General features: G+C 65.0%; 95 protein-coding genes, 2 pseudogenes and 1 riboswitch (2 of these 98 running past the window's edge). Of the genes and pseudogenes, 52 read left to right on the forward strand and 45 right to left on the reverse strand.

Annotation, left to right across the window (positions count from 1 at the left end; genetic code table 11):
• Both sctS and ACTJK6_RS11115 read right to left on the reverse strand, forming a co-directional pair.
• Positions 1 to 28: the beginning of a type III secretion system export apparatus subunit SctS gene (gene sctS / locus ACTJK6_RS11110; protein WP_024978637.1), read on the reverse strand. The gene continues 248 nt to the left of window position 1, outside the view; 28 of the gene's 276 nt are visible here — the first part of the coding sequence; the start codon lies at positions 26 to 28; its stop codon lies beyond the left edge, outside the window.
• Between the two features lie 51 nt (positions 29 to 79).
• Positions 80 to 2120, reverse strand: a pseudogene (locus tag ACTJK6_RS11115) (FHIPEP family type III secretion protein).
• Positions 2121 to 2330: 210 nt separating this feature from the next.
• Here ACTJK6_RS11115 and ACTJK6_RS11120 point away from each other — a divergent pair.
• The 4 genes from ACTJK6_RS11120 to ACTJK6_RS11135 are packed head-to-tail and all read left to right on the forward strand — an operon-like array spanning position 2331 to position 5763.
• Positions 2331 to 3179, forward strand: coding sequence for a helix-turn-helix transcriptional regulator (locus ACTJK6_RS11120; RefSeq protein WP_232039742.1), 849 nt, complete (start codon positions 2331 to 2333; stop codon positions 3177 to 3179).
• Complete coding sequence (locus ACTJK6_RS11125) at positions 3176 to 4264, forward strand: FliM/FliN family flagellar motor switch protein (protein ID WP_440476833.1); 1089 nt, start codon at positions 3176 to 3178, stop codon at positions 4262 to 4264. The genes ACTJK6_RS11120 and ACTJK6_RS11125 overlap by 4 nt, the downstream gene beginning before the upstream one ends.
• 57 nt (positions 4265 to 4321) lie before the next feature.
• Positions 4322 to 4981: a type III secretion system export apparatus subunit SctR gene (gene sctR, locus ACTJK6_RS11130; RefSeq protein WP_045201601.1), complete on the forward strand. Its 660-nt coding sequence runs from the start codon at positions 4322 to 4324 to the stop codon at positions 4979 to 4981.
• A gap of 11 nt (positions 4982 to 4992) precedes the next feature.
• Complete coding sequence (locus ACTJK6_RS11135; RefSeq protein ID WP_440839052.1) at positions 4993 to 5763, forward strand: lytic transglycosylase domain-containing protein; 771 nt, start codon at positions 4993 to 4995, stop codon at positions 5761 to 5763.
• Positions 5764 to 5797: 34 nt separating this feature from the next.
• Here ACTJK6_RS11135 and ACTJK6_RS11140 read toward each other — a convergent pair whose 3' ends face one another.
• Entirely contained in the window at positions 5798 to 6877 is a 1080-nt protein-coding gene (locus tag ACTJK6_RS11140) for a helix-turn-helix transcriptional regulator (RefSeq protein ID WP_414561982.1), read from the reverse strand.
• 450 nt (positions 6878 to 7327) lie between these two features.
• Here ACTJK6_RS11140 and modB point away from each other — a divergent pair, with 450 nt between their 5' ends.
• Both modB and ACTJK6_RS11150 read left to right on the forward strand, forming a co-directional pair.
• Positions 7328 to 8014, forward strand: a complete 687-nt coding sequence (modB, locus tag ACTJK6_RS11145) for a molybdate ABC transporter permease subunit (RefSeq protein ID WP_440839053.1) — start codon at positions 7328 to 7330, stop codon at positions 8012 to 8014.
• Complete coding sequence (locus ACTJK6_RS11150; RefSeq protein WP_232039746.1) at positions 8011 to 8754, forward strand: ABC transporter ATP-binding protein; 744 nt, start codon at positions 8011 to 8013, stop codon at positions 8752 to 8754. Before modB ends, ACTJK6_RS11150 begins: the two co-directional genes overlap by 4 nt.
• Here the strand turns inward: ACTJK6_RS11150 and ACTJK6_RS11155 are convergent.
• The 4 genes from ACTJK6_RS11155 to ACTJK6_RS11170 form a co-directional block, all read right to left on the reverse strand.
• Positions 8751 to 9248 carry a flavodoxin family protein gene (locus ACTJK6_RS11155; RefSeq protein ID WP_440817807.1) on the reverse strand — a complete coding sequence of 166 codons (498 nt, stop codon included), beginning with the start codon at positions 9246 to 9248 and terminating at the stop codon, positions 8751 to 8753. The two genes, ACTJK6_RS11150 and ACTJK6_RS11155, sit on opposite strands and share 4 nt — an antisense overlap.
• Positions 9249 to 9255: 7 nt before the next feature.
• Entirely contained in the window at positions 9256 to 10068 is an 813-nt protein-coding gene (locus ACTJK6_RS11160) for a TOBE domain-containing protein (RefSeq protein WP_440839054.1), read from the reverse strand.
• 66 nt (positions 10069 to 10134) lie between these two features.
• A complete protein-coding gene (locus ACTJK6_RS11165; protein ID WP_316870818.1) occupies positions 10135 to 10638 on the reverse strand; it encodes a DUF6622 family protein in 504 nt (167 codons plus the stop codon).
• A 122-nt stretch (positions 10639 to 10760) separates the two neighbouring features.
• Entirely contained in the window at positions 10761 to 13511 is a 2751-nt protein-coding gene (locus ACTJK6_RS11170; protein WP_316870816.1) for a sensor domain-containing protein, read from the reverse strand.
• Between the two features lie 712 nt (positions 13512 to 14223).
• Here ACTJK6_RS11170 and ACTJK6_RS11175 point away from each other — a divergent pair.
• The 4 genes from ACTJK6_RS11175 (at position 14224) to ACTJK6_RS11190 (ending at position 16615) form a co-directional block, all read left to right on the forward strand.
• Entirely contained in the window at positions 14224 to 14622 is a 399-nt protein-coding gene (locus tag ACTJK6_RS11175) for a glycoprotein (protein WP_232039751.1), read from the forward strand.
• Positions 14619 to 15050: a hypothetical protein gene (locus ACTJK6_RS11180; RefSeq protein ID WP_232039752.1), complete on the forward strand. Its 432-nt coding sequence runs from the start codon at positions 14619 to 14621 to the stop codon at positions 15048 to 15050. Before ACTJK6_RS11175 ends, ACTJK6_RS11180 begins: the two co-directional genes overlap by 4 nt.
• Positions 15051 to 15102: 52 nt before the next feature.
• Positions 15103 to 16026: a helix-turn-helix domain-containing protein gene (locus ACTJK6_RS11185; RefSeq protein ID WP_440839055.1), complete on the forward strand. Its 924-nt coding sequence runs from the start codon at positions 15103 to 15105 to the stop codon at positions 16024 to 16026.
• A 148-nt stretch (positions 16027 to 16174) separates the two neighbouring features.
• Positions 16175 to 16615 carry a universal stress protein gene (locus ACTJK6_RS11190; protein WP_112188252.1) on the forward strand — a complete coding sequence of 147 codons (441 nt, stop codon included), beginning with the start codon at positions 16175 to 16177 and terminating at the stop codon, positions 16613 to 16615.
• Between the two features lie 61 nt (positions 16616 to 16676).
• Here ACTJK6_RS11190 and ACTJK6_RS11195 read toward each other — a convergent pair whose 3' ends face one another.
• The 3 genes from ACTJK6_RS11195 to ACTJK6_RS11205 all read right to left on the reverse strand — a co-directional run bounded on the left by ACTJK6_RS11195 (position 16677) and on the right by ACTJK6_RS11205 (position 19533).
• Positions 16677 to 17231, reverse strand: coding sequence for a Spy/CpxP family protein refolding chaperone (locus tag ACTJK6_RS11195; RefSeq protein WP_260801555.1), 555 nt, complete (start codon positions 17229 to 17231; stop codon positions 16677 to 16679).
• 105 nt (positions 17232 to 17336) lie between these two features.
• Entirely contained in the window at positions 17337 to 17996 is a 660-nt protein-coding gene (locus ACTJK6_RS11200) for a response regulator (protein WP_316879441.1), read from the reverse strand.
• Positions 17980 to 19533, reverse strand: coding sequence for an ATP-binding protein (locus tag ACTJK6_RS11205; RefSeq protein WP_260801553.1), 1554 nt, complete (start codon positions 19531 to 19533; stop codon positions 17980 to 17982). The genes ACTJK6_RS11200 and ACTJK6_RS11205 overlap by 17 nt, the downstream gene beginning before the upstream one ends.
• A 261-nt stretch (positions 19534 to 19794) precedes the next feature.
• Here ACTJK6_RS11205 and ACTJK6_RS11210 point away from each other — a divergent pair, with 261 nt between their 5' ends.
• Together ACTJK6_RS11210 and ACTJK6_RS11215 are read left to right on the forward strand one after the other, a co-directional pair.
• Entirely contained in the window at positions 19795 to 20574 is a 780-nt protein-coding gene (locus ACTJK6_RS11210) for an AraC family transcriptional regulator (protein ID WP_440839318.1), read from the forward strand.
• A gap of 95 nt (positions 20575 to 20669) precedes the next feature.
• Positions 20670 to 21587, forward strand: coding sequence for a DMT family transporter (locus tag ACTJK6_RS11215; protein ID WP_440839056.1), 918 nt, complete (start codon positions 20670 to 20672; stop codon positions 21585 to 21587).
• Here the strand turns inward: ACTJK6_RS11215 and ACTJK6_RS11220 are convergent.
• Both ACTJK6_RS11220 and ACTJK6_RS11225 read right to left on the reverse strand, forming a co-directional pair.
• Positions 21584 to 23164 carry a TerC family protein gene (locus ACTJK6_RS11220; RefSeq protein ID WP_260801551.1) on the reverse strand — a complete coding sequence of 527 codons (1581 nt, stop codon included), beginning with the start codon at positions 23162 to 23164 and terminating at the stop codon, positions 21584 to 21586. The genes ACTJK6_RS11215 and ACTJK6_RS11220 overlap by 4 nt on opposite strands.
• Positions 23165 to 23287: 123 nt before the next feature.
• A complete protein-coding gene (locus ACTJK6_RS11225) occupies positions 23288 to 24685 on the reverse strand; it encodes a cytochrome-c peroxidase (RefSeq protein WP_260801550.1) in 1398 nt (465 codons plus the stop codon).
• 274 nt (positions 24686 to 24959) lie between these two features.
• On the opposite strand from ACTJK6_RS11225, the gene acpA reads away from it, so the two are divergent.
• Positions 24960 to 27122 (forward strand): acid phosphatase, encoded by a 2163-nt coding sequence (acpA, locus tag ACTJK6_RS11230; protein ID WP_260801549.1) that lies wholly within the window; start codon positions 24960 to 24962, stop codon positions 27120 to 27122.
• A gap of 64 nt (positions 27123 to 27186) precedes the next feature.
• Here acpA and ACTJK6_RS11235 read toward each other — a convergent pair whose 3' ends face one another.
• Positions 27187 to 27435 (reverse strand): dodecin, encoded by a 249-nt coding sequence (locus ACTJK6_RS11235; RefSeq protein WP_232039761.1) that lies wholly within the window; start codon positions 27433 to 27435, stop codon positions 27187 to 27189.
• Between the two features lie 354 nt (positions 27436 to 27789).
• Here ACTJK6_RS11235 and ACTJK6_RS11240 point away from each other — a divergent pair, with 354 nt between their 5' ends.
• Entirely contained in the window at positions 27790 to 28071 is a 282-nt protein-coding gene (locus ACTJK6_RS11240; protein WP_232039762.1) for a hypothetical protein, read from the forward strand.
• A 17-nt stretch (positions 28072 to 28088) separates the two neighbouring features.
• Here the strand turns inward: ACTJK6_RS11240 and ACTJK6_RS11245 are convergent, their stop codons facing one another.
• Positions 28089 to 28448, reverse strand: coding sequence for a DUF3175 domain-containing protein (locus ACTJK6_RS11245; RefSeq protein WP_260801782.1), 360 nt, complete (start codon positions 28446 to 28448; stop codon positions 28089 to 28091).
• 152 nt (positions 28449 to 28600) lie between these two features.
• Here ACTJK6_RS11245 and ACTJK6_RS11250 point away from each other — a divergent pair, with 152 nt between their 5' ends.
• The 3 genes from ACTJK6_RS11250 to ACTJK6_RS11260 all read left to right on the forward strand — a co-directional run bounded on the left by ACTJK6_RS11250 (position 28601) and on the right by ACTJK6_RS11260 (position 34785).
• On the forward strand, positions 28601 to 29899 hold the full coding sequence (locus tag ACTJK6_RS11250; RefSeq protein ID WP_316870803.1) for an MFS transporter: 1299 nt from the start codon (positions 28601 to 28603) through the stop codon (positions 29897 to 29899).
• Between the two features lie 139 nt (positions 29900 to 30038).
• Complete coding sequence (locus ACTJK6_RS11255; RefSeq protein ID WP_373407716.1) at positions 30039 to 32087, forward strand: ATP-binding protein; 2049 nt, start codon at positions 30039 to 30041, stop codon at positions 32085 to 32087.
• Positions 32088 to 32355: 268 nt separating this feature from the next.
• Positions 32356 to 34785 (forward strand): penicillin acylase family protein, encoded by a 2430-nt coding sequence (locus tag ACTJK6_RS11260; protein WP_440839057.1) that lies wholly within the window; start codon positions 32356 to 32358, stop codon positions 34783 to 34785.
• A 331-nt stretch (positions 34786 to 35116) separates the two neighbouring features.
• Here ACTJK6_RS11260 and ACTJK6_RS11265 read toward each other — a convergent pair whose 3' ends face one another.
• On the reverse strand, positions 35117 to 36043 hold the full coding sequence (locus ACTJK6_RS11265; protein ID WP_440839058.1) for a sugar kinase: 927 nt from the start codon (positions 36041 to 36043) through the stop codon (positions 35117 to 35119).
• 12 nt (positions 36044 to 36055) lie between these two features.
• Positions 36056 to 37333, reverse strand: coding sequence for an amino acid deaminase (locus ACTJK6_RS11270; protein WP_440839059.1), 1278 nt, complete (start codon positions 37331 to 37333; stop codon positions 36056 to 36058).
• A gap of 162 nt (positions 37334 to 37495) precedes the next feature.
• Here ACTJK6_RS11270 and ACTJK6_RS11275 point away from each other — a divergent pair, with 162 nt between their 5' ends.
• The 5 genes from ACTJK6_RS11275 to ACTJK6_RS11295 all read left to right on the forward strand — a co-directional run bounded on the left by ACTJK6_RS11275 (position 37496) and on the right by ACTJK6_RS11295 (position 42388).
• Entirely contained in the window at positions 37496 to 38365 is an 870-nt protein-coding gene (locus ACTJK6_RS11275; protein ID WP_186829265.1) for a MurR/RpiR family transcriptional regulator, read from the forward strand.
• A 13-nt stretch (positions 38366 to 38378) separates the two neighbouring features.
• Positions 38379 to 39863 (forward strand): D-aminoacylase, encoded by a 1485-nt coding sequence (locus tag ACTJK6_RS11280; protein ID WP_414561950.1) that lies wholly within the window; start codon positions 38379 to 38381, stop codon positions 39861 to 39863.
• Between the two features lie 42 nt (positions 39864 to 39905).
• Positions 39906 to 40292: a RidA family protein gene (locus ACTJK6_RS11285; RefSeq protein ID WP_009240594.1), complete on the forward strand. Its 387-nt coding sequence runs from the start codon at positions 39906 to 39908 to the stop codon at positions 40290 to 40292.
• A gap of 82 nt (positions 40293 to 40374) precedes the next feature.
• Positions 40375 to 41727 carry a GntT/GntP/DsdX family permease gene (locus ACTJK6_RS11290; RefSeq protein ID WP_232039782.1) on the forward strand — a complete coding sequence of 451 codons (1353 nt, stop codon included), beginning with the start codon at positions 40375 to 40377 and terminating at the stop codon, positions 41725 to 41727.
• Positions 41728 to 41761: 34 nt separating this feature from the next.
• The gene (locus ACTJK6_RS11295) at positions 41762 to 42388 is read left to right on the forward strand and encodes a bifunctional 4-hydroxy-2-oxoglutarate aldolase/2-dehydro-3-deoxy-phosphogluconate aldolase (protein WP_232039783.1); all 627 of its coding nucleotides are present in this window, start codon (positions 41762 to 41764) and stop codon (positions 42386 to 42388) included.
• A gap of 35 nt (positions 42389 to 42423) precedes the next feature.
• Here the strand turns inward: ACTJK6_RS11295 and ribB are convergent, their stop codons facing one another.
• Together ribB and ACTJK6_RS11305 are read right to left on the reverse strand one after the other, a co-directional pair.
• Positions 42424 to 43149, reverse strand: a complete 726-nt coding sequence (ribB, locus tag ACTJK6_RS11300; protein WP_414561947.1) for a 3,4-dihydroxy-2-butanone-4-phosphate synthase — start codon at positions 43147 to 43149, stop codon at positions 42424 to 42426.
• A 126-nt stretch (positions 43150 to 43275) separates the two neighbouring features.
• Positions 43276 to 43432: riboswitch (FMN riboswitch) on the reverse strand.
• Between the two features lie 91 nt (positions 43433 to 43523).
• Positions 43524 to 44756: a Zn-dependent hydrolase gene (locus ACTJK6_RS11305; RefSeq protein WP_440839060.1), complete on the reverse strand. Its 1233-nt coding sequence runs from the start codon at positions 44754 to 44756 to the stop codon at positions 43524 to 43526.
• A 350-nt stretch (positions 44757 to 45106) separates the two neighbouring features.
• Between ACTJK6_RS11305 and ACTJK6_RS11310 the strand changes: the two genes are divergently transcribed.
• Positions 45107 to 46801: a glycosyltransferase family 39 protein gene (locus ACTJK6_RS11310; protein WP_316870791.1), complete on the forward strand. Its 1695-nt coding sequence runs from the start codon at positions 45107 to 45109 to the stop codon at positions 46799 to 46801.
• A gap of 85 nt (positions 46802 to 46886) precedes the next feature.
• Here the strand turns inward: ACTJK6_RS11310 and ACTJK6_RS11315 are convergent, their stop codons facing one another.
• From ACTJK6_RS11315 to ACTJK6_RS11325, 3 genes are all read right to left on the reverse strand, one after another.
• Entirely contained in the window at positions 46887 to 47351 is a 465-nt protein-coding gene (locus ACTJK6_RS11315; RefSeq protein WP_440839061.1) for a putative hemolysin, read from the reverse strand.
• Positions 47352 to 47470: 119 nt separating this feature from the next.
• Positions 47471 to 48757: an ATP-binding protein gene (locus ACTJK6_RS11320; protein WP_440839062.1), complete on the reverse strand. Its 1287-nt coding sequence runs from the start codon at positions 48755 to 48757 to the stop codon at positions 47471 to 47473.
• On the reverse strand, positions 48741 to 49472 hold the full coding sequence (locus tag ACTJK6_RS11325) for a response regulator (RefSeq protein WP_232039789.1): 732 nt from the start codon (positions 49470 to 49472) through the stop codon (positions 48741 to 48743). Before ACTJK6_RS11325 ends, ACTJK6_RS11320 begins: the two co-directional genes overlap by 17 nt.
• Positions 49473 to 49725: 253 nt before the next feature.
• On the opposite strand from ACTJK6_RS11325, the gene ACTJK6_RS11330 reads away from it, so the two are divergent.
• The 5 genes from ACTJK6_RS11330 to ACTJK6_RS11350 all read left to right on the forward strand — a co-directional run bounded on the left by ACTJK6_RS11330 (position 49726) and on the right by ACTJK6_RS11350 (position 59773).
• The gene (locus tag ACTJK6_RS11330; protein WP_440476813.1) at positions 49726 to 51111 is read left to right on the forward strand and encodes an MdtA/MuxA family multidrug efflux RND transporter periplasmic adaptor subunit; all 1386 of its coding nucleotides are present in this window, start codon (positions 49726 to 49728) and stop codon (positions 51109 to 51111) included.
• A gap of 57 nt (positions 51112 to 51168) precedes the next feature.
• Positions 51169 to 54303, forward strand: coding sequence for an MdtB/MuxB family multidrug efflux RND transporter permease subunit (locus tag ACTJK6_RS11335; RefSeq protein ID WP_260801536.1), 3135 nt, complete (start codon positions 51169 to 51171; stop codon positions 54301 to 54303).
• Positions 54300 to 57401, forward strand: a complete 3102-nt coding sequence (locus ACTJK6_RS11340; RefSeq protein WP_260801535.1) for a multidrug efflux RND transporter permease subunit — start codon at positions 54300 to 54302, stop codon at positions 57399 to 57401. Before ACTJK6_RS11335 ends, ACTJK6_RS11340 begins: the two co-directional genes overlap by 4 nt.
• Before the next feature lie 2 nt (positions 57402 to 57403).
• Positions 57404 to 58909: an efflux transporter outer membrane subunit gene (locus ACTJK6_RS11345; RefSeq protein ID WP_440839063.1), complete on the forward strand. Its 1506-nt coding sequence runs from the start codon at positions 57404 to 57406 to the stop codon at positions 58907 to 58909.
• Between the two features lie 300 nt (positions 58910 to 59209).
• Positions 59210 to 59773, forward strand: coding sequence for an acyloxyacyl hydrolase (locus tag ACTJK6_RS11350; RefSeq protein ID WP_232039794.1), 564 nt, complete (start codon positions 59210 to 59212; stop codon positions 59771 to 59773).
• 78 nt (positions 59774 to 59851) lie between these two features.
• Here ACTJK6_RS11350 and ACTJK6_RS11355 read toward each other — a convergent pair whose 3' ends face one another.
• On the reverse strand, positions 59852 to 61192 hold the full coding sequence (locus ACTJK6_RS11355) for a sensor domain-containing diguanylate cyclase (protein ID WP_232039795.1): 1341 nt from the start codon (positions 61190 to 61192) through the stop codon (positions 59852 to 59854).
• 630 nt (positions 61193 to 61822) lie between these two features.
• Between ACTJK6_RS11355 and ACTJK6_RS11360 the strand changes: the two genes are divergently transcribed.
• Positions 61823 to 62305 carry a hypothetical protein gene (locus tag ACTJK6_RS11360; protein ID WP_322018429.1) on the forward strand — a complete coding sequence of 161 codons (483 nt, stop codon included), beginning with the start codon at positions 61823 to 61825 and terminating at the stop codon, positions 62303 to 62305.
• Between the two features lie 15 nt (positions 62306 to 62320).
• Here the strand turns inward: ACTJK6_RS11360 and ACTJK6_RS11365 are convergent, their stop codons facing one another.
• The gene (locus ACTJK6_RS11365; RefSeq protein ID WP_433867898.1) at positions 62321 to 62833 is read right to left on the reverse strand and encodes a GtrA family protein; all 513 of its coding nucleotides are present in this window, start codon (positions 62831 to 62833) and stop codon (positions 62321 to 62323) included.
• A 120-nt stretch (positions 62834 to 62953) separates the two neighbouring features.
• Here ACTJK6_RS11365 and ACTJK6_RS11370 point away from each other — a divergent pair, with 120 nt between their 5' ends.
• Positions 62954 to 63859, forward strand: a complete 906-nt coding sequence (locus ACTJK6_RS11370) for a flagellar brake protein (RefSeq protein WP_260801531.1) — start codon at positions 62954 to 62956, stop codon at positions 63857 to 63859.
• Between the two features lie 224 nt (positions 63860 to 64083).
• Positions 64084 to 65499, forward strand: coding sequence for an EAL domain-containing protein (locus ACTJK6_RS11375; protein ID WP_440839064.1), 1416 nt, complete (start codon positions 64084 to 64086; stop codon positions 65497 to 65499).
• A 58-nt stretch (positions 65500 to 65557) separates the two neighbouring features.
• On the opposite strand, the gene ACTJK6_RS11380 is transcribed toward ACTJK6_RS11375, so the two are convergent.
• On the reverse strand, positions 65558 to 67126 hold the full coding sequence (locus tag ACTJK6_RS11380) for a methyl-accepting chemotaxis protein (RefSeq protein ID WP_322018432.1): 1569 nt from the start codon (positions 67124 to 67126) through the stop codon (positions 65558 to 65560).
• Between the two features lie 289 nt (positions 67127 to 67415).
• On the opposite strand from ACTJK6_RS11380, the gene ACTJK6_RS11385 reads away from it, so the two are divergent.
• Complete coding sequence (locus ACTJK6_RS11385; protein WP_024978581.1) at positions 67416 to 67556, forward strand: entericidin A/B family lipoprotein; 141 nt, start codon at positions 67416 to 67418, stop codon at positions 67554 to 67556.
• 76 nt (positions 67557 to 67632) lie between these two features.
• Here the strand turns inward: ACTJK6_RS11385 and ACTJK6_RS11390 are convergent, their stop codons facing one another.
• A complete protein-coding gene (locus tag ACTJK6_RS11390; RefSeq protein ID WP_440839065.1) occupies positions 67633 to 69360 on the reverse strand; it encodes a phospholipase D-like domain-containing protein in 1728 nt (575 codons plus the stop codon).
• A 189-nt stretch (positions 69361 to 69549) separates the two neighbouring features.
• On the opposite strand from ACTJK6_RS11390, the gene cls reads away from it, so the two are divergent.
• Entirely contained in the window at positions 69550 to 70983 is a 1434-nt protein-coding gene (gene cls, locus ACTJK6_RS11395; RefSeq protein WP_232039801.1) for a cardiolipin synthase, read from the forward strand.
• An 86-nt stretch (positions 70984 to 71069) separates the two neighbouring features.
• Positions 71070 to 72332: an MFS transporter gene (locus tag ACTJK6_RS11400; RefSeq protein ID WP_440839066.1), complete on the forward strand. Its 1263-nt coding sequence runs from the start codon at positions 71070 to 71072 to the stop codon at positions 72330 to 72332.
• On the opposite strand, the gene ACTJK6_RS11405 is transcribed toward ACTJK6_RS11400, so the two are convergent.
• Positions 72287 to 73351 (reverse strand): AraC family transcriptional regulator, encoded by a 1065-nt coding sequence (locus tag ACTJK6_RS11405; RefSeq protein ID WP_440839067.1) that lies wholly within the window; start codon positions 73349 to 73351, stop codon positions 72287 to 72289. The two genes, ACTJK6_RS11400 and ACTJK6_RS11405, sit on opposite strands and share 46 nt — an antisense overlap.
• A 144-nt stretch (positions 73352 to 73495) precedes the next feature.
• Between ACTJK6_RS11405 and ACTJK6_RS11410 the strand changes: the two genes are divergently transcribed.
• The 9 genes from ACTJK6_RS11410 (at position 73496) to ACTJK6_RS11450 (ending at position 82525) form a co-directional block, all read left to right on the forward strand.
• Entirely contained in the window at positions 73496 to 74551 is a 1056-nt protein-coding gene (locus ACTJK6_RS11410) for a 3-keto-5-aminohexanoate cleavage protein (RefSeq protein WP_440817740.1), read from the forward strand.
• A 71-nt stretch (positions 74552 to 74622) separates the two neighbouring features.
• On the forward strand, positions 74623 to 75963 hold the full coding sequence (locus tag ACTJK6_RS11415; RefSeq protein ID WP_260801525.1) for an MFS transporter: 1341 nt from the start codon (positions 74623 to 74625) through the stop codon (positions 75961 to 75963).
• Between the two features lie 129 nt (positions 75964 to 76092).
• On the forward strand, positions 76093 to 77073 hold the full coding sequence (locus ACTJK6_RS11420; protein WP_260801524.1) for a quinone oxidoreductase family protein: 981 nt from the start codon (positions 76093 to 76095) through the stop codon (positions 77071 to 77073).
• Positions 77074 to 77083: 10 nt separating this feature from the next.
• Complete coding sequence (locus ACTJK6_RS11425; protein ID WP_260801523.1) at positions 77084 to 77932, forward strand: TauD/TfdA dioxygenase family protein; 849 nt, start codon at positions 77084 to 77086, stop codon at positions 77930 to 77932.
• Positions 77933 to 77989: 57 nt separating this feature from the next.
• Positions 77990 to 79123, forward strand: coding sequence for a porin (locus ACTJK6_RS11430; protein WP_440839068.1), 1134 nt, complete (start codon positions 77990 to 77992; stop codon positions 79121 to 79123).
• Positions 79124 to 79225: 102 nt separating this feature from the next.
• Positions 79226 to 79801: an RBBP9/YdeN family alpha/beta hydrolase gene (locus ACTJK6_RS11435; protein WP_440839069.1), complete on the forward strand. Its 576-nt coding sequence runs from the start codon at positions 79226 to 79228 to the stop codon at positions 79799 to 79801.
• Complete coding sequence (locus ACTJK6_RS11440; RefSeq protein WP_440839070.1) at positions 79788 to 80507, forward strand: DsbA family oxidoreductase; 720 nt, start codon at positions 79788 to 79790, stop codon at positions 80505 to 80507. Before ACTJK6_RS11435 ends, ACTJK6_RS11440 begins: the two co-directional genes overlap by 14 nt.
• A 5-nt stretch (positions 80508 to 80512) precedes the next feature.
• Positions 80513 to 80830, forward strand: a complete 318-nt coding sequence (locus ACTJK6_RS11445; protein ID WP_440839071.1) for a Rieske (2Fe-2S) protein — start codon at positions 80513 to 80515, stop codon at positions 80828 to 80830.
• A gap of 48 nt (positions 80831 to 80878) precedes the next feature.
• A complete protein-coding gene (locus ACTJK6_RS11450; protein ID WP_440839072.1) occupies positions 80879 to 82525 on the forward strand; it encodes a fatty acid--CoA ligase in 1647 nt (548 codons plus the stop codon).
• 52 nt (positions 82526 to 82577) lie between these two features.
• Here ACTJK6_RS11450 and ACTJK6_RS11455 read toward each other — a convergent pair whose 3' ends face one another.
• The 10 genes from ACTJK6_RS11455 to ACTJK6_RS11500 all read right to left on the reverse strand — a co-directional run bounded on the left by ACTJK6_RS11455 (position 82578) and on the right by ACTJK6_RS11500 (position 96048).
• Positions 82578 to 83945 (reverse strand): MATE family efflux transporter, encoded by a 1368-nt coding sequence (locus ACTJK6_RS11455; protein ID WP_316879384.1) that lies wholly within the window; start codon positions 83943 to 83945, stop codon positions 82578 to 82580.
• Entirely contained in the window at positions 83942 to 84556 is a 615-nt protein-coding gene (locus tag ACTJK6_RS11460) for a DUF2239 family protein (RefSeq protein ID WP_440839073.1), read from the reverse strand. The genes ACTJK6_RS11455 and ACTJK6_RS11460 overlap by 4 nt, the downstream gene beginning before the upstream one ends.
• A gap of 110 nt (positions 84557 to 84666) precedes the next feature.
• Positions 84667 to 87420, reverse strand: coding sequence for a molybdopterin-dependent oxidoreductase (locus ACTJK6_RS11465; protein WP_440839074.1), 2754 nt, complete (start codon positions 87418 to 87420; stop codon positions 84667 to 84669).
• 296 nt (positions 87421 to 87716) lie between these two features.
• Positions 87717 to 88949 carry an NAD(P)/FAD-dependent oxidoreductase gene (locus tag ACTJK6_RS11470; RefSeq protein WP_232039816.1) on the reverse strand — a complete coding sequence of 411 codons (1233 nt, stop codon included), beginning with the start codon at positions 88947 to 88949 and terminating at the stop codon, positions 87717 to 87719.
• Positions 88950 to 89028: 79 nt separating this feature from the next.
• Positions 89029 to 89367: a nitrite reductase small subunit NirD gene (gene nirD, locus ACTJK6_RS11475; RefSeq protein WP_260801516.1), complete on the reverse strand. Its 339-nt coding sequence runs from the start codon at positions 89365 to 89367 to the stop codon at positions 89029 to 89031.
• Positions 89368 to 89393: 26 nt separating this feature from the next.
• Positions 89394 to 91949, reverse strand: a complete 2556-nt coding sequence (gene nirB / locus ACTJK6_RS11480) for a nitrite reductase large subunit NirB (protein ID WP_440839075.1) — start codon at positions 91947 to 91949, stop codon at positions 89394 to 89396.
• 14 nt (positions 91950 to 91963) lie between these two features.
• Positions 91964 to 93286, reverse strand: a complete 1323-nt coding sequence (locus ACTJK6_RS11485) for an MFS transporter (RefSeq protein ID WP_440839076.1) — start codon at positions 93284 to 93286, stop codon at positions 91964 to 91966.
• Between the two features lie 395 nt (positions 93287 to 93681).
• Positions 93682 to 93975, reverse strand: coding sequence for a hypothetical protein (locus tag ACTJK6_RS11490; RefSeq protein ID WP_232039820.1), 294 nt, complete (start codon positions 93973 to 93975; stop codon positions 93682 to 93684).
• Positions 93976 to 94136: 161 nt separating this feature from the next.
• Positions 94137 to 94391 carry a GlsB/YeaQ/YmgE family stress response membrane protein gene (locus ACTJK6_RS11495; protein ID WP_004627540.1) on the reverse strand — a complete coding sequence of 85 codons (255 nt, stop codon included), beginning with the start codon at positions 94389 to 94391 and terminating at the stop codon, positions 94137 to 94139.
• Positions 94392 to 94503: 112 nt separating this feature from the next.
• The gene (locus ACTJK6_RS11500; protein ID WP_440839077.1) at positions 94504 to 96048 is read right to left on the reverse strand and encodes a methyl-accepting chemotaxis protein; all 1545 of its coding nucleotides are present in this window, start codon (positions 96046 to 96048) and stop codon (positions 94504 to 94506) included.
• A 422-nt stretch (positions 96049 to 96470) separates the two neighbouring features.
• Here ACTJK6_RS11500 and ACTJK6_RS11505 point away from each other — a divergent pair, with 422 nt between their 5' ends.
• The 4 genes from ACTJK6_RS11505 to ACTJK6_RS11520 all read left to right on the forward strand — a co-directional run bounded on the left by ACTJK6_RS11505 (position 96471) and on the right by ACTJK6_RS11520 (position 99837).
• On the forward strand, positions 96471 to 97031 hold the full coding sequence (locus ACTJK6_RS11505; protein WP_260801513.1) for a GbsR/MarR family transcriptional regulator: 561 nt from the start codon (positions 96471 to 96473) through the stop codon (positions 97029 to 97031).
• 18 nt (positions 97032 to 97049) lie between these two features.
• Entirely contained in the window at positions 97050 to 98423 is a 1374-nt protein-coding gene (locus ACTJK6_RS11510; protein ID WP_440839078.1) for a cytochrome ubiquinol oxidase subunit I, read from the forward strand.
• Positions 98420 to 99451, forward strand: coding sequence for a cytochrome d ubiquinol oxidase subunit II (locus tag ACTJK6_RS11515; protein WP_232039824.1), 1032 nt, complete (start codon positions 98420 to 98422; stop codon positions 99449 to 99451). Before ACTJK6_RS11510 ends, ACTJK6_RS11515 begins: the two co-directional genes overlap by 4 nt.
• 80 nt (positions 99452 to 99531) lie before the next feature.
• Entirely contained in the window at positions 99532 to 99837 is a 306-nt protein-coding gene (locus ACTJK6_RS11520) for an NIPSNAP family protein (RefSeq protein ID WP_260781305.1), read from the forward strand.
• Between the two features lie 7 nt (positions 99838 to 99844).
• Here ACTJK6_RS11520 and ACTJK6_RS11525 read toward each other — a convergent pair whose 3' ends face one another.
• Positions 99845 to 100963, reverse strand: a complete 1119-nt coding sequence (locus ACTJK6_RS11525; RefSeq protein WP_260781303.1) for a helix-turn-helix transcriptional regulator — start codon at positions 100961 to 100963, stop codon at positions 99845 to 99847.
• A gap of 244 nt (positions 100964 to 101207) precedes the next feature.
• Between ACTJK6_RS11525 and ACTJK6_RS11530 the strand changes: the two genes are divergently transcribed.
• Positions 101208 to 103310 carry a hypothetical protein gene (locus ACTJK6_RS11530; protein ID WP_252694315.1) on the forward strand — a complete coding sequence of 701 codons (2103 nt, stop codon included), beginning with the start codon at positions 101208 to 101210 and terminating at the stop codon, positions 103308 to 103310.
• A gap of 66 nt (positions 103311 to 103376) precedes the next feature.
• Here the strand turns inward: ACTJK6_RS11530 and ACTJK6_RS11535 are convergent, their stop codons facing one another.
• Positions 103377 to 104804 carry a dipeptidase gene (locus tag ACTJK6_RS11535; RefSeq protein ID WP_440839079.1) on the reverse strand — a complete coding sequence of 476 codons (1428 nt, stop codon included), beginning with the start codon at positions 104802 to 104804 and terminating at the stop codon, positions 103377 to 103379.
• A gap of 316 nt (positions 104805 to 105120) precedes the next feature.
• On the opposite strand from ACTJK6_RS11535, the gene ACTJK6_RS11540 reads away from it, so the two are divergent.
• Positions 105121 to 105552: a PGDYG domain-containing protein gene (locus tag ACTJK6_RS11540; RefSeq protein WP_322018451.1), complete on the forward strand. Its 432-nt coding sequence runs from the start codon at positions 105121 to 105123 to the stop codon at positions 105550 to 105552.
• A 4-nt stretch (positions 105553 to 105556) separates the two neighbouring features.
• Here the strand turns inward: ACTJK6_RS11540 and ACTJK6_RS11545 are convergent, their stop codons facing one another.
• Positions 105557 to 106474 (reverse strand): hypothetical protein, encoded by a 918-nt coding sequence (locus ACTJK6_RS11545; RefSeq protein WP_316870760.1) that lies wholly within the window; start codon positions 106472 to 106474, stop codon positions 105557 to 105559.
• Positions 106475 to 106662: 188 nt separating this feature from the next.
• Here ACTJK6_RS11545 and ACTJK6_RS11550 point away from each other — a divergent pair, with 188 nt between their 5' ends.
• Positions 106663 to 107559: an oxygenase MpaB family protein gene (locus ACTJK6_RS11550; protein ID WP_433867877.1), complete on the forward strand. Its 897-nt coding sequence runs from the start codon at positions 106663 to 106665 to the stop codon at positions 107557 to 107559.
• Positions 107560 to 107571: 12 nt separating this feature from the next.
• On the opposite strand, the gene ACTJK6_RS11555 is transcribed toward ACTJK6_RS11550, so the two are convergent.
• Positions 107572 to 109152: an MDR family MFS transporter gene (locus tag ACTJK6_RS11555; RefSeq protein ID WP_440839080.1), complete on the reverse strand. Its 1581-nt coding sequence runs from the start codon at positions 109150 to 109152 to the stop codon at positions 107572 to 107574.
• A gap of 90 nt (positions 109153 to 109242) precedes the next feature.
• Positions 109243 to 110190, reverse strand: coding sequence for a LysR family transcriptional regulator (locus tag ACTJK6_RS11560; protein ID WP_440839081.1), 948 nt, complete (start codon positions 110188 to 110190; stop codon positions 109243 to 109245).
• Positions 110191 to 110317: 127 nt separating this feature from the next.
• On the opposite strand from ACTJK6_RS11560, the gene ACTJK6_RS11565 reads away from it, so the two are divergent.
• Complete coding sequence (locus ACTJK6_RS11565; protein WP_260801501.1) at positions 110318 to 110944, forward strand: FMN-dependent NADH-azoreductase; 627 nt, start codon at positions 110318 to 110320, stop codon at positions 110942 to 110944.
• Between the two features lie 143 nt (positions 110945 to 111087).
• Here the strand turns inward: ACTJK6_RS11565 and ACTJK6_RS11570 are convergent, their stop codons facing one another.
• On the reverse strand, positions 111088 to 111234 hold the full coding sequence (locus ACTJK6_RS11570) for a hypothetical protein (RefSeq protein WP_232039835.1): 147 nt from the start codon (positions 111232 to 111234) through the stop codon (positions 111088 to 111090).
• A 447-nt stretch (positions 111235 to 111681) separates the two neighbouring features.
• On the opposite strand from ACTJK6_RS11570, the gene ACTJK6_RS11575 reads away from it, so the two are divergent.
• A complete protein-coding gene (locus ACTJK6_RS11575; protein ID WP_260801500.1) occupies positions 111682 to 111813 on the forward strand; it encodes a hypothetical protein in 132 nt (43 codons plus the stop codon).
• Positions 111814 to 111850: 37 nt separating this feature from the next.
• Here the strand turns inward: ACTJK6_RS11575 and ACTJK6_RS11580 are convergent, their stop codons facing one another.
• From ACTJK6_RS11580 to ACTJK6_RS11590, 3 genes and pseudogenes are all read right to left on the reverse strand, one after another.
• Positions 111851 to 113584, reverse strand: a complete 1734-nt coding sequence (locus tag ACTJK6_RS11580; RefSeq protein WP_440839082.1) for a S10 family peptidase — start codon at positions 113582 to 113584, stop codon at positions 111851 to 111853.
• A gap of 46 nt (positions 113585 to 113630) precedes the next feature.
• Positions 113631 to 115043 (reverse strand): annotated as a pseudogene (locus ACTJK6_RS11585) (S53 family peptidase); the annotation flags it as partial.
• A gap of 132 nt (positions 115044 to 115175) precedes the next feature.
• Positions 115176 to 115343: the 3' portion of a hypothetical protein gene (locus ACTJK6_RS11590; protein ID WP_440839083.1), read on the reverse strand. It continues 891 nt past the right edge of the window; the window shows 168 of its 1059 coding nt (coding positions 892-1059); its start codon lies off the right edge, out of view; it ends in the stop codon at positions 115176 to 115178.

The following is a 115343-nucleotide window of genomic DNA, read 5'->3' on the forward strand; positions in this document are numbered from 1 at the left end:
GTGTGGCTTCGAGAATGGTGGCGCTCATGTTCATGGGTCTGTCTCCTTGCGTGTTCCGTGCGCTCTGTGTGTTCTGCGTTCAGGCGGGGTTCGTCACCCAGCCCACGGTGTTGAGTTCGATGGCTTCGTCGATCTCCTGGTACGACAGCACCGGCAGATCGCCAAACACCGGCTGCAGCATCGTCTTGACGTAGCGCCGGCAGTTGAGCGACACCATCACCGCCAGCGGGCGGCCATGGCGGTCTTTCTCCAGCGGGCGGGTGCCGCCAAGGATCTTCACCACCTGGTCGGTAATCGCCTGCTTGGCGTCACGTGTGAGGCTCAGCACGCTGCCCTGCTTGGTGTGCACGACGGCCTGCTCGATGCGCTCCTGTAAGGATTGTTCGAACAGCACCACATCGAGCACGCGGCTGGTGCCGCAGAACTGCTCGGTGATCTGGCGGTGCAAGTCCACGCGCACCAACTCCACGAGGCCGATCACGTCTTCGGGCTCTTTGGGCGACCACGTGATCAGGCTCTCGAAAATGGCGCGCAGGTTGCGGATCGACACGCCCTCCTGCACCAGCCGGCGCAGCACTTCGGTAATGCGCTGCGGGGGCACCAGACGCGTGAGTTCGGCCACCAGCTCGCCGTGTTCGCGGCGCATGATCTGGATGAGGTTCTGCGTTTCCTGAATGCCGATGAGCGAAGCGGCGTTGCGTTCGATGAGTGTTTCGACTTCGGCGGCCAGGCGGTCTTCAGCGGGCACGGCAGTGTCTGAAATCGCATCGCGCTCCGGCAGCGTGCCCTCGGCGGCCAGCACGTCCTGCACAAGCAGCGCGTAACTGTGGGCGGGCAAGGCCGCATCCCAGTTCAGCTGCACGCGCGGGAATACGGCGCCGAGCCTGCGCTGCACGCGCGACTTGGCTTCTGCCAGGCGGGTCTGCAAGGCCACGAGCTCGATCTCGCCGCGCAGGTCTTCCGACAGGCGCACCGCAATGGGTGCCGCAATGCCTTCCGCGGGCGAGCCTGCTTCGGGTTCAGCCAACCGCCGTGCGTCTGGGCCGAGCACAAGCAGATCGAGCGGCGGCGCCTGCCGGCGCTGGCGCATGCGGAGGAAGGCGGCTGCCGCGGTGCCGATGGCCAACAGCAGGAACGACCACTTCGGAAACCCCGGCACCAGCAGGAACGCCAGCAGCACGCCGCTGGCCATCAGCATGCCGCGCGGGTGGGCAGTGATCTGCGAGCCGATCTGCTGACCAAGGTGGCGTGCTTCACGGTCGCGCGTCGCCACACGGGTGGTGACGATGCCGGCGGCAATGGAGACCAGCAGCGAGGGAATCTGCGAAGCCATGCCGTCGCCCACCGTCAGGATCGCGTACCGGTGCAGCGCATCGCCAATCGACATGCCGTGCATCAACGCGCCCACGGCAATGCCGGCCAGGATGTTGATGACCGCGATGATGATGCCGGCAATGGCGTCGCCCTTGACGAACTTCATTGCGCCGTCCATTGCGCCGTGCAGCTGCGATTCCTGCTCCAGCGCTTCACGGCGGCGCTTGGCTTCGTCCGACGTGATGATGCCGGCGCGCAGATCCGCGTCGATACTCATCTGCTTGCCGGGCATTGCATCCAGCGAAAACCGCGCACCGACCTCCGCCACGCGCTCCGAGCCCTTGGCGATCACGATGAACTGCACCACCGCGATCACCAGGAACACCACGCCGCCCACGACGAAGTTGTTGCCGACCACCAGCTTGCCGAACGTGTCGATCACGTGACCTGCATTGGCCTGCAGCAGGATCAGCTTGCACGACGCAATGTTCAGCGACAGCCGGAACAGCGTCGTAAACAGCAGCACGGCCGGAAACGACGAGAACGCAAGCGCCGACGGCAGATAGATCGACACGCACAGCAGCACGATGCTGGCCGCCAGATTGAGCGAGATGAGCCCGTCCAACACGACGGTGGGTAACGGCAGCACAAAGAGCGCGACGACCGCCACCACGAACACGGCAATCGCAATGTCGTAGTTCACCAGCCGCGCCCAGCGCAAGCCGGTGAGCGGAACGTCCAACGCTGCAGCAAGATTGCGAGGCTTTGCCATGGAGCGCCTTTGGGCCGTGTGGGTCATAGCCCACGAATGTCCGTAGAAGACCGGCGCCGTTCAGCACCCGCTTCCCTTTCGAAAAGTGTAGAAGTGGGGGGCCTGTCCGCTCAACGCTGAAACTCGTAGTCGTGCGGTCAATCTCTGACGAAGTTTCGGGGTGGACTACGCTTTTCGGTAGTTCATCGCAGCGTGTGCGCGCCACTACAGTAAGTGCATTCACTTGCCACGCGAGAGGCCACGGTTGAATGCTTCGAATGTGGGTGCCGGCGATGTCCGCGCGCCGATCCTGTTTGGCGAAGAACACATCGTGGTCGATGCGGAATCGATCCGCCTGGGTGCGACGGCGCGCGCCGAGTCCTTCTCTGAAACCGCGCAGGATCTGCGGGCCGCGCACGGTGCGCAGGAACGGCAATTGCTGCTGCGCGCCGTCTTGCGCAGCATCGGCTTCGACTGGCTCTGTTACTACCGACTGACACGCATTGGGGAATCGATTACGCGGGTGCTGTACTTCCGTGCGTATTCCCCGCCGAACTGGCCCAAGCGCTACGTCGACGAACGCTACTTTGAAGTCGACCCGCGGCTGGCCTTTGCGTTGCGCTACGAATGGCCCCTGGTGTGGGACTTGGCGGACCTTGGAGCCACGCTCACCGCACCGGCGGATGCGGACCGCCTGCACCGCCTGCTGCAAGACGCCGAACGTGCCGGCCTGCGCAGCGGCATCAGCTTCGGTGTCGTGAGCCCACGCAGCCTAGAGCACAGCGTCATCTGCTTTGGATCGGGCAATAACGCCAAGGGTTGGATTGCCGACAACGTGGTCGGCCAAGCCTATGCCGTGGGGCTGGGCCTGCATGAATTTCTCATGCAGCACGCAAAACCGTTGCATGAAGACACGCACGCGCGTGCGCTCAGCCAGGTACAGCGTCAGATTCTGGAATTCATCACCAGCGGGTTATCGGACAAGGCGATTGCCGAGCAGCTCAACATGTCGCCGCACAACGTCGACTATCACCTGCGTCAGCTCAAGAAGAAATACGGTGCACAGAACCGCGTGCAGCTGGCCTATATGGCCGGGCGCATGTTCATGACATGAATACGCTCGACGCCCGCATGCTTTCGGCCGTGGACCAGGCGCTGGCGCGTACGCTGTCGCGCCTGTATCTGGCGCGCGCGGCACTACCGTTTTCCGTAGGCAGCACGCCCTACGAAGCGCGTTGCGAAGCGCATGCCGTACAAGCCGCGGCACAAGCCTACCGCTTCACGTTGGGCGATGCGCCGGGCTGGCTGCTGCTCGATGCCGCCGCTGAGCGCGCATGGCTGGCCGACGCCGCAGACGCCCACGTGCCGCAAGCCTTGCGCTGCGCGGTGCTCGCCGATGCCTTGGCGCCACTCGCACGGGGTATCGAACAACGCAGCGGACGTGCGCTTACATGGTTGCCGGAGGCCGCATCGCCAGAGGTCCGGCTGGACCGGCCAGACGTCCTGCAGCTGATGATCAGCCGCCACGACGCCGCACCCGTCGAAGACGGCGCCGCGCCATGGCTGGCGCGCGCCGGACTGCTGTTCGACGCGCCGCACGTCCTGCCCGAACTGTGTCCGACAGAGCTGACTGCGGAACCCATACCGCTGGCCGCCTTCATGGGCACGCACGTGCCGCTGCGCTTCGAGCTGGGCGCCACCTTTCTGTCACGCCGGGACTTTGCCGGCATTGCGCTGGGCGACATCGTGCGTATCGAAAAATGGCTTCCTGCTGGCGATGCATTGCGCTGCGTTGCCCGCGTGCGCGGGCGGCTGCACCTGCGTGTGTTCGGACAAGTGCAAGGCAACCGCATCGTCGTGGAAAACGTGGAGGAAAAGCCAATGACAACCGAGAACCCAGCCCCGAACGCCGCTACATCGGGCACGGAGCCCACGGCGCGCCCGCTTCCCACCGACAGCCTGGACGACATCGAACTGGTTACCACCTTCGAGCTGGAAGAGCGGCGCCTGTCACTAGCCGAGCTGCGCGCGCTGCGGCCCGGCACGGTGATGGAGCTGGCGCAGCCGCTCAACCAGGCCGTCATCCGCATCCTCGCCAATGGCATGCCGGTGGGTGAAGGCCACCTGATTGCTGTCGGCAACCGGCTCGGCGTGCGCGTATCGCGTTTCATCGGGCAGGCGGCACCTGGGCAGGCATAACGCCCGGCCCGCTTCTCCCTCAACAAGAACAACGCATCGACACACTCGACACGCACCATGGGAAACCTGCCCAATCCCGTAGCGATGATTGCCGTGGTGGCGGCGTTGGGCATCGCGCCCTTTGCCGCGCTCATGGTCACGAGCTACACCAAGCTGGTGGTGGTGTTTGGCCTGCTGCGCTCGGCGCTGGGCATTCAACAGGTGCCGCCCAACATCGTGCTCAACGGCATCGCGCTGATCCTGACGGTGTTCATCATGGCGCCGGTCGGCATGGACATGGTCGACAACCTGCGCGGGCGCAACTTCAACCTGAGCAGCCAGATGAGCGTGGATGACGTGATCGCCATCCTCGATGCCGCGCAGCCGCCGGTGAAGAAATTCCTGCAGACCCATACGCTGGAATCGGAGCGCAATTTCTTCGTCAAATCGGCCACGAGCATCTGGCCCAAGGAGCGCGCCGCCGGCCTGAAGAACGACGACCTGACTGTGCTCGTGCCGAGCTTCACCCTTACCGAGCTGATCAAGGCGTTCCAGGTTGGCTTTGTGCTTTACATCATCTTCGTGGTGGTCGACCTGGTGGTGGCCAACCTGTTGCTGGCGTTGGGGATGCAGATGATTGCGCCGACCACCATCTCGGTACCGTTCAAGCTGCTGCTGTTCGTGATGCTCGATGGCTGGTCGGTGCTCGTGCACGGGCTCGTGCTGTCTTATCGATAGAGGTGGCGACCATGCGTGCCAGTGCTCTCATCATTGCCGCCATGGCGTTTGGCGCTTGCATGGCAGCCACGTCTGCCGTGGCAGGCCCGCGTATTGATGCACGCGCCTTTGCCACGCTGGCCGCCACCTGCGCGCCGCACGTTGACCGCGTCACGCTGGAAGCGCTGGTGCGCACGGAGTCTGCCTACAACCCCTATGCGATCGGCGTGGTGGGCGGCAGGCTCGTGCGCCAGCCTGCCACGCTGGAAGAAGCCGTGGCCACCGCGCGTTCACTGGAGCGCCAGGGCTACAACTTCAGCGTGGGACTCGGGCAGGTCAACCGCTACAACCTCGCGCGCTTTGGCGAGACGCTGGAAACCGCGTTCGACGCCTGCCGCAACCTGCGCGCAGGCGGCACCATCCTGGCTGAATGCTTTGCACGTTCATTGCCGCGCTATGGAGATCAGCAACAGGCGTTGCGCGCGGCGCTGTCTTGCTATTACAGCGGCAATTTCGAGACCGGCTTCCGCCACGGCTATGTGCAGAAGGTTGTCGCTAATGCTGGGGACGTGCCGGCCATCGTGCCCGACGCCGCCCGTGGACGGATCGAGCCGATTCCGGTCGTGCCCGCCGGCGGCGGTACACCCGCTCCCGGGGCGCCACGCCCGGTATCTGCGCCCGCGCAGCCACGCGTGCTGACCGGCAGCGCGTGCACCGGCCAGACCGGCCGGCAGGTGATGATCCTTGCGTGTAATCGCGCCGACGGCACATCGTGCCTGCGCTGCGTGGCGCTGCCGCGCTGAGCGCCGCGCGGCAGCTTCCACATCCCCATCCCGGTCAGATCAGGTTCAGGCGGCCCGCAATGTAGGCCAACTGAGCGCGGTTGGTCGCGCCGTAGCGGCGGCGGATCAGGCGCAGGTGGTAATCAACGTTGTGCGCTGTGGTGTGCAGCTTGATGGCGATTTCCTTATCGCTCATGCCGGCGGCCAGGCACGTCAGCACTCGGCTTTGCATGACGGTGAGCGGTGCGTCTTCACCGGATACGCGCGTGTTGCGCGTGAACGTTTGCAGCGGCGCCCGCCAGACCTGATGCAGCGCCATGCCAAAGAGGATCGACTGGCCGAGCACGCTGTCGCTGATCCATTCCCGCCCCGCATGCGGCGAACTGAGGCTGACAATCGCATGGTTCATGCCCTTGCCCGCGCCCAGGCTGAACATCACGCCGCTGCGCAAGCCGTGTTCGTCCATCGTCTGCAGCAGCGCGCGCATCGCCGGCTCCATGCGCGCCTGGCCCCGCGCGAGCGATGCCAGATCCCACACCAGCGGCATGCCCGTGGCAAACACCGCAGGCAGGCGTGGGTCGACGGTGAACAGACGTTCGTCGCAGTAGCGGTGCAGGAACCGCGGCGCCACGTAGTTCTTGAGCATGGCCACCGTAGGCGGGGCATTTTCGTGGCGTTCGGTCAGCGCGTAGGTGAGCGAAGAAAAACCCATCAGCCCCATCAGCCCGGACACAATGCGTGCGCGCTCGGCCACCCCGCGTGCGGCCTGCAGCTCGGCAGCCAGGCGCAGTCGACCCGGCTGCGCGGGTGCGGGCTCGAACAGCAGCGCGTGCTCGTCCACGGAAATCACGTCCGTGCCCGGCGGCAGCGGTACGAAAAAGCGGTCGCCATTGGCGGCATCGTCCGCGGCTGTGCGCGCAGCCAGGGAATCGGCGTGCCCTGGAAGCGGCGCGGTGTCCGCCTTCGCGGACAGCGCATCCAGGTCGAGCTGGACGGAAGGGCTTGCGTGGGTGGAAACGCCAGACTGCGCGCCCGCTGCCTTGAGCGCGGTGCGCATGTCCATCAGCAGCGCCAGGTCTTCGGCGCGGGGGAAACGTACTGCCTGCAGACCATCTGAGCGATGTGCGGCGGCCATTGCCGTCCTCCGGTCATGTTGGAAACACCTGCTTGGCCGCCGGAATGTTTCCGGCCATGGCCAAGGCTGTTTCCCCCCCGGGGGATGACATTTGCTGCGCGGTGACCCTGAGCACCGCTGGGCGCAGATCGTGAAAAGCGACGTCCGGCCTACGTTTTGGCGCATTGTTGCAAGCCGGTGGCAACGTTGTCCAACAAAACTTTTTAGTGCCCCACCATCGACGCGGCTTATGTCGCAATGCAGCAAACCACGCCTCTGACAATGGCAGCGGGGCCGCGCGTCCATGCCCCTTGCCGCATGCCGGGCATCACTGTGTCAGGATTGACCGTGCGTTATATCCAACCCTATATTGCGGATAACGTTTCCAATCTGTCGCCGGCACCCAACGCGTCACCTCTCGGTTCGCGAGAATCATCCGGCCGGCCGGTGGCACCTTCGCACACTATCCGCATGTCCGCTTCCATCTGGACGCCTCTGCTGCTTTCACTCAAGGTGGCCGGCTGGGCGACCGTCCTGAACCTCCTGCTGGGCGTCGGCGCGGCCTACGCGCTCGCGCGCACGCGCAGCCGCCTGCGCGACGTCATCGATTCCGTCCTGACCCTGCCCCTGGTGCTGCCGCCAACGGTGCTCGGTTATTACCTGCTGGTGCTGCTGGGCCGGCGCGGCACGGTCGGCGGCTGGCTCGATAGCATGGGTCTCCAGCTCGTCTTTACGTGGCAGGGCGCGGTGATCGCCTCCACCGTGGTGGCGTTTCCGCTGGTCATGAAATCCGCGCGCGCCGCCTTTGAAGGTGTGGATCATCAATTGGAGAGCGCGGCGCGTGTACTGGGCCTGCCGGAGGCCGCCGTGTTCTTCCGCGTCACGCTGCCGCTGGCCGCACGCGGCATCGCCGCCGGCGTTCTGCTGGCGTTTGCGCGCGCATTGGGCGAGTTTGGTGCCACGCTCATGATCGCCGGCAATCTGCCCGGCCGTACGCAGACGCTTTCCGTCGCCATCTACGAAGCCGTGCAGGCCGGCGACGACGCCACGGCCAACACGCTGGTGCTGATCACCTCGCTCACCTGCATCGTGGTACTGGTGGTGGCCAGCCGCCTGCTGCAGGCGCGCGCGCCGAGCCTGCAGGAGCAACTGGCATGAGCGGCGGCATGATCGATCTCGTCGTGCAGAAAACGCTCACCAGCGCAGCGCGCGTGTTCTCGCTCGACGTTGCCGTGCGCTCGGACAGCCGGCGCGTGGTGCTGTACGGCCCGTCGGGCGCCGGCAAGAGCCTCACGCTGCGCGCCATTGCGGGCCTCATGACGCCCGAGCGCGGCCGCATCGTGCTCAACGGCCGCACGCTGTTCGACCACGCTGAGAGCATCAGCCTGAGCGCGCAGGAACGCCGCGTCGGCTACCTCTTCCAGGACTACGCGCTCTTCAACCACCTGACGGTGGCGCAGAACATTGCGTTCGGGCTCAAGCGCGGGTGGTTCAACCCGCCGCGCCGCACACGCGATCCACGCGTGCAGCAGTGGATCGACACGTTCGAGCTGGGCACCGTCGCCGCCAATTACCCGTCGCAGATTTCCGGCGGCCAGCGCCAGCGTGTGGCACTTGCCCGCGCGCTGATCGCCGAGCCCTCCATGCTGCTGTTGGACGAGCCCTTTGCCGCACTGGACCCGGCACTGCGCACGCGCATGCGTTCGGAGCTGTCCGCCCTGCAAGCGCGGCTGCAGATACCCATGCTGATGATCACGCACGACCCGGCCGATGTGGAGATCTTCGGAGACCACGTATTCGAGTTGCGCGATGGCCGCGTCGTGGCCGATGCCGTGCGCGCACACGATGCGGCGCCGCTGTCGCCGTATCCACATCTGACGGCAGTGGTAAAGCGCTAGAAAACGCCCAGCGCAAGCCCGGTTGCCACGGCCTGACCCAGGACGCGGCAGCGCTCCAGATCATCTGCGCCAATCTGCTTGGGGGCCAGGATGGCCTCGGGCGTTTGCGCATGCGTGCAGACGATGATCGGCTCGGCCACGGGCTTGAGCCGCCAGCCGGCGGCAATGCGCTCAATCTGGCGCACCGCGTTCAGGCCATCGCTGCCTGCACAGATCAGGCACGCGTATGGCCGGCCGTTGATACGGTCGAGCGCGGGGTAATAGCAGCGGTCGAAAAAATCCTTGAGCTGCCCGCTGATGGCCGCGAGGTTTTCCGGTGTCGCGAAGAGATAGCCGTCTGCCCCGAGCACATCGTCGGGGCCGGCTTGGGTTGCGTGCATCAACCGCACGGCAACGCCGCCCTCTTCTGCGGCACCCGCCTGCGCGGCCTCGGCCATCTGGCGCGCGCCGCCCGTCATCGAGTGGTAGACGATCAGCAAGGTCTTGGGCGTCATGGGCGCTTCAGGCCAATCCCAGAATCACACTCGATGCCTCGAACACCGCCACCGCTTCCACGCCTTCGGCCAGTGCCAGGGTTTCCACAGCCGTGCGCGAGAGCATGGCCACCAGCACGGTCTCGCCCGCGGACGTGGCATTCGCGTCCAGCAGGCTCAGGCGCACTTCGGCCTGCACCGCGCCATCGCGGATTTCCGTAACGACGCACGGCAATTGGTTCTCTGCGGAGACGCGCCACTCGCCGGCGCCGCGCATCAGCATCACGGCAGGCGCCTTGATGAGCGCCACGGCCTGCACCCCAGGCGCTAGCCCCAGCACGCGCGTGCTTTCCCGCGTGATGGTGGCGGCAACCGCCTGCCCGCCGGGCAGGCGCAGCGTCACCACATCATTGACAGCACCCGACGCTACCGATTCCACCGTGCCGAACAGCGTGTTGCGCGCGCTCGTGCGCAGCATGAGGCGGCGTAGCAGGTTGACGTCTTCGCTGGCAGCGTGCGCGGCGGCATCCAGGCGATCGACAAAGCGACGGTGCTCGGCTTCCAGCACGCGGAAGCTCTCGATCAGCCGTTGCGCGCGCGGCGTCAGCACACTGCCACCGCCGCCCTTGCCGCCCGTGGTGCGCACCACCAGCGGCTCGCCGGCCAGGTTGTTCATGGTGTCGATGGCGTCCCACGCGGCCTTGTAGGAAAGACCTACGGCTTTTGCGCCTGCGGTGATGGAGCCGGTCTGTCCGATGGCAGCCAGCAGTTCGATTCGGCCGCGCCCGCCCCAATTGTCTTCACCGGCGCGCAGCCAGATGGTGCCGTCGAGTTCCAGCATGTCGTCTCGTCTTGGATGGAGATTGCAACATGCAGGATGTTAACGTGTTAACGCCGATTCGCTGGCTCAAGCCGCCGCCAGGCGCGGCGTACGCACATGCAGCAGCACCGAGCGCGAGAGCAGCAGACCGCCCAGGAAGCCGAACAGCGCGCTGAACATCGCCATGAAGCTGGCAGAGTGCGAGACTTCCGGGTGCATCGCCAGCATCACGTTGTAGGCATAGCGGGCGGCGAACAGGCCCACGATCACCACCATCGGCACCCAGCTTCCGGGCACGCGAACGGTGCGGGCCGTTTCAGACACGGCGCCGTTGGGCGGCGACATGTATGTCAACAGGAACGCCACCAGAACGGCCACCAGCCACATCGTGAGCGCAAGCGGGCTGCCATGGCTTGCCATCGACACTCCGTAAAGCGAATACGCGGCCACCACCAGCGGCAGCACGATCAGACGGCGGCGCGACACGATGCGGGACTGCATCTGACGCATCCCGATGCCAATCAGCACGGCAAACACCACGAACACCCAGGTGGGCGTATGCGAGACGATGGAGGTGATCGATTCGAGCATGGCGGTCTCCCTGTTGGAATGACGCCAGCTTAGGTGCCGGCCCCCGCACGCGGGAGCGGATTGCGACGAACGGCAGAAACGCCGGTGTGAATGGCGGGAAAGATGCGATTCAGGTCGGGCAGTCAGCCCAGCGCGGCGCGCACGCCGGCATCCACCACCGACAGGTGCGCCCGCAGCAAGCGATCGAACCCTTCGGCCGTGACAGGCTTGCCGATGTAATAACCCTGGATTTCCTGGCAGCCCGCCTTGGCGAGGAACTCCACCTGGTCGGCGTCTTCCACACCTTCGGCGGTGACGGTCATGCCCAGGGCGCGCGCCATGGCGACGATGGCCTCCGTCAGCGCCACGGAATCCGGATCGCCCGGAATGCCGGTGATGAACGAGCGGTCGATCTTCACGTTGCTGATCGGGAAGCGCTGCAGATACGACAGCGATGAATACCCGGTGCCGAAATCGTCGATCGAGATCCGGATGCCCTGCGCGGTGAGCGCATCGAACATCGGGCGGACTTCATCCGCACCGCCCATCAGCAGGCTTTCAGTAATTTCGACTTCGAGCGCGGTGGGCGGCAGGCCGGTATCGGCCAGCGTCTGCTCGATCATCGGGACCACGTCGCCGGCCTGGAACTGGCGCGCCGACAGGTTGACCGCCATACGGAAGTCATAGCCCAGCGCCTCGTACCAGATCACGGCCTGTTCGCAGGCGCGCCGTAAGACCCACGCGCCGATCGGCACGATCAGGCCCGTCTCTTCCGCCACCGGGATGAACTCCACCGGCGAGATCGCCCCAAGCTTGGCGCTGTTCCAGCGCAGCAGCGCCTCGGCCCCGACGATGCGATGGCTGGCCAGGTCGTACTTGGGTTGATAGACGAGCTGCAGTTCGTTGTTCTCGCGTGCATCGCGCAGCGCGTTTTCCAGCATGTAGCGGCGTTGCAGCCGGGCGTTGAGCTCGGCCGTATAGAACTGGGCACGGTTGCGGCCGTTCTGCTTGGCGCGGTACATGGCGGCGTCGGCCGAACGCAGCAGGTCGGAACCCGAAATGCCGTCGTGCGGATACAGCGCCACGCCAATCGACACGCCCAGGTAGTACCGCCCGTTGACGGTGTCGAACGGTTCGCGCATGGCCTGCAGCAGACGTTCGGCCAGCAACGCTATGCGCTTTCCCTCGACACGCTGGTCGATGAGGATGACGAACTCGTCGCCGCCCAGACGGGCGATCACGTCGCCGGGGCCGATGCAGTCGGTCAGGCGCGCGGCTGCGCTTTGCAACAGCGTGTCGCCGCAGGCATGGCCGGCGGTATCGTTCACGCTCTTGAAGCGGTCGAGGTCGAGGAAGAACAACGCCAGCTCGCGGCTCTCGTCGCGGGCGCTCTCAATGGTGCTTTCCAGGTGCGCGATGAAGAAGCTGCGGTTGGTCAACCCCGTGAGCGCATCGTGCGCCGCCAGATGGCGCAGGCGCTGCTCCGCGCGCTTGATATCGGTGATATCGGCAAACGACAACATCACGCTGCTGGGTGCCGGCTCGGCATGGCGACGGATGGGGATGATGTTCTGCCGCACCCACATCAGCTCACCGGTCTTGAGCAACAGCCCGTACACGCGGCCGAAGATGGGTTCGCCAGTGCGCAGCACCTGCCCGGACGGCATCATGGTCGCACCGACTTCCTTACCGTCTTCGTCCACCACGCGTTGAATCGGGTCGAGCCGGTTTCGCCCGACGAGCTGCCCCGGGCGCACGCGCAAGATGCGCTCGGCGCTGGCGTTGGCAGCCTGCACCACGCCGTCCGGCGACATGATGACAACGCCTTCGTGCAGGTTCGAGATCGCCAGCCGATAGCGCTCCTCGCTTTCGGCTAGGCCCCGTTCGACGTTGTCCTTCTGAATGGCAACGCCCGCCAGGTGCGTAACGTCGTCGAGGAAATGCTGCTCCTCTTCCGCGGGCATGCACGGTTGCCGATAGAACAGCCCCAGCACGCCAAGCTTGTCGCCGCGCGACGAGCGGATCGGTAATGCCCATGCGGAGACAAAGCCCGCTGCCAATGCTGCCGTGCGCTCGTGTTGCCAGCGCGGGTCGGTCGCAATGTTGTCGATGAAGACGGCGTCACCCAGGTACACGGCACAACCGCATGCGCCGGCATCGGGACCGACGGGCGTGTTCTCCAGCGTGGCGGCATAGGCCGCAGGCAGCGTGGGCGCAGCGGCCACACTCATGGTCTGGGAGTCGGCGTCCAGCAACAACAGCGCCGACATGGCATTCGGATAGACCTGCTCGACGTACAGGCACAGGTGGCGCAGCACGGTCGACAGCGTCGCATTGGAGGCAAGTTGCGCAAGCACGGCGTTCTCCGAAGCGAGCAGACGGCGCGCATGCAGCGCTTCGGCGCGAGCCTGTACGGCGTGGCGCTCCAGCGCATGGCGCGACACGGCCTCGCGCAGCACGAGCATGACGGCGGGCTGACCTTCGTGCTCGCACGCAGCGGCTTCGCTGGCAACCAGCACATGCGTGTAGTCGGCGCGCACCAGACGGTGTTCGACCGGCTGGGCAGAAAGGCCGCTGCTCACCATGCCTGCCAGGCGCGGAATCACCTGGGCAACGTCATCGGGATGAATCAGGCCGGCGAGTTGCAGGCCCGTCAGTTGCGCTGCATCTTGCGCGCCCAGCAAGCGGGCGGCGGCCGGGTTGGCTCGCACCAGCCGCCCGTCCACGGTCAGCAATACCGCGTCGGACGACAGCCGGGACAGCGCGTCGAAATCGGTACCGCGCAGTTCAGTCATCGCCCCCGCCATGGCCGCCATCGGACGTTGCGCGGCCTCGGAGCGCGGCGCAACGTCTGTAGGAGAGGCTCCGGCCTGCGCCGGAAGAAACTGGGTCATGGGCAATGCGATGGCTTGAGCGATAACAGCAACAGCGACGGCAATGGGAAAGCGAGAGGCAGACTACACGTGTCTCGCCCCTAACCACAACGGCGCGCCGGTGGAAAACTGAAGGGTGCAGCGTGTGATACCCCTGAGGGGCGTGTGGTGGCCACCCTACGTTGGCATGACCCAAGAAAAAACCCGCGCTCAGTTGACGAGGCGCGGGTTGAAATCTCTGGACCGTGTCGATCTGTTCCAGAGAGGAGAACTGACCCATGAGGCAAGCGACGCAAAGTTCCGTCGCATCACCATGTTATGAATCATAGTGGTCCCCTTGGAAAAACAAAGGGCGGAAAAGGCCGGATATTCCATCGCATTTTCATTTCCGCCGACCCATTTTTTTGGCACTGCATGAACCCCGTTGCTGCTTGTCCCGTCTGCTTACATCGCCTGCATGTGCGAGCCTTGTGTGCGGTACGTTTCACGATGCCGACGACGCCGGAAAAAATCTCCCCGGCATATTGGTTGGTCGCTACATTGATGAGAATGTTCCAACCTGCCCGATTATGTCGTTCACATGAAGTATTTTGCGCAGGCAAAATCACGCTGGAGTGACCCATGAGGCAGATTGCCGCGTTAAGTTCGCGCGCGGCGTGCCGTTACTGGTCGAAAGAGCGCGTCTGCCCCGTGACCTAGCAGGCGCAAATTGGATGCACGTGTCTGGACTGTCATGCCGTCTCTGTCTCCCCCCAATCGATCGCTTTCACGGCGCACCACGCGGTTGTTGATTGCCGTGAGCGTGCTGGCCGCACTTGTTGCGTTACCCCGCGCGCACGCTTCTACGCCACCCACGGCCGGCACCGCGCCTGCCCCGACCCGACCCGCTGTTGCTGCCGCCGCGCCCACCCCCATCCCGGCGGCCAAGACAGCCAAATCCACGACTGTTGCCTCCACGGCCCCGACCTGCCAGGCGATCATGCAGCGCCTGTCGGGCAGCTTGGCGGCCACGCCCAGCACAGCCGACAAGCCCGGCACCGTAATGATCGACGTCGACAAGGCCGGCGTGATGATGGCCTGCAGCCATTCCGACTCGATTGCCATTCCCGTACCGGGCGGCAAGCCGCGATGACACCCTTCGCCTTCGCACACCGCGCCATGGCCGGCATGCTGGCAGCGCTGGCGGCGCTGTCCATGCCGGTGGCCGGTGCGGAGCGCTGGATCCAGCTGCCCGATCAACCGGACAGTTACGCGTCGCTTGACGTTGGCAGCATCCAGCGCATGCCCAGCGGCCCGGTCAGTGCATGGGTGCGCGTAGAAGCGTCCAACCGTGCGGGCATGCGTTCGCTGCAGCGCATGTTCGGCGCCTTTCGCGGCGACATGGCCGATTTTCTGTACACCGTCGATTGCCGCAGCCGGCAGTTTTCGGTGTCGCAAGCCAAGCTGTATCAAGGCGCGCTGACCGTCAGCGAAAGGCAGCTCGCCAATGATGCGGGCTGGCAACGCGTAGACGCCGTCGGCCTGGCAGGCGAGGTGGCGCGCCAGCTCTGCGGCGGATAGCGCCCCTGCTCTTTGCATCGCATCGCGGTGCCATCGTTGGTAACATCAACGCGTGCGCCCTGCCCCCACATCCCCTTCGTCCCAGCCCGCGGACCCTCGCGTCACCGCAGACGCGAGCGTCTTCGGCACGCTTGCACGCGGCTCGCGCGCATCGCTTGAGCGCGTGACGAATCTGGGCGACGGCGTGACCGCCGCCATCTGGCGCAACGAGCACGACGAGGCGCGCTACATCCAGCCCGAGCACCACACGCTGTCGGTCTATCTGCAAGGCGGCTACACCACGCACCGGCAAGATCTACCGCACCTGTTCGGCGCGCCAGGGCGCGTGTGCATGCTGCCGGCTGAACACCAATCGAGCTGGGTGATCGAGCAGCCCATGCGCTTCGTTCACCTGTATTTCCCGCCCGACGCGCTGGCTGGTCACGCTGTGCGCCTGCTCGACGCAGAGCCCCGCCTGTTCACGCTGCACGACCGCACCTTCATTGAAGACGCCCATCTCGCACAGGCTTGCGCGAACATCGCCCAGCTCGATTGGACCGACCTGGACGACCGCATGCGCGCCAACGCGCTGGCCAATGACACGCTGTCGTATCTCGTGCAGACACAGGGCCGCACGCGGGCGCTGGCTGTGCGCGGCGGGCTGGCGCCGCACGTTTGCCGGCGCATTGCGGCACGCATCGACGCAGAACTGCACCTGCCCCTGTCACTCGGGCAATTGGCGGCAGAAGCGAATCTGTCGGAATTCCATTTCGCGCGGATGTTTCGCGCGTCATTCGGGGCCGCACCGCATGAGTGGGTGATGCAGCAACGCATGGCGCGCGCGCAAACGCTGCTGCGCACAACCACCCTTGCGCTGGCGACGATTGCCGAGCGCTGCGGCTTTGCCAGTGCCAGCCATTTCAGCCGGCGATTTGCGCTGCAGCTCGGCGCGTCGCCGTCGCGCTACCGGCAGGCATGGCACGGGGCTAGGCCGTAGCCTGCCTCGTCAATATGCGAACGACCGTGCATCGCGATCGCCCGGTTCTCCATATCAGCCGAAAAGCTGCGCTGGACTAGCGTTTTCCACGATAGAGGCGCATCGGTGCGCGCAGTAACGTGGAGATGGGTTCCCCATGGAGACCGCCATGTTTACCCATATCCTCCTGCCGACCGACGGCTCCGAGCAGTGCCGCAAGGCCATCGACGGCGCGCTCAAGCTGGCGCGCGCCACCGGTTGCCGTCTCACCGCCTACACGTGCATTGAAGAATTCCCCAACATGGCCTATTCGGCCGGCGTGGGCGAGTGTCCGCATGCGCACTACATGGAAACGGTGCAGGGCTACGCGAAGGACTGCATTGACCGCATTGCAGAGCGCGCCCGCGAAGAAGGCGTGCAGTTCGACAGCGATGTGTCGCAGTTTGCCGAGCCCTATCTGGGCATCCTCGATGCGGCAAAGCGGCACGCATGCGACGTCATCTTCATGGCATCGCACGGGCACCGCAGCCTGATGGGGCGACTGTTGATCGGCAACGAGACGCGCAAGGTGCTGACCTACGCGCACGTGCCGGTGGTGGTTTACCGCTAGAAATCCGTTCTCGGGCTCCGCTGCAGACCGAGAACCGATTCCATCTTTGGGCAGCCGCGAATTACATCATCGGCACCGGTTCCGGCCCGCCTTCGCCGGACTCGAGTTCCGCCACGCGCTGGGCTTCACGCTCGCCCACCTGTTTGCGCTGTTCCGGCGTAAGCACCTGCATGATCTTGGCGCCGGCCTGCGCGCGCAATTGCGCTTCGCGGGCAACAGCGCGGCCGAGCGATTCAGTCAGGGCACGTGCACGCGCTTCGTCATACTGGCCTGACGCCACCATCTGGTGCAAGTCGCGCCGGGCATGCTCGATAGCCTTGCGCTGCTCTCGCGCATCCGGCATCTGCGCATATTCGATGGCGAAAATCTTGTCGCGCTGCTCTTCGCTCAGCCTCAGGCCACGCAGAAAGGGCGCGCCGCCATGATGCGGGCCCATGCCACGCGGGCCGCCGGGGCCCATGCCTGGCCCGCGCTCCATCATGCCCGGACCATGAGGTGCCATGGGTGGCATGGGCGAGAGCGGAACAGCGCCGGGCCCGGCGGTCTGGGCCAGTGCGGCGCACGAAAGCAAAAGTCCGGCGGCAAAACCTGCCACGCGGGAAGTCACAGCGGTCATGTTGAAGCTCCTCATGAGATCGTCGGCCGAGCAAGCCGGCCATACGTTCACTGTAGCCATCGACCCTGCACAAAAGGTGGGCAAACCGAGGAGTTTTCTTGAACCTCAGGCGTCGAGGCGGTAACCCACACCATAGACGGAATGGATCATGTCCGTGCCCGGGCTCACCTGCTCCATTTTGCGGCGCAGATTCTTGATGTGCGTGTCGACCGTGCGGTCGGTCACGATGCGGTGGTCGTCGTAGATCTGCTCGAGCAGATTTGCGCGCGACAGAATGCGCCCCGGAGCGCCCGCCAGTGCTGCCAGCAGGCGAAATTCCACCGGCGTGAGGTCGAGGCGCTGGCCGCGCAGCGTGGCGGCATAGGCGGCACCGTCGATCTGCAAGGCGCTCTCCGGCACGCCACCGGCGCGCTGTACGCGGCGCAGGATGGTCTTGATGCGCGCTACCAGTTCGCGCGGGCTGAAGGGCTTGCAGACATAATCGTCAGCGCCAAGCTCGAGGCCGAGCAGGCGGTCGATTTCTTCCACCCGCGCCGTCACCATGACGATCGGCACTTCGCTGAAGGCGCGCACCTCACGGCAGATTTCCAGGCCGTCCTTACCGGGCAGCATCAGGTCGAGCAGCACGAGTTCGGGTGAGGTTTCGCGAACGCGCTGCGTGGCATGCGTGCCATCGGCCAGCCACTCAGTCTCGTAGTGAGCGGCGCGCAGATAGTCGGTCATCAATGCGGCCAGCTTGGGTTCGTCTTCAATGATCAGAATCATGGTCGGCTAGCGGATCAAGCACATCAAGAATCGGCAGGCGAATGGCGATCCACAGCCCGCCCAACGGCGAATGTCTGGCGTCAATGGTGCCGCCGTGTGCGGCGACAATGGTCTGGCACAGGCTCAGGCCCAGACCGGCCCCGCCCTGCGCCCGGCTGCGTGAGGCATCCACGCGGAACAGGCGGTCGAAGATGCGCGGCAGCATCGCCTCGGGCACGCCCGGCGCGCTGTCCTGCACGTCGATCTGCTGCCAGTCACCGTCCTGATGGACATGCACGCGCAGCGTGCCGCCGGCATCGGTGTAGCGCAGCGTGTTCTCCAGCAGGTTCTGCATGACCTGACGCAGGCGCTGCGCGTCGCCCTTGACCATCGTTGCATGCGACGGCGCTGCTGGCACGTCCAGCTGCAGCGCAATGCCCTTTTCCATCAGGCGTGACGTAAAGCCCTGCACGGCGCTGCACACGGTATCGGCCAGGTCGAGCGGCTCCATGTGGAAGGCGAGCGCGCCCACATCGGCCAGCGAGAGCTCGTACAAATCGTCGATGAGCTTGCTGAGCGTCGACACCTCCGCCTGCAATGACGCGAGCGAGGTGGCCGTCAGCGGGCGCACGCCGTCTTCCAGTGCTTCCAGTTCGCCGCGCAGCACCGCCAGGGGCGTGCGCAGTTCGTGCGAGATGTCGGCCGTGAGCTGACGCCGCATCTTCTGGTTGGCCTCCAGCGAGGCGGCAAGATGGTTGAAATCTGCAGCCAACTCGCCGAGTTCATCGCGCGAATGCACGTCGACACGGGTGGCGTAGTCGCCGTCAGCCATGCGGCGTGCGGCATCGGTCAGCCGGCGCATCGGGGCCAGCAGACCGCGTGCGAGCAGCACCGCCACCAGCGCCGCCAGCAGGACCGACAGCCCCGCGATGATCCACGTAGCGCGCAGCTGCTGCGCCTGGAATGCCTGGTCGGCGCCTTCGGGCACCCGCACGCGCGGCGGCATGGCCAGCCAGCCGACGGTCTGGCCGTTGTGGTGCAGTTCGTGCCATCGGGCGTTCGGCCCGAGCGGTGGCCCGTCGCCAATGATGACGTTGCGCTGCGCATCAAGCAGCCAGATCGGCGAGTGCGGCACGGGCGGCTCGCCGGGCGGATGCGGCGGCATGCTGCCGGCAGGAGGCGGGCCGGGCGGCGGCATGTCTCTGTCCATGCCGCGGTCCGGGCCGGGTGGCAGTGGATCGAAGCGATGGCCTGGTGGCAGGTCGAAGCGGTCGCCGCCCATGCCGTTGGCGCGGGCCCGGGCACCCTCGCGGCGCAGCAGGCGAAACCACGCCATGCGATCGTTGCGCAGAAAATCCCAGTTGCCGTGCTGCGTGTAGGCGGCTTCCACGCCCTGCGCGAGCACGGCCATGCGCTCGGATTCGCGCGCGTTCACGTAGTCGAGAAAGTTTGCGTCAAAGCGCCAGCGCACCGCCGCGCCCATGGCGAGCGCAACAACGATGCTCAGCATGAACAACGCAACGAACAGCTTGGAGGTAATACCGAAAGACGGGCGCATGGATCAGTCAGGGGCTGCCGGACGCCGCCGGCGGGAGCGGTTCCCGCGCTGCCCGGCAGCAGGCACGGCCTCATCTTACCGGGCGCGCTGCCGCAGAAAGCCCCAGCATACCAACCGCCTGTGGGCAAAAAATGAGCGAAATGCGAAGAAAGCGTATGCTGCTGCCACGCTGCACACCCGTAGATTCGCGTATCCCCTTACAAGGAACCGCCCTTGCCCAGCCGGCCGGCCAACCCCGCGTTCTCGATGCGTCGCTGCGCCATGCGCGGCGTGGAAGCGGTCGCCGCAGATTCCGGCCACACCTTCCCGCGCCACACGCATGGCCAGTTCGGCATCGGCATCGTCGATCGCGGGGCACAGAAGTCGTTCAGCGGACGCGGCATGGTGGAAGCCGGCGCGGGCGACGTCATCACGGTCAATCCGTTTGAAGTGCACGATGGCACACCAATCGGCGATGCCGGCCGCGCATGGCGCATGCTTTACCTCGACCCCGGCGTGGTCGCCGAACTGGCGACGGATCTGCACCCCAGCCACTGCGGCGACGCTGAGTTTGACCGCCCGGTCATCCACGACGCAGACCTCGCCCCGCGCATGCGCCTGCTGTTTGCGCAGATGACGGTGCCCGCCGCACAAAGCGATGCACTGCTGCGCGAGCAACTGCTGCTGTCCGTATTGGCAGACGCCCTGCACGCCGCCAGCCACCGCGCCAGCCACCACGCCGACGCAGCCCCCGACGCCATCCGGCTTGCCCGCAACCGCATCGACGATGACCCGGCTGCGGCCATCTCCCTGCTCGACCTCGCACACGAAACGGGCCTGAGCCGTTTCCAGGTGTTGCGCGGTTTTGCCCGCGTGACCGGTCTTACGCCGCACGCCTATCAGGTGCAGCGTCGCGTGGCCCTGGCGCGCCGGCTGATCGCCCAAGGCCAGCCCTTGGCGGACGTAGCAGCCGCCTGCGGCTTTGCCGATCAAAGCCACATGACGCGGCAGTTCGTGCGCAAGTACGGCGTATCGCCGGGCATGGTAGCGGCGGCGCGCTAGCCACATCTTCCTCACCCTCCCCTCGCTGCAATTTCGTTCAAGACGCGCGCATCGCATGGGCCCATCCTGCGGCATCCACACACGCAGGATGCGATATGCCAAAACTGTCCAATCGACTTGAAGGTTGTCTCTACCTTGCGCTGGCGATGGTGCTGGTGGGCAGCACCGTGGCGGCCAGCAAGATCATCGCGGCGGGCCTGCCGCCATTTACGGCGACAGCGTTGCGCTTTGCGATGGCGCTGCCGCTGTTCCTGTTCATCATGCGCATGACGCGCACGCGCTGGCCCGTGCTCGCACGCCGGGATTGGGCACTGCTTTTCGTGCAGGCGGGTGCCGGCAGCGTGGGCTATACGACGCTGCTCATTTCCGGGTTACGGCACACGTCGGCCGCAGACGCGGGCGTCATCATCGGCACGCTGCCGGTCATGTCGGCGCTGATCGCGATCGTGCTGCTGGGCGAACGACCCGGGCGCGCGGTGCTCGGGGCGATTGGGCTGGCCACCGCCGGCGTGCTGGCCATCGCCCTGCAGCCGCGCGGCGGCGCGACACATCCGCTGCTCGGCAACCTGCTGGTGATGGGCGCCGTGGTGTGCGAGGGGCTTTTCATCCTGCTCAACAAGCGGCTGCGCACGCCGGTGCCGCCGCTTGCGCTGTCGGCGCTGATGAGTGCATTCGGCTTGCTGACGGCGCTGCTGCCCGCGCTTTGGGAAGCGCCATGGCAGTTGCACGCATCGACGCAGGCAACACACGCGCTGATGGCCGTGGCGTATTACGCCATCGTGCCGACCGTCGGTGGTTTTGTGCTCTGGTATGCCGGGGCCGCGCGCGTAAGCGGTGCAGAGGCATCGTTGTTTACCGCGCTGGCCCCTGTGGCAGCCGTGGTATTTGCAGCAACGCTGCTCGACGAGGCCGTCAGCGCGCGCCAGGTGGGTGGCATTGCTTGCGTGCTGGCAGCCGTGATTAGCCTTGGCCTGGCGCGTGCACCACGGCCGGCCACATCGACGACGTCTTAAGCTTCAGCCTCGGGGGCTGTCACATCTTCCATACGCTCGATGCGCACGCGCACGATGCGGCGGCTGCCGGCTTCAAGGATCACGAAACGGAGGTCGTGGCGCACCAGCGTGTCGCCCACTTCGGGCAGGCGGTCCCACTGGTTGAAGAGGTAGCCACCCAGGCTCGTGGCACCGCCGCCTTCGTCTAGCAGCCAGTCGACGTGCAGGACATCTTCGAGCTGGCGCAGGTCAGCCTCGCCGGCCACTTCCCAGCAGCCATCGCTGACTTCCACCACGCCCAGGCGTTCGTCTTCATCAGGGAATTCGCCCGCAATGGCCTCGAGCACGTCGATGGGCGTGACCACGCCTTGCACTACGTCCAGCGGATCGGTCACCACCAGCATGCGCCCGCGCGCACGCTTGAGCTGATCCATCAGGCGCAGGATGCCGATGTTGTCGGACACCTTGAGCGCAGGCTTCACGCTGCGGTCTACGTCGATGGAGCCACGGGTGTCGAGATCGCCCATCAGGTCTTTGGCGCGCGCCACACCCAAGAGGTCATCCAGGCCGCCACGGCAGACCGGAAACTGGTTATGCGGCACGGCCAGCAGCAATTTGCGCGTGACGGCCGCATCGGCGTCCAGATCCACCCACGAAATATCGTGGCGCGGCGTCATGATCGAGCGCACCGAGCGCTCGGCCAAGTCCAGCACGCCGCTGACCATGCTGCGCTCTTCGGGGCGGAACACGGTCTCGGGCACGGGCTGGCCAGCATCGTGCGAGGCGGTCTCGTGCGATTCGGACTCTGCCGGCGCGCCACGGCGGTCGCCCAGCAGGCTCAGCACCGCATCGGCGGTGCGCTCACGCAGCGGGCGGCGGCGATCGTAGCGCACGGTATTGCGCTGGGCCACCTGGTTGAAGAACTCGATCAGGATCGAGAAACCGATGGCCGCATACAGATAGCCCTTCGGAATATGAAAGCCCAGGCCCTCGGCAACGAGCGAGAAGCCGATCATCAGCAGGAAGCTCAGGCACAGCACCACCACCGTGCGATGCGCGTTGACGAACTCCGTCAGCGGGCGCGAGGCAAACAGCATGGCGCCCATGGCGATCACCACGGCCGCCATCATCACGGGCAGGTCGTTGACCATGCCCACCGCGGTGATGACGGAGTCGATGGAGAACACCGCATCGAGAATCACCACCTGCGCAATCACATTCCAGAACTTGCCGTGACCGGTGCCGTGGCTTTCGTCCTGCGGTTCGCCGTCCAGACGCTCGTGCAACTCGGACGTGGCCTTGAACAGCAGGAAGAAACCGCCCAGCAGCAGGATGATTGATCGGCCCGACAGATCGACCGGCCCCAGCGTGAGCAACGGCTTGGTGAGCCCGATCAGCCACGACATGGCGGCCAACAGCACCATGCGCATCAGCAAAGCCAGGCCCAGCCCGATCATCCGGGCGCGGTCGCGCAGCGCCGGCGGCAGCTTGTTGACCAGGATGGCAATGAAAACGAGGTTGTCGATGCCGAGAACAATCTCGAGCACCACCAGGGTGAACAGGCCAATCCAGATGGACGGGTCAGCAAGCCAGGTCATAGCGGGAAATAGAAGACAGCAGAAAGACGATCCGCCGATGATAACCGCAGCGCACGCGCGGCCTTGCGCGAATCCCGCGCAAGGTGTTGCAACAAACGGGCCGCGGCGCTTGGAGCCTGGCGCTCAGCGCTGTGCAACGCGGCTGGCGCTTTGGGCGCCGGATTGCGTTGCCCGCACCGGCCGATAGCCGTCGGTAAGCGTCTTGAGGAAGGCCACGATGTCGCGCACGTCGGCCTCGGACAGCACGGGCTTGTCGCCGGGCTTGCCGCCAAACGGCGGTTCCATGTTGACGTTGGCGCGGTATTGGGCGGGCAGGTCATCGAACTTGTCGACCGTGCCGTCCGCCTTGCGCGGATACCACTTCTGCGGCTGGGTGTCGCGCTGGGCGTAGAAGCGCACCGCGTCTTCCAGCGAATGGATGGCGCCGTTGTGGAAGAACGTTTTGCGCAGCGCCACGTTGCGCAGCGACGGCGTGCGGAAGCGGCCGCAATAGTCGGTGCGGTCTTTCAGGTCGGTCCGGTCAGGCCCGCACAGGCCCAGATCGAAGAACTTCGGATCGGCATTGGCTGCGAGCGTGCGGTTGCGCGGTACGCCCACGGCAATGTGACCGAAATCGGTGAAGGCCGGAAACGCCCCGTCCTGTTTGATGGCGCTCACATGGCAGGACGCGCAGTTGCCCTTGGCCGGATCGGCAAAGACCTGCAGCCCGCGCATCTCCTGCGGCGACAGCTTCACCTGTTTGCGCAAAAACGCGTCGTATTTGCTGTCATATGGATAGAACTCGGACGGCGTCTGCTGGAAGACCTCAAGCACCATCAGCGCCGCGCGGAAGGCTGTGTCTTCGTTGTCCAGGATGTCGTTGCCAAACACTTGGCGGAAGGCCTGCGCATGGCGGCCATTGCGCAGCTTGGCCACCACGGCGGCCTGCGTGCCGTTGGCCATCTCGTGCGCAGACAACAGCGGGATGCGTGCCTGGTCGTGTGTGGACGACACGCGGCCGTCCCAGGTGTAGCCCCCGGTCGGGCCCTGGTCTTCCGAGTCGTTACCGTCGTTCTCGTAGAAATGCTCGGTGAACGCAGGCACGTTCTGGATATAGCGCAATGACGGCGCGGCACGTACGCCGGTCTTGCGCATGTCTGCGCCACCCAGCTGCACTGACAGATCATTCGGCGGGCCGTAGGCGTGCGTCGGGCTATGGCAGCTTGCGCAGGACTGCTTGCTCGAAGCAGACAGGGCAGGATCAAAAAACAGCGCCTTGCCCAATGCCGTCATCGCCGGCACCGATGGGCGGCGCGTGGCCATGATCGTGTAGAAGGCTTTTTCGTATGCCGGCGCCGCTGCGGGCTTGGCGGATGTTGCTGCAGCAGCCGCTGCTGCCGGTGCCGAAGCTCCCACGGTTGCGGCATGGGCCACCGCTGCTTCGCCGCGGCCGCAACCGCTCAGTCCGGCCGCCAGCCCAACAAGCACAAGCGCAGAAACGGCGGTCACGCGATGAGTTGCAACAGGCAGAAGGCGGCGCATTTGCGATAAGCGAAATGTTGGGAGCCTTGCAACTTAGCATGGCTCCCATGACACTTTGATGTCGTCAAACGTGTGTCACGTCAGCCCTTGGAGAGGTCCCATGGTGGCAAATGTCTTCAAACGTTCGGTGGTGCCGCTGCTCATCCTGATGTTGGTGATCACGCTGAACTGGGCCGAAATCGGGGCTACGCCTGCGTTTTCATCATCAACTTGTCACACACGAAGCACAGACTCCCGCTCGCTTTCGTCCCCCACACAACAATCCAGGGAAATCATGAGCCGAGCGCTTCGTCTTTTGCCGCTGACCGCGTTGGTTGCGGCCAGCATGTCTGCCTGTGGTGGCAGTGATTCGAGCAGCACTGCCTCCGCGTCCACCTCAGGCGTGGTGACCGGCAGCTACTTCGAGCATGCCAAGGTCTGTATCGACGCCAACAACAACGGCAAGTGCGATTCGGGTGAAACCAGCACCTATACCGATGCGAACGGCGCCTACACGCTGGCAGGCTCCGGCCCCGTTACCGTTGAAATTGGCACGGACGCCTTCCGCAACGATCCGGACACCGGTGCACACACGGCGATCACGCGACCGCTGGTGTTCCGCGCACCGGCCGGCGCCAACGCTGTCGTCAGCGCCATCTCGACCGAACTGGCTGTGCTGATGGACAGCAACGGCGGCGATATCAACGCTGCCAAGACGGCACTCGCCGCCCGCCTGGGCGTGACGGTCGACAAGCTGCTGGAAGACCACAACAAGGAAGCCGACGCCGGCACGAAGGCTGCGCTGCAGGCTGAAATCGACCAGGCCATCGATCTGATCGCCGACGCCGTTGCCAATGGCGGCGACATCGGCAAGAGCCTGCGCGACGGCGTGGCCAAGCGCGTGGCGCTGGCCAACAACGTCAAGACGATCGTGGTGATCTACGCAGAAAACCGCGGCTTCGACAACCTGTACGGCCTGTTCCCGGGCGCCAACGGCATCCCCGGCGTGAACCCCACCTCGACCGGCACCGCTGTTGCGCAGAAGGACTTCGACGGCTCCGTGCTGCCGACGCTGCCGCCCACCTGGGGCGGCGTGACCGCAGCCGGTCAAAGCGTGCAGATCACGCAGGCGTCCACCGCCAATATGCCCAACCAGATGTTCCAGATCGACAGCGCCTCGGGCTTCGGCAGCACGGGCACGGTGGTCGGCCAGAACGTCATCACGCGCGACCTCTGGCACCGCTTCTACCAGAACCAGATGCAGATCAACGGCGGCAAGAACGACAAGTTCGCCGCCTTTGCCGATGCCGGCGGCCTGACCATGGGCTACTACGACGGCAGCAAGATGGCCATGTGGAACATCGCCAAGCAATACACGCTGGCGGACAACTTCTTCATGGGCGCCTTCGGCGGTTCGTTCCTGAACCACCAATACCTGATCTGCGCGTGCGCACCGATCTATCCGAACGCAAAGGCGTCGCCGGCGGTCAATAGCATCGCCAACGTCAAGACGAATGCAGACGGCAGCCCGACCCTCATTCCGGCTGCAAGCTCGGTGATGGCTGGTGCCCCGACCTCGTACGCCGGCGCCGCCGATGATGGCAACGCCACGAAGGACGGCAACCTGACGCCGGTCGACAGCAACGGCAACTCATACGCCGTCAACACGATGCAGCCGCCGTACCAGCCGTCCGGCAACGCCGTGGCCAGCGGCAACACGGCCTACGCCGATCCGACCAAGGCCACCACCCTGCCGAAGCAGTCCACCACCAACATCGGTGACCTGCTGACCGCACGTGGCGTGGACTGGGCCTGGTACGCCGGCGCCTGGAACGCGGCCCTTGCCGACGCTCCGAACGCCACGCGCAGCGTGATCTACAGCGGCTCGATCCAGTTCCAGCCGCACCACCAGCCGTTCAACTACTTCAGCCGCTTCGACCCGGCGACGGCGACCGGCGCTGCTGAACGTGCTGCTCACCTGCGCGACTACGACGCCGCCTTCCTGCAAGACGCAGCCGCCGGCAAGCTGCCCGCTGTCACGTTCTACAAGCCGCAAGGCAACCTGAACCAGCACCCGGGCTATGCCAACGTGGCTGACGGCGACGCGCACATCGCCAACGTGATCGCTCAACTGCAGAAGAGCCCGCAGTGGAAGAACATGGTGATCGTCGTGACGTATGACGAAAACGGTGGCTTCTACGACCACGCCACGGTGCCGAAGGCTGACCGTTGGGGCCCGGGCACGCGTATCCCGGCGATCATCGTCTCGCCGTTCGCCAAGAAGGGTTTCGTTGACCACACCCAGTACGACACGGCTTCGGTCCTGCGCCTGATCACGCACCGCTTCGACCTGCCGACGCTGCCGGGTATCAAGCAACGTGACGCGGCCCTCGTCTCCAACGGCAACAAGCCGATGGGCGACCTGACCAACGCGCTGGACTTCACGCAAGCGCAATAAAGCAGCAGCGCAGTCCTGAGAAAAAGGCGGCCCGGAGCAATCCTGGCCGCCTTTTCTTTACCCGCTATTTCCCCTTCTTCTTGCCTGCGGGCTTCTCGCTTTCCAGCGTCTCGAGCCGCATGCCCACCTTGATCGTCACCTGCCAGTGGGCGATCCTGCCGTCGACCAGGTGGCCGCGCGTTTCCAGCACTTCAAACCAGTCCAGATACTTGAGCGTCTCGCCCGCTCGCGCGATGGCGTTGCGGACGGCTGCATCGCTGGAGTCGGGTGAAGAGCCGACCAGCTCGATCATCTTGTACGTATGGGAACCCATATCGCCTCCTTGTTGGCATGGTTGGAACGTCGGCAGGGTGCCTGCAAGGCGCGATATGCATGCGGCTGGCATGCGATGCGCGCGCCATTGCACTTACCAGAATGACACCTGTCCCTCCGCCTTGATAGCCCGGATTTGCACGGGGCCAAAAAATCCTGGCGGTTAATTGCGTTTACAAATCTGACAAATCTCGTCAACGAACCGACGCGTGGCGTCAAACCCGCGCGCGGGACAAACCCCTGATGGCGGTTAAGCTGCCATTTTTCGGGCGGTCGCACGGCATGTCCGTGCTGGACGGGGCTGGTACGGAACCTGCGTTGGAGTGCACACCCGTTTCCCCGAAGAGGAGGCGCCATGCGCCACCCAGAACAACAAGCCCCCGCCTCATACTCGCCGCTGTCGGCCGTAGCGCCGACGCCGCGGGCGACACAGGAAACCGCGCGACTGGTCGCAGAGACCATCCCCTTCAATCTCGAGCGCAACGGCCGGAGCATCGAAGCCACCTATTCGACCCGCAACGGAATCGTGACGGTCAAATACCGCGGCAAGACGCTGTCCACGTATTCGCCGCAGGGTGCCGAAGCCGACTACAAGGCAGTCGCCCGCCAACTGCTCAGCGTCATGCTGACCATCTGAGCGCCGCCGCACTTTCATCAGTGCCGGGCCTTGGCCGTGCTGTGCGCAGGGCGGCCGAACTCGGCACGCAGCGCATCCTTGGCACGCTCCAGAATCCGGCGCCGCCCGGCGCCCAGGTTGTGCCCCGCCCGATTGATATAGAACGTCAGCATTGACATGGCCGACTGGAATGCCGTCCCCTTGCGCCGCCGGCTGTGCTCGGCCGAAGCCTTGAGCGACGCCGCAATCCGCGCAGGGCTGCGCGCCTTGAAGATGTCGGGTTCGATGTCCAGCGCGTCGCTGGTCTCCATCACATGGCGCGACCAGCGGCGGCTCTTCGCCTTGGCCTTCGATGATTTGGCGGCCGCCGGCTTCGACCTGGCGTGGTGCGTGGCCATCATGAAATCTCCTGTAATGATGTACTGGCAGTTCCGCAAGCCGCATACCCGCGCGGGCGGCTACAAAGGGGCGACTTCCGTTACGATGACGGACGCTTCACGCCTCTTTTCCGCCTCCTTCATTGATCGCCGGGCTCCGGCGCACATCCAACGTGTCTGGCGACGCCGGTCTTTCTCCCGCCTCCTCTTCCGCATCCGCGCAAACGCCGTCAGATGCGCCGTTCTCCTACCCCGCCTTCCGACTGTTCTGGTTCGCTCGGCTATCCACCACGTTCGCGTACCAGATGTTCGGGGTGGCCGTCGGCTGGCAGATCTACGACCTGACGCGCAGCGCCTATGTGCTTGGGCTGGTCGGGCTGGCGCAGTTCCTGCCGTCGGTGGTGTTGGTGCTGGCCTCCGGCCATATTGCGGACCGCTACGACCGGCGGTACGTCGTGCGCGCCTGCCAGGCCGTCGAAGCCCTGGTTGCGCTCGCGCTGGCCGTCTTGGCGGCCAATGGGCACGCCGGCGTGCAGCCCATCTTCCTGTGCGTGGTCGTCATTGGCGCAATGCGTGCATTCGAGACGCCGACGCTGCAAGCGTTATTGCCGACGCTGGTGCCCCTGCAGGCATTGCCGCGCGCGGTGGCCCTGTCCAGTTCGGCCGGGCAGACCGGCGTCATCCTGGGGCCGGCGCTGGGTGGCTTTCTGTACGTGGCCGGCGCGCCGGTGGTGTATGCCACGGCAGCCGGGCTCTTTTTGCTCGCGCACGTATTGCTGGCGCGGGTGCGGATGGAGCGCGCGGCGCCGGTCAGCACGCCGGTGAGCCTCGAATCGCTGTTTGCGGGCATCGCCTTCATCAAGGGGCGGCCGGTGGTGCTGGGCGCCATCTCGCTCGACCTGTTTGCCGTGCTGCTGGGCGGGGCGACGGCGCTGCTGCCGATCTACGCGCGCGACATCCTGGGCACAGGCGCATGGGGGCTGGGGCTGCTGCGCTCGGCGCCGGCGGTGGGAGCGCTGGGCATGGCACTCTTCCTGGCGCACCGCCCGCTGGATCGGCACGTTGGCCGGGTGATGTTTGCCGCCGTGGCGGTGTTTGGGCTGGCAACGCTGGTGTTCGGGGTGTCGCGCTGGCTGCCGGTGTCGATGTTGGCGCTGGTGCTGCTGGGCGCGTCGGACATGATCAGCGTGGTGATCCGGACGTCGCTGGTGCAGCTCGACACGCCCGATGCCATGCGCGGGCGCGTGAGCGCGGTCAATTCAGTGTTCGTGGGCGCGTCCAACCAGTTGGGCGAATTCGAATCGGGCATGTTGGCCGGGCTGCTGGGGCCCGTGGCCTCGGTGGTGATTGGTGGCCTGGGCACGCTCTTGGTGGTGGCAGCCTGGATGCGGCTGTTTCCGGCCCTGACGCACCGCGACCGCATGCGCGATCCGCATCCCGAGCACACCGGACACCCCTCGTCAGGGGGATAAACCCGCAGACTCGCGCCGCTGGTAGCTTGAGCAAGAATCGGGCAGTGTCTTGCAAGCGTGTCAGCGAAACCCCGATGGCATCGACGGTGGCCAATTCGTATCCTGAGTCACCTTTGGCTGCCTTGTTCCACGCCCGGTATTGCGCCCGACTGTGACGTCCATCCTGCCCTCTTCGTCCCGCCCGTCGGACGCGCGCGCTGCCGGCGCTGCCCGGCTGCCGGATCCCGGGCCTTTCAGCACCAGCGGGTTCAACGGTGCGCCGGCCATTCGCCCATCGGCGTGGCTGGTGGCGATCGGTGCGGCTGCTGTCGGCACGATCGGCCGGGTGCTGCTCGAATCGGCGATGGGCATCCACCTGCCCTTCTACCTTGCTTTTCCGGTGGTGACGATTGCCGCGTGGTACGGCGGCTTCTGGCCGGGGATGCTGGCCATCGTCTGCTATGCAGGGCTGTTCATGGGACTGGCCGCGCTGCAAAGCTGGCCCGCCGCCGTGCCGCTCACGCCAATCCAGATGACGGTGTTTGGGGTGGGTGCGCTGCTCATCTGCGCCTTGTGTGAGCAGTTGCGCCGAGCCCGCGCCGGGGCCGAACGGCGCGCGCGGGCCGAAACCCAGCAACGCCTGTCGCAGCAACGCCTGCTGGCGGCTCTGCAGGCTTCGCCCATTTCGCTCTACGACGTCGACAACACGATGCACTTCACGTGGGTGCACAACCCCGTGTTCGGCCTGCAGCCCGAACAGCTGCTGGGGCGGACGGTGCGCGAAGTGTTCGGACGCCGCGCCGCATCGCGCCTGACCGAGGCGGGCCAGCGCGTCATCGCAACCGGCACACCGACGCGCGTGGAATTTGCCTTCCGGCGTCGCCACACGCAGCGGGTGGTCTACGACGTGGTGGTCATGCCGCTGCGCGACGACACGGGCGAGATCATCGGCCTGACCAACGCCGTGATCGACATCAGCGAGCGCCGCCAGGCAGAGGCCCGCCGCACGCAGTTGCTCGAAGCCGAATCCCGCGCCCGCGAAGAAGCCGAGCGCGCCAGCCGCCTGAAAGACGATTTCCTGGCGACCGTCAGCCACGAGCTGCGCACGCCGCTCAACGCGGTGCTCGGCTGGGCGCAATTGCTGAACATGCGCGCCTACGATGAAGCGATGTTCAAGCGCGGCATTGAAGCCATCGAGCGCAGCGCCCGCACGCAAGTCCACCTGATCGACGATTTGCTCGACATGTCGGCCATCCTCTCGGGCAAGGTCCCGCTGGAGATCGGCCCCGTGGACCTGCCCGACGTGCTGGAGCGCGCGCGCGAGACCATCGAACCGATGGCGCGCCAGAAGAACATCACCATCGAGACTGAGTTCCTGCCGGTGCCGATGCTGCAAGGCGACGCCGGGCGCCTGAAGCAGGTGTTCTGGAACCTGCTGGCCAACGCCGTCAAGTTCACGCCCGAGGGCGGGCACATCCGGCTCTCGGTACATCCGGCGCCCGAAGGCGTGGTCGCCACCGTGCGCGACACCGGCATCGGCATCGAGCCGGCCTTCCTGCCGCATATCTTTGACCGCTTCCAGCAGGCGGATCTGTCGAGCACGCGCCGCCACGGCGGGCTCGGCCTCGGGCTGGCGATTGCCAAGCAGCTCGTCGAGCTGCACCACGGCCGCATCACCGCGGCCAGCAGCGGTGCCGACCGTGGCACCACCATGGCCGTGTCGCTACCGCTGCATGCAGCGCAACCGGGCGAACAGGCCAACCGAACGCCGGGCCTCGTCGCGGGCACGGGCATGCCGACGCTGGACGGGATCCGCGTGCTGGCAGTGGATGACAACCCCGAATCGCTCGGCGTGATCGCGCTGATGCTGGAGCGCTACGGCGCCGAGGTTGTTACCGTATCCAGTGGGGCTGCCGCGCTCGATGCGCTGGAACAGGCAGCCGCCAACGCCTACCCGTTCGATGCGCTGGTCAGCGATCTCGCCATGCCGGGCATGGACGGCATGCAGTTGGTACGGGCCGTGCGCGAACGCGGCCTGACTGAACTGCCCGCCATCGCCGTGACGGCGTTTGCGGACCCGATCCGCCTGAAGGCCGCGAAGGAAGCGGGTTACCAGTCCGTCATTACCAAGCCGATCTTCCCGGGAGAGCTGGGCCACGTGCTCGCCGCCAATGTGCATCGCAAGACCGGGCCGGAGACACTGGTGTGACACATGGTCAACCATGCCTTGACGGAATGGTTGACCGAACAAAAGTCATTGGCGCCAGTGGCGGCGCATCCGCATACTCAGCCGTCTGTGCCGATCGGTGGGCATCTCTCCCCAAGCAGTTGCCAGCACCCGCTCGCTCGATCGGCCAGCTTGCCCTTCCCATCAGCCGCGTTCGCGGTTATCTGCCGTATCCATAAAAACGCCTGAATCCTCCGTGCCCATTTGGGCTGCGCTGGCATTCGGGGCTCAGAGAGGAGACTGCATCGCCATGCTTATCCGTTCGCTTCCCATGCTGTTGTCTGCCGTTGCGCTCGGCATTTCCGCGCAGGCGGTTGCCAAAGACGCGTCCAAGGCGGCCACCCAGACTATTACCGTACCCGGCCTGCAAAAGCCCGCCGACATCCTGATCGACCGCTGGGGCGTGCCACATATCTACGCCAAGAGCGAAGACGACGGGTTCTTCGCGCAAGGCTTCAACGCGGCGCGCGACCGCCTGTTCCAGATTGACTTGTGGCGCCGCCGTGGCCTGGGGCAGCTTTCGGAAGTGTTCGGCCCGGCATATGTGGAACAGGATCGCGCCACGCGGCTGTTCCTCTATCGCGGTGACATGCAGGTCGAATGGAATCATTACAGCCCCGATGCGCAGCGCATTGCCACGCGCTTCGTGGCCGGCATCAACGCGTACGTCGACTGGCTGGCCAGGCATCCGGAGCAGATGCCGTTCGAGTTCCGCAAGCTGAACTACACGCCCGCGCACTGGGCGCCGGAAGACGTGGTCCGCATCCGCAGCCATGGCCTGACGCGCAATCTGCAATCGGAAGTCGCTCGTGCCAACGTGGCGTGCAAAGCCAACCTTGCCGACGACACCATCCGCTTCGGCCTCCAGCCTGCCTGGCAAACCCAGTTGCCCGAAGGCCTCGACCCATGCCTGCCGAAGGACTTGCTGAAGGTCTTCACGCTGGCCACGCAAGGCGTGAAACTCACGCCCGAATCGCTCAAGGGTGTAGACGTCGACGGCACGCGCGTGGCCGCCGCTGCCAACCTTGAAGAGACCATGGAGGGCAGCAACAACTGGGTGATCGCGCCGGGCAAATCCACCACCGGCCGCGCCGTGATGGCCAACGACCCGCACCGCGCGTATTCGGCACCGAGCCTGCGCTACATCGCCCACGTCAGCACACCCACGCTGGACATCATCGGCGCCGGTGAGCCATCACTGCCCGCCGTGTCGATCGGGCATAACGGGCACGTCGCGTTCGGCCTGACCATCTTCAACATCGACCAGGAAGACCTTTACGTCTACGAGTTGAATCCGGCCAACAACAGCGAATACCGCTACAACGGCGGCTGGGAGCCCTTCACCGTGCTGCACGAGACCGTGAAGGTGCGCGGCGGTGAGTCCCGCCCCGTCGACCTGACCTTCACGCGGCACGGCCCGGTCATCTACATCGATGCCGAGAAGCACCGCGCGTATGCGGTGCGCTCGGCATGGCTGTCGCCGGGCATGTCGCCGTATTTCGGCTCGGTCGGCTACATGCGTGCACGCACCTTCGCGCAGTTCAAGCAGTCGATGATGAACTGGGGCGCGCCCACCGAAAACCAGGTCTATGCCGACACCAAGGGCAACATCGGCTGGGTGCCGGGCGGCCTCGCCCCCATCCGCCCGAACTGGGACGGCCTGCTGCCCGTGCCCGGCGACGGCCGCTTCGAATGGGCCGGCTTCTGGCGCGGCGATCAACTGCCCAGCAGCTACAACCCGAAGTCGGGCTATTTCACCTCCTCCAACGAGATGAACCTGCCGCCGGATTATCCGTACCGGGAGCGAAAACTCGGCTTCGAGTGGACCAACGGCTCGCGCCACGCACGCATTGACGAAGTGCTGGCCAAACTGGACAAGGTGTCGATCGAAGATTCGATGCGCTTGCAGAACGACATGGTGTCGATCCCGGCGCGCAGACTGATGGCCCTGCTGGCGCCGCTATCGTCCAACGACGCCGACACGCAGGCCGCGCTCAATCTGTTCAAGGGCTGGAACGCGACCATGCTGGCGGATTCTCCGCAGGCCGCGCTGCATGAGGTCTGGTTCACGCATCACCTTGGCCGCGCGTTCAAGAATGCCGTGCTTTCCAAGGCCGGGGCCGAAGCGATGGCCGCGCCCGATACCGCCGTCATGCTCGACACGCTGGAACATCCGCAGGGCAGCGAACGCAAGTTCGGAGAAGACCCGCAGCAAGCCGCAGCCAAGCGCGATGCCGTCCTGCTCGACAGCCTGAAAAATGCGTGGACCGATATGGTCAAGCGCCAAGGCCCGAACCCGCAAGCGTGGAACTGGGGCCAGTTGCACCACAACCTGAACGCCCATCCGTTCGCAGCCATCGTCGACGAGGCAACGCGCGCCAAGCTCAACGTCGGCCCCACGCCGGAAGGCGGCAGCCCCTACACGCCAAACCAATCGACATATCGCGCGACCGATTTCCTGCAGACCAACGGCCCGTCGTTCCGCACAGTGGTGGACGTCGGCAACTGGGACAACTCGCGCGCCGTCAACCTGCCCGGCCAGTCCGGCAACCCCGACAGCCCGCACTATCGCGACCTGGCACCGCTGTGGCTCAAGGGCGAGTATTTTCCGCTGCTGTATTCGCGCAAGGCGGTGGAAGCGGCAACCGAGTCGCGCGTGCATCTGGTGCCTGGGAAGTAAGCGCACGATGACCAAGAAAGAAAACGCCACCGCAATAACGCGGTGGCGTTTTTCTTTACCCAACAAGAACACAGCTGGGCACCAACACAGGCACACGACGGTTTGGCCGTACCCTGCCCTAGATGGCGCCTTGAATTTCTGTTGCAGAGAGGAAAAAGGAAGGGAAACTGTCTGAGCGCAGCGAGTTTTTCCCTTCCCCTCTCTGCGACATAAATTCAAGGGGAAGTTGCCATCTCGGGCGCGCCTTTCTTTGCTTACTTTCTTTGGCAAGACAAAGAAAGTGAGTCGGCCCCGGCAGGGGATGAAACACCAGCGCACCAACAACATCCATTCAGGCAGTCTGCGTGGACGCCAACACCGCCCGCACAACCTCCACCCGCGGAATCGGCGCCACAGCGCTATACCCCGTCGTCGAAATCGCAGCCGCCACATTGGCATACCGTGCCGCCTCTACCGGCGAATCCCCGGCAACAATCCGCGCCACAAACGACCCGCCAAAGCAATCACCCGCGCCGGTCGCATCAATCGCATTGACCGTATGACGCGGCACCAGCGTACGCGCGTCGGGCGTGGCCACGTAGCAACCTTCCGCGCCCATCTTGAGCGCCACCAGTTTCACGCCCCAGCCGAGCAGCGTATCGACAATGCCGTCACGGTCATGACAATCGAGCAGCACCGTCACGTCATCCCAACTCGGCAGGCACAGATCGCACGTGCGCATGGCTTCCTGCATCACGGCTCGGGCACGCGCCAGCGGCCACAGGCGCAAGCGCAGGTTGGTGTCGAACGACACCAACACACCCGACGCCCGCGCATGCGCCATCGCCGCCAAACCCGCGTCGCACGCGGTGTCGCTGATCGCGAGGCTGATCCCCGACAGGTGAAACGCCTTGGCCGCCGCAATGGCCTGCAGCGGCAGTTGCGCCGTCTGGAAACGGCTTGCCGCAGAGCCTGCACGCAGGTAGTCGAAATGGTGACCTCGCGCATCGTGCGAAACGAAGTACAGGCCTGTGGGCGCCTGCGCATCAGTGTGCACGTAGGTATGGTCCACGCCTTCGTCCTGCCATAGCGCGCGCAGCGCCTGGCCGAATCGATCAGCACCCACCGCGCTGATGTAGCCCGTGCGTGCGCCCTGCCGTGCCGCAGCAATGCAGAAGTTCGACGTGTCGCCACCGAAGCCGAAATTCCACGACGTGCTGCCGGGATCCGCCTGGTTGAACTCGATCAGCGCTTCGCCATAGGCGAGGATGTCTGCCATGGGCGCCCCCGCTCAGAAGTAGGTCTGCACAACGTCGACCACGTTGTACGCATCGTCAACGACAGAAATCTGCCGCCACTTGTCGAAAGTGAGGCACGGGTGCGAGATATCGAAGGCGATCATGTCGCCCACCTTGATGTCGTCACCCGGGGCGATCTTAAGGTAGGCGTGCTGATCCATCATGCCGGTGACTTCCCAATGCGCGGGTGTGGCTGACGGCGCCTTGTCGCCCGGGCGGAAATGCAGCACCGGCAGCGGCAGGCCCGCGTCGAATGCGGCATCACGCTTGCCCATTGCAATGATGGCGCGCTCAGCCTCGGGCACGGATTGCACATAGGCCCAAAGCTGGAGCGCCGGTAGCAGGCTCGAACGCATCTTGTGCGCGATGGGGTTGTTGGCGTCGATACGAGCCTGCGCCGCACGGTAGATGCCCACGTCGTGCGTCAGGTAGCAACCCGGGCGCAGCACGACATCCAGCGGCTGGCCGATATTGGCTTTGGCGAACTCTTCGGCCACGACGTCGTACCAGGCCGATCCCGCGCCGGTCAGCACGGCAGGCGTGCGTTGCAAGCGACCCGCCTTCGCCAGATCCTCCGTCACCTTTACCGCGCGCTGCAGGAACGCGCGGATATCCGCCTCTTCCTTGATCACGCCTTCATAAACTTCAACGCCCGCGAGCTTGACGGCGCCATTGGCACGCGTGAGCGCATCGAGCACCGTTTGAAGTTGCGCGTCGTCGCGCACGCCGGTGCGGCCGCCCTGCACGCCCAGTTCGATCAGCACCTGAATCGGGCGCCCCGCCTTGCCGAAGAAGGCGGCAAGCTGATCGACCTGATCCGCCGCATCCACCAGACAGAAAAACTCGAACGTCGGATCAGCCAGCAGCTCGGCCAGGATGGCCATGTTGCGCTTACCGACCAACTGGTTGGCCATCAACACGCGACGCACGCCGTGGGCATACGCAATGCGTGTCTGGTGCGCCGTTGCGAGCGTGATGCCCCATGCACCGCCTGCCAACTGACGCTGGAACAGGCGCGGGGCCATCGTCGTCTTGCCATGCGGGGCGAGCTTGGCACCGTATTCGCTCACGAAGCGCTGCATCCAGGCCAAGTTGTGCTCCACGCGCGATTGCGAAAGCACTGCCGCAGGCAGGTTCAGGTCTTCGTTCAATACATTCCAGCGCTGGGCAGCAATCTGCTCCGGCGCGCATGCGGCCTCCAACGCACCCAAGCCCTTGTCGAGCGGGTTGACGACGGCGCTGGCATCTCCTTGGTACTTTGTATCACTCATGGGAATCGGCTCGCGTTCCTTTGGGGGTAAACATCGGGTTGACACAATGATAGCGGCGAAATTATTCTCCGGGCCAGCCTGTTACAAAGTACCAAAGCACTCTCAAAGCCGCTATCCGGACGACTACCGGGGGCCAGAATGCGAGACCCTAAGCCCGACCCCATGCGTGAACCGATGGACATCGTGACCCGACTCTCCCAGCGTGCCGCTGAACTGCGCCCCGCCGAGCAGAAGGTCGCGCAGACCGTCCTGAGCGACATTGCAGAAGCCGCCGCCGGCAGCATCCAGACGCTCGCCGAGCGCGCCGGCGTGAGTGAGGCTAGCGTCACCCGTTTTGCCAAGGCGATGGGTTGCCGCGACGTGCGTGAACTCAAGCTCAAGCTAGCGCAGGCGGCCGCAGTCGGCCAGCGCTTTCTGGATGGCGGCGCGGACCGCCCACCTTCGAGCGCCGACGGCATCCTGGCCGACATCAGCAATGTGCTGGAGGCCAACCGCGCGCTGGTGCAGCCCGAGGCGTTCCGCACCGCGGCAGTGGCGTTGGTGGCGGCGCGCATGATTGCCGTATTCGGCATGGGTGGCGGCTCGACCACCATGGCCGACGAAATGCGCTACCGCCTCGCCCGCTTGGGACGGCCGGTCACCACCTATCATGATTCGATGCTGCAGCGGATGGTTGCGGCCACGCTCAGTCCGGACGATGTGGTGGTCGTGTTCTCCGTGACCGGCCACGTGCCGGAGGTGATCGACAGCGTGACCATCGCGCGCGAGTACGGCGCCCGGATCGTCGCCATCACGGCCATCGGCTCACCGCTGGCTGCGCTGGCCGATGTCTTGCTGCCGATCCAGGCCATGGAAACCGATTTCATCTTCAAGCCGTCGTCATCGCGCTACGCCATGATGATGATGATTGACCTGCTGGCCACCGAGGTCGCATTGCAGCAGGCCGATCGCAGCAAGGAGCTCTTACGGCGCATCAAGTACGTGCTCGATGCGCATCGCGGCGGCGGCAATCGCCAGCCGCTCGGAGATTGAGCAGGAGCAGCACATGCAGCAGTACGACACCGTCATCCGTCAGGTCCGCATTGTGGACGGCAGCGGCCACGAACCCGAGGCCACGCTGTTCGACGTGGCCATCACCGACGGTCGCATCGCCGCCATCGCCACATCGGACTCCACCGCCTGGCTGGGGGATGCGGAAATCGCCGGCGAGGGCCGCGTCCTTGCCCCCGGCTTCATCGACGTGCATACGCACGACGACACCAACGTGATCCGCACGCCCGACATGCTGTGCAAGGTGTCGCAGGGCATTACGACCGTCATCGTGGGCAACTGTGGCATCAGCGCGTCGCCGGCCACGCTCAAGGGTGAACCGCCCGACCCGATGAACCTGCTGGGGCCCGCCAGCGCATTTGCGTACCCGACCTTTGCGTCGTACGTGGAAGCCGTGGAGCACGCACACCCGGCCGTGAACGTGGCCGCGCTGATCGGCCACACTGCGCTGCGCAACAATCACCTGGACCGCCTCGACCGCCCTGCCACTGCCGATGAAGTCGAAGGCATGCGCGCACAGTTGCGCGAGGCACTCGATCACGGCGCACTGGGCCTGTCGACCGGCCTGGCCTACGCCAACGCCTTTGCTTCCACTACCGAAGAAGTGATGGGCCTGGCGGAGCCGCTGGCCGAGGCCGGCGCCATCTACACAACGCATCTGCGTACCGAATTTGCCGCGATTCTCGATGCGATGGACGAGGCGTACCGCGTCGGCAAACATGCGCGCGTGCCGATCGTGATCTCGCACCTGAAGTGCGCGGGCGCGGCCAACTGGGGACGCGCGGGCGAGGTGCTGGAATCCATCGAAGGGGCGCAGCGCTATCAGCCCGTGGGGTGCGACTGCTATCCGTACACCGCAAGCTCGTCCACGCTGGACTTGAAGCAGGTGACGGATGAATTCGACATCTTCATCACGTGGTCGGAGCCGGAGCCGGGCATGGCCGGACAGACGCTCAAGGAGATTGCCGCCGCGTGGGGCACCGACCTGATGGACGCCGCGCGCCGCCTGCAGCCGGCCGGCGCCGTGTACCACAACATGTCGGCGCAGGATCTGGACCGCATCATCACGCACCCCGCCACGGTGATTGGATCAGACGGCCTGCCGAACGATCCGAAGCCACATCCGCGTCTGTGGGGCGCCTTCCCGCGCGTGCTCGGCTACTACAGCCGCGAGCGCAAGCTGCTCTCGCTTTCGGCCGCCATCCGCAAGATGACAGGCCAGTCGGCCGAGCGCTTCGGCCTGACTGAACGCGGCCTGGTGCGCGAGGGCTACTGGGCCGATCTCGTTTTGTTCGACCCCGAAACGGTACGCGATGTCGCCACCTTTACCGATCCGCAGCAACCCGCGGCGGGTATTGCGGCAGTGTGGGTCAACGGCCATCTGTCGTATCAGGATGGCGCCGTGCAGCCGCATCGTGCCGGGCGCTTCCTTAGGCGCGGGCCGCGTGCGCAGGCAGTTGCAGCCCCGGAAGTCCACTGAAATCCGAGTTTGTTTGAGAGTTTTGAAAGAAGGAACGTAGCGATGACGATTACCCGAATTGGCGTTGAAGGCGGCACCGGCACCGGTGGCCAGCACCTGCCCTTTGCCCGCGCGGCCGGCGCAGACGGCTGGCTGTTTGTCTCGGGCCAGACGCCCATGGTGAACGGCGAGGTTGTCGGCAACGGCATCGTCGAGCAATCGCACCAGACCATCAAGAACGTGCTGGCCATCCTGGCTGAAGCGGGCTACGGCCCCGAGCACGTCGTGCGCTGCGGCGTGTGGCTGGATGATCCGCGTGATTTCCAGTCGTTCAACAAGGTATTCAAGGAGTACTTCGGCGCCAACCCGCCCGCGCGGGCGTGCGTGGTGTCGAGCATGGTCATCGACTGCAAGGTCGAAGTCGATTGCGTGGCGTACAAGAAGCCGTAATCCGTAGTCCAGAAAGGGGCGCCCTGCACGACGGGGCCCCCATCAAAACAAGAGCCGTGAATATTCCCGAGGAGGAAACCAGATGGTCCCGATGCAAGGCAACTCGCTATTGCTGACCGCCGCGCTGGCGGTGGTGGCGCTGATCTACCTGATTGCTGTTCAGAAACTGAACCCGTTCGTCACGCTGATCGTCGTCTCGCTCGCGCTGGGCGTGGTGGTCGGCATGCCGATGGGCAATATCGTCAAGGCGTTCGAAACCGGCGTGGGCGGCACGCTCGGCCACATTGCGCTGGTGGTGGGCCTTGGAACGATGCTCGGCAAGATGATGGCGGAATCCGGTGGCGCCGAGCGCATCGCCAAAACGCTCATCAGTGCCTTTGGCGAGAAGAACGCGCACTGGGCCATGATGGTCGTCGCGTTCATCATCGGCCTGCCGGTGTTCTTTGAAGTCGGTTTCGTGCTGCTGATCCCGATTGCCTTCAACGTGGCCAAGCGCACGGGCACGCCGATCCTGATGGTCGGCCTGCCGATGGTGGCCGGCCTGTCGGTGGTGCACGGTCTGATCCCCCCGCACCCGGCCGCGCTGCTGGCGGTGACGGCTTATCAGGCGGACATCGGCAAGACCATCATGTATGCGCTGATCGTCGGTCTGCCGACCGCCATCCTGGCCGGTCCGCTTTGGGCGATGCTGGTCTCGCGCTACGTCAAGCCGGACGAGAACAACCCGCTGGCCGCACAATTTGTTGAATCCGACCAGAAGCGCGAACTGCCGGGCTTTGGCGTGACGCTGTTCACGATCCTGCTGCCGGTGGTGCTGATGCTGATCGGCAGTTGGGCCGACCTGATCGCCGCGCCCAAGACGCTGGCGAACGACATCCTCAAGCTGGCCGGCAACTCCGTGATGGCCCTGCTGATTGCCGCTATCGTCAGCTTCTACACGTTCGGCAAGGCACGGGGCTTCAATCGCGAGACCATCCTCAAGTTCACCAACGAGTGTCTGGCACCGATCGCCACGATCACGCTGGTGGTGGGCGCAGGCGGCGGCTTCGGTCAGATCCTGCGTGACTCGGGCGTGTCGAAGGCCATCGTGGCTGTCGCCACCGATGCCCATCTGTCGCCGTTGCTGCTCGGTTGGGTGGTGGCTGTGCTCATCCGTATTGCCACCGGTTCGGCCACCGTTGCCATGACGACCGCCTGTGGCATCGTCGCCCCGATCGCCGCAGCCTCGGGCGCCGCCGTCAAGCCGGAGCTGATGGTGCTGGCCACCGGCGCCGGGTCGCTGATCCTGTCGCACGTGAACGACGGCGGCTTCTGGCTGGTGAAGGAGTATTTCAACCTGACCGTGCCGCAGACTTTCAAGACGTGGACGGTACTGGAAACCATCATCTCGATCGTCGCGCTGCTGCTCACGCTTGCGCTGGCGACCGTCGTTTAAGCTTGTTCCGTTGAAGTTGATCTAGGAGAACGTTGTGGGTATCGATTCCGTCGTCAAGGCCGGCCCGGTCATCCCGGTGCTGCAGTTCCAATCTGTCGATGAAGGCGTCAAGGTGTGCCGCGCGCTGTACGAGGGCGGTATCCGCACGTTCGAGATCACGATGCGCACGCCGGTGGCGCTGGATGTGATCCGTGCGGTGGTGAAGGACCTGGGCAGCGATGCCATCGTCGGCGCCGGCACGCTCACGCGGCCGGAGCACTTTGTGCAGGCGCGCGATGCCGGAGCCGTGTTTGCCGTGTCGCCCGGCATCACGACGGCACTCGCGCTGGCGCAGGCAGAGTCGGGACTGGACTGGCTACCGGGCATCATCACGCCCTCAGAACTGATCACTGCGCTGGAGTTCGGCCTGACCACGCTGAAGTTCTTCCCGGCCGAAGCGGCTGGCGGCATCCCGATGCTCAAGTCGATCTACGGGCCGTTTGGCGATGTGCGTTTCTGCCCGACCGGCGGCATCACACCGCAAAGCGCGCCCGAGTACCTCGCCCTGCCCAACGTGGTGTGTGTCGGCGGCTCGTGGATGGTGCCCAAGGACAAGGTCGCGGCCGGCGACTGGGCAGGCATCACGGCACTCGCCAAGGAAGCGGCCGCGCTCAAGCGGTAATCAACGTCACCTCTCTCGCGCGGCCGGCTTTGGCTTTAGACGAAGCTGACCGCGCGCTCCATCTGCTCCCGATATTGAACGATGTCTTCAATGGTCAGCACCGGCAGGTTGTGCTGATCGGCGAAGCGCACCGCGTCGTCACGGCGCGCCATGGTGCCGTCGGGCAGCATCAATTCGCACAGCACGGCGGCCGGCGGCAAGCCTGCCAAGCGTGCCAGGTCGACCGAGCCTTCGGTATGGCCACGCCGCGCCAGCACCCCGCCCTCCCTTGCCACCAGCGGAAACACGTGCCCCGGGCTGACGACCGATTGCGTATCGGCATCTGCCGCGATGGCCGCGCGGATGGTCGTGATGCGATCCGCCGCCGATACGCCGGTGCTCACGCCTGTGCGTGCCTCGATCGACACCGTGAACGCCGTGCCGTATTGGCTGCGGTTGTCTTCCACCATCGGGCGCAAGCCGAGCGATGCGCTCTTCTCTGCCGTCAGGCACAGGCAGACGATGCCGCTGCACTCGCGAATCAGCATGGCCATGCTGGCCTGCGTGAGCTTGTCGGCAGCGACGATGAGGTCGGCCTCGTTCTCGCGATCGGCATCGTCGAGCACGACAACGGGCACGCCGAGGCGCACGGCATCGAGGGCGGCGGCCATGCGCGCAGGCATGTCGGCCGGGTCGAAGCGGGCGTCGAAGGCATCAAGAATCACATTGCTGGCAGGCAATGCGGGCGGGTGAACCGCGGGGGATTGCTGAGTGGACAACATGGAAACGCTCCTCGCAAGATTGGCGACAAGACGTTCCAGGGCAAGCAGACAAACACGCGCGAGCCATACAGCGGCGCAGCCCGGCACAAGGCCAGGCGCGCGCCTGTAGCACGGGCGTGTTGTTCCGCACATCTTCTTCCATCCGGACTCTGACCGTCGGCCCCGGCATCTCACCGGATCTGCTGACCCTCCCATGCAGGCGCATGGAAGGCGCTCGCGGGCTCACGGACACATGTGTCCGCATACCGCCGGTGGGGAATTCCACCCCGCCCTGAAGACGTACTGAACCGGCAGGATCGCCGGCAAGCGCAATGCTACCGCAACAGGTTGCAACGATTCGACCCTACTGACGGGTCGGGCAAAGCGCTATCCCGCTAGCTCGCTCTCTGTGCCCGAGCCAACATGGCGTGCAGCAGCACATCGGCGCCGCGCGTCACATCTTCGGGCAACGCATCTTCGGCTTCGTTGTGGCTCAGACCGTTGACGCACGGGATGAAGATCATCGCCGTCGGGCAATGCTTGGCGATGTGGATGGCGTCGTGCCCCGCGCCGCTCACGATGCGCTGATGCCGGTAGTCGAGGGCTTCCACCGCATCGGCCACCGCCTTCACGCAAACGGGGTCGAACGGCGTGGCCGGGCTGCCCCAATGCTGGTCGATCTGCACGGTTAGGCCACGGCGCTCGGCAATGTCGGCAAAGCGCTCCCGCAGCGTCGACTCCATCTCGGCGATGCGCGCATCTTCGTGGTGGCGCAAGTCCACCGTGAAAGTCAGATCGGCGGCGATGGTGTTGCGCGAAGCATTGAGGATGCCGAGTTCGCCAATGGTCACCAAGCCGTGCGGGGCAAACATCTCGACCAGCGTTTCCAGCGACGCGGCCATCTCCGCTGCCGTGAACATCGCATCGCGCCGGAAGCGCATTGGCGTGGTGCCCGCATGCGCCGCCTGGCCCTGCACGCGCACATCAAGCCAACAGATCGCCTGCCCACCCGTGACGACGCCAATTGGCACGCCGTTCTCTTCCAGGATCGGCCCTTGCTCGATATGCGCCTCGAAATACGCATCGAACGGCGTACCGGGGATGGCGCGTTCGCCTGCGTAGCCGCTCGCCACCAGCGCATCGGCCACAGAAACGCCTTGCCCATCGCGCGAGGCCAGTGCCTGTTCCAGCGGCATCACGCCCGCAAATGCAGCAGAACCCAACATGGCGGGCGTGAAGCGTGCCCCCTCTTCGTTGGTCCACACAACAATCTCGATGGGCTTATCGGTTTCGATGCCCGCGTCGTTGAGCGTGCGCACGACTTCCAGCGCGGCCAGCACACCGTAGACACCATCGAAGCACCCGCCTTCGGGCTGCGTGTCGAGATGGCTGCCGCTCGCCACGGGGCGGGCTTGCGCCGATTTGCCGGCGCGGCGCGCAAACAGATTGCCGACGCGGTCGGTGCTGAGCGTCATGCCCGCGTCTTCGCACCAGCGCGCGAACAACGCGCGGCCGGCCACGTCTTCTTCCGTGAGCGCCAAGCGCCGCACACCGCCTTTTGGCGTGGCACCGACCGCCGCCATTTCCATCAGGCTCGACCACAGCCGCGCCCCGTTGACCTTCAACATGTCTCCATTCCTTTGCACGCACGCCGACCGGCTCGGCGCATTCAGCCGTCTTTATCTGGCAATCGCAAAATGCGCGTCAAATTGCGAATGTTTATTCGGCCTATAAGTCAGGCAAATACTGCTGGCGTAAAGCGTGCATTCCGTCGTTACGGAGACAGGCGCTGAAGGCCAACGGCGAAAAGTGTGCGTCGCGGATTCCGGCCGAGGCACTCGTGGAGGTAGGCGTCGACCGGGGCTTTATCCATGCATGCGAGAGGCCAGGGCAAGACATTTAGCCAGGCTGACGATCCGCTAACCCTGCATCGACTAGAATCCAAGCCTTTCCGACCGTGCTTGCTATCGCCCCCCGCATGGAATCCCGCCCAGTCTCCTCCCGCCGCTCGCCATGGATGGCGTTGCTTGTCGTCGCGCTCGTCGCCGTATTCCTCGCGCTGTGGACGGACGACCTGTTCCAGCGATCCACCCTCTTCCGGCCAGATGAAGGCCGCTATGCGGAGATCCCGCGCGAGATGGTGGCTTCCGGTGACTGGGTAACGCCCCGCCTGAACGATCTCAAATACTTCGAGAAGCCGCCTCTGCAATACTGGACGACGGCCGCCACGTTCCAGGCGTTCGGCGTCAATGCCTGGGGCGCGCGCCTGTGGCCAGTGCTGTTCGGCCTGGGTGGGATCCTGATGACGGCCTGGACGCTGGCGGCCTATCGCGGTGGGCGCACGGCGGCAACGGGCGCGGCGATTCTCGCCTCGTCGCTGCTGTATCTGCTGTTCGGGCAGGTCATCACCCTCGACATGGGCGTGGGTTTTTTCCTGACGGTCGGTGCGTGCGGCTTCGCGCTGGCGCAGCGGCCCGGTGCATCGCGTCGCGGGCAGCTCGCGTGGATGCTGGTGGTCTGGCTGGCGCTGGCGGGCGCGACGCTCACCAAGGGCTTGATCGGGCTGGTCGTCCCGGGCTTGATCGGCGTGGCCTACCTGCTGATGACGCGCGACTGGGCACTGATCCGCCGCATGCATTGGCTACCCGGCCTTGCGCTGTACCTGATCGCCACGGTGCCGTGGTTCGTCGTCGTGCAGGAGCGCAACCCGGAGTTCTTCCACTTCTTCTTCATCCACGAGCATTTTGAGCGCTTCCTGACCAACGAGCACCATCGCAGCGGCAAGTGGTGGTACTTCATAGCGGTGGGCCTGGCTGGGCTGCTGCCGTGGACGCCGCTGCTGTTTGCGGCCATCGGCCGGCGCATGGGGCGCGTGGCGGATCTGTTCGTCGGCACGCGACAATTTGACCTGATGCGCTGGTCGATTGCGTGGGCGGGAATGATTTTCCTGTTCTTCTCGATATCCAACTCGAAGCTGCCGGGCTACATCGTGCCGGCCTTCCCCGCACTGGCGATTGTGCTGGCCCTGGCGCTGGAGAAGATGCCCACGCGCGCTGTTGCGTGGTCGCTGGGCGTCAATCTGCTGATCGCCGTCGGCCTGTGGTTTGCGGTGCCAATGATCGGCGCCAAGGCCGGCGCGAAAATGCCCGCCCAGCAGGTTGCGGTGGCCATGCCTGCGTTGCGCGAGGTGATGGTCATGCTGGCCGTCGGTACGCTGGCCGCTCTCATGGCGCTGCGCTGGCAGAAGCGCACCGTGGCCGTGATCGTGCTGTCGATCTCGGCCCTGCTCTGCTGGGACCGCGTGCTCAACGCCAGCGAGATCTTCCGCGATGCACTGTCCGCCCGCGACGTCATTGAAAAAACCTTGAACGCAACGGGCCCGATTCCCGACGAAACCCCTTTCTACTCGGTCGAGTGGCTAGATCAGACGGCCATCTACTACCTAGGTCGACCGATGACGCTGGTCTCGGGCTTTGACGAATTGGAGATGGGCGCCGGCTTGGAGCCGAGCAAGGTCATTGCCACCACGGACGAATGGATCAAGCGTTGGACCGATGGCCCTCCCGCCTACGCATTCATGCGTCGCACGACATGGCAGAAATTGCATGACGCCGGCGTGCCGATGCGCCTGGTGGCGGAATCTGCCGACAAGGTGGTGGTGGCGCGGCGGTAGACGCATCTCCAAACAATCGCACCCTCCAAACGAAAGGGCCGCAACATCAGCGGCCCTTTTTATTGCCTGCGGCAACTGCCGCCACTTACCACGTGCAACTGCCGCGCAGGAACGCCCATTCCTCGCATTCATCTCCGCCTGGGCTGACGCAGGTTCCAACGTCAGCCCCGTTGGCACGCGTGGAAAACTCAAGTTGACCGCCGCGCTGGAGACAATACGTGGATGCCGGATTCGCCATGCCCGGCGTTGCGCGCGGGGGTTCGGTGTCCGCGGCGGGCGGTGACGCGTAAGCCGGCGGTTGCGGCTGTACCGGCTGCACGGCCGGTGAAGGCGGCAGCGTCGTAACGGGTGCGGGTGCGGGTGCGGGTGCGGGTGCGGGTGCGGGTGCGGGTGCGGGCGGTGGCGCAGGCTGGATGGTCATGCGCGGCGGCTGCCACGGAGGCATCGGCGACGAGCAGGCCGCCAGACCCATCGCCAGCACACACGCGGCAACGGCGGCGGTTATGCGGGCTTGGCCGGCATCCTTGACGAGACAGACAGCGCGATTCATGCGTTTTCCTCCCGGAGTTCTGGTGAACGCACGCAACAAGCGTGCTTGCCTCGCCTAGGATAGCTCACGCAATCGCTTGCCCGTGTGTCAGTCGGGCAATCAGTCGGGCGATCGGGCGATCAAGCCGCCGCTGTTGAGGCCGGAAACCGCATGGTGACGCGAAACCCCGGCGACGGCGCGTCCGCCGCCGACGGGCCGACCGCGAGATCCCCGCCCAGGTGGCGCACCAGCCGATCGACGATTGCCAGCCCCAGCCCGCAATGCGCATTGCCGCCGCGCGCCGGATCCAGGCGCACAAAAGGCCGCATGACGCGGTCAAAGTCGGCAGCGGGGATGCCAGCACCGTGGTCTTCCACCGTCAGCGTATAGCCGGTTTCGTCCGCCGCGGTGCGCACGTTCACCGGCTCGGCGCCATACGCGAACGCGTTGTCGAGCAGATTGACGACGATGCGCTCAAGATGCGTCGGCTTGAGGCGGAAGCGATCGCCAGCATGCAGATCGAGCGCGACATGCTTGCCGTGCTCGGCAAAGGGCTGCACCAGGCCGCGCAGATGGCGGTCGACCGACACCTCGCGCGCCTCGCTGTCGCCGCTCTGCGCATAGGCGAGGAACTGCTCGACGATGGCCGACATGGATTCGACATCGCGTTCGATACCGGCGCCGGCTTTCTGGTCAGCCAGCATTTCGGCACGCAGGCGCAAGCGCGACAGCGGCGTCTTCAGGTCGTGCGCAATGCCGGCCAGCATGGTGTTGCGCTCTTCGTCGGCAGCCGACAGGTCAGCAGCCATATGGTTGAACTGGTCGGTCAACTGGCGGAGTTCATACGGGCCGCGCTCCTTGAGCGGTGCCACGTAGCGGCGCCGGGCCAGCGCACCCGCAGCATCGGCCAGCTCGCGCACGGGGCGCTGGATCTGCCACGCCGCAAACAGCGAGAACGCGATGGCAATCGCCAGCACCACCATCACGCCCGGCACCACAGCCGAGATGGTGGGCGGCGCATGCACCCACACCAGGGGCATGGCAATCCACTTATTGCGCTGCGAAAAACGCACGAACACGCGTGGCGTGGGGCCTGCTTCGAGCCGCAACTGTGTGTCGGATGGCAAACGGCGCGCCAGTTGTCGCACCAACTCCGCAGACTTGTCCGATGCCGAAGACGCGTCGCCCGAGGGCGGCTCATCGGTTTCGGTCACGAGATCGGGCAGCTTCACATGCAGATGGCCGTCCATCGCTGCCTGGAAGGCCTGCAACTGGAACGCCATCTGATCTACCGAAGCCTGGAACTGTCGCTCGCGGCGCTCGGCGCGCAGCACGCCCAGCCACGAGAAGTGGCTCAGCACAAGCACCACCACGATCAGCACCGCCAGCCGGCCGAACAGCGTGTCGAATCTAGCCTTGAACTTCATTGGCCTCTTCCCGCTCGTCCGGCACGAAGGTGTAGCCGCGGCCGCGCACGGTCTGGATGTATCGCGGGCGCTGGGCGTCCTCTTCCAGCACGCGGCGCAGGCGCCAGATCTGTACGTCGATGCCCCGATCGGACACACCGCTGCCCGGTCCGTACATCAGCTCGACGATGTGCTCGCGCGTGAGCACCTGCATCGCATGCCCGATCAGCAGCTTGAGCAGCGCGAATTCGGTATCGCTGATCGACAGTGCGGTGTCGCCGCGAAACAGCGTGCGCATGCGGAAGTTGAGCTTGAACGGGCCGAAGCTGAAGCTGTCGCGGTCTTCCGGTGCGGAGGCCGGCACGGAAAGGCGCCGGCGCAGCACCGCGTTGATACGGGCGAGCAGCTCGCGCGGCGAGAACGGCTTGCCGAGATAGTCGTCGGCGCCGATTTCCAGGCCGATGATGCGATCGATCTCATCGCTGCGGGCCGTGAGCAGGATGACAGGCACATCGTCATTGCGAGCGCGCAGGTCGCGCAGGGCGGACAGGCCATCCACCTTGGGCATCATCAGGTCGAGCACGACAAGGGCCGGGCGCTCCCGTTCGAGCCGGGCGCCCAGCCCATCGCCGTCGTGCAGCACGGAAACGGCAAAACCCTGCTGGGTCAGGTATTCGCGCAGAAGGTCGCGCAGTTCGACGTCGTCATCGACGACCAGGATCTTGGTGCCGCTCATCTGTCTGGTGGAGTGTCTGGTAGACGCAGGAAGGTGTGCTCATGATAGCGATTGTGGCCACCACGAATCGCGCGCACTTTCACCATATTGTTTCGCCCGGTAACACCGCGATGGGTTTGTAATCTGCCGTAATAGAACCCGCTGCGCGACTCATTCTTCGCAAAGACGTTGCCTTTAAGCTGCGGTTTAACTGGCACGGGCGCCAGCTATCATGTGCGCTCGTCCCCATATTGCTAAGAACAGGAACGCCAACATGTCCGATCCCAAGGACCAGAAGCCCGGCCAGTTTGACGACGCCGGCCGCCGTACGCACGAGGGGACAGAGACGCCCAACGAGGTGTCTTCGACGCTGCTGCCGCCCCCGCGCGAAGGTGGCAAGCGCCGCCGCTGGGGCATCTGGGTGGTGATCATCATCCTGGTGTTGATCGGCTATGCGGTCTATCACGCGAAGTACCGCAACGCGGGCGGCCCCGGTGGGCGAGGTGGCCCCGGTGGCCGCGGCGCGGCCATGGCCGGCAAGCCGATGCCCGTGATGGTCGGCACGGCCGTCAAGGGCGACATCAACGTGGTGCTGTCGGCGCTGGGCAATGTCACGCCGGTCAACAACGTGACGGTCAAGACGCGCGTGGACGGCCAGCTCGTGCGCCTGGCGTTTACCGAGGGCCAGACCGTCAAGGCCGGCGACCTGCTGGCCGAGGTCGACCCGCGCACCTATCAGGCGCAGCTCGCCCAGGCGGAAGGTCAGCTTGCGCGCGATCAGGCACTGCTGCAAAACGCCAAGCTCGACCTGCAGCGCTACCAGACGCTGCTCTCGCAGGATTCGATCTCCAAGCAGCAGGTGGATACGCAGGCAGCGCTGGTGCGTCAGTACGACGGCACGGTCAAGCTGGATCAGGGCAACGTCGACAACGCCCGCGTGCAGCTTTCCTACACGCGCATCACCGCGCCGGTGTCTGGCCGGGTTGGCCTGCGCCAAGTCGATCCGGGCAACATCATTCATGCGTCGGACACCAACGGCATCGTGGTCATCACGCAGATCGACCCGATCACCGTCATCTATTCCATTCCTGAAGACAACCTGCCCAAGGTCATGCCGCGCCTGCAGTCCGGCGACAAGTTGCAGGTGGAAGCCTGGGACCGCGGCCAGACCACGCAGCTCGCGCGCGGCGTGCTCATGACGGTAGATAACACCATCGACAACACCACCGGTACGGTGAAGCTGCGTGCGCAGTTCCCGAACCAGAACGCCATGCTGTTCCCGAACCAGTTCGTGAACGTGCGCATGCGGGTGGATACGCTGCGCGACGTGGTGATCGTGCCGGGCGCCGCCATCCAGCGCGGCACGCAGGGCACCTTCGTCTACGTGGTGGGCGACGACAACAAGGTCGCGCTGCGCGTGGTGAAGCTGGGCGTGACCGAAGGGGAACGCGTGTCGGTTGCGCAAGGCCTGCAGCCGGGCGAGCGCGTGGTGATCGACGGCGCCGACAAGCTGCGCGACGGCTCGCCGGTCGAGGTGATCCAGCCGGGTGCAGCCGCAAGCGCCCCTGCCGCCGGCCAACCCCATCAGGGCGGGCGTCATCGCCGTGGCCAGGGTGGCGATTCGGCACCCGCCGCAAGTGCGCCGGCTGCCAAGCCGTAAGCCCTGAGTCGTGCATTGCGTGCACGCGCCTGACGAAGTCTTCTGTTCCGAGCTGGCATGAATCCCTCCCGAATCTTCATCCTCCGGCCCGTGGCGACCACGCTGTTGATGGTCGCCATCCTGCTCTCGGGCCTGGTGGCGTACCGGATGCTGCCGCTCTCCGCGCTGCCCGAGGTCGATTACCCGACCATCCAGGTGACGACGCTGTACCCGGGGGCCAGCCCCGACGTGATGACCTCGTCCATCACGGCACCGCTGGAGCGGCAGTTCGGGCAGATGCCCGGCCTGAAGCAGATGACGTCGTCCAGCTCGGGCGGCGCCTCGGTCATCACGCTGCAGTTTGACCTGTCGCTCTCGCTCGACATTGCCGAGCAGGAAGTGCAGGCGGCCATCAACGCCGCTGGCAACCTGCTGCCGAACGACCTGCCGATGCCGCCGATCTACAGCAAGGTGAACCCGGCCGACGCGCCGATCCTCACGCTGGCGATCACCTCCAACACGATGCCGTTGCCCAAGCTGGAAGACCTGGTCGACACGCGCATCGCGCAAAAGCTGTCGCAGTTGCCGGGCATTGGCCTGGTCAGCATCAGCGGCGGGCAGCGGCCGGCCGTACGCATCCAGGCGAACACGTCGGCGCTGGCGGCGCTCGGGCTGTCGATCGACGACATCCGCACTGCCATCGGCACCGCCAACGTGAACGGCGCCAAGGGCAGCTTCGACGGCCCGATGCGCGCCTCCACCATCGATGCCAACGACCAGCTCAAGTCGGCCGCCGAGTACGGCAAGATGATCGTCGCCTACAAGAACGGCGCGCCCATTCGCCTGACCGATGTGGCGCAGATCGTTGACGGCGCTGAAAACCGCAAGCTGGCCGCGTGGTCCAACACCACCCCCGCCATCATCCTGAACGTGCAGCGCCAGCCTGGCGCCAATGTGATCGAGGTGGTGAATCGCGCCAAGGCGTTGTTGCCGCAACTTAAGGACACGCTGCCCGGCAACGTTGAGGTGTCGCTGCTCACCGACCGCACCACCACGATTCGCGCCTCGGTATCGGATGTGCAGTTCGAACTGATGCTTGCCGTGGCGCTGGTCGTGATGGTGATCTTCCTGTTCCTGCGTAACGTGCCGGCCACGGTCATTCCGGCGGTGGCGGTGCCACTGTCGCTGGTGGGTACGTTCGGTGTCATGTACCTGGCGGGTTTTTCAATCAACAACCTCACGCTGATGGCGCTCACGATTGCCACCGGCTTCGTGGTCGACGATGCCATCGTCATGATCGAAAACATCGCCCGCTACATCGAAGAGGGCGACCCGCCAATGGAGGCCGCGCTCAAGGGCTCCAAGCAGATCGGTTTCACGATCATCTCGCTCACGTTCTCGCTCATCGCCGTGCTGATTCCGCTGCTGTTCATGGGCGACGTGGTTGGGCGGCTGTTCCGCGAGTTTGCAATCACGCTTGCAGTGTCGATCCTGATCTCGGCCGTGGTGTCGCTCACGCTCACGCCGATGATGTGTGCACGACTGCTCAAGCACATTCCCGAAGCTGAGCAATCGCGCTTCTATCACGCTGCGGGCGCGTTCTTCGACAACGTCATCGCGCGGTACGGCCGCATGCTGCAATGGGTGCTTGATCGGCAGAAGACCACGCTGCTGGTGGCCATCGGCACGCTGGTCCTGACGGCCCTGCTCTATGTGGTGGTGCCCAAGGGTTTCTTCCCGGTGCAGGACACCGGCGTGATCCAGGGCATTTCGGATGCGTCTCAGTCCATTTCGTTCTCGGCCATGGCCGAGCGGCAGCAGAAGCTGGCCGAGGTGGTGCTCAAAGACCCTGCGGTCGAGAGCCTGTCGTCGTTCATCGGCGTGGATGGCGTGAACACCACGCTCAACAGCGGCCGCATGCTGATCAACCTCAAGCCGAAGGATAAACGCGACGCCGACGCCACCGAGATCATTCAGCGCCTGCAGCCCGAATTGGCCAAGGTGGCGGGTATCTCGCTATACATGCAGCCGGTGCAGGACCTGACGATTGAAGACCGCGTGAGCCGCACGCAGTACCAGTTCACCGTGGAAGATCCGGACCCGAACAACCTTTCGAAGTGGGTGCCGAAACTCGTTGAACGCCTGCAGCAGACCAACGAACTGCGCGACGTGGCGAGTGACCTGCAGGACAACGGCTTGCGTGCCTACGTACAGGTCGACCGCGACAAGGCGGCGGTGTACGGCATCACGATGGCGGCGGTGGACAGCGTGCTGTACAGCGCCTACGGCCAGCGCCTGGTTTCGACCATCTTCACGCAATCGAACCAATACCGCGTGGTGCTCGAAACGGACCCGAAGATGCAGCTTGGGCCGCAATCGTTGTATGACCTGCACGTGGCATCGAGCAGTGGCCAACAGATTCCGTTGGGCGCGTTTGCCACGGTGGTAGAACAACCGGGCTCGCTGGTAGTGAACCACCAGGGGCAATTCCCGGCGGCCACCATTTCGTTCAACCTGGCGCCGCATGCATCGCTGGGTGCAGCGGTCGACACGATCAATGCCGTCGAACAGGAAATCGGTCTGCCGGCCAGCATGCAGACCAGTTTCCAGGGCGCGGCGCTGGCGTTCCGTGCGTCGCTGTCGAATCAGTTGTGGCTGATCCTGGCCGCTGTCATCACGATGTACATCGTCCTGGGCGTGTTGTACGAAAGCACGATCCACCCGGTGACGATTCTGTCGACACTGCCGTCGGCCGGCGTAGGTGCCCTGCTGTCGCTGCTGGTTTCGGGCAAGGACATGGGCATCATCGCCATCATCGGGATCATCCTGCTGATCGGTATCGTCAAGAAGAACGCGATCATGATGATCGACTTCGCGCTGGAGGCCGAGCGCGAACAGGGCATGGCCCCGCGCGACGCCATCTACCAGGCATGTCTGCTGCGCTTCCGCCCGATTCTGATGACGACGATGGCCGCCCTGTTGGGTGCCCTGCCGCTGATGCTGGGCACCGGCGTGGGCTCCGAGCTGCGTCAGCCGCTGGGGATCACGATGGTGGGCGGCCTGCTGGTCAGTCAGGTGCTGACGCTGTTCACCACGCCGGTCATCTATCTGGCCTTCGACAACCTGGGTGAACGCCTGCGTGACTGGCGCGCTCGCCGCGCTGCCCGACGCCACGGCGCTGCGGGCCCCAACCAGTCTGGCGGACCGCGATGAATCTGTCCGCGACCTTCATCGCCCGGCCTGTTGCCACGGCGCTGCTGACCATCGGCGTGGCGTTGGCCGGTATCGCAGCGTTCCGCTTGCTGCCGGTATCGCCGCTGCCGCAGGTGGACTTTCCGACCATCTCGGTCAACGCATCGCTGCCGGGTGCCAGTCCTGAAACCATGGCGGCTACCGTGGCAACGCCTCTGGAACGCTCGCTCGGCCGCATCGCGGGCATTACCGAGATGACCTCGTCCAGCTCGCTCGGTTCGTCACGGATCACGCTGCAGTTTGATCTGTCGCGCGACATCGACGGCGCCGCACGCGACGTGCAGGCCGCCATCAATGCGTCGCGCAGCCTGCTGCCCTCGGGCTTGCCGAGCAACCCGACGTATCGCAAGGTCAATCCGGCCGATGCACCTATCATGATCGTGGGGCTGACGTCCGACACCAAGTCGCGCGGGGAGCTGTACGACGCGGCCTCGACGATCCTCGCGCAGAAGCTGTCGCAAGTGAACGGCGTGGGTCAGGTCACCATCGGCGGTGCGTCGCTGCCGGCGGTGCGGGTAGAGCTGAACCCGATGGCGCTGAACAAGTACGGCATCTCGATGGAGACCGTGCGCACCGTCATCGCCAGCACCAACGCGAACAAGCCCAAAGGCATGATGGAATCCGGCGAACGCGTCTGGACCATCTACGCCAACGACCAGGCCAAGAAGGCTGCCGAATACCAGTCACTCATCGTCGCCTGGCGCAACGGCTCGCCGGTGCGGCTGGCCGACGTGGCAGACGTCAGCGACAGCGTTCAGGACATCCGCAATTACGGCTCAGCCAACGGCAAGCCGTCGGTGCTGCTCATCATCAGCCGGCAGCCTGGCGCCAACATCATCGACACGGTCGACCGCATCAACGACATCCTGCCGTACCTGCGCAATACCATTCCCGCGCAGATCAACCTCGATGTGATGATGGACCGCACGCCCACCATCCGCGCCTCGCTCAGGGATGTCGAACGCACGCTGGTGCTGTCGATCGCGCTGGTGATCATGGTGGTGTTTTTGTTCCTGCGCAACGTGCGGGCAACGCTCATTCCGAGCGTGGCCGTGCCGGTCTCGCTCATCGGCACATTCGGGGTGATGTACCTCTGCGGCTACAGCCTCGACAACCTCTCGCTGATGGCGTTGACCGTGGCGACAGGCTTTGTGGTGGACGACGCCATCGTCGTGCTGGAAAACGTCTCGCGCCACATCGAAAACGGCATGCGGCCCATGCAGGCCGCGCTCAAGGGCGCGCGCGAGGTCGGCTTCACCGTGGTGTCGATGAGCCTGTCGCTGATTGCCGTATTCATCCCGCTGCTGATGATGGGCGGCATCGTCGGGCGGCTGTTCCGTGAGTTTGCGGTGACGCTGTCGGTGGCCATCCTGGTGTCGCTGGTGGTGTCGCTCACCACCACGCCGATGATGTGCGCGCGCTTGCTCAAGCCCGCCGCCGAGGAAGAGCATGGCTGGTTCCACCGCAAGACTGAAGGCTTCTTCACCTTCCTGCTCGACATCTACCGCAACTCGCTGGCGTGGGCGCTGCGGCACAGCTGGCTCACGCTGCTGATCCTGTTGGCGACGATCTGCCTGAACGTCTATCTGTACGTCATCGTGCCCAAGGGATTCTTTCCGCAGCAGGACACAGGCCGCGTGATCGGCAACATCCAGGCGGACCAGGCCATCTCGTTCCAGGCCATGCGCACGAAGGTGACCGACTTCATCCACATCATCCAGCAGGACCCTGCGGTTGAAAACGTGGTCGGCTTCACGGGCGGCAGCCAGCGGAACAGCGGCTTCATGTTCATCCAGCTCAAGCCATTGGCCGAGCGAAAGCTCTCTGCCGATCAGGTGATCAATCGGCTGCGGGGCAAGCTGGCACGCGAGCCAGGCGCGAGCCTGTTCCTGCAATCGGTACAGGACATCCGCGTGGGCGGCCGGGCCAGCAATGCGCAGTACCAATACACGTTGCAGGCCGATGACCTGAACGAGCTGCGCGCGTGGGACCCGAAGATCAAGCAGGCCCTCACGCAGGTGAAATCGCTGACAGACGTCAACACCGATACGCAGGACAAGGGCTTGCAGACGTCCCTCGTCATTGACCGCGACAAGGCAAAGTCGCTCGGCATCAACCCGAGCGATGTCGACAACGCGCTGAACAACGCGTTCGGACAGCGCCAGGTGTCGACCATCTACAACCCGCTCAACCAGTACCGTGTTGTGATGGAAGCCGCGCCGCAGTACTGGCAGAACCCCGACGGCCTGCGGGACATTTACCTCATCACATCGACGGGCGCGCAGGTGCCGCTGTCGACCTTCTCGCATTACGAGCCCACCAACACGGCGCTGGCGGTCAACCACCAGGGCCAGTTCGCGGCGAGCACGATCTCGTTCAACCTGGCGCCGGGGGCATCGCTGTCGGGTGCCACACAGGACATCCAGGACGCGATGAACCGCATCGGCGTGCCATCCTCCGTGCATGGCAGCTTCCAGGGCACCGCCAAGGCGTTCCAGGATTCGCTCTCGAGCCAGCCGGTGCTGATCCTGTTTGCGCTCATCACCATCTACATCGTCCTGGGCGTGCTGTACGAGAGCTACGTGCACCCGATCACGATTCTGTCGACGCTGCCCTCGGCCGGTGTGGGCGCGCTGCTGGCGCTGATCATCACAGACACGGATTTTTCGATCATCGCGTTGATCGGCGTGATTCTGCTCATCGGTATCGTCAAGAAGAATGCGATCATGATGATTGACTTCGCGCTGGAGGCGGAGCGCAGCCAGGGCATGAGCCCGGCGGATGCGATCTTCCACGCCTGCGTGTTGCGCTTCCGGCCGATCTTGATGACGACGATGGCCGCGCTGCTGGGCGCCCTGCCCCTGGCACTTGGCCGTGGCGACGGTGCGGAGCTGCGCACGCCGCTGGGCATCTCCATCGTCGGGGGGCTGCTGGTCAGCCAGATCCTCACGCTCTACACCACACCGGTGGTCTACCTGGCGCTCGACCGATTGCGTCTGCGTCGCGCCGGCCGCAGCAAGGACGCACCGCTGCCCGCATTGGATTCGCAAGGAAGCTGAACATGACAAGAGGCACTCAAGCCCTTCGTACCTCGCTGCTCGCGTTGGCCGCGTGCGCGCTCGTCTCGGCCTGCGCGGTCGGGCCCGACTACAAGCGCCCCGACGCCGAAGTACCGCAGCAATACAAGGAAGCCGGCGACTGGAAAGTCGCCGACCCGAGCGACGCTATTGCTCGCGGCAAGTGGTGGGAGATCTTCAACGACCCGCAACTGAACGCGCTGGAAGAACAGGTGGCCGCCGCCAACCAGAACATCCTGGTGGCGGAGGCCCAGTACCGCCAGGCCCAGGCGCTGGTGCAATCGGCGCAGGCTTCGTTCTTCCCGACGCTGGGAGCCAGTGCATCGGCCACGCGGAGCCGTTCAGTGCGCACCTCGGTCAACCCCGATGGCAGCCTGTCGACCGGCAACCCCAGCCTGCTGAACTCGCAAAGCCTGTCGCTCAACGCCAGTTGGGAGCTGGACCTGTGGGGCCGCATCCGCCGATCGGTTGAGTCGAACAAGGCTAGCGCGCAAGCCAGCGCAGGCGATTTATCGTCCGCTTTGCTGTCGGCCCAGGCGACGCTTGCGCAGAACTATTTTCAATTGCGTGTCACGGATACCCAGAAGGCCGTCCTGCAACGCACGGTTGCAGATTACGAGCGCTTCCTGAAGCTCACGCAAAACCAGTACGCAGTGGGCGTGGCACAGCGCTCCGATGTGCTGACCGCGCAGACGCAGCTCAAGCAGTCGCAGGCGCTGCTGCTGGATACCGAAGTCACCCGCGCGCAGCTTGAGCACGCCATTGCGGTGCTGATCGGCAAACCGCCGGCGGAATTCTCGCTGGCCCCGGCCACCGCTGCCAGCGCGGCCGACTTGCCCGCCCTGCCCGCCATTCCGCTGGAAGTGCCATCGGCCGTGCTGGAACGCCGCCCAGACATCGCCGCCGCCGAGCGCCGCATGGCCGCTGCCAACGCGCAGATCGGCGTGGCCAAGGCGGCATACTTCCCGACGCTCACGCTGGGCGCATCGGCCGGTTTGGCAGCCAACACGCTCACGCGCCTGGCAACGCTGCCGAGCCGCGTCTGGTCGATCGGCCCGACGCTGGCCGCCACGCTCTTTGATGGCGGCGCGCGTGCAGCCGCCGTCGACAAGGCCGGCGCTGCTTACGATGCGTCGGTCGCCACGTACCGCCAGACCGTGCTGGGCGCGTTTCAGGATGTCGAAGACAACCTTGCCGCCCTTCGGTGGCAGACGCAGGAATTTGGCGTACAGGCCGATGCCGTCAAAGCCGCGCAGGAAGCTGCGCAACTCAATCTGAACCGCTATCGCGCCGGCACGGTGAGCTTCCTGGAAGTCATCACCGCGCAAGCCACGGCCTACAATGCCGAGCGAACCCTGCTCACGCTGCAGGGCAAGCAGTATTCGGCAGCGGTGCTGCTGGTCAAGGCGCTGGGCGGCGGGTGGCACGGCGAAGTGCCGGTGGTTGGCCAGGCGGCGCTGCAGCCCGCGTCCGCGTCGGCCGCGCAATAACCCTCCTCCCGTTGCCGGTGGCCGACGGCGTTTCGCCACCGGCAATGGCCCCTTGTGCGTAAGCCCGCACGCTGTCGGATAGTTCCCCCTATAATCGTCGGAATTTATTTCAGACCGCCCCGATCATCCGGGCCGGCTGACGCGGCAACGGGCGCGCAAATTGCGTCGCCCGATGCCTTGCAAGCCCGCCCGGTGCCATCCCGACCGTCTGTTTGCCTGCCGCCATGTCCGCCGCGCGCGTGGTTGCCGACGCAGTTGCCCCGATTCACGCGCGCCGCTCAACTGACTCCGCTCTCTCTGATGATCCGATCCGCGCTTCCCCGTTCTGCCAAGCTGCTGGCCACCGCCCTGGGCGCCGCCACGCTGTTCGCCGCTCTGCCTGCCCAAGCTGACCCGTCCGTGCGCGCCATCTACGGCAAAGACAACAAGCACGGCATCGAGAAATACGGCGTCGACCTCGACTTCGATTCGGGCTTCCACTGGGGCAATCCGCAAGGCTGGTTCGTGAACCTGGATTGGGAAGTGGCGCTGGGCCAATGGCGCTCGACGAAGGGCACCAACCGCCAAAACATCACAGAATTCGGCGTGACGCCGCTGTTCCGCCTTGAAAAGCGCGGCGGCTCATGGGTACCGTTCATCGAGGCCGGCGTCGGCCCGCGCTTGCTGTCGCACGTCAGCACGTCCAACGAGCACTATTTCAGCACGGCCTTCCAGTTCTCCGACATGATCGGCGTGGGTGTGGCCTTCGGCAGCAAGCAGCAATTCCAGATGGGCTACCGCTTCGAACACCTGTCAAACGCGTCGATCAAGCGCCCCAACCCGGGCACGGATCTGAACGAGCTGTACTTGCGGTACACGTTCTAAAGCCCGAACGTTTGCGACGCTTGAAGAAAGACGGCCTGCCATGCGGCGGGCCGTTTTCTTTTGGCGTACGGTGGTGTATTAACGCGCGTCGGCGTCTCCGTCGAGATTGCGATCGCGCGATCGCATGCCCATCAGCCGCTCGTAATTGAGCGAGGCGTGGAAACCCAGGCCGTTGCCGCCGGCACGTTTGACCTCATACATCGCAGCGTCAGCATTGCGGATGAGCGTCTGCGCGTCATGCCCGTCGGTCGGATACAGCGCCACGCCGGCGCTCACACCCATCGACAGCACATGGCCTTCCACACGGAACGGCGTCTGCAATTGTTCGATCAGGCGTTCCACGGTTAGCGTCACATCGTCGCGCGTGGCGCAATGCGTAAGCACGGCGACAAACTCGTCGCCGCCCAGGCGCGCCACCGTGTCCGAGGCACGCAACCCGCTGCGCAGCCGCATGGCCGTAGCCTTCAGGACGAGATCGCCAACCCCGTGGCCGTATTCATCGTTGACGGGCTTGAAGCGATCGAGATCGATGAACACGACCGCAACCTGGCCGCGCGCGCGACGTGCCGCCTGAATGGCGACGAACAGGCGATCGCGCAACAAACGTGCATTGGGCAGGTCCGTCAGCGGATCGTGCAGCGCGAGGTGGTGCGCTCGGTCCAGCGCCGTGCGCCGCTGTGTCACGTCGAGCAGCGTGCCGCTCACGCGGGTGGCCATGCCCCGGGCATCGCGCTCGGTCACACGACCGCGCGCGGCCACCCAGATCCACTGACCATGGCGCGCGCGCATGCGCTGTTCGACTTCAAAGCTGTCGGCATCGCCGCGCATATGGCGATAAATGCGTCGCGCGCTCAAAGCGGCATCTTGCGGATGCACCATGGCGAACCATGCATCCGGATCGTTGGGCAGGTCCGCCGGCTCGTAGCCGAGCATGTCGGCCGTCCGGCGGTTGAACGACACATGCCGCGCACGCGTGGACCAGTCGAACGTACCCAGCCCCGCGCCGTCCAGCACATAGGCCAGCCGTTGCTCCGACGCGCGCAGCGATTCCAGCGCCAGGCGCCGCGCAGTCACGTCCTGCATCTGCACGACAAGGTGCTCGTTGCCGTCATCGCGTGCCACCGCTACGTCGGTCTGCACCCACACGGTGGTGCCGTCCTGGCGCACCAGGCGCGTTTCCATCGACAGCGCATCGCGCTGACCGGCGAGCAGCGATTCAACGCCATGTCGCGTACGTTCAGTGTGGTCAGGGTGGCACAGGTCGAACAGATCGCGCGCGCGCAGCGCCTGTGCTTCGTGGCCGGTCAGCGCGCACAGCGCACGGTTCACGTCGAGGAAGCGACCCTCCGGCGCGCACAGGCCGATTCCTATCGGCGAATGTTCGATCGCAGCCTTGTACAAGTGGTGGTCCTCAAGCATGGCGATGCTGTTTCGCGAATGCGGCAGTCCCGGGGGCGTGGCTGACATGGTGGCCATCGCGCCGCCGGGGCCCATGACGCAATGTCTGCGTTAGGCGCGCGCGGTGGCGGCTGGCGTGATCCCCGTAACCGGTCTCGTGGTCTGCGTGACAGACCTTGGTGCGTTGCAAGCGCACGAATCGAGGCGGACTATAGAAGCCGCGAGTTAACGGGGCAATCCCTTCCCGCGAGGGGACATGGACCGCGTGCGCGCTTTGGGTCCCCTCGTGCGCGAGATGACGCGAAGGAAACGCGCCCCGCGTCATTCCCGTCTGCGTTTGTCGACGTCGATTGTCGACAGTTGCCCGGCGTCGCCAGACATCTGATCACTGTACACGGCCCCCCTGGGCGAAGCAGTTAGCCGTTCGGTTAGGTCGCGTAGACGCTGCCGCCACGCAACCGTTTGCCACGCAGGTGGCACCCAATCTCCACATTGTGAATGTCTTAAGGTGAAGACAAGGCCGCTCGACCTCATCCGGAAGGACGAAACGCGCAAACGGCCGGCTCCGTTACTATTCTTCAATATCGCTCGGGGGGGCGAATTCAAACATGGCGAGCCGCGGCACAAGCGCACGCGGTTGTGGGAGGTTGTATGGAATTGAGTTTTGTCGCCCCCGGCACCCAGACGCATCGATATGCGCTCAAGCTCGCGGGCCTACCCGAAGGGACGGAGCCCGGCACGGCGTCAGTCGATCCAGCCTGGGTGGACGATGCCCTTACCGCCGCCGTGCGCGTATTCGACGCGCACCGCGTGCACTTTGCCGACGCCTACTTTGCCTATCGCGCACGTGAGACGGCACAGCAGCGTACGCGCGCGGCGGGCAACTCCTCACCCGCACGCGTTGCCGGCGATCTCCACGACGATACGCCGCTGCTCGCGGATACGTTTGCGATTGCGCAGCTGGCCGCACTTGTGTCGCTGGAGGCATCCGGAGTGGCCGATGTCATCGATGTACACCTCGTGGTGGAGCGCTTGCGTGACGATGCCCCCACCCCGCCTGCCGACGGCATCGGCGAAGTGACGTTTGTTACGGAAACCACGGCTGGCCTGCACAGCGTGGCAAGCCGGCATTAACGCCGGCCGAACCGCTCAGGGCCCGTTGTGCGTGGGCCGCTCTGGCACGATGGCCGGCTGCGGCTCAGTTGGCGCACCGACCGCATCGGCGTCACGAAACGTCCAGTAACGGTGCACCAGGAAGTTGAAGATGGCCGTGATGGCCGAGGCGAACACCTGCGCGATCAGGTAATACAGGCCAATCCCCAGGCCGATGGCCATGATGGTCGCGTTACAACCCAGCGCCAGAAAGGCCACCAAGCCGAACCGCACCATCGCGCCGACGTGCCCGCGTGTGCTGTTGAAGACAGCCTGCCGGCTGATGAAGTAGTTGAGCGTGGCGCCGATCACGCTGCCCACCACCGACGCGCGCCACGGCGACACCCCCACCTGCACCAGCCCGAAGAGCACCACATAGTGCGCCAGCGTCGCGCCCCCGCCGATCACGACATAGCGCGCAAACTGCTCCACCGCCGCCCAGAAATGCTGCCGAGACGCCATGCGCGTGCTCACCCCATCCGCTTTGGAACCGATATTGTGCTCGATCATGGCTGCGGGGCCGCAACTAGCGTGCCACGCACCCCGCACAATAAGTGCGCTTAAAGTTATGCAACATTTGGCCGTATAAAACCGGTGGGGCCTTGCGCGGCTGTTGGCTCCCCTATTGCCATGCTCGAACTTCAACCTCTCGACATTCCGCTTGCGATCCCCCTGCCGTGGCCGATGCTTGACGCCGACGGGCAGTTGCTCGTCCCGAAGGGCGACGTCATCCACTCCCCGGAGGAGATCGACCTGCTGTGCACGCTGCACCGCCCGCATCGCCTGGCCGACGGAACGCCCGCGCCTGCGCCCGCGTTTGCAAATACGCAGTTCCCGAACACGATGTTCCCCGACATGGGCGACGACCCTGACGGCGAACGCACGATCGCCATGGAGCTGCTGGGCCTGCGCCCCGGCGGCATGCTGACCGTGCGCCTGACCGCGGGCGCCGGCCAGACCAAGGGTGCCGCGCGCGTGATGGGTTACAGCCCGCAACGCCATCTGCTCATCACCATGCCCACCGACAACGGCCGCACGGTCATGCCGGTCAAGGACGAGCTGGTGGAAGTCCACGCCTTCTCGGGCGAGGGCATTGCCAGTTTCGAATGCACGGTGATGGGGGTGTGCCGCATCCCGTTCGAATACGTCGTGTTGTCACCGCCGCGGCGGATCAAGAACCGCACGTTGCGCAAATCGCTGCGCGTGCGTGCCAACGTGGTCGGCAAGATGCTGGTGAGCGGCGACCCGCCGCGCATGATCCATATTTCCGACATCAGCACCACGGGCGCGTCATTCCGCTCCGCGCATCGGCTGGAAGTGAGCGGCGCGCCGGCGCGTCTGCGCTTTCGCGTGAAGACGCGCGACTACCACTCCGAGCTGGTGGCCGCGGCCCTGGTGCGCAGTGAGAAGCCGGCCGACCTGCCCAACGTTTATCAATACGGCGTGGAATTCATCGAGTTGGTCGCTGCTCAAAAGATGCTGCTGCAGTGCTTTATCTATGAACAGTTGCTTTGGGGCGGCCAGCGTATGGTGTAACGTGCAGACAGACCTGATATTCAATTTTCTTTGTTCAGAATTCATTGCTGTTAAACGTTAAAACTGCCTACCGGACCGACCCGAAAACATGCCCGGAAGCGGCCACCACGGCCGGTTTTCAGCTTATGATGCCGTACGCGTTTTTGTGACAAAGCTATACAATTGAAAGTGCGCCGAGTGCACGTATTTCCGTTTTAAAGGCATTTGCAGGACGATCCCCATTTATGAGCCGCGCAAGGTCTGCCGCGCCATCGAGTCTGGATCCGATCTCCGGATTGCCGGACCGCGAACAATTCGTCCGGCTACTGGCTGCCATGCCGCAATCCACGCGCCAGGACGCAGTTGGCGCACTGTTGCTGATCGGCTTCGACCATTTTGCCGAGGCGACCAACACGCTCGGGCCCCTGGCCGCGCGAGAGGTCATCGTCGAATGTGCATCGCGGCTTGAAGCGTTGAGCGTGCCGCCGGCGGATGGCATCGCACCCATCGTCGGGCGCGTCGGCCCTGAGACCTTTGCCGTTGCCTGCGCAGATTTCGTCTCGGCACAAGACGTGCACGACCTCGCGCGGCGGATTTCCGCGGCACTCACGCGACCTTTCATCACGCATGGTTACGAACTCGTCTGCTCGTGCAGCATCGGCATGACGCTTTTCGAGACCATGCCTTCCGATGCAGCGCGGCTGATTGAACAGGCCGACCGGGCGCTCTACGGGGTTCAGCACGGTGCCGAACAAAGCCCGGCGCTGTATGCACCGGCGGCCATGCCTCCGATCTCAGGCGGCCACACCGCCGCCATTGACGGATACGACGCCGCAGCCGAGCATCCACGCCTGGCCGCGCGGCTGCGCCATGCGCTAGCGCGCCGCCAGTTCAGCCTGAACCTGCAGCCGCAACTGAGCCTGACCGACGGCCGGATCGTTGGCTACGAATTTTTGCTGCGCTGGATTTCACCGGAACTGGGCGTCGTGGCGCCTGCCGATTTTCTGCCGATCCTGGAGCAGACGGGCGACATTCGCGAGGTGGGCCACTGGGTGCTCGACAACGCCGCCCAGATGCTGGCCGGGCTGCTGCGTGAGGAATCCCAGCGCGCGGGACGCAACAGCCGGCACCAGCCGGGCGTGCATGCAGCCGTCAATTTGTCGCTTGCGCAGCTGCTCGATCCGCAATTGAGCGACGTCGTGCGCGAGATTGCCGCACGCCACGCGGTGCCGACCACACGCCTGGTCTTCGAAATATCGGAACACACGCTGCACCGTGCCAACGGCTCCGCGCAAAAGGCCGTGGAAGCCCTGCACGCCTGCGGTGCACGCGTGGCTGTGGAAGATTTTGGTGCCACCGCGCACAGCCTTGATTGCCTGGCAACGTTCCGCCCCGATCAGGTCAAGCTCGATCAGGCCATCGTCAACGCAGTGACCAACGCGAGCGATCACGCGGTGTTGCAACGCCTGGTGACTGCCGCGCATGGCGCGGGCGTGCCCGTCACCGCCACGCGCGTGGAAACCGCCGCGCAGCTCCATGCCTTGCGTGCCTGCCGGTGCGACGTCATCCAGGGCTACCTGCTCTCGCAGCCCTTCCCTGCCCGCTGGATCGACGACACCCAAGACGTGATCGCCGAGCGCGCACGCGATCTGATGCCGTAAAAGAAAACGCCCTCCCGCCTGCAAAGCGGAAGGGCGCTATTGAGTGTGTCTGAGCGGTTTAAACGTGCTCGACGCGGAAGACCGCCACCGCGCTGCGCAGCGCTTCAGCCTGCTCTTCCAGCGATTCCGCCGCAGCCGCAGCCTGTTCGACCAGCGCTGCATTCTGCTGCGTCACCTGATCCATCTGTGTGACGGCCTGGTTGACCTGTTCGATGCCGCTGCTCTGCTCTTCCGACGCAGCGCTGATCTCGCCCATGATGTCGGTCACGCGGCGCACGGCCACCACCACCTCGTCGATCACCGTGCCGGCTTCAGCCACCAGAGTCGACCCGTTTTGCACGCGGCCCACCGAATCGCCAATCAGCTCTTTGATCTCCTTGGCAGCCGTGGCGCTGCGCTGTGCAAGGCTGCGCACTTCACCGGCAACAACAGCAAAGCCTCGGCCCTGCTCGCCCGCGCGTGCGGCTTCCACCGCGGCATTCAACGCGAGGATGTTGGTCTGGAACGCAATGCCCTCGATCACGCCGATGATGTCGGCAATTTTTCGGCTGCTTTCGTTGATGCCGGCCATCGTGTCCACCACGCGGCCTACGACTTCCCCGCCCTTGACCGCAATATCTGACGCATTGACGGCCAGCGTGCTTGCCTGACGCGCGTTGTCGGCGTTCTGCTTCACGATGCTCGTCAACTCTTCCATGCTCGACGCCGTTTCTTCCAGCGACGAAGCCTGTTGCTCTGTACGCTGCGACAGGTCGGCATTGCCCGCGGCGATCTGCTTGGTGGCGCTGGCGATCGAATCCGAGCCCGTGCGCACCTGCCCGATGATCTGCTGCAGGCTCGTTTGCATGGACGATACGGCGTGCATCAGGCGTGCAGTTTCGTCGCGGCGGCCGGCGGCGGTCTGGCCTTCCATACGCGTGGCGAGGTCGCCCGATGCCATGCGCTCGAACACCTGAATGGCGCGCTCCAGCGGCTGCACCACCGTGCGGCCAAGCACGCCGCGCGCCACCACCGACAGCACCAGCGCGGCGGCCAGCAAACCACCCGAAATCCAGATGCTCATCGCATAGCGCGATTGGGAATGATCAAAGCGTTGCTGGCCGTACTTGAAGCGCGCCCCGACCAGGGGGCCGAGCGCCGAGTCGTAGTCGACAAAGAGCTTCGGCACCAGGTTCGTGTTCAGCTCACGGTACGTGGTGAGGTCACTGCGCTCAAGGGCGGCAATGGCCGGCTCCAGCGCCGTCTTGACGAACTTGGTGCGTGCCGCGTCGGCGGCTTGCAGTTGGGCGCGATCCGCATCGGCAATCGGCAGCTTCATGAACTGCGCCCAGGCATCGTTGGCTGTGTTGACCATCGTGTGCGCATCGGACAGCAGCTTCTTGAGCTCTTCAGGCGACGAGACCGCATCGAAATTGGTCAGGTGGATGCGCGCCCACAGCAGGTTGATAGTGTCTTTTGCCAGCAGGTCCAGGCCCTTGGCATCTTCCAGATACACGGCGCGCAAATCTTCATTGGTGGCCCGGCCAGTCGTGATACCGGCAAAACCCACCACGGCGATCATGACTGCAAATACCGCGACCAGGAACGTCAGCCGCGTGCGAATGCTCGTATCCATCCACTTCCACATATGTTTTCCCCTGCATGGTTGGGCCGTGCGGCGCCGAGATCCTCTTCCGGCGCCCCTCTTCAGGCACCCTGTTCACTCCCAAAGGTGCTAACGGCAGGCGACGCCAGAAATAGAGGGCATCACCACGAATGTCCGGAATGCGCCGCAAGTGATATGCAAGGAGTAAAAAAGATGCGGCCGACGCACCCCGCGTGCGCGAGGTGGCACTAAAATGCGGGTTGCGCCACCGTTGGGGTGGCAATTACGCAAACATCGTGCGGGATACCGCACGGCTCACTAGGGGATCGAGATGAAGAAACTGATCGCGCTGCTGGCCCTGGGCTGCGTCGTCCTGGCAGGCTGCAACACAATGGCCGGCATGGGCAAGGATATTCAGACGGGCGGCCAGAAGCTGGAAAACGCTGCTGACAACACCAAGCAGAAGATGTAATGAAGGGACAGCCGGGGGAGCCCCTGGCTTGAGTTAAGAAACGCCGCAAGTTCGCGGCGTTTTTCTTTTGGAGCCGCTACAGCAGCTCTTCCGGGGTAAACGGCGCCAACATCTGGATCCACGTCCGGCGGCCCAGGCCCACTTCCGGTTCGTGATCGACAACGACCTCCTTGCCGTTCTCGTGGGTGGTCCAGCGCAGATGGCCGTCGTCGTTGGTCACCCGGTAGGCGCTGTCGCGCACCGACTCGTCAAACAGCTTGGCGACCGCATCCGACAGCACCGGGCTGCGGATGATCAACCCCGTTTCGGTATTCAGGCCGATGGAGCGTGGGTCGATGTTCATCGAGCCGACAAACAGCGTGGTGCGGTCCACCACGATCGATTTCACATGCAGGCTCGCCTGCGACGACCGGAACGTGCCGATCATCTTCGGGCGATCGCCCAGCGTCGGGCGCAGTTCGTACAGTTCGACACCGTCGTCGATCAGCGCCCCGCGATATTTCGCGTAGCCCACATGCACGATGGGCGCGTCGGTCGCTGCCAGCGAGTTGGTCAGCACACGCAACCGCACGCCCCGATCCTGCAGGCGCTTGGCCACCTCGACGCCGCGCTTGCCCGGCACGAAGTACGGCGAAATCAGCACCACCTCGCGCTTGGCCTCGTCAATCAAACGCAGCAAAGTCTGGGCAAGACGCTCGCCGCCAGGTTCCACCTCGTCACCCGATACCTTGGCCGGACGATCGACGATCACTTGCGCGGGGGCCCACTCCAGGCGCAGGCGGCCACGGGCGATCTGATCGGCCAGGAACCAATCGCGCGGAGCGGGCTTGAGCGGCAAGGGCTGCTCCGGCGCCGGGCTGGCGAGATCGGTCTGGTTGCGGCGTTGCTCGAGCTGCGAGATCGTCTGATCGGATGCCGGCGTGGCGGAACCGGAGCCCATGTCGATCGGCCGGGTCGGCACATCGATATGCTGCGGCGGCCCTTCCGGGCGATGCGGCATCGTCACCGGCGGCGGATAGTTGCCCTCCTTCGGCTCGGGCGGATGCGCCTTGCTAGGCTCGGGCGCCAGTGCCTGCACCGGATAGGAGAATTCGCTGTTCCAGTACGCATCGAACGCCGACGACAGCTGACGCACCGCCGGCCCTGCGGCCAGCACGTCCAGATCGACGAAGTTGGTGGTCTGGTTCTGCGTGAAATATTCAGCGCCAAGATTGCGCCCGCCCGTTACAGCCAGCGCGTTGTCAGCAATGAAAGCCTTGTTGTGCATGCGCCGATTGACGCGGCGGAACTCAGCCGCGCCGCTCAAGTACCGTGTGACGTTCGACATCCGCCCGCCTGGAAACGGGTTGAACAGGCGTACGTCGATATTCTTGTGTGACGAGAATTTCAGAAAAGCGAGATCGCGCCCATCGCTGTGCAGATCGTCGACGAGCATGCGCACGCGCACACCGCGGTCGGCAGCGGCCCGCACATGGCGCATCAGTTCGCGCACGCTGTTGTCGCTGGCAATGATGAAGTACTGCAAGTCCAGCGTACGCTCGGCCCGGTCGGCCAGCGTGAGCAACGTGGCATAGGCCTCTTCGCCCGACGGGATCAGCCGAAAGCCGGACACATCCGCCGAGGGCGCATTCGACTGCGCCAGGCGCCCGAGCGAGGTGGCCGATTCGGCATTGGGCAGCGCCGTTGTCACGGGGCGATCGACGTGGTCGGGCAGGCTTGCGCAGCCCGTCACCAGCGCGATGGCCAGACACGCAAACCAGGCGCGCAGATACGCGATCGGGAGGTTCCTCGGGTGCCCTTGCATGTTCGATGTCGTGTTGGGTACGGCAGGTCGAGAGGACGTTGACTTCACACAAGCATGCGGCGTGCCTGAACCGACGCCACGGTCAGACTACGCGAGATATCAGCCGGGGCAGTATCCGTGTTTGTCCGACGCCACCCCGGGCGTGTCAAAATGCCCAACGGTGTGCTGTTCCCCCCCCTGCTGCCTTCAATGCTGACCAACACCACGGCATTTGCCACTTTCCTCTTTTTTGTGCACTGCGTGGGCGTGCTCGCGGCCATGCATGCCGTGCTGACCGTGCGCACGTCACAGGGTGCCATCGCGTGGGCCATTTCGCTCGTCACGCTGCCCGAATTCACGCTGATCCCCTATCTGATCTTCGGGCGAAGCACCTTTGCCGGCTATGTGGATGCGCGACGCTTTCACAACGCCCGCCTGCGCGAAATTACCCTCTCCGACGACTGGCGCCGCCTGCGCGACCATGAATCCAGCGTGGTCGCCCCGCAGCACACCTGCATGCAGGCCTTGCCTCGCCTGACCGGCACGCCGTGCCTGGCGCGCAACCGCGTGCGTCTGCTCATCAACGGCGCGGAAACCTTCGATGCCATCTTTGCGGCGATTGCACAGGCGCGGCGCGTGCTGATCGTACAGTTCTTCATCGTGCATGACGACACGCTCGGCCGCCGCCTGGCCGAACTGCTGCTCGAGCGCGCACGTGCCGGGGTGCGGGTGTACTTTCTCTTCGATAGCATCGGCTGCCACGCGCTGCCCCGCCGCTATGTGCAGCGCCTCATTGAAGGCGGCGTGCTGGCCAAGCCGTTCTCCACGCACGCCGGGTTCGTCAACCGTTTCCAGCTCAACTTCCGCAACCACCGCAAGCTCGTGGTGGTGGATGGCGAGCGCGCTTACGTTGGCGGCCACAACGTCGGCAACGAATACATGGGGGAAAAGCCGCCGCTTGCACCGTGGCGCGACACGCATATCGAGATTGTCGGTGCCGCGGTGATGGACTTGCAGCTCACCTTTGCCGAAGACTGGTACTGGGCTGCCCGCGAAGTGCCGCAACTGATCGTGCCCGAACTGCGGCCCGAAGAAGACATGGTCTGCCAGGTGGTCGCAAGCGGCCCGGCGGACAAGCAGGAAACCTGCTCGCTGTTCTTCATGGAAGCCATTCAGTCGGCGCGCAAGCGGCTGTGGATTACGTCGCCGTACTTCATACCAGACGAAGCCGTGTTTGCCGCGCTACGCCTGGCCGTGCTGCGCGGGGTTGATGTGCGCATCCTGATCCCTTCGCGGCCGGACCATCACATGGTGTTCCTGGCCTCCACGCTGTACGCATATCAGGCGATTCGCGCAGGCGTGAAAATCTACCGCTACCTGCCCGGCTTCCTGCACCAGAAGGTCGTGCTGATCGACGACGAAGCTGCCGCCGTGGGCAGTGCCAACCTCGACAACCGCTCGTTCCGCCTGAACTTCGAGTTGATGATCATGACCGCCGACCCGCGCTTCGCCAATGACGTCGCACAGATGCTCGAAGTCGACTTTGCCGAAGCCGCCCGCGTTGGCCGCGACGAATACGAACGTGCACACCCGCTGCGCCGCGTGATCATGCACGTGGCCAAGCTGTTCGCTCCCATCCTGTAGTCACGCCGCGAATTCGCCCGCAAGAAGCGGAGCGCTTCCACGCATCGCCATCCCTACCCTGAAGTGAACATTTTCAGGAGTGTGCGATGTCCGATCCCCATGACTCTGCTGTCGACCGCCTGCCGCCGGGCTTCAACCGGCTGGCGGGCTCCAACCTGGCCGCGCAGTCGGCCGAACAGATTGCGCTGGCCGCCATGCCAATGGTTGCGGTGCTTACCCTGCATGCCGACGCCAGCACAGCGAGTTGGCTGCAAGTGGCCCTCACGCTGCCGTTCGTGCTGTTTGCCATTCCGGTGGGCATGCTGGCGGACCGTTGGCCCAAACGCGCATTGATGGCCGGCGCAGAGGCGGTGCGCGCGCTGGCGTTGTTTGTTGTGGCGGGCCTGCTGGTGGCAGGGCGGCTGAACCTGGCTACGCTGGGGGTGCTGGGCTTTATTGCCGTGTGCGGCACGGTGGTGTTCAGCGTGGCGGCGCCAGCGCTGGTGCCCTCGCTCGTGCCGGCAGCGATGCTTGCGCGCGCAAACGGCCGCATCGAGCTGGCGCGTACGATTGCATTTGCGTGCGGGCCGGCCATCGGCGGCGCGTTGATCGGCTGGACCGGCTCGATGACAGCATTCGCGCTGGCGGCGGCGTTGTCCGCCATGGCTGCGGCACTGCTGGCAGGTGTGACGGCTCCGGAGCCCGTGGCACGGCGCGCGGCGCACCCGCTGCGGGACATCGCCGAAGGCGCCCGCTTCGTGTTTCATCACCCGCTGCTGCGGCCGGTGTTCATCACGCAATGCCTCTTCACCATGGCGTTCTTCATGGTGTTTGCCATCTTCGTTCCGTATGCGGCGCATCGCTTGAACCTCTCTGCGCAGGCGATCGGGCTGACGCTCGGCATGTACGGCGCGGGCATGGTGGTCGGCGCGCTGCTCGCCGCGCGCATTCTCGCGCGTTGGCGCTTCGGTCATGTGGTGGCGACTGGCCCCGTGTGCGGACTGGCGGGCGGTGTGCTGCTTGCGGCCACCCTCTGGCAGCCGTGGCCGGCGCTGGCACAGGCCGGCTTCTTCCTGCTGGGTTGCGGGCCGATTCTTTGGGTGGTGAGCACCACCACGCTTCGGCAAACGGTGACGCCGCCCGCGCTGCTGGCGCGTGTATCCGCAGTGAATGTGATGTCGTATGGCGCTCGGCCGGTGGGCGCGGCAATGGCCGCGTGGGTTGCCGCACACGCTGGTGCGGGGGCGTGCCTGCTGATGGCGGTGGCGGGCTTTGCACTGCAGTTGCTGTGCATTCTGCAATCGCCGGCGGTGCGCCTGGCGCGTCAGCCGCGTGCGGACGATACGTCGGCCGGGCTCGAACCTGCCTGAGCCGCATCGCCAGTCCGGTCACCGCGCTGGGCATCGCGCCACGCACGCGGCGTCATGCCAAAGTGGGCGATGAACCAGCGCGTGAACGACGCCTGCCGCGTATAGCCGAGCAGCGCAGCCACCCGCCCGATCCGATAGCTGGGGTTGGCCATGTAGCGGACGGCAAGGTTGTGCCGCACCTCTTCCACCAGGTCAGAGAACGTCATGCCGGCCAGTTCTAGCTGCCGTTGCAAGGTCCGCACGCTCAGGTGGAGGTGGTCCGCCACCTGCTCGACAGACGCACGCTCCAGCGGCAGCAGCAGGTAGATCGCACGGCGCACATCCTGCACCACCGCCTCCTGCGCCGATACATTGAGCGGCTCCGCAAGGCTTTCCGCATAGCGTACGAGCGCCGGATCCGCAGCGGGATTGGGCCTGTCCAGATCGGCAGCCGAACAGACGATGCCGTTGAAGTCGCTGCCGAACACAATCGGGCAGCCGAACACGCGCCTGTGCAAGCTGAGGTCACCGGGGGCGGTATGCGAGAAGTGAATGCTGCGCGGCTTCCAGTGCACGCCCAGCAGCGCACTGCACGTCCGGGCGAGCACGCCAACGGCCAGCTCGTTGGCCTGCCGCAGCGGCACGGGCGTCTCGGTGATGACCTCTTCGCGAATGACCACCATGTCGCCGTCGGATTCCAGGTAGATCGCCAGCGCCTCGTTCAGCAGGTGGCGGTACTGGATGATGGCCTGCAGCGCTTCGCGCAGCGTTCGCTTGTGCGCCAGCAACAACCCGAGCACACCGAAATCCAGTTCCTGACGCGCCTCGGCCATCAGCAGCCCGAGCGTCGGGCACGGGGCGTTGACGGCGGTGATCTCCATCAACTGGCATGTCGCCACGACCGAGACGAGCTGCTCGGGATCGGTCAGTCTGGCCGGATCCAGCCCCACCTGACGCAGTGCCTCCTGCGGGTTGAAAGCGAGCCGCCGCACGACCTGGAAGTAACCGTTGAGCGACCGGGCACGCACCATCGTTTCCATAGGTTTCTGTGGGCTTTGAACCGTCTTGGTGTTTACACGGAATGGCGCCTAAAGAGAAAAACTTGGCGCCAATTGAGAAATTCAAAGCTACCGCTTCCCTATAGTGAAGTCCAGCCGAGACATCCCCTACAGGAGCCCCCCAACATGCAATTCCTCGATGATTCGCTGCACCCGGAAAACCAGGACAAGGTCGTCATTACCGTTGCGCCGTACGGCCCGGAATGGATGCCGGAAGACTTTCCTGAAGACATTCCGGTGACGATGGAAGAACAGGTGCAGAAGGCCGTCGATTGCTACAACGCTGGCGCCACGGTCCTGCACCTGCATGTGCGCGAGCTGGACGGCAAGGGCTCCAAGCGGCTGTCGAAATTCAACGAGCTGATTGCCGGCGTGCGCGCGGCGGTGCCCGACATGATCATCCAGGTGGGCGGCTCAATTTCGTTTGCGCCGGAAGACGAAGGGCAAGCCGCCAAGTGGCTGTCGGACGACACCCGCCACATGCTGGCCGACCTGACGCCGTCGCCCGACCAGGTGACGGTGGCGGTCAACACCACGCAGATGAACATCATGGAGCTGCTGTATCCGGCGTATCTGGAAGGCACGTCGCTGGCCAACCCGGCGCTGGCCGCGGCCTATGCGGAAATGACCGTGCCCGCCGGCCCCGCCTGGCTGGAGGAGCACCTGCGCCGTCTGCAGGCCGCCGGCGTGCAACCGCACTTTCAGCTGACTGGCATTCACGCGCTGGAAACGCTCGAACGGGTGGTGCGCAAAGGCGTCTACAAGGGCCCGCTCAACCTGACGTGGATCGGCATTGGCGGCGGCTTCGACGGCCCCAACCCGTTCAACTTCTTCAACTTCATCCACCGCGCGCCGGATGGCTGCACGCTGACGGCCGAGTCGCTGCTCAAGAACGTGCTGCCCTTCAACATGATGGCCATGGCAATGGGCCTGCACCCGCGCTGCGGCATTGAAGACACGATCATCGATCAGCACGGCAACCGCATGACATCCGTACAGCAGATCAAGCAGTGCGTGCGCGTGGCGCATGAACTGGGCCGCGAGATTGCCAGCGGCAAGGAAGCCCGCGCCATCTACCGCATCGGTGTGCAATATGACAGCGTGGAAGAAACGCTGGCGAAGAACGGCATGTCCCCCAACCGTGCCCCGAACGTGAAAAACCTGCCGCTGCGCGCGGCCTAAACTAGAAGCCGCAGTATCACCGGGCCAACACAGGCGGCGCTCAACGCAAGCGCCGCCACTCGGAGACAACCATGAATCTGCATGCCGCCGACCTGCGCGCAGACCACGAAGACGGTTACCTCGTCAGCCGCCCCCAGGCGTGGTTTGCATTTGCGATGACCTTTGCACTGATGCTGTTCGATTACATCGACCGGCAAGTCATCGTGTCGCTGTTCCCGCATCTGAAGACAGCCTGGGCGCTGTCCGACAAGCAACTTGGCGCGCTCGTCTCGGTCATCTCGATCGTGGTGGCGGTGGGCGGCTTGCCGGTAGCGCTGCTGGCCGACCGCTTCAGCCGCGTCAAGAGCATCGTCGTGATGGCCACGGTATGGAGCCTGGCAACGATCTCCTGCATGTTCACGCGCAATTACGGACAGCTCTTCACCGCGCGCGCCATCGTGGGCGTGGGTGAAACCGGCTACGGCTCGGTGGGCGCGGCGCTCATTGCCAGCCTGTTTCCCAAGCGCCTGCGCGCCACGTTGATGGGCGCCTTCTTTGCCGCGGCATCCGTCGGGTCGGTGTTGGGCGTGTTGCTCGGTGGCGTGATCGCAGCGCGCTGGGGCTGGCAGGCGGCGTTTGGCGTGGTGGGTGTCCCAGGCCTGCTGCTGGCACTGCTCTATGTGTTCGTGCCGGACTACAAAACGGTGGCGATGGCACCGGGTAGCACGCAAGCGCGGCAGCCCGCTGGCACGCTCCTGCAGCGCGTGGCAGGCGCGCTCACCAGCTCGCGCACCCTGTGGTGGACTTGCCTGGGCGCTGCCTTCCAGCTGATCGTCGTGTCGACCATCTGGTCGTGGCTGCCGAGCTACCTGAATCGCTATCACGGCACGCCGCCGGACCGTGCCGCCATGCAAGCCGCGCTGGTGGTGCTGTGCGGCGCGCTGGGCGCCTTCGTGTGGGGTGTGGTGGCCGATGTGGTTGCAGCACGCCGCCAGCGCAACCGGCTGATTGCCGTGGCGGTGCTGGCCGTGGTCACGCTGCTCGTGTTCATGACGGCGTTCGGTACCACCATGCCGGCCAACCAGCAGTTCCTCATGATCGCCTTTGGCGGCTTCTTGATGACGTGCACGGTCGCGCCGGCTTCCAGCGTGGTGTTCGACGTGGTGCACCCCGGCGTGCGCTCAACGGGCGCCGCGGTGCTGTCACTGTTCCAGAACCTGTTCGGCCTGGCCATCGGGCCGTTTGTGGGCGGCGCCATGTCCGATGCATGGGGCCTGCAAACCGCCCTGGCCGTGATGCCGATCTTCGGTGTGGTGGCAGCGGGCTGCTTCCTGCTGGCGGCACGCAGCTACGAAGCGGAACTCAAGCGCGTGGCCAACGTGCCGATCGACGCAGCACCCGCCTCCGCACCCACTGCCGTGGCTTCCGCATGACGGCCTTGCTCCGCTAACCGCGCGCCGCCCTCAAGGCACCCATCCCCTCTCCGCTTTGACCGCGTCTCCTAAGCGAGGCGCGCGGGCGGCGCGCACCCCGAACATCCGAAAAGAACCAAGGAGATACCCATGGCAACCGCAGTCCGCTTTCATGAAACCGGCGGCCCCGAGGTCTTGCGCTGCGAGACCGTCGAAGTCGGCAAGCCCGGCCCGGGGCAGGTCCGTCTGCGCCACGAGGCCGTCGGCCTGAACTTTGCCGATACGTACTTCCGCTCGGGGCTCTACCCCGTACCCCGCCCCGCCGGCATGGGCGTTGAAGCGGCAGGCATCGTTGAAGCCGTGGGTGATGGCGTGAGCAACGTCGCCGTGGGCGACCGCGTGACCTACACCGGCTTCATCAACACGCTGGGCGCATACAGCACCGAGCGACTGATCCCGGCCGCACCGCTGATCAAGCTGCCCGCCGCCATTGCCTGCGAAACCGCCGCCGCCATGACCATGCGGGGCCTGACGTCGGCCTACCTGCTGCGCCGCATCTACCCGTTTGCGAAGGGCAACACGATCCTGCTGCATGCGGCCGCCGGCGGTGTGGGGCTCATCGTCTCGCAGTGGGCCAAGTTGCTTGGGCTGACCGTGATTGGCACGGTATCGAGCGAAGCCAAGGCGGACATCGCCCGCGCACATGGTTGCGACCACGTCATCAACTACGCGCACGAAGACGTTGCAAAGCGCGTGCGCGAACTCACCGATGGCGTGGGCGTGAACGTGGTGTTCGACAGCGTGGGCAAGGCCACCTTCGATGCCTCGCTCGATTCGCTCAAGCGACGCGGCCTGATGGTGTGCGTCGGCACGGCGTCGGGGCCGATCCCGCCGTTCAACCCGCAGCTGCTGGCGATGAAGGGATCGCTTTACCTCACGCGTCCGGCCCTGGCCGATTACATCGCTGAACCAGCCGAGAAAGCCGAACTTGCCGGCGAGCTGTTTGACCACGTGGCGGCTGGCCGCATCAGGATCGAGATCCATCAGCGCTACGCATTGGAAGACGCCGTGCAGGCACACCGCGATCTGGAATCGCGCAAGACGACGGGCTCGTCCGTCTTCGTCATCTGAGGGGACCGTCGTGCGTATCGAACAACTGACCAACGCCCTGGGTGCCGAGCTGACCGGCGTGCAACTGGCTGACGCGATCGAAGACGAAGGCCTGTTTGGCGAAATCCGCACAGCGCTGCTCAAGCACCGCGTGATCTTCCTGCGCGATCAGGACTTGAGCCGCGCGCAGCACGTCGCATTCGCCAGCCGCTTCGGCGAGCTGGAAGACCACCCCGTCGCCGGCAGCGACCCGGAGCACCCGGGCCTCGTGCGCATCTACAAGACGCCCGAACACCCGAACGACCGCTACGAAAACTGCTGGCACGCCGACACCACGTGGCGCGAGGCACCACAGTTTGGTGCCGTGCTGCGCTGCGTGGAATGCCCGCCCGTTGGCGGCGACACCATGTGGGCCAACATGGTGCTGGCGTACGAGAAGCTGCCCGACGACGTCAAGCGCGACATTGCCGGCCTGCGTGCCCGCCACAGCATCGAAGCCAGCTTTGGCGCGGTCATGCCGATCGAAAAGCGTCTCGCACTCAAGGCGCAGTACCCCGATCCGGAACATCCCGTGGTGCGCACACACCCCGAGACCGACGAAAAGGTGCTGTACGTGAACGGCTTCACGACGCACTTCACGAACTACCACACACCCGCGCGCGTGCGTTTTGGGCAGGACGCTACCGGCGGCGCGTCTGAACTGCTGCGCTACCTCATCAGCCAGGCCTACATTCCTGAATACCAGGTGCGCTGGCGCTGGAAGCCGAACAGCGTGGCGATCTGGGACAACACCGCCACGCAGCACTACGCGGTCATGGATTACGCGCCGTGCCATCGCAAGATGGAACGCGCCGGCATCATCGGCGGCAAGCCGTTCTAACGACCGTCGGGACACATCGGACCCGTCGGCGACAACACCAAGAGGAGACCCTGCAACATGAAGACGAAGCACATCGCCCCTGCGGCACTGCTGGCCTGCGCCGGCGCGGCCTGCGCGCAATCCGGCGTCACGCTGTACGGCGTGGTGGATACCAATATCGAATACGCGACCAACCTGGCGGGCGCCACGCCGGGCAGCTCGGGCAATCGCGTGTCCATGCAAAGCGGTGGGCTATCAGGCTCGCGCTGGGGCCTGCGCGGCGTGGAGGATCTTGGCGGCGGACTGAGCGCGCTGTTCGTGCTCGAAAGCGGCTTTGCCAGCGACACGGGCCAATCGCAACAAGGCGGTCGGCTGTTCGGGCGTCAGGCCTACGTTGGGCTCAAGAGCAGCACGATCGGGCAGTTCACCTTCGGCCGCCAGTACACGACGCTGTTCCAGTTGCTGGCCAACTTCGAGCCGATGGCGTATTCCACGCAGTACGAACCGGCGGCCGTACAGACCGGCGTGAATTTTCGCTCCGACAACACGGCCATGTACACCGGCAACTTCGGCCCAGTGACTGCGCAGGCCCATTGGTCGTTCGGCACCGGCGCGCCGAGCGCCAACCCAACGGGCGGCGGCAACGGCGAAGTGCCGGGCCAGGCACGGCGCGACAGCGGCTATGGCGCGGGGTTGGCTTACTCGGGCGGGCCGCTGGGCGCCACGTTTGCATATGACCAGTACAACCCGAGCACCCCGCTCGGTGGCGGCGCATTCAGCTCCGGCACGGTGCGCAAGGCAGCGCTGGCGGGCAGCTACCTCTTTGGCGACGTGCTCAAGATCATGGGCGGCTACCGCTGGGGCCAGAACAAGAACGCCAACGGCAGCGTGGCGCTGCGCGACGATTACTTCTGGGCCGGCGTGAACTATCAGGCGACGAACGCCGTGATGCTCTCGCTCGAATACTCGTACCAGAAGATCAAGACCATCAACAGCGCGCCGTCCACGCAGGCCAACCCGTGGCAGCTCGCGTTCATTGCCGACTACACGCTTTCCAAGCGCACCGACCTGTACCTGACCACGGCCTATGCGCGCAACGCGGGCCTGGCGCTCGACCAGGCCACGGTAGACCTCAACGCCACCGGCTACGGCCTGGGTGCCGGAAAGACCAGCATGCTCGGCGCGGCTGTCGGCATCCGCCACAAGTTCTGAGCGGCCGGTACCCAAAAGCACCTCGGGAGGCGGGCTCCGCCGTCTCCCCGGTCGGCATTCGAGGAGGGTGACCTCCTCGTTTTTTCTTCATGGCATTTCATCATGACGTTGTCCAACACTTCTCCCACCATCCTCATGGTGCCCGGCCTGCGCGACCACGTGGCCGAACACTGGCAGACGTTGCTCGAAGCCAAACTCCAGGCCGCAGGCCACAAGGCTGCGTCAGTCCCACCGCTGGAAGTCGACCGGCTGAGCTGCGCGGCACGGGTGGCAGCATTGGACAAAGCCATCACCGCCATCGACGGGCCGGTGATCCTGGTGGCGCATAGCGCGGGCGTGATGATCACCGTGCACTGGGCGAAACGGCACGCGCGCAAGATCCACGGCGCACTGCTGGCCACCCCGGCCGATCTCGAGACGCAGTTGCCGTCGGGCTACCCCACGCAGGACGTGCTGCAGAAAAATGGCTGGCTGCCCTGCCCGCGGCGCCCGTTGCCGTTTCCGAGCATCGTCGCGGCCAGCCGGAACGATCCGCTGGCGTCGTTCGAGCGCGTAACCGCCATGGCCGTCGACTGGGGCAGCCGCCTGGTCGATCTGGGAGGTGTCGGCCATTTGAACCCCGCCGCGGGATTTGGCCCCTGGCCCATGGCGGAAGCGCTGATCCATGAACTCGTTTGACCCACCCGTGCGGGAAATGCCGGCCGGCGCGAACGGTCGGCGCGCAACGCTCACGATCGATGTCTTCTTCGACTTCATCTGCCCGTGGTGCTGGATCGGTACGCGCCATCTGGCCAGCGCGCTGCGCACGTTCGCAACGCTGCATCCGGAGGTGAAGACCAAGGTGCGATGGCGTCCGTATCCGCTGTTGCCGGACACCCCGGCCGAAGGGCTGCCCTACCAGGCGTTCTACCTCGGCCGCCTCGGCAGCCCCACTGCCGTTTCGATGCGGCGCGCTGAGGTGCAGTGCGCCGGGCAAGCCGCCGGCATCGACTTCGATTTCACGCGCATCAACGTCCTGCCCAATACCGAGCGCGCGCACGGTGTAGTTCGGAAATATCGCCGGGTCGACGCGGGCGGACAGCCGGCCCAGCTTATCGAACGCATCTTCAGCGCCTATTTTGTGGAAGGCGCAGACATCGGTAACGAAGACGTGCTGCAACGCCTGGAGGTCGAGCACACCATCGCCCGGGCGATGGCGCTCGATGCGGGCCCACCCAGCGTCTGCAAGCCAATCGGTCGCGGCGTGACCGTTTCCGGGGTGCCGCATTTCATCTTCAACTCGAACGTCGCGCTCTCGGGTGCGCATCCGGCAAGCACGCTCGTGCGCGCCATGCAGAACGCGCTGTCGCAATCGCCACTGCAATCGCAAGAGGAAGCGCAGTGAACACCATGGCATCCAATGTCACCGTGGCCTTGTCCGGCGAACTAGGCGCCGGAGACCGCAAGCTCGTCCTCGTCAACGGTCGCAGCATCGTCCTGCTCAACATCGAAGGCCGGCTTCATGCCGTCGACAACAGTTGCCCGCACAACGGGGCTTCGCTGGCCTCGGGGCGCCTTGATGGCAACGTATTGCAGTGTCCGGCGCACGGCCTGCGCTTCGATCTCGCCACCGGCTGCATGCCCGGCGCCGGTGGCCTGTGTCTGAAGACCTACGCCATTCACGAGACCGACGGGCACATCGTCATCCAGCTGGAAGACGCTGCCTGAACCGCCACGCCCGTACGAACCTGCATACCGAACAACGCCTTCCCGATCATGCACGCGAACCTCATCACCCCGACACCTTCGGCGTACACCTATCCGCTGCTCGTCAAGCGCCTGCTGACCAATGCGCAATGCCTCTACGGCGAGCAGGAAATCACCTATCGCGGTGCGCTGCGCTACAGCTATCGCACGTTTCGCGAACGCATCGGCCGGCTTGCGTCGGCACTGAACACACTGGCGGTTCAGTACGGCTCGACCGTGGCCGTCTTGGATTGGGACAGCCACCGCTACCTCGAGTGTTACTTCGGCGTGCCGATGATGGGCGCGACGCTGTTCACCGTGAACGTGCGGCTGTCAGCTCAGCAGATCCTCTACACGCTCAACGATGCGCGGGCCGAAGTCGTGCTCGTGCAAGCCGACTTCGTGCCACTGCTGGAAGAGATCTGGGACGGCCTGACGAGCGTGCGCCACGTTGTCGTGCTGGCCGACAACGCCCCCATGCCGCACACCCCGCTGCCGGTGGCAGGCGAATACGAAGCGCTGCTCGCCCATGCCTCGCCCGACTTCGCATTTGCCGACTTCGATGAACGCACGCGGGCCGCAACGTTCTATACGACCGGCACGACGGGTGCCCCGAAAGGCGTGAGCTACAGCCACCGCGACATCGTGCTGCACACCATGGCAACTGCCACGACGCTGTGCGCACCGCGCGATGGCCAGCGCCTGCACCGCGAAGACGTGTACATGCCGATCACGCCGATGTTCCATGTGCTGGCCTGGGGCATGCCGTACATCGCCGTCATGCTGGGCTTGAAGATCGTGCTGCCGGGCCGCTACGCAGCTGACCTGCTCCTCAAGCTGCATGGCGCCGAGCGGGTGACCTTCTCGCATTGCGTGCCGACCTTGCTGCAGATGCTGCTGCAGGCATCGGAAGGCGGCATGCATGATCTGTCGGGATGGAAGGTCCTCATTGGCGGCTCGGCGTTGTCTCCGGCGCTCTGCGAGGCGGCGCTTGATCGCGGCATTGACGTGTTCGCCGGTTATGGCATGTCCGAAACCGGCCCCGTGGTGGCGCTCGCGCAACTGCCGCCGGGCCGCAAGCCCGCAGACCGGCGGGATGAGATTCGAATGCGCTGTGCCACAGGGCGCCCCGTGCCGCTGGCCGAACTGCGCATCGTCGACGAACAATTGCGCGATGTGCCGCACGACGGCAAGCACCAGGGCGAGATCGTTTTGCGCACGCCCTACCTCACGCAGGCCTATTTCAACAAGCCGGAAGCGTCGGAAGAGCTGTGGGCGGGCGGCTACCTTCACACGCAGGACATCGCCGTCATGACGCCCGATGGTTTCGTGCAGATCGTCGACCGCATCAAGGACGTCATCAAGACCGGCGGCGAGTGGGTGTCGTCCATTGAAGTGGAAAGCCTGATTGCCCAGGTACCGGGCGTGCAGGAGAGCGCCGTGATCGGTGTGCGCGACGCCAAATGGGGAGAACGCCCGATGGCGTTTGTCGTTGGCAAGCCAGGGGCGCGCCTGAAGGCGGAGGCTATCCGCGATTGCCTGCTGGCACACGCCGAGGCCAAACGCATCAGCAAATACGCCGTGCCAGAGCTGGACCGTATCGCCTTCGTTGCAGAGATCCCCAAAACGAGCGTCGGCAAGATCAACAAGAAGGCCTTGCGCGAGAGCACGGCGTAAGCCTCACGCGCGTTCCCCGCCGGCAGCACGGCGGCTGCCGGCGGGGATGTCGTCAAACCATCCGGCGGATGCCGAACCGCTGCGCCCGGCGGCGCCACACGAGCGCGTAATACAGCCCCTGCATCACGAACATGGCGAGGAAGGCGGCCGGGTACGCAGCCCAGATGCCATCGGTGCCGATATGCCGGCTCAGCACCCAGGCCACCGGCACTTCCACCGCCGCAATGGCGAGGATGGAAATGGCCGTGGGCGCCATCACCGTGCCGCTTGAGCGCATCACGCCCGAGAAGACGCTCGCCATGCCGAAGATGACCGAGCTCCACAGCGAGATATGCAGCAGGCTCTGGGCAAGGCTCATCACCTCCGTGTTCGTGGTGAACCAGCCGATGACAGCGCGCGAGAACAGCAACGCCATCACCACCAGCACGCCGGTAATGGCCACGTTCAGCCACAAGCCGGTGCGCGTGATGGCGTCGAGCCGCTCTGTATTGCCCGAGCCGATGGCTTGCGCACCGAGGATCGACGCCGTGATCGCGATCGACATGGCCGGAAACTGCACGTAGCTGATGATCTGCGTGCCGGCGCCGTACGCGGCCGTCGCATCGGAGCCAAAGCCGTTGACGAATGACAGCAGCGCCAGCTCGGCAATCGAGATCACCACAAGCTGCACGCCCGTCGGCACGCCAATCTTCAGCACGGTCTTGAGCACACCAACATCGACCCAGAGGTGCCGCGCCAGCACGGCATCGGGGGCGAGCGGATGATTGCGGCGGCGCAGGAAGAATGCGAGCCACACCAGCGCGATCGTGAACGAAATGATGGTCGCCGCGGCGCCGCTTGCGACGCCCAGTTGCGGCAAGCCGAACCAGCCCCGAATGAAGGTCGGCGTCAGCACCAGCCCGATCGACGTCGACAGCGCGAGGGTGCGCAACGGCGTGCGCGTGTCGCCCACGCCCCGCATCATCGCCGTAGCCAGCAGGTAGACGAACAGGCCTGGCATGGCATAGAGCATGACGCTGGCGTAGAGCGTGGCGTCCTGCAGGATGTCGGCGGGCGTGCCGAGCCACCCCAGCAGCGCGTTGGCGAACGGGCCGCCCAGCAGCGCCACCGCCAGCCCGACGATGAAGCCCACCGACAACGTTGTCCCGGCGACGGTCTTGACCGCCTCGGGCTTCTTGGCGCCCCACGCCTGCCCGATCAGCACCGCCGCACCAGACCCGAGTCCGATGATGAAAGCGATGAAGAAGAACAGGATCGGGAAAAACGCCGACACCGCGGCGAGTGCCTTCACGCCGAGCATGTGCCCCACATAGACGTTGTTGAGCGTGCCCGACAACGATTGCAGGATGTTGGCCAGGATCAGCGGGCCGAGGAATGCAATGAATGTTCGCCACAACGGGCGAGCAGCAGGCGCTGTCATGCAGCCTCCTGTTGAGGATTGAAGGCCCGGCTCGCCAGTTCGCGCGCAAAGTCGCGCACGTCGGCGGGCCAGGTGTGTGTGAGGGATTCGAACGCCGCGGCATCTGCGGCAAACAAGGCGCGCGTGGCCTCTTCAAAGCCCGCGGCGTTGCCCGCCATGGCTGACATGAAGCGGTAGGCCGCCTCTTGCGCAGTTCGGCGGCGGTCGGCCCCTTCGGCAGCGCGGCGCGCATCTTCCACCAGCTTGCGCAGCGTAACCGACGCCCCGCCCGGCTGCGCGGCCAGCCAATCCCAGTGGCGCGGCAGCAAGGTCACCTCGCGGGCAATCACGCCCAGCTTGGGGCGGCCAGGGCCACGCGGGCGGCTTGCAGATTCAGCAGGTTCAGCGGCAGATGGGGCGGCTTGATCGATGCGCGCAACCACGTCTTCAACCGTGCCGCGCAAATCGAATTCCACCGGGTGCGCGCTCGTGTTGTCGAACACCAGGACCTGCGATTCGGGGTGTGCATCAAGGTGCGTTTTGACGGCGCGTGCGACATCGCGGACGGGTCCGCCGGCCAGGCGTTGGGTGCCGGCAAAGGCCGTGCACGCGTGGATTGTTGCGGCATCCATGAGAAGCGCTCCTGCTGAAGTTTCAACAGGAACGCATTCTACCCGGGTTTAATTGGATGTCAATATTACCCGGGCATAAAAGCAATATTGCGTGTAACGCGACGCAAAGGTCACGCCGCCTGCTGCACGCGCGCCTCCACAAGCAGCCGTTTGAGTTCCGGCACGCACGAGCCGCAATTGCCGCCCGCCTTCAGGCACGTCGTGATCTCGCCGGTGGTTTGCAGGCCCTTGGTGCGGATGGCATCGCAGATGGTGTTGCGGCCTACGCCAAAGCACGAGCAGACGGTCGGCCCCACATCGACACCCGCTTCGATCGGCTGGCCGAGCAGCACGCCCGCACGGTCGAGGTCTTCGAGACGCTCTTGCGCGAACAGGCCCGCGAGCCAGTTGCGCGACGGCAGATCCGGACGCGGTGACAAAAACACGCAGGCTTCGATGCGGTCATCCACCACGTGCACAGCGCGATAGACACGCGCAGTGGTGTCTTCGTATTCGAGCCAGTCGGCGTGTGGGTCGGTTACGCCCAGCAGCGCGCGCGCCCAATCGTGCACGGAACCAAGCTGCTGGCGGCCGGCCAGTTCATAGCGCACGAACTGCTTGCCTTGAATGCGCGTCCACCACGTTGCATCGTCGGTGTCGAGCGCGCGGCGCGAGAGCACAAAGCCGTGCCATGCCACATCGAACGGCTCGACCATCACCGGTGTGTGCTTGAACTCCGGCTCGCCAGACACCGGGTCGACCACCGGATTGACGACCGCACCCACGCGCGCATCAGATGCAAACTGGCCGTTCCAGTGGATCGGCACGAAGACGCTGCCACGCGCGATGCCGCCCGTCATGCGCACACGCGCCACCACACTGCCCCAGCGTGACGACACGCGTGCCAGGCCACCTTCACGCACGCCGGCCAGCAGCGCATCGTGCGGGTGCAGATCGACAAACGGTTCGGGCACGTGGTCAGCCAGCTTGGGCGCGCGGCCCGTACGCGTCATGGTGTGCCATTGGTCGCGCACACGGCCCGTGTTGAGGATGAGCGGATATTCGCCATCCGCCGCATGCGCGGGCGCACGGGCGGGCGTCGGCACGAAACGCGCGCGGCCATCGGCGTGGGCGAAACGGCCATCGCTGAAGAGGCGCGCTTCGCTGTTGCCGGACGTTGCGATAGGCCATTGCACCGGCGACATGCCTTCGTATGCATCGGTATCGAACCCTGTCAGGCCGCCGAGGTGGAAGGCGCGACGCGTGCCGCTCGCATCGTTGGCGTAGGCGGACAGGCGCGCGTGTTCGTCAAACACATCGCCCGCGCTCTTGAAGTCGAAACCATCGTAGCCCATGCGGCGGGCAACGTCGGCGACGATGTCCCAGTCGGCGCGCGCCTCGCCGGGGGGCGGCAGGAAGGCGCGCTGGCGCGAGATGCGGCGTTCGGAGTTCGTCACGGTGCCGTCTTTCTCTCCCCAGCCCAGCGCAGGCAACAGGATGTCGGCCAGCACGGTCGTGTCGGTAGCCTCAACGATGTCGGAAGCGACGACGAGTTCGCACTTGGCCAGTGCACGGCGCGCCTGGTCCGCATCGGGCAGGCTGACCACGGGGTTGGTCCCCATGATCCACACGGCCTTGACGCGCCCGTCTTCAATGGCATTGAACAGGTCGACCGCCTTGAGGCCCACCTTGTCGGCCATGCGCGGTGCGCCCCAGAACGTCTGCACGAGGTCGCGATGCGACGGCTCGTTCAGCTCCATGTGCGCGGCCAGCATGTTGGCCAGACCGCCCACTTCGCGCCCGCCCATCGCATTCGGCTGGCCGGTAATCGAAAACGGCCCCATGCCAGCGCGGCCGATGCGCCCCGTGAGCAAGTGGCAGTTGATGATGCTGTTGACCTTGTCCGTGCCCGCCGTCGATTGGTTGACGCCCATCGAAAACGCGGTGATGGTGCGCTCGGTGTCGGCAAACCAGCTGTAGAAGGTGAGCAGATCGTCGAGCTTGAGCTTGCAGGCCTTGGCGACGGCTTCAACGTCGTGGCTCTCTGTGCCGGCCGCTTCCAGGGCGGCATCGGGGCCGTTGGTGTGCTGCGTGACGAAATTACGGTCCACCACACCGCGCCGCGAGAGGAACGACAGCAGGCCATTGAACAGCCATACATCGGTGCCGGGCTTGATGGGCAGATGCAGATCGGCCAGTTCGCACGTGGCCGTGTGGCGCGGGTCGACCACCACCACCTTCATCTCGGGCCGCGCTTCCTTGGCGCGCACGATGCGCTGGAACAGGATCGGATGGCACCACGCCGTGTTGGAGCCGACCAGCACGACGAGGTCTGCCGTTTCCAGATCGTCATAGCAGACGGGCACGAGGTCTTCGCCAAACGCGCGCTTGTGCCCCGCCACGGCCGACGACATGCACAGCCGCGAGTTGGTATCGATATTTGCCGTGCCGATAAAGCCCTTCATCAGCTTGTTGGCGACGTAGTAATCCTCGGTCAGCAACTGGCCGGAGACGTAGAGCGCGACGGAATCCGGGCCGTGCTCTTCGGCGATGCGGCGAAAGCCTTGCGCGACAGCGTCGAGCGCGGTATCCCACGAGACGCGCTGTAATGGCGCAGGTTTGGCCAGTTGCGGAGCGCCAGCGTCGCGGGAACGCTTGCGCATGGCTGGGAAGAGCAGACGGCCGTCCAGGCTCACGGTCTCGCCCAGGGCCGAGCCTTTCACGCACAGGCGCCCGGCGTTGGACGGATGCGCCGGGTCCCCGGCAATGCCGATGCTGCCATCCGCCTGTGGGGTCGCGAGCACGCCGCAGCCGACGCCGCAGTAGGGGCAGGTGGTGCGCACGGCGTCCGTTACTGGGTGAATGGGGATGGTTGTCATCGTCATCTCTGTATTGCTTTGCGTGATTGGTGCATCCCTGGTTTCACCCCCTGCCGGGGGCGACTCACTTTCTTTGTCTTGCCAAAGAAAGTAAGCAAAGAAAGGCGCGCCCGAGATGGCGACTTCCCCTTGAATTTCCGTAAGCGGACGGGGAAGGAGGCAAACTCGCTTCGCTCAAACAAGCCTCCTTCCTTTTTCCGCCCGCTTACAGAAATTCAAGGCGCCATCTAGGGCAGATAAGTCAAAGGCCACACCAACGGCATGCAAAGGGTGTCGCCGGTTTCGCGTCTTGCCGGTGTTCATTACGCGGCTTCGGCTTCGCACAGCGCGCGGCCAAACAACAGGCGCTGGCGAATCGGTGTGATCGGGGTCTGGCGCTGGATCATGTCGAAGTACCACGGGCCGTCGGCCACATCGCCGTACAGCACCGCGCCGACGATGCGGTCTTCCTTCAGGACGAGCCGCTTGTAGACGCCGCGGCGCGGGTCACGCAGCACGATGTCTTCGGTGCCGTCGCCGCCGATGAAATCGCCCGCGGAATACAAGTCCACGCCCGTGACCTTCAACTTGGTCGCGGTGGCCTGCTGGACATAGCGGCGGTGCCCGGCGCCGGCCAGGTGCGCGGCACACACGCGGGCCTGGTCCCAGATGGGCGCGACGAGGCCGAACGTTGCGCTGCGGTGTTGCACGCATTCGCCCACGGCGTAGATGCGCGGGTCGTAGGTCTGCAGCGTGTCGTCAACGATGATGGCGCGTTCGCAATGCAGGCCGGCGGCCTTGGCAAGCTCGATGTTCGGGCGTACGCCGGCAGTCATGACGACGAGGTCGGCGGGGATCTCGGTGCCGTCCTTGAAGCGCACAGCGGTCACGCGGTCGGTGCCCAGCAGCTCCGCCGTGTGTGCGCCCAGCAGGAAGCGCAGGCCCTTGGCTTCCAGCGCCTTCTGCAACAGCTTGGCGGCCGGCTTGTCGAGCTGGCGCTCCATCAGGCTGTCGGGCAGGTGCACCACGGTCACCTCCATGCCCTGGCGCATCAGGCCGTTCGCGGCCTCAAGCCCAAGCAAACCACCGCCGATGACGACCGCGTGACGGTGGTTGCGGGCCGCTTCCAGCATCGTCTCCACATCCTGAATGTCGCGAAAGGCGATCACGCCGGGCAGCAGGTGCCCCGGCACCGGCAGGATGAACGGCCGCGAGCCCGTGGCGATCAGCAGGCGGTCGTAGCGCATCTCCACGCCGTCGCGCGAGCGCAGCGTGCGGCGCGGGCGGTCGATGGCGACCACCGGGTCGCCGGCGTGCAGCGTGATGTGATTCTGGTCGTACCACTCGCGCGTGTTGAGCATGATGTCGTCAACCTGCTTCTCTCCCGCCAGCACCGGCGAGAGCAGGATGCGGTTGTAGTTGCCGTGCGGCTCTTCGCCAAATACGGTCACGTCGTACAGGTCCGGCGCGAGCTTGAGCAACTCTTCGACCGTGCGCATGCCGGCCATGCCGTTGCCGATGACGACCAGCTTGGGGCGTACGGTCTTGGCGTTCATGCTGCCTTCTCCTGAAGGTTGTCGGTCATTGGATTCACTCAGTGCCGGCGGCCACGGCCCCCGGCTTACGGCTTGCAGCTCATGCCGCTACCCACACCTTGCCGTCTTCCACCTTGGTTGCGTAGGCATGCACGGAGTTGGCCGGCGCTTCGAGGCACTCGCCCGTGGTCAGGTCGAAATGCTGCTTGTAGATCGGCGACGCGACGACGATGCGCTCGCCCAGGTTGCCGACCAGCCCGCGCGACAGCACGGCGGCGGCGGAGTTCGGGTCGTAGTTGCCGATGGCGTACACGCTTTGCGGCGTGTTGCCGCCCACACGGAACACGGCAACCTGGTCACCGTCCACCAGCGCGCAAACGCCGGTGTTGGGAACGATGTCGTCCAGGGCACAGACCGGGGTCCAACGGGATGCTTGCATGACGTCCTCCTCTTCCTCTATCAGGCTCAAGCGGCTTCAGCAACAACAGGAATGCGCACGGGCCGCGTCTTCGCACGCTCCTCCACCGTCGCCGGGCGGATCTGGCCGCGCTCCTCGACGAAGACCACATTCGCGTCCTTCGCCTCGCTGTTGACGAAGTGGCGGAAGCGCTTGCGCACGTCGGGGTTGGTCACGGCCGTCTTCCACTCGTCTTGATAGGTGTCGACCACGTGCTGCATCTCGGCTTCGAGTTCGGCCACGATGCCCAGCTTGTCGTTGATCACCACATCCTTCAGATAGTCGAGACCGCCTTCGAGGTTGTCGCGCCATGTGCTGGTGCGTTGCAGGCGATCAGCCGTGCGCACGTAGAACATCAGGAAACGGTCGACATACTTGATGAGCGTTTCCTGGTCGAGGTCTGCCGCCAGCAGTTCGGCATGGCGGGGCTTCATGCCGCCGTTGCCGCACACATACAGGTTCCAGCCCTTCTCGGTGGCGATGATGCCAACGTCCTTGCCTTGCGCCTCGGCGCATTCACGCGTGCACCCCGACACGCCAAACTTCAGCTTGTGCGGCGAGCGCAGGCCCTTGTAGCGGTTCTCCAGCGCCACCGCAAAACCCACCGAATCGCCCACGCCATAGCGGCACCAGGTGGAACCCACGCACGACTTCACCGTGCGCAGCGATTTGCCATAGGCATGGCCCGACTCAAAGCCTGCCGCGATCAGCTCTTCCCAGATCAGCGGCAGTTGCTCGACGCGCGCGCCGAACAGGTCGACACGCTGGCCGCCCGTGATCTTGGTGTACAGGCCGTACTTCTTGGCGACCTGGCCCACGGCGATCAGGCCGTCTGCCGTGACCTCGCCGCCGGGCATGCGCGGCACCACGGAGTACGTCCCGTCCTTCTGGATGTTGGCGAGGAAGTAGTCGTTGGAATCCTGCAGGCTGGCGTGCTCTTTCTTGAGCACGAAGTCGTTCCAGCACGAAGCGAGGATGCTCGCCACGGCGGGCTTGCAGATGTCGCAGCCCATGCCGCTGCCGTGCGCTTCCAGCAGCGCCTCGAACGACTCGATGCGGCCCACGCGCACCAGGTGATACAGCTCCTGACGCGAATACGGAAAGTGCTCGCAGATGTGGTTGTTGACGGCCAGGCCCTGCTTCTTCATCTCGGCCTTCATCACCTGCGTCATGAGCGGCACGCAGCCGCCGCACGAGGTGCCGGCCTTGGTGGCGTCCTTGAGCGCGCCCACGGTGGTGGCGCCGGCACACACGGCCTGACACAGCGCGCCCTTCGATACGTCGTTGCACGAGCAGATCTGCGCGCTATCCGGCAGCGCATCCACGCCCAGTGCCGGGCGCGCATTGCCATCGGCCTGCGGGAGGATCAGGAATTCCGGTGCTTCCGGCAGCTCGATGCGGTTGAGCATCATCTGCAGCAGCGTGCCGTATTCGGCCGCATCCCCCACCAGCACACCGCCCAGCAGGTACTTGCCGTCTTCCGACACCACCAGCTTCTTGTAGATCTGCTTGCGCTCGTCGGTGAACTGCACGCTGCGGCTACCCGGCGTCACGCCCTGCGCATCGCCCAGGCTGGCCACGTCCACGCCCATCAGCTTGAGCTTGGTGCTCATGTCGGCGCCGCTGAACTCTGCCGCGTCGTCCGCCGCCAGGATCTGCTTGGCGGTGATGCGTGCCATCTCATAACCCGGCGCAACCAGCCCGTAGACCTTGCCGCCCCACAGCGCGCATTCGCCAATCGCGTACACGTCGGGCGCGGAGGTACGGCACTCGGAGTCGATCACGATGCCGCCGCGCTCGCCCACTTCCAGCCCGCAGGCGCGCGCCAGTTCATCGCGCGGACGGATGCCGGCCGAGAAGACGACCATATCGGCTTCCAGGTGCGTACCGTCGGCAAAGTTCAGGCGATGTGTCGCCGTTTCGCCGTCGACGATCTCCGAGGTGTTCTTCTGTGTGTGGACGGTCACGCCAAGATCTTCAATCTTCCGGCGCAGCATGCGGCCGCCGCCATCGTCCACCTGCATGGCCATCAGGCGGCCGGCAAACTCCACCACGTGCGTTTGCAGGTTCATGTCGCGCAGCGCCTTGGCGCATTCCAGCCCCAGCAGGCCACCGCCGATGACAACGCCGGTCTTGGCGCGCTGGCCGCATTCAGCCATCGCTTCGAGGTCTTCGATGGTGCGATAGACGAAGCAGTCTTTGCGGTCCTTGCCTGGCACGGGCGGCACAAACGGCGACGAGCCCGACGCGATGACGAGCTTGTCGTATGGCAGCACTTCGCCGGTGGAGGCCGTCACGGTTTTGGCGGTGATGTCGATGGCCGTGGCGCGGGCGTTGAGCTTGAGCACCACATCATCGCGGTCGAAAAAGCCCGGGGCCACAAGCGAGAGATCTTCCGCCGTCTTGCCCGTGAAGAATTCCGACAGGTGCACGCGGTCGTATGCGGGGCGTGGCTCTTCGCACAGCACCGTCACCTCAAGGTGATGGCCCGGCGCATGCAGCAGGCTTTCCAGAAACTTGTGGCCCACCATTCCGTGGCCAATGACGACGATCTTCATGGTCATGGTGATGTCCTCTTTCAGGCGTTGCCGGCGGCGGCCAGCGTGTTGTCGTACAGCGCTTGTTCGCGTGCCTTGTGCTCGGCCGAGAAACGCACGGCGACGGCGCAGATGGCCGACAGCGCCACCAGCACGCCGAGGATGGACAGCGTGGCCTGCGTATCGGCCATACCCTTGAGCAGGAAGCCCGCCGCCACCGCGCCGGCGTTGCCGCCCGCGCCGATGATGCCGGCCACGCCGCCCAGCGCGCGACGGTCAATGAACGGCACCAGCGCATACGTCGCGCCGCATGCCATGTGGGTGAACAGGCCAAAGCCGAGCATCGCCAGGATGGCCACCGTGACGCTGCCTGCGTGGGCAAAGCCGAACAGGCCCAGGCCCTCGCCCACCATCAGCACGCACAGCAGTTGGGTACGCGCATCCAGGCCACGCTTGGCGGCCACGCGGTCCGACACGATGCCGCCGAGTGCCCGGGCAAACAGCGCCAGCAGGCCGAAGCTCGCCGCCGCCATGCCGGCTGCCGACAGCGACAAGCCAAAGTGGTCGACGTAGTAGGTGGCGGCGATGTTGTGGATGAAGATTTCCACGCCAAAGCACGCGCCGTAGGTGATGAACAGCAGCCACACGCGATAGTTACCAGCAGCCGCCACGAAGCTGCCCCAGCCGCCCTTCTTGCCGCCGTCGATCGTCTTGCCTGCGGCACGCAGATCACTGAAGTTGCCTTCGGGGCAGTCCTGCGTGTAACGCCAGTAGAGCGCTGCGACGATCAGCATGGCCGCGCCCGGCACGATCATCGCCACGCGCCAGCCCAGGCTCTGCGTGGCACCCATCATCACGATGGCCGTCAGCAGCAGCGGCATCGTGCCTTGCGCCACGCCTCCGCCAGCATTGCCCCAGCCAGCGGAAGCCGCATTGGCCGTGCCCACCACGTTGGGCGCGAACATGACGGACGTGTGGTACTGCGTGATGACGAAGCTCGCGCCAACCGCGCCGATCGCCAGGCGGAAGAACAGGAACGCTTCGTAGCTCTGCGCGAGCGCCACGCCCAGCACCGGGATCGCACCCAGCGCAAGCAGGCCGGTATAGGTCTTGCGCGGACCGAAGCGGTCGCACAGCGGGCCGACGATCAGTCGCACCAGAATCGTCACCGCCACGGCGGCGATGTTGATGTTGGCAATCTGCCCGGGCGTGAGGTGGAACTCGCCCTTGAGCACCGGCATGAGGGGTGCGCAGGCAAACCACGCGTAGAAGCAGACGAAGAACGCCAGCCACGTCAGATGAAAGGCGCGCATCTGCGGCGTGCGCAGGCTGAACAGATCGATTCGGGTGGCTTTGCCGGTCATGTCGAATCCCAATCAGGGGCCAAAAAAAAAGAAAGGCGTCCAAGAGCCCGGCTGCATTAGCCAAGGTCTGGGACGCCGTTGTCCAAGTAGCCCTGAGCACCAGGGCCTTCACCACGAAGAGCACGAATCGCCTTTGACCCGCGCAATGGTGCTATGCAACAGGTATGCCAGGCGGGCAAAGCCTTGTGCTGTCTGCGTTTGCGGGAAATTGACCAAGAACCGGCCGGCGCGCGTGCCTCATGCGCGAGCACCGCATCGCACGGTTTCGGTGCAGATACGATTCGTGATGGTGCGGCACAGCAAATGCGTCGGCCGCCGCCAATGGCGACCAGAGCATCACGTGCAGGACTGATCGGAAGGGAAGCCGCCGACGCTGGTATCGGCAGGTATCGGCGTCAGTAGCCGTTCGTCACGATGGACAGCACCGACAGATCTGGGTGCGTGCCGTCGATGATGCTGCGCGCCACATGGACGGCGTCTTCCACGGCCGCTTCTGGGCTGCCGAAACTGTCGTTGCCGTCAGCATGGAATGGCACGGCGCGTCCCGGCTGTTGAGGATTCGCGCCGGGGTGACAAACGTAGCCGGTGTAGGTGTAACAACCACTGTCGGCCCGGATGGGGCTGGGCGACACGTGAATCTCGAACCCTTCGTAGAGTTCTTGCGGTGCGGTGGTGAGCTGGTCAGACATGGTGGCCTCGCTGGGTTAGCGTGTACCTGCCGGGCCGGCGCTTGTGGCGCGGCACGGCTGCCCTTGGTTCAACCAGTCTAGGTGATGGGATGCATGTTGAAATCCGGCGGTTGGATGACTCTGCCATCCACCGCCGTTCGTGGGACTGGTGCTGCCTTGCGCTATGCGCGCTTGATGAGCCGGATGATGAACAGCAGGATCACCGCGCCGATCACCGCCGTGATGATCGAGCCGATCCACCCGCCACCCAGCGAGATGCCCAGCACCCCCGCAAGCCATCCGCCGATGAACGCACCGACGATGCCGACCACGATGTCGACAAAGATGCCGAAACCGCCGCCCTTGACCAGGATGCCGGCCAGCCAACCCGCCACCGCGCCGATGATCAGCCAAGCAATCAAACCGTGTGAGGCCATGTTCGCGCTCCAAAGAATGTGCGTTTTGAGGGACGTTACCGCACAGGCATAGTAGGCGAAGACCGCACAATCGCGATGTGGTGCTCACACGGTTTTTGCAATTGCATCGTGCTCAACGGAACACGTTGACCGCCTCTACCAGGCGCGTGGCCTGAATGCGCAGGCCCTCGGCCGCCGCCGCGCTCTGGCCCACCAGCGTGGCGTTCTCCTGCGTGACCTGATCCAGATGGTTGACCGCCTGACTGACCTGCGTGATGCCGTCGGTCTGCTGCGCCGTCGCCAGGCTGATGTCGGCGATCATGGCGGAGACCTTTTTGACCTGCTCGACGATGTCGTCCATGGTCTTGCCTGCATCGTCCACCAGCCGCGCGCCGGATTCGACCTTGTCAACGCTGGTGCCGATCAGCTCCTTGATCTCCTTGGCAGCGCCGGCGCTGCGCTGCGCAAGCGCGCGCACCTCGCCCGCCACGACAGCAAAGCCCCGCCCTTGTTCGCCAGCACGCGCGGCTTCCACGGCGGCATTGAGTGCCAGGATGTTAGTCTGAAAGGCAATGCTGTCGATCACGCCGATGATGTCGGCAATCTGCTTGGCACTTTGCGTGATGGCGCTCATGGTGGCCACCACCTGCTCCATGGCACGGCCGCCGTTGACCGCCGCCTGCGTGGCCGCGCCCGACAGCGTATTCGCCTGCCCCGCCGTCTCTGCATTGCTGGCCACCGTGGCCGTCATCTGCGTCATCGAGCTGGAGGTTTCTTCCAGGCTCGCAGCAGCCTGCTCGGTGCGGGTGTTGATGTTGCCGTTGCCCTCAGCGATCTCCTGGCTGGCCGACTGCACGTTGACGACCTGCTCGGCCACATCATCGATCAACCAGCGGAACATCAGCCCGAGCTGGCTGACCGTGCGCAACGTCATGCCGATCTCGTCCACGCGGTCTGCGATGGCGACTTTCCGGCTCTCCCCCGAGGCCACGCTCAGCGCCAGCTCCTGCAGCTTTTCGAGTGGCGTGGCGATCTGCACCTTCAATGACCACGACGCCAGCGCCAAGGCCACGAGCAACGCGCCGGCAAAACCACCGAGCGCCGCGCCGGAGAGGCCAAACGCCCACGCTACCGCCAGCAGCGCGGGCAGCAATGTGAGAAAGGTGAGCCGTATGCGCCAGCGCACCGGCATCAGCTGGAACACCGAACGCCAGGCCATCAAGCCCGTTCGCACGATCAGGCCCTTGTGAAACTTGCGGCTGCCCGCCTGACCAGTGCGGAAATCCTTGTAGAGCACTTCGGCCGCGGCGATTTCCTCGCGCGTGGGCTTGGTGCGCACCGACATATAGCCGCTGACCCGTCCGTTACGCACCACGGGCGTGGCGTTGGCACGCACCCAATAATGATCGCCATTCTTGCGGCGGTTCTTCACCAGCGCCGTCCATGGCTGCCCCGCCTTGAGCGTGGCCCACATATCGGCAAATGCCTCGGTTGGCATATCGGGGTGACGCACGATGTTATGTGGCTGGCCCTCGATCTCTTCGCGGGAAAAACCGCTCACCTCCACAAACGCTGCATTCGCATAGGCGATGTAGCTTTGGGTGTCGGTGGTCGACATGAGCGTGGCGTTGTCCGGGAACTCGTATTCGTGCTGGGTAACAGGTTCGTTGACACGCATGGGGATTCTCCTTTGCTGATTTACTTCGCAAGGGATTATCGGCACATAGCTGGATTTATTAAGACCCGATAACCCTATTCTGCAGCCCACAGCCATACACCTGCCCGAGCAGATACTGCTTCATTGAAAATGATTCTTATCTGCTTTGCCCGCGCTCTTGCTCGTCATTCTCAGCAAACGATGCGAACGAATGTCGTACGCCCAGTCCGGCAATACCTTATCTGCGTTAATTATTGGCGGATAAATAAGATAAAAGCGTGATATTGAAGCGACACACGTTTTCTTGTGAATCAATCTCACACTCGGAGCATCTTCGGCCGCGGGCAGCGTCCCACGCCCGCCGCGACAGCGCGTCACATCCCAAGGGCGGCAACGGAGGCTAAACTTTCAGAAATTCCTAAAAATTGAGAAAGATCAAAACAATGCAACTCTCCCCCTTGAAACAGCGCTTCGTCCTGCATTTCGGCGAGATGGGCAGCCGCTGGGGCATCAATCGCACCGTCGGGCAGATCTACGCGCTGCTCTACGCCGCGCGCGAGCCGATCAACGCGGACGAGATCGCCGAGGCATTGGGCTTCTCCCGTTCGAACGTGAGCATCGGGCTGAAAGAGCTGGAGTCTTGGAAGCTCGTGCGGCTGTCGCACAAGCCGGGCGACCGGCGCGAATACTTCTCCGCCCCGGACGACATCTGGACCATCTTCCGCACACTGGCCGAAGAGCGCCGCAAGCGCGAGATCGACCCCACGCTCTCGCTGCTGCGCGACGTGATGCTCGAATCCCCGACCGACCCGGACGACCGCCACGCCCAGGCGCGCATGAAAGAGATGTATCAGCTCATCACGCTCATGACCACCTGGTTTGACGACGTGCAGAAGCTCGACGCCGAATCGTTGCAGCAACTCATGAAGATGGGTGCCAAGGTGCACAAGCTGCTGGAAATGAAGAACAAGCTTGCCGTCGTCGTTGGCGGCAAATCGAAGTAGCCCGTATCCAGAAAAATCATGTCGCTCGATCCCGTTGTCCTGGCGCGCATCCAGTTTGGCGCCAACATCACGTTCCACATCCTCTTTCCCACCATCAGCATCGCGCTTGCGTGGGTGCTGCTGTTCTTCAAGCTGCGCTATCGGAAGACCGGTGACGAAGCGTGGATGGCCGCTTATCGCCTTTGGGTGAAGGTCTTTGCATTGACATTCGCGCTGGGCGTGGTGTCCGGCGTGACGATGAGCTTTCAGTTCGGCACGAACTGGCCGGGCTACATGAATACCGTCGGCAACATCGCCGGGCCGCTGCTGGCGTATGAGGTGCTGACGGCGTTCTTTCTGGAGGCCAGCTTCCTCGGGATCATGCTGTTCGGCACGGGCCGCGTAAGCCCGCGCATCCACACATTCGCGACGTTCCTGGTGGCGCTCGGCACGACCATTTCGGTGTTCTGGATCATCGCGCTCAACTCGTGGATGCAGACGCCCGCCGGCTACGTGATGATCGACGGCCGCGCGCATCCGCAAAGCTGGCTGGCGATCATCTTCAACCCGTCGTTTCCGTACCGGTTCACGCACATGCTGCTGGCGTCGGGCCTGACGGTGTCGTTCCTCTTGGCCGGCGTATCGGCCTACCGCTGGCTGCGCAACGACCACGGTGGCGATGTGCGTGCGGCGCTCAAGACCGGCGTGGTGCTTGCCGCCATGTTGATCCCGCTGCAGATTGCCGCCGGCGATGCGCACGGTCTCAACACACTGGAGCATCAACCGGCCAAGCTGGCCGCGATGGAAGGCATCTGGCAAACCGAACGCGGCGTGCCCGCCGTGCTGTTCGGTATTCCCGATGCGGCTTCGCGCAGCAACCGCTATGAGATCGCGGTGCCGAAGCTGGCGTCGCTGTATCTCACGCATTCGCTTGATGGCGAAGTGCGAGGGCTCGACCAGTTCGACCAGCATCCGCCCGTGCTGCCGGTGTTCTTTGCCTTCCGCCTGATGGTGGGCGTGGGGCTGCTGATGCTGGCAGTGTCATGGACCAGCGCCTGGCGCCTTCGCCGCAATGGCGAACTGCCGAACTGGCTGGCACGCGCGCTCGTCGCCATGACGTTCTCGGGCTGGGCGGCCGTGGTGGCCGGCTGGTACGTGACCGAGATTGGCCGCCAGCCGTGGCTTGTCTATGGCGTGCTGACCACCGCGCAGGCTGCGTCTTCCGTGCCCGCGCGGATGATCGGCAGCACGCTGGCGATGTATCTCGCGTTGTACGCGTTCCTCATCGCCTCCTACATCGGCGTGGTCTTCTATCTGGCCCGCAAGGCCGGTGGCGCCATCGACCCGACGGACGCCGACATTCCCGGCAAGCACACCTCTCAATTTTCTGCGACCCTCGCGAGCCACGCATGAGCACCATCCCTGACCTCACCCAACCCGCCGGCTGGCTGCCGGTGGTCTTTATGGCCCTGATGGGGATTGCCGTGCTGGCCTACGTCGTGCTCGACGGCTATGACCTGGGCGTCGGCATCCTGCTGCGCCGCGCCGACGACGCCGAGAAAGACACCATGATCGCCTCGATCGGCCCGTTCTGGGACGCCAACGAAACCTGGCTCGTGCTCGGGGTCGGGCTGCTGCTGGTGGCGTTTCCCGCCGCACATGGAGAGATCCTGGGCGCGCTGTATCTGCCGGTGGCGCTGATGCTGTTCGGCCTCATCCTGCGTGGTGTGGCATTCGATTTTCGCGTCAAGGCGCGCGCGCACCACAAGCCGTGGTGGAACCGCGCGTTCTATGCGGGCTCCGTCATCGCCACCGCTGCGCAGGGCCTCATGCTCGGGCTGTACATCACGGGCTTCCAGTACGACGCCGCCAACGTCGTCTTTGCGATCTGCACGGCGGGCGGCCTCATTGCCGGCTACCTGCTGCTAGGCGCAACGTGGCTCATCATGAAGACGGAAGGCGCGCTGCAATTGCGCGCGGTGCAGTGGGCACGCGGCAGCCTGTGGTTCACCGCGCTGGGCGTGGCCGCCGTGTCGCTGGCGACGCCATGGGTCAGCACACGCGTGTTCGACAAGTGGTTTGCGCTGCCGAACATCATCCTGCTGGCGCCCGTGCCGCTGGTGACCATCGTGCTGTTCCTGCTGATCGACTGGGTACTGCGCCGCCTGCCGCAGCAGATTGCCAAGGGCGATGAACATCTGATCTGGGCGCCGTTCGTCGGCACCGGCGCCATCTTTCTGCTGGCCTTCAACGGCCTGGCCTACAGCCTCTTTCCGTATCTCGTGGTGGACCGGCTCGACATCTGGCAAGCGGCCAGCGCGCCGGAATCGCTGGAGTTCATGCTGGTGGGCGTGGCGATTGTGCTGCCGACCATCGTCGGCTACACGATCTACTCGTACAAGGTATTCCACGGCAAGGCGACGGAGCTGCGCTACTACTGAACACGCCGCCCGCATGCGGCATTGACCGGACTGCGGGCGGACGGTTAGGCTGGTGCGCTCACGACCTCACCACACGCGCCATGATCACCTGCTACCTCCGCTACATCATCAACCCGGCACGGCTTGTCGAATTCGAAGCCTACGGAAAGATGTGGATTCCGCTCGTCGAGAAATTCGGCGGCCAGCACCACGGCTACTTTCTCCCATCGGAAGGGGCGAACAACGTCGCGCTGGCCTTATTCTCGTTCCCGAGTCTGGCGGCCTACGAGGTCTATCGGGAGCGTGCCAAGACCGACCCGGATTGCATGGCGGCCTTCCAGTACGCCGAAGAGACCGGCTGCATCGTCAGCTATGAGCGCAGCTTCTTCCGTCCGGTATTTTCCTGACAGCCGTCTAGCCTTGCGGCCTGCGCTGCGACAGCACCCACAGCATTGCGCCCACGGCCTCCGCCTGCGAGCGCGTGCAGGTCTTTTCAAAGATAGCCCGTAGCTGCGAACGCACGGTGGACATGGCGACGTTGGCGTTGGCCGCATATTCGTCAGGCGTCTTGCCGGCGATCAGCGCTTCGCCCACCGCCGCCTCTGCCGCTGACAGACCGAACGCCTGGCGCAACTGCATGGCTGTCACCGGCGCCGCATCGCCCTTGCGCCGGGCCGTGACCAGCATGGCGGCATCCCCAAACGCGGCATGCGCGGCATTGACGGGCAATTGCGAGATGCCGAGAAAGATCTCGTGTGGCGCCCCAAGCGCCGGCCGCACAGCAAAGCTCTCGCCCTTGCGTGACTTTGTCACCCGCGCCAGCGCGGCTTGCAGGCCATCGTTGTCGGCAGCAAACGCGGCTATCAGCCGACCGTGCTCCAGCCGCAGGCAAGTCGATGCGCGCAGCAACGCTTCGGCTTGCGCATTGGCAAACAACACGCGCTGGTCCCGCCCGAGCGCGAATACGGCCAGGCCAAGCTGCTCCATCAGTTCGGCGCCGAGTGCTGCATCGCGATGCAGCACGCGTGTATCCCGCCAGAGGTTGATCGTGCGCTGCAGGTGGTCGGTCATGCCGGCCGCGTTGAAACGATCCTCGTCGGAAAAGGGCGTCCGGCCGTGTGCGCGCAACATGCCGAGCAGGATGTCGCTGCTGCCGGGGCGCTCCAGGCGCACGCCCATCAGGTAACGGAAGCCCGCCGGAATCTGGTAGTCCTGGAAGAACTCGCTGCGCTCAACATACGCATCGGACAGGTAATCCTGGCAGAACGCAAACTCGCGCACACCCGCACGTTCGACAAAACCGCGGCGGGGGTCCAGTGCACCGTAGTACCTGTCATACAGCCCGATGGTGTCGTCCAGCCCCCGCTTCGGGGAGTAGACCGAAAGTTGAGGCGCATTGCGCACGGCGTCCCAACTGAACATGTGGAACAGGTCGGCACCAAGCGATTCCGTCACGCCCTGGAACACGTCCAGAAACCCTTCCTGCGTTACCGCAGCTTCGTACAGATCACCGATGAGCTGGTCTTTGAGCACGCGTCCCTCCCCCGAAGGATGGCTGTCTGGCCTTGGCGTCTGCCATGCTCACCCCGGGAAAACTGGGTGGCGGCGGACATGTTGTGCGCTCAAACGTAGCACGTGTGTGCGTCGGTCAACATCGTTCATTTGGCGACGCTTTCCTCCAAATGAATGATGCGGGCGCCTGGGGCGTGCTTCGAGAATCTCCGTGCCGAATAACGGCGTCGCATGCACGGCGCACCCACGATCCAGGGAGGACTCCATGAAACTCACCCCCATTTCCATCGCACTCGCCACGCTTGCGCTGTCGGCTTGCGGCGGCGGCGATTCCGGTAGCAACGCCAGCACAGCGCCGGGCACCAACGTTCCGGCAGCACAGACCGTCAGCGGGGTCGCTGCCACGGGTGCAGCCATGCAAGGGGCCACAGTCACGCTAATGGATGCGAGCGGCAAGTCGGTCGACTGCCCCGCTAACGCCACTACGGGCGCCTTCCAGTGCACGGTCACGGGCCTTGCCGCGCCGTTCGTGCTGTCGGCGGCCGGCAACGTAGCCGACTCGCAAGCCACGCTGATCGCGCTGTCCGCCAGTGCCGGCACGCAGACGATCAACATCACGCCCATCACAAACGCCATTGCCGCCACCATTGTGGGCGATAACCCCAGCAAGCTCCTGGGCAACACGGGCCTGCTGCAGAGCAAGGTGACCGCGCAAACCGTCTCAAGCACGGTGGCCGCCTATGCCGCTGCCCTGGCCGACCTGTTGGCCGCCACCGGCAATACCGGGGTGGATCTGATCTCGGGGCCGTTGACGGCCGGTGCTCCAGGGCTGGATCGCCTGCTCGATCAACTGAAGGTAAACGTGCTGCCGGACGGCAGCGTGCAGATCAGCTCCGTAGCGGGCGCATCGAGCGATACGCCTGCGCAATTGCAGCTCGGGCCGGGCGTCGCTCCTCAGCCCAGCGACAAGGCGAGCCTGCCCAGCGTGGCGACCATCAATGGCAACCCCGTCTCCAACCTGCCGACCGCCTCGGATCTGGCTGCGCTGCAAGCGGCGCTGAACCAATGCTTTGCCGGCTCCACGGGGGCGGCGCGCACGGGCGGCAGCGTGCCCGTTTGCGGCCAAATCTTCGTGGATGACGTGGCCAACGGCGCGCTCATCAACGGCGTGCCGACGGCCTACCTGAACAACGGCATGACGGCCGACCAGGAATTCGGGCCGGCATCGGGCGGCGGCAACCCAGGCCTGTTCGCCGATGATGCGATGAACAATGCCAGCTTCAGCCTGCCGGAGATCATCCGCATAGCATCCAGCAGCGGGGACACGCTGTGGGTCAAGCTCGCCTGGACCCGCGCCGATGGCCTTCGCGACGGCATGCAGCAGCATGTGCAAGTGGCGGTACAACCTGCCTCTCGCGCCAGCGGCGACAACGGCTGGCGCATCGTCGGCAATCAGCGCGCGGTGCTCACGAAAGTCAACGCCAACGCGCAGAAGTGGGATTGGCTGAACAGCGCCACCGCAATGACGGGCACCAACGCGTTTGTCGATTCGATCAACATGCAGGTGGGCATCGCGGATGCGGCCGGCACGCCGGTCGACTTTGCGATTGTTACCGGGCCCGGTCTGCGCAATGGCGTGTTCCTGCAGCCGTCTTCGGGCACGTGCGACACGCTGAATATCCGTGCGCAGGTTGGCGCGAGCCAGACTCCGGCGCAGCTCGCTCTGCTTGCCAAGCAAAGCTCCTGCCGCAACAACTTCCGCCTGGCAGGCGTGGCACAAGACACAGCCAACCAGGGCAGCTTCACATGGCCCGGTGATGCACCGCGCAATAACACGGCATGGGCCAAGCCGCAACTGACGGCATCGGAGCTGGCGACCATCACGCCGTTCAGCGCCTACACGATCGCCATCTATCAGGGCGGTGTCACGAGCCAGCCGTCCAAGACGTACACGGTGCGGTTGCGCACGCCGTCGCCCTCGCCCGATGCGCTGCGCCAATACACGTGGCAGGACATCTCGCAGGCCACGCGCGACATCCTCACTCCGGGCACGGCATCAACGTTTGCAGGCGGCGCCACGCTGCCCGTCACGTGGACGACCAAGGCGGGCGTGCCCTTCGTGAAGCGCGTCAACGTGCAGATCCGTTCCACGATGTCGGGCCAGTCGACGGTGTTCGTGAACGGTGTGGGCCGTGCCTCACCGGCAGCGCCCGGGACCACGCTCACCGTGAATGTGGCGGGTGATCAGGGTGTGGCCTTCCCCGCCGTGACGGGCTGGACGGGCGCGCAGGACATGTCGTTCACCAACATGTCGTGGGCAGACCCGCTGGATCTGAACTTCACCACGTCGGTCGAGTACGACCGCTAACGCGCAGGGCACACGGGGAAGTGCGGTGATCGGGCCCGCAAGGTTTGCCTGCCTTGCGGGCCTCGTTCAACCCACCGTCGCCTCAAAGACGCGCCGGTAATTTCCGCCCAGAATCTGGCCAACTTCCACTGCCGTGAATCCAGCTTTCTGCAGCGCCGCGGCCAGCGCCGGCAATTGCGCATAACTGGTGAACACCGGCGGCCGGATAAAACCGAGCATGTCGGTGCCCAGCCCCACGTGCGCCACGCCCACCACATCGGCCATGCGCTTGATGCCCATCGCCATGGCATCGAGATTGGGGAAATCTGCCGCATTGGGCCACACGCCAATCACGCCGCCAGTGTCCGCCACCGCGCGTGCATGGTCGGCTGAAATCAACCGGCTGCGCGCCCGGAGCGCTCCCGACAACGCCGTGTGCGACAGCACCAGCGGTTTGGTGGTCGTCGCCGCTGCACGCCTGACGAGGTCATACGTGCCGTGAGCTACGTCCACCACAATGCCCAGCGCATTGCAGCGGCGCACCACGTCTGCGCCAAAATTGGTCAAGCCGCCATGCACTGGGGGCTCGGTCTGGATATCGCCCAGTTCGTTCACACGGTAATGCGTGAGCTGCAGGTGCCGCAGACGGTGCTGCGTGTAAGCGTCGTCCACGCGCTCGATGCGGCCTTCCAGAAAATCTGCCCCTTCCGACGCGATGATGACGCTCGGCCCCTGCGTGCCCATGGCGGCAAGCGACGCGGCGTCGGTCACCACATGCAGTTGTTCGCGCTCGATCAGCCGCTGTGCGCGGGCAAATTCCGTCATGCCAAGTCGATACAGCTCACCTGGCTCCGGACTGCGAAAAGCCTCGAAGCGGTGGCCGCCAGCGCCCACGTGCACGACCGTGGTGTCCGTCACGATGGCCAGGCAAATGACGTTCATGCCCCCGGCGCGCATCGACTCGGCCGCTGGCAAAAACGGCCGATCGGCTCCGATCCTGGGGTCGCGAGAGATGATGACGCTCCCGGCGTGGGAATGCATGTCGATGGTCAATGCGCCGGGTGGCGGTGTCCACTTGGAAGCTGTGTCGGACGGTGCGTCGGTGTAATTGGCAAAGCGTCCCGGCGCGCAGGCCGCCAAGCCCATTGCGGCACCTGCGGCCAGAAACACGCGGCGGCTGACGCGGGGCGATCTGGCAGTAGATTGCACGGGTGCAAGAGATGCATCCACCAATTGATAGCGCCAGCCCGCGGGGTCGTCCTGCAAACGGATCAGCCGGCCACGCACGCGCGTCATGTCGCCCACCGGCAAAGGGGCGGCTGCCAGCACTTCGATGCTGGTGGCAGGGTTGCGCGGCACGCAACCGCCGCAGCATGGCGCTTCGGCGCTCAGCAGGAAGTAGTCGGCAGACCGCGCGGCAGCATCCAGCGGCATCGCCCAGCCTTCCATATCGACAAACGTGTCGTGAAGCGTGTCAGCCTCGCGCGTGGCGATGAGGGACCAATCGATCAGCATGCGCACTCCGCAAAATTGAGCTGCGGTATTGTGCGCGCGAACGCTCGCCGTTGGTTACATGGGCCTACAACGCGTTACGGACCACCGCGGAAGCACGCCCCCCCCACGATATCAACTCGGACGACAGGTGATGGTGGTGCGCGACGTCGTCGAGCCCAAACCGGTAAGGCATCTCCTTCAGAAACGGCATTACGTATCCGCCACAAGGTGTTCGAACGCGACCGCAACGGCAAGCCCACCACGCTGTAGCGGTGCTATTTGCGCTACGCTTACGGCCTTTCGCCCGACCTCGCTTTCATCGCTTTCGCGTCACCTCATGCCCACGCTGCAACACGTCGACCTGCGCACGGACCCCGCCGCCCGACCCTTCGTCAAGGACGAGACCGTCCACGTCGACTTTGCCGCCGAAGCCGGCGAGCTGATGAGTCTGGAAGGCCCCAACCGCTACGCCCCTGGCGACGCGCTGATCACCGGTTCAACGGGCGACCGCTGGGTGGTCTCGCGCGAGCGTTTCGATGCGAAGTACGCCCCTGCCGATGCGGCGCTCGCGCATGGGCAGGCAGGCGCTTATCGCAACCGCCCGAGCGTGGTGCTTGCCAGGCAGATGAACGAAGCGTTCTCGATGGCGCGCTCCGAGGCCGGCGACGTGCTGCACGGCCAGGCCGGCGACTGGGTGCTCCAATACGCCCCCGGCGACTACGGCGTCGTCCAGGCGCAGCGCTTCGCCAAAGTTTACCGTCCCGCCTGAAGCGCTACTGCGCCGTCTGCTGGCGCTCAGTCTCGTGGCGCTTCATCTGCAGGTAGTCCTGGCGCTCTACTTCATGCAACTGGCGCGGGTACTGCTCGGTGGCGTTGAACCACGTGTTCAGCCGCTGCTGCAAACGCTTGTCCGGCGGCGCCGACAACGCCTTCAGATAGGCATCGATGGCGAGGTAGTAGCGCATCGTGTTGCGCTCGAGCAGGCCACGCACACCGCCCACATATTCCGGTGCGGCGGCTGAGGATTCTGCCGTCTTTGTAAAACCCACCTTGTCGCTGCCGACCGTGCCCAGATACGTGCGCATGGCCAGCCGCCCTGCGGTGCCGTAACCGTACGCGTACGTCAGATGCAGAAAGGTGTGATTGCCGCCGGCCGGGGCCGGAATCGCCTCCAGCATGATGCGGTAATCCTTCGTGCTGAACGGCCCGGACTCAGCATTCAGTTCCACGCGGAAGTAGCCCGCGCTGCTGGCAACGGGGCGGTAGTTGAATTCCAGCCGATAGCTGCTGGACAAGCTCTGCTCAACCTTGCGGCCCAGATTCACGTCGAGCACGGTGCCACGGGGCCCGGACCCGGCGCGGCAATACTTGATGTTGAGGTGGAGGATCAGCACGTCGCACCAGTTGCCGGGGCCTTGCGTTGCGTCACTCAACGCGCCGCTCACCGTAGCGAACGGGTAATCGACCACGCTGTATATGTCGCCCTGGAGCATGTTGGGCGTCTCGGTGGATTCCAACACCAGCGGACGGTGGAACGGGTTGTCAGCCAACTGGGGCGCCACGCTCTGATATTTGTCGCGCAGGCCCTGCGCATTGTCTGCCGCGCGCAAGGCGGGGCTCAGGCATAGGCCGGCCACCAGCGCAAGCAGGGCAATGGGGCGCAGCCAGGCGGGATGTCGATGCAAGGTCATAAACGGCGTTCTTGTGGAATTGGTCTTCATTCTAGGAGGCGCTAACGCCCACAGTCTCGCAACAAATGGGCCTGCGGATGCACATCGACCATGCGGCGTTCTGTCATCACGACAGCCAAGGCGTGCTCCGATGCGGCTCGCTAAAATGAATGCTTCTTCGCCTCGTGCTTCCCGGCACTTCCGGCACCATGCCCTCGCCCCTCGTCGCCATTCGCGAACGCATCGCCAACCAGGTCCGCGGCCTTACGCGCGCGACCGGCAGCCTCACCCTCGACATTGCCTCGCCACCGGGCGACCCTGGGCTGTTCGGCCCCGACGCGGTCTGCTGGAAGGTGCATGCCGATTTCCCGGCGATGATGGCCGGCGGCATCAGCGCGCTGTTGCTGCAGGCGCTGCACCCCCGCGCGCTGGCCGGCGTATGGGACCACTCCAACTTCCGCGAAGACCTGCAAGGGCGCCTGGGCCGCACCGCACAGTTCGTGGCCGGCACCACGTACGGCAGCCGGCATGATGCACTGGCGCTCATCGAGCGCGTGAAGACCATCCACGACCGCGTGCAGGGCATCGCGCCCGATGGCCGGCCATATTCAGCCAACGACCCAGACCTGCTTACCTGGGTGCATGTGGCTGAGATGTCAAGCTTCCTGGCGGGCTATCTGCGCTACGTAGACGGCAACCTCGGCGGCGCCCAGCAGGATCGTTACTTCGAAGAGACCGCGCTGGTGGCCGAGATGCTCGGCGCGCGCGACGTGCCGAAATCGCGGGCGGCTGTGCAAACCTATCTGAATGCAATGCGCGCCGAGCTGGTGGCCAGCGATCGCACGCGCACTGTGGTGGAGGTGTTGATGACGTGGCAGGCGCCGCGCCCGGGGTTGCGCCCGGCGGTACGCCTCTTCCTGGACGCGGGCATCCAGCTGCTGCCGCCGTGGGCAATACAGATGCTCGATCTCAAGCAGCCGCCGCTGCAGGCAGCGTTTGCGTCGGCGGCCATGCGCACCGTGGCGCCCACGCTGCGCTGGGCGCTATACGAGGGCAGCGTCGCGCGCCGGGCCAGGCACCGCGCACTGGCGCCCGCAACGACATAGTGCGTCCGCGCGTTACTCGATGGCTTCGGCAAGCGACACCTTGCCGCGCAGCACCTTCTCTTCCAGCCGGATGATCAGCAGCGGCGAGATCACCGACACGGCAGCCGCAAAGAAGAACAGATGCCTGAAGGCGCTCTCGCCTGCGCGCTGCAGGGCCTCGGCATCGGCGCCGCTGCTGGCAAGCGCGGCGTGGAAGAGGTCCATCAGCACATCGCCGCCGGCCGCTACCTGCGCTTCAGGTGCAGCCTGACGCAGCAGCGCAATCAGCACGGACGTCAGCACCGCCACACCCACCGCGCCACCCAGCAGGCGTGAGAACGCCGTCAACGCTGTGGCCAGGCCCACCGTCTGCGGCGGCACGGCGTTTTGCGTGGCGACCAGGCCGGTCGGGAACTGCACACCAATCGCCAGGCCGAGCACGATCATCGCCAGGGTCAGCGCCAGTACGCTGTGCGGGTCCAACAAACCAAGCGACGCCACGGCAAACGGCACCACGCACGCGCCCCCCAGCATGAGGGGCTTGTAGCGGCCGCTGTGCGTCATCCACTTTCCGGCAATAAAGGCGCCAAGCGGAATGGACAGCGTGAGCGGCACGAGACGCAGTGCCGCAGCATCGGGGCTGGCACCCGCCACCATCTGGAAGCGCAGCGGCATCAGCACCGACGTGGCAATCAGTTGGAAGAAGCAGAGGAACAGCGCCAGGCAGCAGATCGTGACCGTGCGCACACGGAACATCGACAGCGGAATGATCGGCTCGACGGCACGGTTCTCTTGCCACACAAACGCGCCCAGCAGCAGCACGGCACCCGCCAGCAGGCCAAGGTTCTCGGGCTGCGTGAGCGGCGTGCCCTGCCCCACACGGGTGATCATCAACAACAGCGCGGTCAGCCCGCCGGCAAACAGCACCACGCCCGGCACGTCGATGGGCCGACGCTGATGCGCCACCGGCAGATGCCGCAGCGTGCGGCGTACGACCAGCAGCGCGACGATGCCCAGCGGCAGATTGATCCAGAAGATCCACCGCCACGACAGGTAATGCGTCAGATAACCGCCGATCACTGGTCCCGCGAGGCTGGCCATGGCCCACATGCCGCTCACGTAGCCCTGGTAGCGGCCACGCTCGCGCAGCGGCACCACGTCGGCAATCGTGGCCTGCGATACCGAAATCAGGCCGCCGCCGCCGAGGCCCTGCAGCACGCGTGCGAGCAGCAGCATCGGCATGCTCGTGGCCAGTGCACACGCTACGGAAGCCAGCACGAACAGGACGATGGCCGTCGTCAACATGGCGCGGCGGCCGTAGAGGTCGCTCAACTTGCCGTAGATCGGCGTCACGACCGTGGACGCCACCAGGTACGCCGACACCAGCCACGCCATCAGCGCAAAGCCGTTGAATTCGCCCGCGATCACGGGCAACGCCACCGCAACGATGGTTTGCTCCAGCGCGCCCAGCAAAATGGCGAGCATCAGCCCGCCCATCACCGCCATCACCGGAATTTCGGCCGCCGGTGGCGTATCCAGCGGGCTGGATACCGTCCCGATGGGCGCGGTAGGCGTGTCTGGCTTGGGCGGTTCGATGCTCGGGCGGGAGGACATGGGAATGTGCGCGAATGCCGCTCAAGGCACCCGCGCCAATGGGAGAAGCGAAGCCGTTGATGATACTGCCGATTCGCATTCGTTGCAGAGTCAACGATCGGGTTGCCGGACGATGTCCTCATAACAACGGCTGACATTTGCCGTCATCCCGGGCAACTCTTCTGCAAGAAATTCAATGAACGCGCGCACGGCCGGTACCAGCCCGCGGCGTGACGGAAACACCGCGTGAAACTGGTGCACCGGCAAGCGGTATTCCGGCAGCAGCACGACCAGCCGGCCATCGCGCACCGGCTCCGCGCACAGGTTGAACGGCAGTTGCGCAACGCCAATGCCGGCCAGCGCCGTCTGCCCCATCAGGTACAAGTCGTCCGTCACCAGCGCGGGGGTGTAGTCGATATCGACCGCGCCGCCTTCGGGGGCGGTCAGGCGCCAGCGCGTCCGCTCGCCGGTCGCACCATCGACGCCCACGCCCATCACGCCGCGCATCGATTCCGGCGTCTCCAACGGGCCATGCTCGGCAACAAATGACGGGCTGGCGACGAGCACCTGATCGCTCACGCCAAAGCTGCGCACGACAAGGTTGGAATCGTCCAGCGTCGAGCGCACGCGCAACGCCACGTCGTAGCCGTCGCCGATCACGTCGACACGGCGGTTCGTCACGTCCAACTCCAGCCGCACATCGGGCTGCGCACGCAGGAATTTCGACAGCACGGGTGCGATGAAGACGTGCGCCACGCCCACCGGACAGCTCACGCGTAGGCGGCCGGACGGTTTTTCGCCGGCATGTTCGGCCACCTCGAAGGCGGCGCGGGCCGCCTGGGTCATCGATTCGCAATGCGTAAAGAACGCCGAGCCCACGTCCGTCACATGCACCGCCCGCGTTGAGCGCTGCAGCAGCCGCACACCCAGACGCGTTTCGAGATCGGCCACGCGGCGGCTCACGCGCGATTTGGGAATCCCCAGCGCCCGGGCGCCGCCGGAAAAACTGCCGTGCGTCACCACACTGGCAAACAGGACGAGGTCGTTCAGGTCTTCCATGGCCGTTCTCCAAAGCACCGGCGCATTGTCTCACTGGTAGAACGATGTGTGTCGATTCGACCCACTACTGGAACCTGCTGCATCGCACTATCTTTGCAGCAACCCACCTTTTTCTTGGAGAGACACCATGCAAGTCCTTCACATTGATTCCAGCATCCTCGGTGACGCCTCGGCCTCGCGCCTCCTGAGCGCCGCCATTGTTGACGAGCTGCGCCGCGAAAACCCCAGCACCATCGTTGTCCACCGTGACCTGTCGGTCGAAGCGATTCCGCACCTGGACGGCGCCATTGCCGCCGGCTTTCGCGCCACGGGCGCCGACGATTTTGACGATGCCACCCGCGCCGAGCATGCCCGGTCAGAAGCGCTCGTGAATGAACTGCTCGCCAGCGACGTAATCGTGGTGGGCGCACCGATGTACAACTTCTCGGTGCCCAGCCAGCTCAAGGCCTGGATTGACCGCGTGGCGCAAGCCGGCCGTACATTCAAGTACACGGAAAACGGCCCGGTTGGCCTGGCCGGTGGCAAGAAGGTGATCGTTGCGTCGACACGCGGCGGCATGTACTCCGCCGGCCCGGCAGCCGCCATGGATTTCCAGGAGGCCTATCTGAAGACCGTCTTCGGCTTCTTTGGCATCACCGATGTGCAATTCGTGCGCGCAGAACGCCTGGCGATGGGCCCGGACGCCCGCGCACAAGCCCTGGAAGCAGCACACGCCGCCATGCGCGACGTTGTCAGCCAGGCCGTGGCAGCCTGAGCAAACTCGGTTGCGGCGCAACGGGACGCGCCGCAACCGGCATCGCAGAATGCCAAACGGGCGCCAGCAGCAATGCGGCGCCCGTTTTCGTTTTTACTGGCGTGGCAAGAAGATGGGATCGGCGCAGATGGCAGATCGGCAGATCACTCGTCGCGGTGTTCGCGTGCCTCGTGCATCGCTTCGAGCATCCGGCGCGTACGCAGCTTGTTCCACATGACCGGCGCGACGATCGCGGTAGCGATCAAGCACGGTGCGGCCCAGGCGATGGTGGATTCCAGAAGATTCGTCATGATGCGTCCCCCGATGTGTTGCCGATGCGCACGGTTGGGCGGCGCGCATCGCATGGTCCCCGCAGGGCTTTGCTGCCTCGGCTGGAGCCGAAACGCCCTGACATCTATATGAACGGCTATCGGCGCTGTGCGTTCAAACTTGAAGCCCAACGTTTGCCGTTTGTTGTATTTCCCGCCGATCTCGAGGATCTGTCAATACTGTGGCGATAAGTTCGTGGAACATTGTGGCGCTGTGCTGACAGTGCCTGAACAGGCCCGAGCGGCTCCACAGTCTGATCGCAAAGGTAACGGCAAATTACGGCAACCGTGACGCAAGCGTTGGCAGCACGGGGCGGGCCGTCGATTACCCGCCTGAACGTCACAGTTTTTCTTACAAACGGTAAAGCGCGGTTTCGAGGGGTGTCCATACAGTGAGGCCAAGTCCAACGATCACCACGGAGCCTCATCATGAAACGCACCATCGCCCTCCTCATCCTTGCTGCTGCCGCCACCTCTGCGCTGAGCGCGTGCGTCGTGGTGCCGGCAGGCGGCTATTACGACCGCCCGCATTACTACCGCCCGTACTACCGCGGCTATTGATCCACGCATTGCGCGGCGCGGCCTGCATGGCCGCCGCTCAGGCCTTGCGCGCCTGCAGCATGCGGATGCGCGCGACGGCCTGGTGGTCGGTCGTGGCAGCGTCGTAAAGGCGCGCCAGATCGGCCTTCAATGCCGTGCGCGAACCGCCGTCCAGATACACCATGTGCCCCGACGGATAGAACCCCGCCGACAGGTTCTTGCGCACACCCGCATCCAGCAACGGCATCGCCTTCAGGTCCAGCATGGTCTGGTAGAACGGCGTGACGAAGTCGTAATAGCCGTTGGCGGAGAACACTTTCAGATCAACGTTCAAGCTCATCGTGGCCGCCAGGTCGCCGGCGGTGTAGAGCGCGACGTTGCCGTTGGCATCAAGCCCTTTCTGCGCGCCGGTCGGGTCGGTGTGACGGAAGTCCCAATGGCGGAAGGCCTGGTCGTTCAAATCCGTGAAGGCGGAGTTGGACGTGAACTTCAGGTCGTCGTTCAGGTAGGTGTTCCACATGGCGGTGTAGACGCCCGACACTGCCGTCATGGTCGGATCATTGCCGCCGGAGTTCGGATCTACGCTGGCTGCAATGCCGGTGTGGATGCCCGTGACGCGGCCGTCGTACGCCCCCAGCGACAAGCCCTTGTCGGCCAGCAGCGTGGTCAGGAACAGCGACGTGCCCGCCCCGTCATACGCAGCCACATCCAGCCGCCAGCCCTGCAACGTCGCCGCATCGATGCCCGTGTAGGCAGACAACGCTTTCAGCACGGCCGGATCGGCATGCGTGGGTTTGGCGAGCGCTTTTTCATAATCGGTGCTGGCAAATACGGCGGCAGCTTCGGCAAAGTCGCCCACATCCGCGGGCAGTGGCCCGCCCTTGGGCGAGGTGGCTCGCTTGTGGAACCACGCATCCGCCGCACAGGTCGGCAACAGCCCCACCGGGTTGCCCGCCTGCGTGTAGTCGAGGATGGACGACTGCAGCGTGATGCCGTTCAGGTCGACCCCGTCTTCATGCAACACATACGACAGCACGCAGGAACGCGCCGTGCCGTAGGACTCGCCAAACAGAAACTTCGGCGAATTCCATCGATCATTGGCCGTCAGCCAACGCTTGATGAACTGCGCGATGCTGCGCGCGTCCTGGTCAACGCCCCAGAAATCGAGGTTGTGCTTGGGCGCGATGGCCGTCGAATAGCCGGTGCCGACCGGGTTGATGAAAACCAGGTCGGAGCGATCGAGCAGGCTGTCCGGGTTGTCTTCCATACGGTACGGCGCGGGCGGCGTGAACGACGGCATCGACGTCACGATGCGGCGCGGTGCGAACGACCCCAGCAGCACAAATACCGCCGAAGACCCCGGCCCGCCGTTATAGAAGAACGTCACCGGCCGCGCCTGTGCGCCGCCCGCTGGCGCATCCGCCACAAAGGCCACATGGAACATCTTGGCCGCAGGCTGCGAACTGCTCGGGTCTACCGTGACGAGGTGGCCGGCATGCGCGGTGTAGGCGATGTGGCGTCCGCCAATGCGCACGGTGTGATGCGTGATCGCCATGCCCTCGCTGGTGTCGGTCACGTTGTCGTCGGGCCCGTTGCCGTATGCGGTGGGGTCGAAGAACGGCTGGTCGGTGGTGGTCATGCGTGCCTCGCTGCTAGAAAAGGTTCGCGATTGCGTCGCCCTTGGGGCTGCCCAAGCCTGTGCAGGCGTCCCAACCGGGCGCAGCGGCAAAGGTGCCGTTGTTGCCCTGCTTGATGTCGTTGAACGCGCCGGGATTCTGATACAGCCGCGCATGCAGATAACCCGCCGGGCGTCCCTTGATAGCATTGATGCGCGCGATGAGCGCGGCCCACAGCGGTGCCGCGGCGCTGGTGCCACCCACCACGCCGGACTCGCCATCCACGCGGACGACATAACCGGTCAGCGGGTCGGCATCGGCCGAGACATCAGGCACGCCGCGCCGCGCCAGCGGCACACTCTCGCCGCCGGTCTGCTGCGCGGCCAGGCCCTGCTGCCAACTCGGCAGTGCAAAGACGGTGCTCACCCCGCCGCCGCCCGCGCCGCCTCGTGCGCCGTCGTTCCAGACGGTTTCCTCTGCGATGCGGTTTCCGCTGGCACGCACGCTGGTGCCGCCACATGCCAGGGCGTACGGGCTGGAGGCGGGAAAGTCGACGTGATCTGCACGATCAGACTGGCCGTCGCTGGAGCCGCTGTCGCCCGAGGCCGCACACACCGTCACGCCCATGGTTGCGGCGCTCTGCAGCGCGGCGTTGACGGCCTGCATGGCCTGCGGCGTCCAGGCGTTTTCTGGCGCGCCCCAACTGATGGAAACCACCGAGGGCCGCAGCTTGGTGTCATGGATGGCCGCGTTGATGGCTTGCACGAAACCGGCGTCGGTATTGACGGTGAAGTACACGGCCAGCGTGGCGCCCGGCGCCGCAGCGCCTGCCACTTCCAGGTCGAGCATGACCTCGCCGTCGGGCCCGCTCGGGTCGCCAGTCGGGCGGTTGGCGCCCGGCCCGACCGGTATGGCCGTCACCGTCGGCATCGGCACGCCCACCTCCTGGAAGTACGCACGCAGATCGTCTTCCCGATAGCCGCCGCCAAGCTCAACAAACGCAATGCACTGGCCGGCGCCATCGCCATGCGGAAAGCCGTAGAGCTGCGCGAGCTGCACCGGCGTGTACGACGCGGTGGGCGCCGCACGGGCGGGCCGGATGCCTCCCGGCTCAACCGATCCGGTAGGCAACGGCACAAAGCGAAAGTGCGGCGCCGCCTGCGGGCGTGAGTCGAGCCCCAGGACGGCAACCACCACGTCCTGCAATGCGTCCGGCAACCGCAGCGGGCCCGAACGCCCGCGATATTCGCAGTCGCCGTGTGCCACGCGGTGCAGGTGCGTATCGAACGCCCGGCAAAATTGTTCGACGGAGCCTTCCAGCATGACCGTGGCGGCGGCCACGTTCACTTCGACCACTTGCAAGCCCTGTTCGCGGGCAAAGGTGCGCACGGCGTCGATGTCGTCCGTGGCAGCGCCAAACTGGGCGGCCCATTCTTCGCGGGTCAGCGGTGTGGGCGGTGGCGTTCCGGCAGCATGCGCGTGGACAAATCCGGACAGGCGCGCATCGAGCTCAGCCTCGTTCGGGCGGCGCAATTGCACGAGCGCCCGGATCTGCTCTGCCGGATGCGCATCGCCAAGGATGCGCGCGTCTTCAGGAATGGTGCGCTCGCTGCCGCGCAGGGGTTGCCGGACCATGGGCCATCTCCATGTAGGTAGGTGGCCTGTGCGTCGCAACCGGCGTGCCGAGGTACGGAAGGTGCCGACAGGATGCGGCGCCACCTCCAACCACGTTAGGCGATGGCTTGCCCGCTTGATCTACAACGTTCGTCAGTCGGCAAAATCGGCGCTGCTGGCACCTTCTGCCGCGTGCTGCGGCTTGCCTTCGGCAAAGGCACGGCGGATCAGTGCGCCGCATGCCGCGCTGCGCACATAGGCCCGGGGGGCCAGGGTCTCGCGCACGAGCATGCCGTAGTGCTGCTTGTCAGCGGTGATCCA

The organism is Ralstonia sp. 22086 (assembly GCF_052045975.1).
Lineage (GTDB): Bacteria > Pseudomonadota > Gammaproteobacteria > Burkholderiales > Burkholderiaceae > Ralstonia > Ralstonia wenshanensis.

Bases quoted from the DNA above. Each gene is read 5' to 3' on its own strand.
- ACTJK6_RS11400 (WP_440839066.1), top strand. From the start codon at position 71,070: ATGTCCGATCCCCATGACTCTGCTGTCGACCGCCTGCCGCCGGGCTTC.
- ACTJK6_RS11485 (WP_440839076.1), bottom strand. From the start codon at position 93,286: ATGACCGGCAAAGCCACCCGAATCGATCTGTTCAGCCTGCGCACGCCG.
- ACTJK6_RS11160 (WP_440839054.1), bottom strand. From the start codon at position 10,068: ATGCTGGAACTCGACGGCACCATCTGGCTGCGCGCCGGTGAAGACAAT.
- ACTJK6_RS11565 (WP_260801501.1), top strand. From the start codon at position 110,318: ATGCAAGTCCTTCACATTGATTCCAGCATCCTCGGTGACGCCTCGGCC.
- ACTJK6_RS11445 (WP_440839071.1), top strand. From the start codon at position 80,513: ATGGCATCCAATGTCACCGTGGCCTTGTCCGGCGAACTAGGCGCCGGA.
- ACTJK6_RS11570 (WP_232039835.1), bottom strand. From the start codon at position 111,234: ATGACGAATCTTCTGGAATCCACCATCGCCTGGGCCGCACCGTGCTTG.
- ACTJK6_RS11520 (WP_260781305.1), top strand. From the start codon at position 99,532: ATGATCACCTGCTACCTCCGCTACATCATCAACCCGGCACGGCTTGTC.
- ACTJK6_RS11535 (WP_440839079.1), bottom strand. From the start codon at position 104,804: ATGCTGATCGATTGGTCCCTCATCGCCACGCGCGAGGCTGACACGCTT.
- ACTJK6_RS11450 (WP_440839072.1), top strand. From the start codon at position 80,879: ATGCACGCGAACCTCATCACCCCGACACCTTCGGCGTACACCTATCCG.
- ACTJK6_RS11135 (WP_440839052.1), top strand. From the start codon at position 4,993: ATGCGTGCCAGTGCTCTCATCATTGCCGCCATGGCGTTTGGCGCTTGC.
- ACTJK6_RS11225 (WP_260801550.1), bottom strand. From the start codon at position 24,685: ATGCGCCGCCTTCTGCCTGTTGCAACTCATCGCGTGACCGCCGTTTCT.
- ACTJK6_RS11360 (WP_322018429.1), top strand. From the start codon at position 61,823: ATGGAATTGAGTTTTGTCGCCCCCGGCACCCAGACGCATCGATATGCG.
- ribB (WP_414561947.1), bottom strand. From the start codon at position 43,149: ATGTTGTCCACTCAGCAATCCCCCGCGGTTCACCCGCCCGCATTGCCT.
- ACTJK6_RS11310 (WP_316870791.1), top strand. From the start codon at position 45,107: ATGGAATCCCGCCCAGTCTCCTCCCGCCGCTCGCCATGGATGGCGTTG.
- ACTJK6_RS11335 (WP_260801536.1), top strand. From the start codon at position 51,169: ATGAATCCCTCCCGAATCTTCATCCTCCGGCCCGTGGCGACCACGCTG.
- ACTJK6_RS11155 (WP_440817807.1), bottom strand. From the start codon at position 9,248: ATGACGCCCAAGACCTTGCTGATCGTCTACCACTCGATGACGGGCGGC.
- ACTJK6_RS11260 (WP_440839057.1), top strand. From the start codon at position 32,356: ATGCTTATCCGTTCGCTTCCCATGCTGTTGTCTGCCGTTGCGCTCGGC.
- ACTJK6_RS11505 (WP_260801513.1), top strand. From the start codon at position 96,471: ATGCAACTCTCCCCCTTGAAACAGCGCTTCGTCCTGCATTTCGGCGAG.
- sctR (WP_045201601.1), top strand. From the start codon at position 4,322: ATGGGAAACCTGCCCAATCCCGTAGCGATGATTGCCGTGGTGGCGGCG.
- ACTJK6_RS11560 (WP_440839081.1), bottom strand. From the start codon at position 110,190: ATGGAAGACCTGAACGACCTCGTCCTGTTTGCCAGTGTGGTGACGCAC.
- ACTJK6_RS11285 (WP_009240594.1), top strand. From the start codon at position 39,906: ATGACGATTACCCGAATTGGCGTTGAAGGCGGCACCGGCACCGGTGGC.
- ACTJK6_RS11210 (WP_440839318.1), top strand. From the start codon at position 19,795: ATGCGCGGCGTGGAAGCGGTCGCCGCAGATTCCGGCCACACCTTCCCG.
- acpA (WP_260801549.1), top strand. From the start codon at position 24,960: ATGAGCCGAGCGCTTCGTCTTTTGCCGCTGACCGCGTTGGTTGCGGCC.
- ACTJK6_RS11410 (WP_440817740.1), top strand. From the start codon at position 73,496: ATGCAATTCCTCGATGATTCGCTGCACCCGGAAAACCAGGACAAGGTC.
- ACTJK6_RS11370 (WP_260801531.1), top strand. From the start codon at position 62,954: ATGCTCGAACTTCAACCTCTCGACATTCCGCTTGCGATCCCCCTGCCG.
- ACTJK6_RS11245 (WP_260801782.1), bottom strand. From the start codon at position 28,448: ATGGCCACGCACCACGCCAGGTCGAAGCCGGCGGCCGCCAAATCATCG.
- ACTJK6_RS11265 (WP_440839058.1), bottom strand. From the start codon at position 36,043: ATGGCAGACATCCTCGCCTATGGCGAAGCGCTGATCGAGTTCAACCAG.
- ACTJK6_RS11430 (WP_440839068.1), top strand. From the start codon at position 77,990: ATGAAGACGAAGCACATCGCCCCTGCGGCACTGCTGGCCTGCGCCGGC.
- ACTJK6_RS11175 (WP_232039751.1), top strand. From the start codon at position 14,224: ATGCCGTCTCTGTCTCCCCCCAATCGATCGCTTTCACGGCGCACCACG.
- ACTJK6_RS11515 (WP_232039824.1), top strand. From the start codon at position 98,420: ATGAGCACCATCCCTGACCTCACCCAACCCGCCGGCTGGCTGCCGGTG.
- ACTJK6_RS11290 (WP_232039782.1), top strand. From the start codon at position 40,375: ATGGTCCCGATGCAAGGCAACTCGCTATTGCTGACCGCCGCGCTGGCG.
- ACTJK6_RS11305 (WP_440839060.1), bottom strand. From the start codon at position 44,756: ATGTTGAAGGTCAACGGGGCGCGGCTGTGGTCGAGCCTGATGGAAATG.
- cls (WP_232039801.1), top strand. From the start codon at position 69,550: ATGCTGACCAACACCACGGCATTTGCCACTTTCCTCTTTTTTGTGCAC.
- ACTJK6_RS11440 (WP_440839070.1), top strand. From the start codon at position 79,788: ATGAACTCGTTTGACCCACCCGTGCGGGAAATGCCGGCCGGCGCGAAC.
- ACTJK6_RS11345 (WP_440839063.1), top strand. From the start codon at position 57,404: ATGACAAGAGGCACTCAAGCCCTTCGTACCTCGCTGCTCGCGTTGGCC.
- ACTJK6_RS11325 (WP_232039789.1), bottom strand. From the start codon at position 49,472: ATGAGCGGCACCAAGATCCTGGTCGTCGATGACGACGTCGAACTGCGC.
- ACTJK6_RS11280 (WP_414561950.1), top strand. From the start codon at position 38,379: ATGCAGCAGTACGACACCGTCATCCGTCAGGTCCGCATTGTGGACGGC.
- nirB (WP_440839075.1), bottom strand. From the start codon at position 91,949: ATGACCATGAAGATCGTCGTCATTGGCCACGGAATGGTGGGCCACAAG.
- ACTJK6_RS11415 (WP_260801525.1), top strand. From the start codon at position 74,623: ATGAATCTGCATGCCGCCGACCTGCGCGCAGACCACGAAGACGGTTAC.
- ACTJK6_RS11275 (WP_186829265.1), top strand. From the start codon at position 37,496: ATGCGTGAACCGATGGACATCGTGACCCGACTCTCCCAGCGTGCCGCT.
- ACTJK6_RS11495 (WP_004627540.1), bottom strand. From the start codon at position 94,391: ATGGCCTCACACGGTTTGATTGCTTGGCTGATCATCGGCGCGGTGGCG.
- ACTJK6_RS11270 (WP_440839059.1), bottom strand. From the start codon at position 37,333: ATGAGTGATACAAAGTACCAAGGAGATGCCAGCGCCGTCGTCAACCCG.
- ACTJK6_RS11150 (WP_232039746.1), top strand. From the start codon at position 8,011: ATGAGCGGCGGCATGATCGATCTCGTCGTGCAGAAAACGCTCACCAGC.
- ACTJK6_RS11355 (WP_232039795.1), bottom strand. From the start codon at position 61,192: ATGCTTGAGGACCACCACTTGTACAAGGCTGCGATCGAACATTCGCCG.
- ACTJK6_RS11140 (WP_414561982.1), bottom strand. From the start codon at position 6,877: ATGGCCGCCGCACATCGCTCAGATGGTCTGCAGGCAGTACGTTTCCCC.
- ACTJK6_RS11500 (WP_440839077.1), bottom strand. From the start codon at position 96,048: ATGCGTGTCAACGAACCTGTTACCCAGCACGAATACGAGTTCCCGGAC.
- ACTJK6_RS11435 (WP_440839069.1), top strand. From the start codon at position 79,226: ATGACGTTGTCCAACACTTCTCCCACCATCCTCATGGTGCCCGGCCTG.
- ACTJK6_RS11165 (WP_316870818.1), bottom strand. From the start codon at position 10,638: ATGCTCGAATCGATCACCTCCATCGTCTCGCATACGCCCACCTGGGTG.
- ACTJK6_RS11465 (WP_440839074.1), bottom strand. From the start codon at position 87,420: ATGACGATGACAACCATCCCCATTCACCCAGTAACGGACGCCGTGCGC.
- ACTJK6_RS11340 (WP_260801535.1), top strand. From the start codon at position 54,300: ATGAATCTGTCCGCGACCTTCATCGCCCGGCCTGTTGCCACGGCGCTG.
- ACTJK6_RS11320 (WP_440839062.1), bottom strand. From the start codon at position 48,757: ATGAAGTTCAAGGCTAGATTCGACACGCTGTTCGGCCGGCTGGCGGTG.
- ACTJK6_RS11530 (WP_252694315.1), top strand. From the start codon at position 101,208: ATGAAACTCACCCCCATTTCCATCGCACTCGCCACGCTTGCGCTGTCG.
- ACTJK6_RS11550 (WP_433867877.1), top strand. From the start codon at position 106,663: ATGCCCTCGCCCCTCGTCGCCATTCGCGAACGCATCGCCAACCAGGTC.
- ACTJK6_RS11575 (WP_260801500.1), top strand. From the start codon at position 111,682: ATGAAACGCACCATCGCCCTCCTCATCCTTGCTGCTGCCGCCACCTCT.
- ACTJK6_RS11380 (WP_322018432.1), bottom strand. From the start codon at position 67,126: ATGTGGAAGTGGATGGATACGAGCATTCGCACGCGGCTGACGTTCCTG.
- ACTJK6_RS11385 (WP_024978581.1), top strand. From the start codon at position 67,416: ATGAAGAAACTGATCGCGCTGCTGGCCCTGGGCTGCGTCGTCCTGGCA.
- modB (WP_440839053.1), top strand. From the start codon at position 7,328: ATGTCCGCTTCCATCTGGACGCCTCTGCTGCTTTCACTCAAGGTGGCC.
- ACTJK6_RS11580 (WP_440839082.1), bottom strand. From the start codon at position 113,584: ATGCGCGGCTGTATCAGAATCCCGGCGCGTTCAACGACATCAAGCAGG.
- ACTJK6_RS11195 (WP_260801555.1), bottom strand. From the start codon at position 17,231: ATGACCGCTGTGACTTCCCGCGTGGCAGGTTTTGCCGCCGGACTTTTG.
- ACTJK6_RS11220 (WP_260801551.1), bottom strand. From the start codon at position 23,164: ATGACCTGGCTTGCTGACCCGTCCATCTGGATTGGCCTGTTCACCCTG.
- ACTJK6_RS11420 (WP_260801524.1), top strand. From the start codon at position 76,093: ATGGCAACCGCAGTCCGCTTTCATGAAACCGGCGGCCCCGAGGTCTTG.
- ACTJK6_RS11555 (WP_440839080.1), bottom strand. From the start codon at position 109,152: ATGTCCTCCCGCCCGAGCATCGAACCGCCCAAGCCAGACACGCCTACC.
- ACTJK6_RS11375 (WP_440839064.1), top strand. From the start codon at position 64,084: ATGAGCCGCGCAAGGTCTGCCGCGCCATCGAGTCTGGATCCGATCTCC.
- ACTJK6_RS11390 (WP_440839065.1), bottom strand. From the start codon at position 69,360: ATGCAAGGGCACCCGAGGAACCTCCCGATCGCGTATCTGCGCGCCTGG.
- ACTJK6_RS11170 (WP_316870816.1), bottom strand. From the start codon at position 13,511: ATGACCCAGTTTCTTCCGGCGCAGGCCGGAGCCTCTCCTACAGACGTT.
- ACTJK6_RS11455 (WP_316879384.1), bottom strand. From the start codon at position 83,945: ATGACAGCGCCTGCTGCTCGCCCGTTGTGGCGAACATTCATTGCATTC.
- ACTJK6_RS11125 (WP_440476833.1), top strand. From the start codon at position 3,176: ATGAATACGCTCGACGCCCGCATGCTTTCGGCCGTGGACCAGGCGCTG.
- ACTJK6_RS11470 (WP_232039816.1), bottom strand. From the start codon at position 88,949: ATGAACGCCAAGACCGTACGCCCCAAGCTGGTCGTCATCGGCAACGGC.
- ACTJK6_RS11200 (WP_316879441.1), bottom strand. From the start codon at position 17,996: ATGATTCTGATCATTGAAGACGAACCCAAGCTGGCCGCATTGATGACC.
- ACTJK6_RS11540 (WP_322018451.1), top strand. From the start codon at position 105,121: ATGCCCACGCTGCAACACGTCGACCTGCGCACGGACCCCGCCGCCCGA.
- ACTJK6_RS11180 (WP_232039752.1), top strand. From the start codon at position 14,619: ATGACACCCTTCGCCTTCGCACACCGCGCCATGGCCGGCATGCTGGCA.
- ACTJK6_RS11490 (WP_232039820.1), bottom strand. From the start codon at position 93,975: ATGTCTGACCAGCTCACCACCGCACCGCAAGAACTCTACGAAGGGTTC.
- nirD (WP_260801516.1), bottom strand. From the start codon at position 89,367: ATGCAAGCATCCCGTTGGACCCCGGTCTGTGCCCTGGACGACATCGTT.
- ACTJK6_RS11405 (WP_440839067.1), bottom strand. From the start codon at position 73,351: ATGGAAACGATGGTGCGTGCCCGGTCGCTCAACGGTTACTTCCAGGTC.
- ACTJK6_RS11240 (WP_232039762.1), top strand. From the start codon at position 27,790: ATGCGCCACCCAGAACAACAAGCCCCCGCCTCATACTCGCCGCTGTCG.
- ACTJK6_RS11205 (WP_260801553.1), bottom strand. From the start codon at position 19,533: ATGCGCCCGTCTTTCGGTATTACCTCCAAGCTGTTCGTTGCGTTGTTC.
- ACTJK6_RS11350 (WP_232039794.1), top strand. From the start codon at position 59,210: ATGATCCGATCCGCGCTTCCCCGTTCTGCCAAGCTGCTGGCCACCGCC.
- ACTJK6_RS11545 (WP_316870760.1), bottom strand. From the start codon at position 106,474: ATGACCTTGCATCGACATCCCGCCTGGCTGCGCCCCATTGCCCTGCTT.
- ACTJK6_RS11235 (WP_232039761.1), bottom strand. From the start codon at position 27,435: ATGGGTTCCCATACGTACAAGATGATCGAGCTGGTCGGCTCTTCACCC.
- ACTJK6_RS11460 (WP_440839073.1), bottom strand. From the start codon at position 84,556: ATGGATGCCGCAACAATCCACGCGTGCACGGCCTTTGCCGGCACCCAA.
- ACTJK6_RS11190 (WP_112188252.1), top strand. From the start codon at position 16,175: ATGTTTACCCATATCCTCCTGCCGACCGACGGCTCCGAGCAGTGCCGC.
- ACTJK6_RS11215 (WP_440839056.1), top strand. From the start codon at position 20,670: ATGCCAAAACTGTCCAATCGACTTGAAGGTTGTCTCTACCTTGCGCTG.
- ACTJK6_RS11510 (WP_440839078.1), top strand. From the start codon at position 97,050: ATGTCGCTCGATCCCGTTGTCCTGGCGCGCATCCAGTTTGGCGCCAAC.
- ACTJK6_RS11315 (WP_440839061.1), bottom strand. From the start codon at position 47,351: ATGAATCGCGCTGTCTGTCTCGTCAAGGATGCCGGCCAAGCCCGCATA.
- ACTJK6_RS11330 (WP_440476813.1), top strand. From the start codon at position 49,726: ATGTCCGATCCCAAGGACCAGAAGCCCGGCCAGTTTGACGACGCCGGC.
- ACTJK6_RS11365 (WP_433867898.1), bottom strand. From the start codon at position 62,833: ATGATCGAGCACAATATCGGTTCCAAAGCGGATGGGGTGAGCACGCGC.